The following is a 115343-nucleotide window of genomic DNA, read 5'->3' as shown; positions in this document are numbered from 1 at the left end:
CACTGGTCACAAACGGATCAAACAACCGGCCGGCAATATCCGCCCTGACGCCACAGCCATTATCGGTTACGTGCAATATTACCTGATTCTGTTCATCAACCTCAGCGCACACTTTTATCTGCCCACCCGTCACGTCTGCAAGACCATGTATCACTGCGTTTACAATCAGGTTTTGCAGTATCTGCGAAATAATACCGGGATATCCGCTAAGTCTCAGATCCTCCGCAATATAGGTAACCACGTTCACACCGGAATGATTGAGCATGGCGTGCAAAGAGCGTAATAGATCATCACACACCTGATGCAAATAAAATTCGACAATTTCGTCACTGGCGCGATCGATTGCCAGACGTTTAAAACTTTCAACGCGCATTTTTGCCCGCTTCAGGTTTTCATCCAGTAATTTAAGTCCTTCCTGACTGTGCCGGATAAAATCCGTCAGTGCCTGGCGACTTAACCCGGCATCAACAGCCTTCGTTAATTCTGCCAGATGATTCTCCAGTGTTGACGCCAGCATTAATGCACCGCCTACCGGGGTATTCAACTCATGGGCAACACCGGCCACCATCATTCCAAGCGCAGATAATTTACGGGTTTCAACGAGTTCATCCTGCAGAATACGTTGTTCCTGCAAACTGATATCAAGCTTTGCATTGGTGACTTCAAGCGCTTCTTTTTCCTGTTGCAATTGTCGGTTAAGCAGGTAACGCTGATGTTGCTGTAATAAATCATGGTGCAGTAAACGGCCACCAAGCAGAACGATAACGGCAGCAAGTAATAACCCCGGCCATATCGACTGCCAGTTAATGGCTGACATAAATTCTGCACGGGTCTGTACCATTAAATAAATCCGCGTCGCGCCATCCTGATTGGATGATTGCCCCAGATTCATTTTCAGTGCACTGACCAGCCGATCAGAAAACATCTCTGCCGAGATAACAGGCGTTTCAGTTAAGCGTTGCCACAATACTGGATCCTGTAAACGCAGGGTGTAATCGTTATGACCGAGGTCATGCCCCCACTCCAGTTCTGTTTGTGAGTGCAATATCCAATAACCATCCGCATCGGCAATAAATAAGGCTGATTGATCCACTGACAAGGTATGCAGAGATTCCAGCAAACGGCGAAAGTCGTAATTAATCAGCAACAGACCTGGCTGTTTACCGTCGCTCACACCAGTACGGATACCGGCACGAAGTGTTGGTTGATACGGCCGGACAATGGCTTTATTTTCAACATTCAGATCCAGTCCAGAAAAATACACTGCGGGAGGCTCTACCTGCATCGCATCGCGAAAGTAATAGCGGCCGGCTTTATTCTGCAATTCAGAGGGAGACAACTGGCGTACTGAATCGGCGTTACTGTCCACACGAACCCGCTCATTTCCCTGAGCATCCAGCCATCGGATCTGCAAAATAGTATCCAACGATTGGGCAAACCCTGAGAATCGTTGCGCCAGAAGAGCAGTGTTGATCGGTTCTTCTGCTTTCAGCCCCTGGTGAATATCACGATCATGGTACAGTAATGAAACAATATTACGCACATCGCCCAACTCGCGATTAAGGTATGCGGAGGCCGAGGTAATAATATAATCGTGCTTCGCATTAAGATCGCGAATATATGACTGCCGCAGTAAATAACTGACAGCGGACGCCGAAACAAAGGCAATAAACAGCAATAACAAAAGAAGCCGTACGCCCTGTTTTCTCTGTGCCGGCACTGAACAGTATGGAAAAACATCCGCCGCGACAGCAGCCAGACCAGAAGCCGTTGCCGAAGATTTCAAGGGTAGGTACGAAGCCATGCAATCACATCGTCTACAGTCATTGGCCGGGCAAACAGATAGCCTTGTCCAACAGGACAGCCAACCTGGCGCAGCCACTCGCACTGAGCTTCGGTTTCAACACCTTCGGCAACAATATGATAACCAAAGCGCTGGCCTATTTTAGCAACCATATCCACCGCATGCCGGTCGTCTTCTGACTCTTCGATGCCACTGACAAAAGAGCGATCTATTTTTAATGTGGTTGCGGGCAGCTTGGTGATATGCGACAGCGATGAATAGCCCGTGCCGAAATCGTCAATACTGACTGACATTCCTAATGCCATAAACCGGCGCAGCAATGCATCAAAACCACGATAATCGCTCATTACCTGAGATTCGGTAACTTCAATATCGAGCAATAAAGGATTAACCCGATGTTCTTTGACGGCCTGAAAAATTTCCTGAGTGTAGTCGCGGTTATTTAAATCCGATACGCTGGCATTGAACGATACTGGCAGCTCGAAACCCGCATCGGTTAATTGCTTAACCGCCGCAAAGGTCAGACGAAGAACATGAAGATCCAGGCTGCAAATCAGCCCTGAGGCTTCAGCCAGAGGGATAAACACATCCGGTGGGATATAATCACCATTACTGTTCCGCCAGCGTACCAACGCTTCGAAACCCGCCACTTTTTTACTGACCAGCTCCACTTTAGGCTGCAACATAATAAACAGTTCGTTGTTCTCTAATGCCTGCTGCAACTCCAGCAATTGCAGATGTCTGGCTGTTATTTTTTCACGATAGCCCGGGGTGTAACCAATCAGGTTCAGGTTGTAACTCTCTCCCACTGACAACGTAACTTCTGCCAGATGGAGTGTTTCCTGAGCCGAAGCATCCTGAAGTAAATTCAGCTCCAGTTTGCAAAATATTAACTGAATATGATGCTGCACACCGGATAGCGTCAGCGATTGTTCAAAAATCTGCAGCAATAATTCATCATCAGGCTGAGACTCATGAGTAAATACCAACGCAAACGTTCCGGCACTGATCGTTGAAAAACAGCTGAATCCAGGCAGCTGTTGCTTTAGTGCCTCACTGGTCGCTTTAAGCAAATTGTCACAATAACGCTCACCGAAGGTGATCATAGCATCCTGAAAGCTCTTGATTTTAACCAGCAATAACAAACTTTCATGCCGGTCATCGTCGTTCAGAGAGTCCAGTTCACGCAGTAAACCATTACGGTTTCGAATATTCAGAAGATCGTCGAAATAGGCCAGATGACTGACGCGGTTAAGCAAAGCTACGTTAGAAAAACCACTGCGTACATTTTCGCTGAATACCCGCAGTAAATTAATATGAGCGGCGGTCAACTCGACAATACCGTCAACCATAACCAGATACTCCGCCCCATCAATCGCATGGGTATCAAAATAAAGTACCGAATGATCGGGATGAAACTGATGAGATTGAGCAGCGATTGCTGATCGTAACGTTGCCATTCGCTCATCAGCCGGAATATCGGTAAGGTTTTTCTCAAGCATGTCATGGTAATCACCGGTTGTTGCAATCACCCTGGCATCATTCAATTGCATATTGCGGAAATGCCCCATGCAAACAATGCCATTCACACCAGTACCAATAATGCGGCCAATATTCGTCAGTACTGCCTGAGTTAATGGACCCAATTCCTGTTTACTGTGCAAACTACGGGAAGCGTCCAATATCAGCTGCAAACCACGCTGCGCTTTATTCAACTCCATCATGTAGTGCCAGGTGCGCAGATGGCTGCCAATAACAGAGTGCAGCTTATCCCTGCTCAGTTCCGCTTTATTCCAGTACTCGTCGATATCGTACTGACGCATGACGTCAGCCTCAGGAGCCACGCCGGGCTGGCCGGTCAGTAATATGATACGGATGCTTGAGTTACCCAACACTTCGCGCACAGAACTGACCAGACGCAGGCCCGCATCGTCCTGCTCCATAACCACATCCAGCAACATGACGGCAATATCATCATGCCTGCTCAATAACTCGGCCGCAGAGGCCGCTGAATTGGCGGTTAATACCTCTACCAGCTGATCTCTGAACATCAGACCATTCAGGCTGTGCAGCAGCGAGGCCTGATAGACAGGATCATCCTCAACACTGAGGATCTTCCAGCTGGCAGGAGCTTGTAGCGCGGAGGTTGTACATTCATCGTCACTGAATACGAACGCATCATTGGACATTTGTGAGAAGTTCCTTGTCTCACCAGCCTTAACCAAACAGCGGCCGGATAAAAACTGAGTGTTGGGCTTTTATATAGTTATAGGTGAGAGCATCGGATGCTGCCATTGATAACAGCTATCAGAAACAGCTTCCTGACTGATTTGCTGATAAATCCAGCAAGAAGCGCAGATTACCATGTCAATTCACGCCACTGAGGGCGATATTGGGATTTTGAGCTGAAGCGCAGAAGCGGCTGTAAACTAATTCTTCAGTAGCAGACTGATGCTCATAGCAATACATACCGCAACGGTCATCAGACGCACAAACACCACACCGCGCCGTACCGCCGTTGCCGCTCCCAGGCGTGCGCCCAGCGCCTGCCCAAGCGCCATGCTTAAACCGACAACCCATGCGATCTGACCCGATAAAATAAAGATCAACAGCGAAACAATATTGGTGGTGAAATTCAAAAGTTTGGCGTGGGCTGTGGCCTGCAGCATGTTCATACCGCGTAACTGACAATACCCCAGGGTAAAAAAGGTGCCGGTACCCGGCCCGAAAAAGCCATCGTAAAAACCAACCGCCGGAACCGCACTGGCGTTAAATTGCCGCCCCGTAAGTCTTGCGGTTGTTTCCTGCTCTCCGACTTTACGCGCCAGCAACAAATACAAAGCGATTATGATTAAGGCATAAGGCATGACCGCAACCAGTAACGCACTGTCGAACCATTGCAGCGCCAGTGCACCAGCCGCTGCCGCAAGCCCGGTGGCGATAACACTCCAGCGTTGTTGCCACGGACTGACCAACCCTTCACGGATAAAAAACCGGGTTGCGGTAAAGCTGCCGAAGCACGCCTGTAACTTGTTGGTAGCAATCGCCTGCACCGGATTCAATCCGGCGACCAGCAATGCCGGAATGGTCAGCAATCCTCCGCCACCAGCAATAGCATCAATAAAGCCCGCCGCACAGGCCACCAGCGCTAACAAAAGCAACACATCAACAGATAACTCAGGCATAGTATTCTTTGCGGTAGATAAACAGCACTTATCATACGCGAAGGCCAGAGGTGCAAACAGCGACGCTTTCCGGCCTGCTGCGATGGCGTCAGACGGAGCCTATATGACCTCAGATATTCACCACACCCAGGACGGTAAACCGTTAAGTCACTCCGATACGGAGAAACGCCGGCTGGAACGTGATGCGGCTAAGCTGTTTATGCGGGCCTATGAGCGGGAATTCCAGCAGCCAATCCGTCATATCTGGCATAACGAACCGGCCAAGCCAGATATTTCCTGTTATTTACAGGGCGAAGCGCTGGATCTGGAAATTGCCCATTTATATGCCAGCGAGAATGAAGCGCGTATCGCTTCCTCTGATCATGCCAGTGAAGCCGACCACAACCATTATCATGGCGATGATCACCTGTGGAGCTATCTGGCAGACCTTGCCAGTCTGGAAAGCGGCCGTAAACTGCATACCGCACTCAATCGTATTCTGCTGAATAAAGCCCGTAAGCGTTATCACTCCAAACGCGTCTGGCTGGTTATACGCAACGCCAGTCCACTGTGGAACCGCGATGATTTTTTACCCATCGTCCGCCATCTGAAACTGCCCCACCACTGTTTTGAAAAAATCTGGTTACTACCGGATTTTCCCGGCGAGCAGGAGCTGATTGAAATCAGCCATTCTGCGGCAAAATAATCAGCCGTCGTTATCAGCCAGAACCGTAGCGCGAAAATAAAAAAGCCCCACTCCAATGAGCGGGGCTTTTCAGCACATCAATAAATACTTATTTACTTTCGGTGCTTTCCTGCGGGTCGGCGAACATAAATTCGTCTTCCGTTTTATGTTTGCCCATCAGTCTTGGGCGCTCAATCAGGAAGTACAACAGCAGACCGATAATCACCGCATACACGGTGGATTTAGGGTCCGGCATCGCCAGGGTTACCGCCACAATACCGGCCACGCCACGTTCGGTTGGGTTACGCAGTTGCTCCATACCCACCATGATGCAGATATAAGCGGTCAGAATCAGCGTCAGTGACAGCGCAATCGGCAGTACCGGTTTAAACATGGTCACCAGAGGCAGGCAGAACAGTGCGAGCAAACCGGTCAGCCAGAACGTACCACCACCACTGTAGATAGAATCCATCGCTTTACGGCCCATGGCATAACGCTCTGCCACGGTTGCGTGTGCAGCCGTCCACAGCGGACCAGCCAGACCCGGCCACGGCGCGAAGAAGGCATGAATACCATTACGGATCGCAGTAACAACGTGTACACGGTCAACGTTGGTTTCAATTTTTTCATCGGTACGGACTTTGTCGATACGTTCAACCAGAGTAAAGCCAACAATGATGTCACCAAAGGCAATCACGTAAGCAATTAACGCAGTTGGGATGGCCAGCAGGAATACATCCCAGCCCGGGAAACCAACAGCAAAGGTCAGGTAATTAGCCATCAGTGCAAAATCAGGTTGCGTAATCCCCCACTGGATATCCGGCAGCGGATATTCACCGACAATCCAGCCGACGATCATGGCGATAATCATACCCGGCACCATACCGAAATTAGCGATACGACGGGCAATGACTGACTGTTCAACGACGTTTTTAAACGACAGGGAAAACAGCACATAGGCTGAAACAACGGAGCCGATAATCAGCGAAATCGGTGTCGCGTCCACACGGCCACCGGTTTTTAATTCGCCCATTAAGGCGGCAATACCGGCACCGATAATAATGCCCGATTTCAGAGAGTTAGGAATCACCTGAACCAGTTTTGAACCCCAGCCGGTCAGACCGAGAATCAGGAAGATCAGCGTCACTTCAATCTGTAAAGCAAATAACGCTTTAATAGCATCCGGGCCTGGTTCAAAGCCGTTCAGAAACAGAATAACCACCGGAATCGCCGGCGTAATCCAGCCCGGAACCAGAGGTACACCCAGCAAAGCCGGCAGAATATAACCAAGACCCGCAATAAAGGTAAACGCCAGAGCCGCTTCATACGGCATGCCCAGATATTTTTCCAGCAATGGAATCATGGCCAGGCCAACCACAAACATTACCAGTCCCTGAATGGTTTCAGCCATTTCCCAGCGGTAATGAACAAAAGGCAGTCGGATCTTAAACGGTCCGGCTGGCCAGTACGGTTGTTCGCCTCCCGGCGTACGTTGCTGCATTTGCATAAGTGCTCTCTTCCTCGTTTATTGTTGTTTGCGTCTGTTATGAGTTATCAGAGCGCGGACATTAAAGAATGGAGGAAGCATTAGCGAGAGCAGTGCACACCACCTTAGTCTTAAAATTAAACCAAGGTCGTACGTATTTTTTGTCAGCGGGAAAACACTGATTTTATCCAGTGATTTTTAAGCAATAGTGCTATGCCGGAAGCCGCAACAAAAGGCAATAAATGCCAATGAAAAAGCTAAAAAAAACGCTGAACTGAAATCAGTACAGCGTTTTTTTTAGCCTTTTTATTGACTGAAAGCACCGCTCCGTCAGTACGCATCATCGTATGGATAAATAGATTCGGCATACACCTGCAGATCCTGAATCCACTGCAGTTTAACCGGGTCATCGGCTACCTGTTGTGCCGCCAACTGCAGCTCACGGGCGAAGCGCTCGTAATTCATCACCGGTGATGCCGGGTCGGTGTGCATCAGACGCGCCATACGGTGCTGCTCCCAGCGCTCACGTTCGGCCTCGTTGAGGGTGTCGGGAAAATTCCGCGCACGGTAACGGAACAGCATTTCTTCACCACGGCGGTCCTTAAACGGTGCCGGCCAGTCGGCCAGATCCCAGGGCGATAATTCATGTACGGTCTGCATTGCCTGTTTATCGGCGGATGGGAAAAACGCATCGTACAGCTGGCTGTCGACATCAGTAGTGGGTGCAAACTCCCGGCCACTGAATACCTGATGCAGCTTGGCGGTTAAATCACCATTATTTTTAATCTGCGCCAGATGACGGCGTAAGGTTTCACCGCTCAGGTTCCAGCGCGCTGCCTGATCCGGCGTCAGGGTATTAGCCGGCGCCAGCACCGGCGCTTTATTGATATGAATTTCTTTCAGCGGCAGACGGGTCATGCCCTCAGGCATATCGGCGCTACGGGTAAACACCCGCTGCTGGATCTCTTCGGCGCTTAACTCAAACAGCGGCGTCGGGTCCTGATGCAGATCGAAGGCAATAAAAGAATTTTTATTACTTGGGTGCCAGCACAGCGGTACAACCACCGCCATACAGCCCTGCTCAACCGGAAACATACCGGAAATATGCACCAGCGGTTTATGGTTAAGCACATCCACCAGCGCGCCGACCTGGGCTTTTTGTCGCAGACCATAGAGGTAACGATACAATTTAGGCTGCTTATCTTTAATCAGCCGCGCCAGCGCAATGGTGGCACGCACATCGGAGACCGCATCGTGCGCCTTACCATGATCCAGACCATTAGCCGCAGTCAGGTGCTCGAGCTTAAAGCTTTTACGGCCATCTTCGTGTTCTGGCCAGAAAATACCCTCGGGGCGCAGGGCATAGGCACAGCGCACCACATCGAGTAAATCCCAGCGCGAATTACCGCCCTGCCACTCACGGGCGTATGGGTCATAAAAATTACGGTACAGACCGTAACGGGTAAACTCATCGTCAAAACGGATGCTGTTATAGCCGGCACTGCAGGTACCCGGCTGGCTGAATACGTCGTTAATGCGGCCGATAAAATCGGTTTCGCTCAGACCTTTGTTCTGACAATCCTGCGGTACGATGCCGGTAATCAGCACCGCCTGCGGGTGCGGCAGATAATCGTCACTCTGCTTACAGAACAGCTCGATGGGTTCTTCAATTTCATTCAGGTCTTCATCCGTACGGATCGCGGCAAATTGTGCCGGGCGATCCCAGGCCGGACTGGCGCCAAAGGTTTCGTAGTCGTACCAGACAATCGTATTCACACTCTTTTCCTAGGGCCTGTCGACACTCATTAAACAGGCCTGTTATTGGCTAAAAATTTCTCAAACAAGGCGCTGAGAGTGTGGCCTAACGGGTTAAGCGAACGAACAGCAACACTGGATGAGGAATTTTTTAGCCGTAACCCTTCGGGCTGAGGCCAGTTTTCCCCATAACCGTCGTCGCTCGTTATTCATTTAGCCCGCTAATATCACTCCTCTCTCCTTGCTCTGAGAAAAACTGGCTCTCAGCAGGTCCGGTTTACTGAGTGTCGACAGGCCCAAGACGCCTGAAACCTCAGTCGCCGCTTGCGGTTGCTGCCGGCAGGGTAAAGATTTTGCCGGTCTGCAGAAAGCTGCGCGCGTCACGGGCAGTCTGCACCGGCAGTTCTTCCATCGGCATATGGCCGACCCCTTCGTAGGTAATCACGCTGACATTGGGCAGATCACGGCGGAAACGCTCCATAATATCCAGCGGCACCCATTGGTCTTCCTCACCCCAGATCAGCAGGGTCGGTACACGGATTTCCGCCACCCGGTCGCCCAGATGCGGATTATCACTCTGTTCTTTCATCGTACGGAACACATTCACCAGCCCTTCACGGTTGCCCGGACGCAGCGTCAGGTCGTGGTAACGGTGAACCAGTTTGTCGTCTACCTTGCTGTCATCGCCGTAAGCCGCACGAACATTCATACCGACCATAAAGCGCGGCATCATTAATCTGCTCATCTCGCCGATGACCGGCCAGGAAGCAAAATCCATAATAAACGGCATATCCTGCGGGTACCCCGCAGAGTCCAGCAGAATCAGTTTTTCCACCCAGTCAGGACGGTGCAGCGCATAATTCCAGCTGATATAACCACCCAGTGAGTTACCGGCGAGAGACATCTTGTTCACGCCCAGTTTGTTCAGGAATTTATCCAACTTGTCGACCATATAGCCGATGTTATAGCGCTCCATCTTCGGGTCCGGACCGGTCAGACCATGAGCCGGCAGATCCAGGCGGATAATGCGGTAACTGCCTTTCAGTTCATCCACCCAGCCATCCCAGGTGTGCAGTGATGACGCCACGCCGTGCAGTAACACCAGCACCGGGCCCTGGCCTTCATCGCGGTAATGGATCACCAGATCATCCACCGCTAAAAATTTGGATTGCTCGTTGGTGTAATTCTGAGTCAGCTCTGACAGTGGGCGAGAGCCAATACCCATAGATGCACAGCCGGTTAATGCCAGCAGGCTGATCATCAGCAACAGTTGGATGGATTTCATGCGATTCCCCGAGGTGATTTTCTTATTGTTTTAACCAGCGTTGCGCGCGATACGCCTGAATCCCGACAACACTTTCTTTCAGGGCCTGTTCTCTCTGATTAAGCAGGCCCCAACAGCCGGGCCTTATATCAGGCAACCGGTCGTGCAGAACTTTATCACAGCTGTTTTCAATCGTCTTGCGTGGCGGGCGGTCAGCCTTACCTTGCTAATGCCAATAACAGCCCTTCCTTATTCAGGTGCGAAGGGTACAATGACCGCGCTTTTTTTTGTGACAGTTTGGACGGAATCCCGATGGCGTTATTCAAGAAGTTTTTTAAACCCAAAGTACGGATTGAGAAGTGGCAGGATGCAAACCCCGAAGTACGTCGACAGGCGCTGCAGGATCTGAAATCGCCCGACCAACTGATCACCTTCGTGAACAACGAATCCCAGGCAGAACTGCGTCAGCTGGCCATTGCCCGCATTGACCAGCCGAGCGCACTGGAACAACTGCTGCACAGCGCCCGCGACGATGTGCGCCAGGCTGCCCGCAGCCGTCTGCTCACCCAACTGCTGCCTGCCAACAACGACCTGAGCCAGATTAAGGACTCGCGTCTGTTAGTGCAGATCGCCGGTCTGACCGACGACAACGAACTGCGTCTGCAAGCCATTGCCCGCATCAGCGACGAACAGGAACGCCTGCAACTGGCGCGTACCCACGCTGTCGCCAAAGTGCGTCTGGCCGCTGCCGAAGGCATCGACAGCCCGGAACTGCTGCAGCAACTGCTGGATCATGCCCAGGGCAAAGACAAAGCTATTTACCGTCTGTGCAAAGACCGTCTGGCCGCGCATAAAGCCGCCCAGCAGGAACAACAGGCGCAGACCGATGCCATCGATAACCTGCTGGCGCAGGCGAAATACCTGAACAAGGTCGGCTACCACCCGGAATTTAACGGCAAGCTGCAATTACTGAACAAACAATGGCAGGAACTGCAGGCGCAGGCCGCGGCCGAAACCGCAGCCAATATCAATGCCGAACTGGCACAGGCCAATGCCCTGCTGAGCGCACACGCCGAAGAAGAACAACGTCAGGCTGCAGAACGCGTCGCCGCCAATGCGGCGGCCGCACAACAGGAACAACTGCTGCAGCGCCTGGCACAACTGACGGAAGAAGCGCCGGCTAATCCGCAAGCCGATATCAGCGCTGCGTTACAGCAACTGCAACAGGACTGGGATCAGTCTTTCCACCAGCACAAACCGACCGCTGAGCAGACCCGCCAGTTTGAAAACCAGCTGCAACAGTTACTGGCACTGCAATCCGCCAATCAGCATTACAGCAATCAGCAGGAAAAACTGCAGAAATGGCTGGATGCACCGTTAGCCGATGATATGAATGGCCTGAAAAATATCACCAAACAGGCCCAGCAATGGCTGAAGCAACTGGCCTGGCCGCAAGCCTTACCGGCACCGGCATGGCTGAACGCCGTCACCCACAAGCAACAGCAGGCCGAAGCGGCTTTAGCGCAACTGCAACAACAGCAACAGGCGCGGCTTAATACCCTCGACCAGCAGCTGAGTGCGCTCGAACAGGCGCTGAACGACGGCCAGTTAAAAGATGCTGGTCGTCTCAGCCAACAGGTACAACAAAACCTGCGCCAGGTGGACAGCCAGGCGGCACAGAACGCCCAGCGCCAATACCGCAGCCTGGGCGCCCGCCTGCAGGAAATGCGTGATTGGCAAGGCTTTGCCACCACACCGAAAAAAGAAGCCCTGGTCAGCGCCATGGAAGCCCTGATCAACGCCGGCATCGACGCCGGTATTCTGGCCGACAAAATTCACGCCCTGCAAGAAGAGTGGAAAACCCTCGGTCACGCCCCCGCCGACCAGGCTCTGTGGGAGCGTTTTCAGGCCGCCGGTGACCAGGCATTTGAACCCTGCCGCGCCTACTTTGCTGAAATCGCCGAGCAGCGTAATCGCAATATTGAACTGCGCCAGCAACTGACCGCCGAGCTGCTCAGCTACGAAGCGGCGATGGACTGGAGCAACGCCGACTGGAAAACCGTACAGAAAACACTGGACGCCGCACGCGACACTTTCCGCCAGTATTCACCGGTTGAACGTAACGCGCACAAAACCACGCAGGAAGCTTTCCAACAGGCCTGCGATGCCATTTATGGCCACCTGAAAGCCGAATACGACCGCAACCTGCAAGCCAAACAGGCACTGGTAGATAATGCCGCAGCACTGATTGAGCAGGACGATCTGAGCGGCGCCATTGATCAGGTCAAACAACTGCAACAGCAATGGAAGGCCGTAGGCGTCACGCCACGCAATCCGGATCAGAAGCTGTGGAAGCAATTCCGCGCCCACTGCGATGCCGTATTTGCCCGTCTGGATGAAAGCAAAGCCGAGCGTAAAGCCCAGCTGGAACAGACCGTCAGCCAGGCAGAGACTCTGGTTCAGCAGGCCAGCGCACTGCTGACCGATGCCAGCGAAGCGCAATTGCCGCAACTGCGTGATGCACTGGCCGACATCAAGCAGCAATTCTCAGCACTGGAATTACCGCGCAGCGCCCATCAGCGTCTGAGTAAACAATTGCAGGACCACGAGCAACAGCTGCAGGATTTGCGTCAGAACCAGCAAAAACAAGCCGAACAGGCACGCTGGGCAGGCCTGATCAGCCGCTTGCAGAACCTGACGGCTGACGATGCGCAATGGGCAGAAGCCAGCAGCACCGCCCTGCCGCAGGGATATGACGACGCGCAGTTCAACCAGGCACGTCAGAATGAATTGAGCAGCGATGAAAATGCTCAGGATTTATGCATCCTGATGGAAATTCTCGCCGAAGTAGCAACCATAGAGGCGGATAAATCCCGCCGCATGGCGCTGCAGGTTCAGCGTCTGGCCGATGGCTTAGGCAAAGGTTTGACTCCGGCACAGGAACGCCAACAGCTGGTAGAGCGCTGGCTGGCGGCCGCTGGCAACCGTGATGCCGCACTGCAACAGCGTTTTGTTCAGGCATTGCAAGCCAGTCTCTGAGGCGGTATCCGTATCAAGCCTGCGGCCACCGCGCCGCGGGCTTTTTCTATTCTTTCCCCCGCTGTTATTCCAGCTGCCACTTCTTTTCTGGCACATCTGCCCTGCACGGAAACACCATTGACTGCTAACATCGGTGACGATGTGTTCCCTGATAATAAGAGACTGAATGATGTCCCTGAGCGAAATTCTGAACTCCCGCTATTCCGTCCGCGCCTTTAAAAAAGACCCGGTTGAACAACATATTCTGGAAGAAATTTTCAGCGCCGCGCAACGCGCACCGTCTAACTGCAACGTACAGCCATGGCAAACCTATGTGGTATCCGGCGCGAAAAAAGATCAGCTGAAAAATCTGCTGATTGGCACCGTCATGAAACAACAGCCACCAGAGCCGGACTTTAACTGGAAAGTGGCCTACGAAGGCATTCACCGCGAACGCCAGTTCGGCTCCGCCAATGCGCTGTACAGTTCAATGGGCATTGCCCGCGAAGACAAAATGAAGCGCAATATGGCGATGCTGCGTAACTGGGCATTTTTTGATGCACCGCACGTGGCTTTTTTCACCATGGACACCTATCTCGACATTATGGGCGCGGTGGATGTGGGTATTTACGCGCAAACGCTGACCTTGCTGCTGAAAGAGCGTGGCATCGACAGCTGCATGCAGGGGGCGCTCGGGCAATTCCCGCAGCCAGTGCGTGAATTCCTTGAATTACCGGAAGGTCGTGGTGTGCTGTTTGGTATGTCGTTCGGTTATGCCGATGACAATGCCGACGCCAATAAAACCCGCACCGACCGTGCTGCACTGCAGGATGCAGTGAGCTTTGTCAGTTGAATAAAATGTCAGCTGAATAAATAAACCGTTGCGGCTTGCCGCAGCGGTTTATCTTATTTTTATTCAATCACAAATAATTTACTGACGGCCCAATACAAACCGTAGCCGATATAACCTAACGGCCCCAGAGTCACTTTCTTTTCCAACGTTACGCGGATATCCGATAACGCGACCTGCTGGCGCAGGACTTTGCGGCGGCCTTCATAAGTATCAATTTCGGTCTGCAGGCGGCTGATTTCTTTTTCGATGACCAAAATATCTTCGATTTTTTCGGCCCGGTTCAGCAACACCTTCATGCGTTCACGCAGAGTAATCAGGTTGGCCAGCCTGGCTTCATAATCAACAATCTCGCTGGTGACATCCTGAGTGCGGATATTCTGATCGCTGACCTCTCCCAAAGTACCCAGACGCTGAACAGTTTTCTCAAAGTGAGCCTCTGGTACACGCAGCGACAGACGACGGGTTTTATCGCCTTCATCGTAAGACGAATCGACATAGCCTCTTGCCTCGCTTAATACCGCATTAACAGCCGCTGACGCAGCAGCTATATCTTCAACCACCAGTGTCAGCGAAGCGGATTTGATGATCAGACGACCATCAACCTGGGCTTGTGCAGGCTCTGCCGCTTCGTAATTAATGTGTTGATTCATCGGAGCAGCGCAGGCCGACAGCAGCGCCAACAAACAGATAAGTGTCAGTTTAAAAAAAGCGTCCGGATTTTTCATAGAGTCCTTTACGAATAACGGAGAAAAATGGTGCAGGCTTACTCTGTTCAGCCAACCACAGGATAAGCTAATTCGCCCCAGTCCTGGTCCTGTGCATCCAGCATAATATCGATAAACACCGGCACCAGCGTCAGCAATAAATCAGCGCCATCACGCACCTGCTCACGGTTAACCCGGCTTTTATAGGTTGCACCGCCACGCACCACCTGATTATGCAGAACGAATAAACGATCCAGCACCAGGGTAAGTAATTCCGGGACTTTTTTGCGGCTTAAGCAATTCAGCGCGGCAACGGAGGATTCATCAAAGGCTTTACGCCAGTCGTCATGACCAGCGCGCTGGCTGACCCAGAACGGCGCGAATACATACGGATTTTTCAGCAGGGCTTTAACCGGCCCGGAATACTGGTGCCAGAGGCAATGATAAATTTTTTTATGCTGATCAAAATTCACCAGCTGTTGTACAAAACGCTGTACGGCCTGCTGATCTTCCAGCGGCTGACCGCCGGCATCCACGGAGCAACAGGCGCTGAAAGCAATCCAGCCACTGATAAACCGCAGATCATCATCGTCCTGTTGCGCTTGTGCCGCCTGCAACCAGCTTAATGCCCGGTGCAGGCGGGTGGAGTGCAGCTCATTCAACAGATCACGCTGCGCGCGCAGACGTTCTTTTAAAACGTCTGCGCTATTTGCCGCGTGCTCAGCCACTGAAGAGGTCACCGCAACAGCCGCAGTTAATCAGTTACAGCAGTTTTCATGGCCATCAGGAAAATCGATAGCCATATAAATAGAACTTTGTGGAAACTCAGCCGGGTACGCCATATAAAAATGCGTATTGTCATCGGTTGGCCACCAGCAGGAAGCGGCACGCGGTACATCGGCCAGAGTGATGCGCTCAATGCAGTATTGCAGATTCAGACCCTGAGTTTCCGGGAAGAACTCAGTAAAGTCGGCTGGGAAGCCTGCTTCAGCAGTGTTCAGTTTGTCTTCAATTTTCAGTTCACGCAGTTTCTTTTCCCACTCCGGGTCCTGGCTGCATTCGACAAAAAAATCGGCCAGGTAGCGGCTGTGAAATTTCTTACTGATACGACGGTTTGACATTTTATCTTCCTGTTATCGGTGTGCCCTCTCATGCCGTATGAAAGGGTTAAATCAGAGTACATACAAATTAACGGGCGGCAGGCCTACCAGGGTAATGGCTGGCCATTGGAGTGCCAGAAGCCACCGCTGTTCGCCAGATTCAGTTCTGCAATACGCGCAGCAAGACCTTCTGCAGCCTGTGCCGGTGTTATATCGCCATTAAAGCCAACCATGCGGGTCTGAACAAATCCCGGATGCAGTTGCGCCACCGCAATACCACGTGGTGCCAGATCAACCGCCAGCGATTTACCAAAAGCATTCAGCGCCGCTTTTGAGGCACGATAGCCGTAATAGCTGCCGGAAGTGTTATCGGCAATGGAGCCCATACGACTGGTGATGTTAGCAATCTTGCTGCCTTCAGCCATAAATGGCAGCAGTGCAAGAGTCAGCTTAAGCGGCACAATCGCGTTGATATCCAGCTGCTGCTGGATCGTATCAAAGTTCATCTCATCCAGTGTTTCATTGCAGAACAAGCCGGCATTGTTTATCAGAATATCCAGCTCGCCTTCCAGCAATTGCTCAAGAATACTGGTGACTGCAAAAATGCTTTCATCATTGGTGAGATCAATACCGCTGATCACCTGATCGGCAATATCTTCCAGCTCGTCACTGGTTTCACGACAAACACCGGTGACAGAATCCCCCTTTGCGGCATACAACTTGGCCAGTTCCAGACCAATACCACGGTTTGCACCGGTAATTACTACATTCGCCATCAGGGCCTCCTGGTTTGAGCATTTGTGCAGGCATGCGTTTCGGGCATTAACCGGCGGCATACTACCCTGTTTTGCGGCCTATTCACATCAAACACCGTAATCCGGCAGAGAACAGGTTGTGACAAAGCATCACCTCAGCCTGACCTGCAAAGCGCCAAAATTGATAACGGTATAAAAGAGTGGCAAAAAGAAGATACGGTAAAAAATAACCCGCTGATATCAGCGGGTCAGTGTTTTTTTATCGGCAAAGCTGACCTGGCGCCCCTGCAAACGACTGTTAACGATATACGCCTGCGCTTTGCGTCCACGTTGTTGCAGCCAACGATCAAATCGCGGTGATAGACGTGCGGTTATATCCGCCAAGCGCAACAGGGGGAATTGCAGCGCCGGCAACCAGCCTAAAACCGGTGTGCGCGGTAAATTCAGTGCGCGGCGAATATCCGCCGGAATAAAGAAGGTCGCGTAACTGCGGTGAAACCAGTAAACAAACTGCTGATGGAAACGACTGCCCGGCACCTGACGAAAACTTTCCAGATAGGCAGCGGCCAGCTGGCGACTGTCGGCATCCGGATTAACGCGACTGCCGATAGCGATAATGTACAGCCAATCAATGCCCTGCTGACGGTTCTGCGGTAACAACTCAATGTCATCGCCCATCAGGTATGCCACGTAGCGCCATAAGTGCAAAACGGCCTCAACATCACGGTTACTGAAACGCCAGCCCAGCATGCTCAGGCCGGTGATCATCATCATCGAAAACGCCACATTGGTCGCCAGCGCATCGCCCTGATTAATAGGCAAGCCCCACTCTGCGCTGTTCCAGTCAGGGTGCTGCAGCAAACGTCTGCGTACCAGAGCATGCATGACCCGCACATGCACCGCCGCACTGTAACCCGCAGCGCCCCGTTCCAGACCGCCCGGCGTGGTGACATCAAACCAGAACGAGGTGGTTTCCGACACCCGGTCAAACGAGCTGTTGCCGCTCAGCGCACCGGTAAATGCCAGCGGCTTGGAGATGTCACTGTTGGCATAGCCACCCAATAAAGCAAAATCGCCCAGTGCATACATCGCAAAACGACCACAGCGATGTATCACTTGGCAGGCGTGCAACAGCTTATCGTTATCAAGCCATACGGGGGGTGTTTCAGCTTCCTGCAACAAAGCTTTAAGGGAAGGCGTGCGCTCATCAAGAACGGCACTGCCCTCATGAATCGCCTGCTTGAGTAGTTGCTGCGGATTGATGCCCGCGCTGCGTAATCCGGGGTTGGCAAACAGTTCGGCGGCCACCGCATCACCCAGTTCATCGCTGCGGTGATAACTATTGGCCACGGCATCCGTCAGCGCCGCCGGAGGATTAGGTTTTACCCCTAACAAAAAGCGCAAACCCCAGGCAATTTTTTTTGAACGCCCCCGCGCCTGCTCAGCCAGATACACAAAACGCGGAGGATGTTGCGGATGCGATTGTTCAGACATGGAAAGCTCTCTGCTGCGGTTACCAAATGATGCCCGCAGTATTTCAGAAAGCCCAAACACTGAACAATGACAGATCAGCCGATCTGTCAGGCAGTCATCCTGACGAAAATCAGGACGTCATAACGACTCTCAGGGAGCCGTCGATGAGACGCAATCACTGCCCTCTGCTGTTTTGCAGTATTCCAACAGGATATTTTCACCATTTTTATCCCAGCTCATGATGGTTACCGGGTAATCTGAAGACGATTCAAAATCCTGCGACACCGTGCGACCACTGCGATCCGGCTGAATCTCGGTCTCTATCAGTCCGGTTTGTGTTCCTGCGTCATAAGTTTTCATCGTCCATTCATATTTTGACGATTTAAACACGCTGGCAAGGCTGCCATCGTCTTCATAGTGGTACTCGTTGTAACCACAGCTGGCAGGTTGCTCCAGCTTGAAGTTAACGTGCTGGTTAAACTCAGTGCCATCACCGTCAACCCCATGCTTTGTGAACGTCCAGGTTTCGCCTTCGGCGTTATGGCTGTAATCCAGGTATTGAGTCAGTTGAGCGTCCACGCTCGTCCAGCGTGGCCCCGGGTGCATCATGCCTTCCTCACTGTTCGACACCATAAGCACAATACTCAACTGAGCAATACCCACAAAATTTTCGGGGTCTAGTCCGCCACCATTGGGAAGAGTGGAATAATCGCCCTCGTAGGCCGAGTAGCTACCGGCATATTCAGGCACCGGCATCCACGAGCGCTCGCTTTTATCAGCACTGCAATCAATTGCCTGAGCGCTTCCGCCACTCTGATCACCGCCGCCCTGATCACCGCCCGCATTACCACTATCCGCATTAGTACCGCCTGACGAACTACCACCACATGCCGTTAATGCGAATATAAACAGAGATAAACCCAAACGCTTCATTACTATTTCCAATTCAACCATTACTGATATAAGTATCTTCAGCCATTAGCAGACAATAAAAAACCCCGCAGGCCGAAACCTGCGGGGTTCGTCACAATACAGCAGCAGAAGCCGTACCGTTTGCGTCAGAAACTTAACCGGTGGTGAATTGCGCCGTTAGCAACTTAAGACGCTTTTGCTGCATTTTTAATGAGTATTCCAGCTCTTTGTAACGGGTATGCAGAGCAGCCTTTTCCCATTTTTCCTGCAGATGACGACGGGTTTCCTGATACTTCTCTGACTGAAGCTCGGTCCATTCTGCCAACATGGCCTTAAACTCTTCATACTCTTTCTCAAGAATATGCGACCACTTATCGGAGTTTTTCGATTTAGCCAGACGTTCCTGCGCACGCTTAAACTGCATTTTCAGTTTGGCACGCTGAATTTTAAAGTCCGGTACCACGCGCAGGTTTTTTGCCAGCCCAAGCATAGAGCAGCTTTTAATCAGCCATTTAGTCGGATCCCACTGCCACCATTTGATGCCGTTGCGATAATCAGTCTGAAAAATATGATGATAGTTGTGATACCCCTCACCAAAGGTCAGAAAGGCAAAGAAATGATTGTCGCGTGCGGTATTTTCATCGGTATAGGGTTGTGAGCCCCACTTGTGGGCAATGGAGTTAATAAAGAACGTAAAATGATGTGTGGTAACAACCCGCAGAACACCAGCCAGCAGAATCATGCCCCAGAAGTCATTAAAGATCAGACCCAGCACAACCGGGATACCGATATTCATACCGAGCGCAATGGGCACATAATACTTGTACTGCCACATGACGATCGGATCTTTCATCAGATTCTTAACGTTATCGAAGTTCACTTCACCGCTTTTATACTGGCGCACCATCCAGCCCATATGGGAAAACCACAGGCCACGTTTAGCGGAATACGGATCACGATCAACATCGTCGACATGACGATGATGAACCCGATGGCCGGAACTCCAGTGCAGAATCGTGTTCTGTAACGCCATTGCGCCGAAGAGCGCGTACCAGAGACGCAGGCTCCAGTGGGCTTCATAGGCATTGTGTGACCACAAGCGGTGATAACCGGCAGTGATGGCAAGCTCCGTCGCCGAGGTCAGCAGGATATAAAACACCACCGCCGCCAATGTGTAGCCGTAGGTCAATCCGTACCAGGGCACCAGAGTAAGAGCTGCCAGTCCTGTTACGCTGAACATAATGGCAGGAACCCAGTTAACCGGGGCTACTTCTTTATTATTGGTATCGCTCATAAGGCTCTTTCTTTATGGATATACAGACACCCGGAATACAGCCCGGCTGTTAAATCTGTGTGACATGATACCTGATTGTAGCTATTCCGGCACCGCAGCCAACGTAAAGGATTGCGGTAAATCATCTCCGCACAATATTTTTGGCTTAAAGCGCCAGTTATTCAGCTCTGCAGCACAGAAGCGGCGACCACCGATAAAAATCAAGGATGCGATTATGGAGTTAAAGGCACAGGTGAAAGTCGGGAAAACTTAACAAAACCTCCGTTCCAATACATGCGGTGCCAGTATTTTCGGAATAATAGGCATAAAAAAACCGCGCCAGGCGCGGTTTTTATCTTCCGATGATATTAGCCACCGAAATCATCAAGCATGATGTTCTCAGGTTCAACACCCAGATTCAGCAGCATGTTGATGACTGACTGGTTCATGATCGGAGGTCCACACATATAGAACTCACAGTCTTCCGGCGCCGGATGGTCACGCAGATACTGTTCGTACAGCACGTTATGGATAAAGCCGGTCAGGCCAGTCCAGTTATCTTCTGGCTGTGGATCAGACATCGCCACGTGCCACTCGAAGTTATCGTTCTCAGCCGCCAGCTGATCATAGTCTTCCTGATAAAACAGCTCACGCAATGAACGTGCACCGTACCAGAAGCTGATCTTACGCTTGGAGCTCAGACGCTTCAGCTGGTCGAAAATGTGAGAACGCATCGGCGCCATACCGGCACCACCACCAATGAACACCATTTCTGCATCGGTGTCTCTGGCGAAGAACTCACCAAACGGACCGTATACAGTCACTTTGTCACCGGGCTTCAGGTTGAACACATAGGACGACATGATACCGGGGTTAATACCCTTGCTGCCCGGAGGCGGGGTCGCAATACGGATATTAAATTTAACCAGACCACGCTCTTCCGGGTAGTTCGCCATGGAGTAAGCGCGAATGGTGTCTTCTTTATTCACTGCTTTCAGGTCAAAGAAGCCAAAACGCTCCCAATCACCGCGATACTCATCCTGAATATCAAAATCAGAGAAATTGATTTCATAGGGAGGGCATTCCAGCTGAACGTAACCACCGGCACGGAAGTCAACGCTCTCGCCTTCAGGCAGTTGCAGGGTCAGTTCTTTAATAAAGGTTGCAACGTTAGGGTTGGAAACCACGGTGGTTTCCCACTTTTTAACGCCGAACACTTCTTCCGGAACTTCAATCACCATGTCTTGTTTAACCGGTGCCTGACAAGACAGACGCCAGCCTTCACGGGCCTCACCTTTAGTGAAGTGAGATTCTTCGGTTGGCAGCATCTCGCCACCACCGCTCTTAATCACACACTTACACTGGGCACAGGTACCACCACCACCACAGGCAGAAGACAGGAAAATATTATTGGCCGCCAGAGTTTGCAGCAGCTTACCGCCAGCTTCCGTTTCAATGGTTTTTTCGCCATTGATCAGAATTTTTACGTTACCAGAGCTTACCAGCTTGGCACGGGCGCCAAGAATGATGAATACCAGCGACAATACAATCACGGTAAACATCACAACGCCGAGGATGATTTCAATATCCAAAATATCGACTCCTTACAGTGACACGCCAGAGAATGACATGAAACCCAGCGACATCAGACCAACCGTCATGAAGGTGATGCCCAATCCCTGCAGACCCGCAGGGACGTCACTGTATTTCAGTTTTTCACGAATACCGGCCAATGCAGTGATCGCCAGAGCCCAGCCCAGACCCGCACCCACACCGTATACCGCACTTTCACCAAAGGTATAGTCACGTTCAACCATGAACAGAACCGCACCCATGATCGCACAGTTAACTGTGATCAATGGCAGGAACACGCCCAGTGCGTTGTACAGAGACGGTACGTATTTATCGAGTACCATTTCCAGAATCTGCACCATCGCCGCAATCACGCCGATGTAAGTCAGCAGACCTAAGAAGCTCAGATCAACGGTGGCGAAATCCGGACTGATCCAGGTCAGCGCGCCTTCTTTCAGCAGCAGACCGTAAATCAGATTATTGATCGGTACGGTGATGGCCAGCACCACAATAACCGCAACCCCCAGACCAATAGCGGTCTGAATTTTTTTCGAAATCGCCAGGAAGGTACACATGCCGAGGAAGAAGGCCAACGCCATATTCTCAACAAAGACCGCCTTAACGAACAGACTGATATAGTGTTCCATTAATGGCCTCCCGAATGCTCAGTGTTTGGCAGAATTTTAAACTCTGCGGTTTCCACCTGATCTTTCTTCCAGGTACGTAATACCCAGATAAACAGACCAATAATGAAAAACGCTGACGGTGGCAGCAGCAGCAGACCGTTTGACTGATACCAGCCACCATCCTGAATCAGCGGCAGAATTTCAAAGCCCAGCAGTTTACCGGCACCAAAGAGTTCACGAATGGTACCAACAGTAATCAGCACGACGGAGTAACCCAGACCGTTACCGATGCCATCAAAGAAGCTCAGCACCGGACCATTTTTCATGGCAAAGGCTTCAGCGCGACCCATTACGATACAGTTGGTAATGATCAGGCCAACGAATACCGACAACTGCTTGCTGATCTCATAGGCATACGCCTTCAGAATCTGATCCACCACGATCACCAATGACGCGATGATGATCATCTGTACGATAATCCGGATGTTATTCGGAATATGGTTACGGATCAGAGCGATACCGAAGTTCGAAAATGCGGTTACCGAGGTCAGTGCAATACACATTACCAGCGTAACCTGCAGACTGGTGGTTACCGCCAGCGCAGAACATACACCCAGGATCTGAACAGCAATCGGGTTTTTATTGAAGAGCGGGTCCAGCAGGACATTTTTCATATCAGACATATTAAGCCCCCTGTCCTTTCAGTTGAGTCAACAGTTTGCCGAACGCCATATCGCCAACCCAGAATTTCACCAGGTTATCGACGCCACGGCTGGTCAGAGTTGCGCCCGACAGGCCATCGACCTGATTCGGATTGCCTTCTGCGGCAGCGCCTTTTACAACGGTAATGGCAACGTCACCCTTGGCATTGTGTAATTTTTTACCAGGCCACAGACCTTTCCACTTAGGATTGTCCACTTCACCACCCAGACCCGGAGTTTCCGCGTGGGAGTAGAAGCCCAGACCGGCGATGGTTTCCATATCACCTTCCAGAGCGATAAAACCGTACAGCGTTGACCACAAGCCATAACCGTGAACCGGCAATACCAACGTATCAATAGCGCCGTTTTTCTCGATCATGTACACCGCAGCATACTTTTCCAGACGCTTGATACTCGCCTTATCTTCCGCACCGCTCAGCTTACGTGACAGCGCGGGCATCTTGGAGGACTTACGCTGATCAAAGTTGTCGGGATTCAGGTTGGCCGCACGAATCTCATCCAGCTCAGCGTCGGTCGCAAAACGACCGGCTTCGAGATTCACGATACGGGTAGTCACCTGCTTGAACTGCTCAGCAACTGGAATATCTGACTGATACAGACCCGCGGCTTGTAATACGGCCGCTTTTTTGTCGTTGGCTTTGTTCTCGTTCTGCTTCTGACGCAGTCCGACCGCAGCACCCGCCACAATCACCGAACACACCAGACACAGCAGAACCGCAACCAACAGAGTCTTTTGAATGCTGTCTTGTTTACTGGACACGAGCAACCCTCCGCTTCATATTTGCCTGAACCACGAAGTGGTCAATCAGAGGTGCAAACAGGTTGGCAAACAGAATGGCCAGCATCATGCCTTCCGGGAAGGCCGGGTTCACAACACGAATCATCACCACCATAAAGCCAATCAGGGCACCAAAGAACCATTTACCTTTATTGGTCATCGATGCCGATACCGGATCGGTCGCCATAAAGATCATACCGAAGGCAAAACCACCCAGAACCAGGTGCCAGTACCACGGCAAGGCGAACATTGGGTTGGTATCAGAACCGACGACATTCAGCAGCAACGTCGTGGCGACCATACCGATCATCACACCCGCCACGATACGCACAGAGGCAATGCCCATCACCAGCAGAACCGCACCACCGATAAAAATCGCCAGGGTGCTGGTTTCGCCCATAGAGCCCTGAATCGTACCGATAAAGGCATCCATCCAGCTGACACCGTTGTCGATGATGTTCTTCACACCACCTTCAGCAGCATTGCTCAGCGCGGTAGCACCGGTGAAACCATCGGCAGCAGTCCAGACGGCGTTACCAGACATATTGGCCGGGTAGGCAAAGAACAGGAAAGCACGGCCGGTAAGAGCCGGGTTCAGGAAGTTTTTACCGGTACCACCGAAAATTTCCTTACCAATTACCACACCAAAACTGATGCCCAATGCAACCTGCCACAGCGGAATGCTTGGCGGCAGAGTCAGTGCAAACAGCACAGAGGTAACGAAGAAACCTTCGTTCACTTCATGGCGGCGAATAGTGGCAAACAGTACTTCCCAGAAGCCACCCACAATGAAGGTTACGGCATATACGGGAAGAAAATACGCAGCACCAAAGACAAAATTGTCCCAGATGCTGGCAGCGTTATGAGCACTGCCGCCCAACAGAGCGATCAGCACTTCGCGCCAGCCTTCAATGGCAGTACCGGCACCGGCAGCCATTGCTTCATTGGCCTGCAGACCAATGTTGTACATACCGAAGAACATCGCCGGGAAGGTACACACCCACACAGTGATCATAATGCGCTTCAGGTCGATACCGTCACGCACGTGAGCGGTGTTGTTGGTCACGTTCGGTGGTGAATAAAGACCAGTGTCTACCGCTTCATACAGCGGATACATTTTTTCAAACTTGCCACCCTTTTCAAACTTGGGTGCCAGGCTGTCGAGAATACTACGCAAGCCCATGATTAACCCTCCGCCTGAATTCGGGTGAGATTTTTACGCAGAATCGGACCGTATTCATATTTGCCCGGGCAAACAAAGCTGCACAGAGCCAGGTCTTCTTCATCCAGTTCCAGAGCGCCCAGATTGATGGCGGTATCCATATCTTCAACGATCAGCGCACGCAGCAGCTGAGTTGGCAGGATATCCAGCGGCATGATTTTCTCATACGCGCCCACCGGTACCATTGCACGTTCAGAACCATTGGTCGTGGTGGTGAAGGCAAAGGTTTTCTTCAGCAGTTTGGACAGGTAGATAGGCATTACCGAGAAGCGGTTAGCACCCGGAGTCAGGTAATGCAGCATCGGACGTTCACGCCCTTCACGCAGTACAGAAACCTGATTGTGATAACGACCCAGGAACTGACTTTCGCCAGTGGCGGTACGGCCACCAAATACAGAACCGGAAATAAGGCGGTTCTCGCCATCGGCCAGTTCACCTTCGGTCAGTTGCGCCAGACTGGCACCTATCTGAGTGCGGATAAGGCGAGGTTTATTAACCTGCGGACCGGCCAGTGAGATAACGCGATCCGTATACAGTTTACCGCTGGTAAACAGCTGCCCCACTGCAATCACATCCTGATAACCAATGCTCCACACCACGCGGTCTGCGCTTACTGCAAACAGAGTATGAATGTGAGTACCGGTCAGGCCTGCCGGGTGCGGGCCAGCAAATTCTTCCGTGGTTTCAACGCCTGCAGACGGGATATTGGCTCCCGGCGCTTTACAGACAAACAACGGACCGTCGGTCAGTTGCTTCAGCACGGTCAGACCATTTTTAAAGGCATCTGCCTGCTCATTAACGACCAGCTCAGGGTTTGCCGCTAATGGATTGGTATCCATAGCATTGACGAAAATCGCCTGAGGGCGTGAGCCTGGTGCAGGAACACGGGAAAATGGGCGGGTACGCAATGCCGTCCATAATCCGGAGTTCACCAGATTAGCCTGAACATCATCAGCAGACAGCGATGACAACTGCTGCGGCGCATAACTCTGGAAGGTTTCTTCATCCGTGCCATCAACATCGATAACAACAGACTGGAATACTCGACGCTCACCGCGGTTGATGGCTTTTACCACACCGGCAGCAGGAGCTGTGTACTGAACACCTTCGGTTTTTTTATCGGTGAATAACACCTGGCCTTTCTTGACTCGATCACCTTCCTGGACGGCCATCGTTGGCTTCATACCAACATAATCTGCTCCGAGCACCGCTACTTGCGTAACGGCACGGGCTGCAGAAATGGCTTGTTCAGGAGTTCCGGTGATTGGTAAGTCGAGACCCTTCCTGATATTGATCATACGCCTCGCCTAATCACTGTTGCTTCCAAGGTCATTGCTCCCGGCGCGCAAAAAAGACGCACAACACCCCCTCTCTCACCAAGGTTGCGGTACGTTCGATTACTTTTCGCACAGGAAACAAGTACTTGGACTCATTTTCCAAGTTAAAAATCGCGCTAAGTATAATGACCGCTTACGGATTAATCCACCGATCATCCCGGCAATTGACTACCCCTTTTGGCTTATCCGTACGCTCACAGCAAAACTGGTTAAAGCTTAGCCAACAACCAGATAAAAAAAAGCCGCTGCGGTTGCAGCGGCTTTTTTACAGAGCGTATCCGCTCACCATCCGGCTAGAACGGGCCTCAGCCCACTTTAGGGAAGGTTGGATACTCAACACCACACACCTGCTGAGCAATACGTACAACCTGACGGCTGTAGCCGTATTCGTTGTCGTACCATACATACAGGTTAACGTGAGTACCGTTAACGATGGTGGCTTTGGCATCCACGATACCGGCATGACTGTTACCGACAAAATCGGTAGAAACCACTTCCGGTGAGTTAACCCAGTCGATCTGCTTCTGCACGGCAGAATGCAGAGACTGTTCACGCAGGTAGTTGTTCAGCTCTTCAACCGTGGTTTCTTTCTTCAGGTTCAGAGACAGAATCGCCATAGAAACATTTGGCGTCGGAACACGGATCGCATTACCGGTCAGCTTGCCTTTCAGGGCAGGCAGAGCCTTAGCAACCGCTTTCGCCGCGCCGGTTTCGGTAATCACCATATTCAGCGGTGCAGAACGACCACGACGATCACCACTGTGGTAGTTATCGATCAGGTTCTGGTCGTTGGTGTAGGAGTGAACGGTTTCAACGTGGCCGCTGTTGATGCCGTAAGCATCATCCATCACTTTCAGTACCGGCGTAATCGCGTTGGTGGTACAGGAAGCCGCAGACAAAATTTTGTCTGCCGCATCGATATCACCGTGGTTGATACCGTAAACGATGTTTTTCAGATCACCTTTACCCGGAGCAGTCAGCAGCACACGGGCAGTACCTTTGGCTTGCAGATGCTGGGACAGGCCAGCTTCGTCACGCCACACGCCGGTGTTATCAATCACCAGTGCGTTTTTGATACCGTATTGGGTGTAATCGATTTCTGCCGGGTTGCCAGCGTAAATGATTTTGATGAAGTTGCCGTTGGCGATCAGCGCTTCGTTTTCGGCATCCACGGTCAGGGTGCCACGGAAAGTACCGTGCACCGAGTCACGACGCAGCAGAGAAGCACGCTTAACCAGGTCATCGCCTTTACCGCGACGGACAACGATAGCGCGCAGACGCAGACCGCGACCACCACCGGACTTTTCAATCAGGATACGGGCCAGCAGGCGACCGATACGGCCAAAACCGTACAGAACCACATCGCGGTTCTCACCGTCTGGCAGATCTTTACCGATAACATCAGACAGCTCGTCTGTCAGGAAGGCATTCAGGTCACGACCATTACCTTCCGTGCGGTATTTAACCGCCAACTTACCGATATCGACATGAGCACGACCCACATCCAGTTCGCTCAGAGCAGCCAGAACCGGGAAAGTGTCATGAACAGACAGTTCCTGCTTTTCCATATGACGCACAAAACGGTGCGCTTTCAGCAGATCGATAACAGAACGATTAATAACCGGACGACCATAGATGGACGTCACAACGTTCTTCTTACGGTACATAGTACCAACCAAAGGAATCATAGATTCGGCGATGGCTTCACGGTCCATCCAGTCCTGCAAACAGGCTTCGCGCATGTCTTGGCTCACGGGTTCACCTTCCGTAAAAATCAGTGGGCAAATTCGGGGCGCATATTATGCCTGTATGTCAGACAATGCACAAACCTGAGCGCACTTCCCGGCGGCGGCCATTATGCAGAGGTTCCTTAACAGCCCCCTGACCTTTGGTTACACTAGCGCGCTCATTTTTACCTGACTGCCTGAGGAATCTGAATGGCTAGCCCATTTCACCCGGAACTACCCACCAAAGCCGCCGAGCGACGTTTCTGGGGAAATCTGCATGGCGCCAGTCAGGCCATGGCCATCGCCAGTGCGGCCAGCCAACAGCAGGGGCTGACACTGGTCATCAGTGCCGATCCGGCCAGTGCCCTGCGTCTGGAAGAAGAAATCCGCTTCTTTGCCAGCGACCTCACCGTGCTGCATTTTCCTGACTGGGAAATTCTGCCGTACGATGTGTTCTCGCCGCATCAGGACATCGTTTCCCAGCGCATCGCTACCCTGAGCCGTCTGCACGACCTGACTAAGGGCGTGCTGATTATGCCGGTCACCACCCTGCTGCACCGGCTGCCACCGGCCAGTTTTTATCAGGGACAGAGTTTCGCACTAGATATTGGTCAGACCTTTAATGTCGACAATACCCGCCTGCAGCTGGAATCGGCGGGCTACCATTGTGTCGATACCGTTTACGAACACGGTGAATTTGCCGTGCGTGGCGCCATCGTCGATATCTTTCCGATGGGCCAGGAAACCCCCTTCCGTATCGAACTGTTCGATGACGAAATCGAAACCCTGCGCACCTTTGATGCAGAAACCCAACGAACGCTGGATAAAGTTGAATCCATCCGTATTTTGCCGGCGCGCGAATTCCCGCTGAACACCAATGCCATCCGCACCTTTAAAGCGCGCTGGTTCGATTTTTTTGAACACGACCCAAAAGCCTGCCCGGTGTATACCGATGTATCCCAGGGCATAGCACCCGCCGGTATCGAATATTATCTGCCATTGTTTTTCAGCGAAGACCTGGCCAGCTTTCTCGACTACTTACCGCGCAAGACACTGGTCATTCACGATGCCCAGCTGGAACAGGCCAGCAATCAATTCCGTAAAGATGCCGAACAACGTTACGAAAGCCGCCGCTACGACCGCCTGCGTCCGGTACTGGCACCGTCACAATTGTTTTTATCCGCTGAACAGTTATTTTCCGGCCTGAATGAATTTCCACGCATTCAATGGCAGGCTGACGCACCTCCAGAACGCGCCGGCAGCCAGAGTTTTAATGCGCGAAGCATTGCCGACATCAGCGTTGATTCCCGCCTTGAGCAACCGCTGCAACGCCTGCAAACCTGGCTCAATGACAACAACAGCCAGCGTGTGCTGTTTTGTGCTGAATCCGCCGGTCGCCGCGAAGCCTTAAAAGAATTGCTCGGCCGCATTCAGCTGCGCCCGAAAGATCAGGAAAACTGGGCTGGTTTTATAAGCGGCAACGAACCCTTTGGTCTGATCATTGGTCCGCTGGACGATGGAGTCACGGTCAGTGATGGACAGCAAACGCTGAGCATCATCACTGAAAATCAATTATTCGGTCAGCGCATCCGTCAGACCCGCCGTCGTTCCAAACAAAAGACCGATTCTGAACTGGTTATCCGCGATCTGTCCGAACTCAAGCCCGGCGCACCGGTGGTTCACCTTGATCATGGCGTTGGTCGTTATCAGGGATTGCAGACACTGGAAGCCGGTGGCCAGGTGAACGAATTTCTGGTGCTGGAATACGCCGGAAACGCCAAACTGTATGTCCCGGTTTCGGCGCTGCACTTAATTGCCCGCTACGGCGGCGCGGAAGAAGGTGCCGCACCGCTGAACAAACTCGGCACCGATAAATGGGCTCAGGCGAAACGCAAAGCGGCCGAAAAAATCCGCGATACTGCAGCCGAATTACTTGATATTTACGCCCGCCGCGAAGCCCGTAAAGGCTATGCCTTCAGCGGCCCGGATGAAGAATACGAACGCTTTGCCGCAGGTTTCCCATTTGAAGAAACGCCGGATCAGCAGAGCGCCATTGATGCGGTGATTAATGACATGTGCTCACCACGTCCGATGGATCGTCTGGTCTGTGGTGATGTCGGCTTCGGTAAAACCGAAGTCGCCATGCGCGCCGCCTTTATGGCAGTGCAGAGCGGGAAGCAAGTGGCGGTGTTAGTACCCACCACCCTGCTGGCGCAGCAGCATTATCAGAATTTTTCTGACCGCTTTGCTGAGTGGCCGGTTAAGGTCGACGTGCTGTCGCGTTTTAATTCTGCGAAAGAAACCCAGGCTGCCCTCGACCGCATGCTTGAAGGCAAAACCGATATTGTCGTCGGCACCCATAAACTACTGCAGAAAGATGTGAAGTTTGATCACCTGGGTCTGCTGATCATCGACGAAGAACACCGCTTTGGCGTACAGCAAAAAGAGCGTATTAAAGCCCTGCGTGCCGAGGTAGATATTCTGACCCTCACCGCCACGCCGATTCCGCGTACGTTAAATATGGCCATGGCCAGCATCCGCGATTTATCCATCATCGCCACACCACCGGCCAAACGCTTAAGCGTTAAAACCTTTGTGCGCCAACACGATGAACCGACCATTAAAGAAGCCGTACTGCGGGAAATTCTGCGTGGTGGCCAGGTCTACTATCTGCACAACGAAGTAAAGAGCATTGAAAAAACCGCGCGCGAATTAAGCGAAGCCATTCCTGAAGCGCGCGTGGTGATCGCCCATGGACAGATGTCAGAACGCGAACTGGAACGGGTGATGGGCGACTTTTATCACAAGCGCTTTAACGTACTGGTCTGTACCACCATTATTGAAACCGGTATCGATATTCCGTCGGCCAACACCATTATTATTGAGCGCGCCGATAAATTCGGTTTAGCGCAGTTGCATCAGCTGCGCGGACGCGTCGGTCGTTCTCATCATCAGGCTTATGCCTATTTGTTAACGCCGCCGGAGAAATCACTGACCAAAGATGCGGAAAAACGTCTGGAAGCCATTTCTGCCGCTCAGGATCTGGGGGCCGGTTTTATGCTCGCCACCCACGATCTGGAAATTCGTGGCGCCGGTGAACTGCTGGGCGAAGAACAAAGCGGCCAGATCGAAACCATTGGCTTCACCCTGTATATGGAAATGCTCGAACAAGCAGTGAAAGCGATGAAATCCGGCAAAACACCTTCAGATGACCTTTCCTTTAATCAGGGTGCCGAAGTTAACCTGCACATTCCGGCTTTAATTCCGCAAGATTACCTGCCCGATGTCAACGGCCGCCTGACGCTGTATAAACGCATCGCCAGTGCTGCCAACGATAACGAACTGAAAGAACTGCAGGTGGAAATGATCGACCGTTTTGGTCTGTTACCGGATCAGGTTAAAAACCTGTTCCGCCAGACGTCACTGAAGCTGAAACTGACGCCCATGGGCATTGCCAAACTGGATGCCGGCGAACAAAGTGGCCGTATTGAATTTGCCGCCGAAACCAACATCAATCCCTTCGTACTGGTAAAACTGGTGCAAAGTAAATCCGGCACCTTCAAACTTGAAGGCGGCCATACCTTGCGTTTCAACCTCAATATGACCAGTATCGATCAGCGTTTTAATCAGATCGATCAGGTATTAACCGAATTACAAAAGGACCCTAATCTGTGAGCCAGCTGTTTTGTCGTGCCTTGCTGCTTCTGTGCTCGTTTGCCCTGCCCTTAACCGCCAGTGCCGCGCCCTGGTACCGGGTGGAAATGATGCTGGTCGCCTACGAAGACGAAAGCCTGATTGATCAGGAACTCTGGCCTGAAGTGCTTGAAACCAGCGCCAGCGAGGATGATGAATCCGGCAATTTGCAGACCGAAGCGGATACGACACCAGACTATACCTGGTGGCTGAGTCCGGTCCGCTACCAGCAACTGCATAATGCATTATTTGCCGGCTTTGGTTTTGCCCGCGCCCCCAAAGCGGAGTGGCCTGCCCCTTTGCAGCCATTGGCAGAACTGAAAATGGCCAATGAAGCCGAACGCATCAATAAGCGCAACGATATGAAAGTGATCTGGCATCAGGCCTGGGTGGAACCCATTCAGGAAGAAAATCAGGCTATCCGTCACAACGTCAATGTACGCCTGCAGGATAAGCTCGATATCCAGGTCACCGGCAGCTTTGAGCTGCATCGCAGCCGCTACCTGCACATCAACACCGATCTGCAGGTGCAGCAGTACGAGCTGCAGGCTCCGGCTGAACTGAGCGCCCTGACCTTACCTGCCAGCGACAACCGCGCCGATTATCGCAACGACCTGCTGGCACAGACCGACATGGAAGCGTCCATGGCGATTGATTTACCAGCCCCTATCCGCGCCGCGCAGGTACAACAAAGCCGGCGTATGCGCAGTAACGAGCTGCACTACATTGACCATCCGATGCTGGGCATTGTGTTGAAAATTATTCCCGTAGAACGGGCAGAAGATCTATGAGCCACGCTGTGAATATCCGTGCCTTTATCGCCTGCAGCCTCGATGGTTTTATTGCCCGCAGTAACGGCGATCTCGACTGGCTGGAAAACCCGGCCTTTGCCGTCGAAGGGGAAGACTTCGGCTATGCGCAATTTATGGCCAAGACCAGCTGTCTGATCATGGGTCGCAATACCTTTGAAAAAGTTCTCACCTTTGGCGAGTGGCCCTACGACGGTACGCGCGTAATTGTACTCAGCCAATCACTTAAAACCCTGCCGGAAACACACCGGGATAAAGCAGAATTAAGTGCCGAGTCGCCACTGACCTTAACCGAACGCCTGAATAGTGAAGGTGAACAATCACTGTATATCGATGGTGGCCGGTTAATTCAGTCTTTTTTACAGCAAGGATTAATCAACGAGTTAACCCTGACCCGCATCCCGCTGTTGCTCGGCAGCGGTATTCCGCTGTTCGGCGAATTAAAGAATGATATCGTACTGGAGCTGATTGACAGTAAAAGCTATGCCAATGGTTTTGTGCAAAGTCATTACCGCATTCCGGACTGAAATCAGTATTGAGAAAATAAACAAACAACAAAAAGCCCGGAATTTCCGGGCTTTTATTTGTCAGCTTCAGCAAAAAACTAACTATTTAAATCCGCTTCAGCGTCGCCGCCAGCAAATCACGTACCTGCTGCATACCGCCACTTAATACCGCGCGGATTTCATCCATGGTAATTTCGCCTTCGCTTTTACCGGCCGCCGGATTAACCACCAGACAAACGCTGGCATAGGGAATACCCAGCTCACGCGCCAAAGCCGCTTCTGGCATGCCGGTCATCCCCACCAGATCACAACCGTCTTTTTCCAGACGATTAATTTCGGCTATGGTTTCCAGGCGCGGCCCCTGAGTGGCGGCATACACGCCAAAATCACACACCGGCAAGGTAATATCGGCAGCAGCAGAAATTAACGCCTGACGCAGGCTTTCATCGTACGGATACGTCAGGTCAATATGATCCAGCGGGCGGAATTCTCCATCAAAAAAAGTGCTCTCGCGCCCCCAGGTGTAATCCACCACCTGATGCGGAACAGAGATCGCACCGGATTGCATGGCCGGATGAATGCCACCGACGGCATTCACCGCAATAATCGCCTGCGCTCCTTGCTCCTGCAATGCCAGTAAATTCGCACGGTAATTAATTTTATGTGGAGGCACTGCATGCGGATGGCCGTGACGCGCTAAAAACAGCACGGTCTTATCACTCCAGCGACCTTCCTGTACCGCACCGGATGGTTTTCCCAGCGCAGTATTCATATCATGGCTGGCGGTAATTTCTGGGCCTTCAAGCTGGGTTAAACCGGTACCACCAATAATGGCTATTTTTTCAAAATTCATAACATTCCAATATCATTCAAACCACCGTCAGACGACGGCCTGTATTCATTCTTTTACAGCAGATTCAACAGCTGTTGCTGTATGAGAGAACGCCGCTGATTGAATTGTTCATCATTCTCAGCGCGGTTGAATGGCCCCTGCAAAGCCGCCAGACTCAAACGCTGCCATCCTGATGTATTTAATTGTTTGCCTACCGCCGCAACCACTTCAGTCGCGGCTGCCCGGTCATTACAGACCAACAACGCATTGGCGCCGGCGTTCATTGCACAAGCGGCACGTTCACCATAACCACCGACACTGGCCGCTCCGGCCATGGATAAATCATCACTGAAAATCACGCCGTTAAACTGCAGCTCGGTACGCAGAATATTTTGCAGCCACTGCGCAGAAAAACCGGCGGTATTGTCACTGTCGACCGCCGGATAAATCACATGCGCAGGCATAATACCGGCTAATAAACCCGCCGACATTAATGTCTGAAAAGGCTCGATATCATCGTTCAGCTCGATGCGGGAACGAGGATCAACCGGCAACGCCAGATGCGAATCGGCGGCAATGGCTCCATGGCCGGGAAAGTGCTTTCCGACCGCCGCCATGCCGGCTTCATTCATCCCACGCACAAAAGCGGAAGCCAGTGCGATAACGGTGACTGCATCGTGACCAAAGGCACGGTCACCAATCACCTGTGATACATCGGTTTCAATATCCAGCACTGGCGCAAAGCTCAGGTGCACTCCCTGCTTACGCAGCTCGGCGGCCATCAGCCAGCCCAGTTCATGGGCCAGAGTCAGCGCCTGTTCACGGTTGTGCTGAGATTCTTTTTCCAGCGCCAGCATCGGCGGCAGGCGGGTAAACCCCTCGCGGAAACGCTGCACACGACCGCCTTCCTGATCCACGCACAACAATAAATCGGGACGCAGACTGAGAATATCGCTGGTCAGCGCTTTCAGTTGCTGCGGCGACTGATAATTACGGGCAAAAAAGATTAATCCACAAATTTCCGGCTGCTGCAGAAATTCACGATCAGCGGCAGTTAATTCTGTGCCCTCAATATCGGCCACAACACCCACGTGTTGATTCAGGTTGTGCATTACAGATTGCGGCATGGAATCCTCGAAAAGCTGTGTTCCTGAATCCATACCGGCGTTCCGGCGCTGACCAGATCAAATAGTTCTGCAATATCGGCATTGCGCATTCGGATACATCCATGGGACAAAGGCTGGCCCATCGGCTCAGAATCGGGGGTGCCATGTATGTAGATATAGCGGCGCATCGAATCGACTTTCCCCAGACGATTAACCCCCACTTCCTGCCCCTGCAACCAAAGAATGCGGCTGAGAATCCAGTCACGCTGCGGATGTGCGGCTGCCAGCTCCGGTGAATATTGTTCTCCGGTGGGGCGGCGGCCAACAAATACCGTATTTAACGGCTGTGCACCGCCAATACAGGCACGGATACGATGCCAGCCTCGGGGAGTGCAGCCTGAGTTCTCCTGCTCGCCGGCACCATTAAGCGCCGTGGAAACCGGATAAAGATGGCAGATACCGGCACTGGAAACACGCAAGACCTGATCGGCAATAGACACTTCGATCAGGGATGTCTCAGTAGCGGGTTGCGAAGAATGTGTTTGCGCAGCCATTGGCGCCATAACAAAGGCCTGTTGGTAAATAAAGCGGAAAACGGGAATCCCGGCTCCGCTCAGCCAGCCTGATGCGGAGCGTTAAGACCGGATGCGAGGAAAGGTATCAATTTATCAACAACCTGCGCAATATCCGATCCCTTACCCAGATCGTGTTCGGCCATCGCCGTCAGCGAATCGGCACCGGATAAGGTAAACACCGTCGCGCCCAACATAAAGTGAATGCGCCAGAAACGATCTTCATCCGACAGCTCTGGCGTCGCCGCCGTGACCAGGCGCATAAAGGTTTTGAACACCGGACCATACTCTTTCTGCAAAAAGCGCCGTAAGTGACCCTGCCCCTGGGTATACGCCAGCCCCAGCAGACGCATAAAAATGCCCAGGCGACGCGGACTGTCATGCCCGGCACGCAGCGCCGTCTGCGATAGCAGCATCAATAAACCAGGTAGCTGCGGCACATGGCCATCCAACTGCGCCTGAACAGCATCCAGTTCCTGTTCAAGATCTTCACAAAACGGCGTCAGAAAGCGCGCAAACACCGCCTGAATTAACGATTTCTTTGAGCCAAAGTGATAATTCACTGCCGCCAGATTCACACCCGCCTTGGTGGTGATATTCCGCAATGAGGTTTCGGCGAAGCCGCGCTCCGAAAACAACTCCTCTGCCGCATTCAGGATACTTTTTACCGTATCTTTCTGTGCCATAACCCTGCATCTGCCCTATCACGCTGTCGCGGCTTTATTGCCATCGCCGACAGTACAAAACAACTGTTTCAAACATACGTTTAAAACGAGATTTAGGCAACCCCATATAAGGCCAAAGGCTAAAAGCCTGATACCGCCACCCTGCCACCCGCATACAGAATCAAATATGGCTGCAACAGAGGAATAAACAGACAGCAAAGAACAGGGGTTTACACTGGATAAAATACTGTATACATTTACACCATACTGTATGGATCAACAGACTGGATAAGCATCATGATCAAGCTCACGGCACGACAACAGCAGGTACTGGATTTCATCCGTTCCTCTCTGGAAGATACGGGATTTCCGCCCACCCGCGCCGAAATCGCCGCCGAACTGGGCTTTAAATCGCCTAACGCCGCCGAAGAACATTTAAAAGCACTGGCCCGCAAAGGTGCGATCGAAATCATGCCTGGCGCATCCCGTGGTCTGCGCATTGTTGAAGAACACAATCCGGGGCTGCCCATTGTTGGTCGTGTAGCCGCCGGTGAGCCTATTCTCGCGCAGGAACACATCGCCGATTATTGCGAAATTCCGCCCAGCTTCTTTCGCCCTTCTGCAGATTTCCTGCTCGAAGTTCAGGGCGACAGCATGAAAAACATCGGCATTCTCGACGGCGACTATATTGCCGTACACAAAGCCGAAACCGCCCGTAATGGCGAAATTATCGTTGCCCGCGTCGATAACGAAGTCACGGTTAAGCGCTACGAGAAGAAGCGTAATCAGGTGATTCTGCACCCGGAAAATGACGACTTTAAGCCGATTGAAGTTGATTTACGGGAAACGGAATTTGCCGTTGAAGGTTTATACGTCGGCGTCGTACGCCGTAGCTAACAGTAATTGTTCACAGGTTCGGGGTGATTGTTATGCGTCAGTTATTACTCGGAATGGAAGAAGCCGGTTTGTCACTCAGCAGCCAGCGTCCAGGCAGATTAACGCCAACCGCAGGCAATGCGCTGCGCGGCAGCCTGACGGAAGTTATCGTCAGTGAAGGGGGCGCAATTCAACCAATGCACCTGCTGCCGATGCTGGCACAGTGCAACGCACATAAACGCTGGCTGATGTGGCTCAGCCCGCATCGTCCAATGAATAAGAGCTGGCTGGAAAGCATGGGCCTGCAACATTCACCGGTGATTCATCTCGACCTGTGTAACGATACCCAGCTGGCGCTGTGCAGCAAAGTACTCGCCGCCGGCAACAGCCATATGATTGTTGAATGGCAGGGAGAACTGAGCAGCCGCGAACGCCAGGTTATCCGCCAGCAGGCCGACCAGAGTGGCAGTCATCTGGTGCTGATTCAGCGTCGCCCCTGAGCGGTATCCCCTTTAACAACATGAAGCAGACATAAAAAAGCCCTGAGATTATCAGGGCTTTTTTATGTCTGCTTCAGACGGATGACAAACATGCATCAGTCTGCCAACCGGATTAAACAGCGTTCAGTGCAGACGCTGCTGATATTCCGGCGTATCAAAATCTTCGCGTTCGACTTCCATGCCGGAGAGTTCGCCCACTTTGCGCACTCCCGCTTCCAGCATCACCCGCGCAACATCCATATGATGTGCCTGCAGGCTGGCCTTGGCATCCTCGGAAAAATGAATACACACCAGCGCATCGCTGTCCTGATCGTCGGCACGACGCAGGGCGATGTCGCCATTGGAAAGTTCTACGATTTCAAAAAAGCGCGCCATAACCGCCTCTCAAAACTGGGCGCGGGAGTGTATCACAGGATCTTTTCAATAGCTTGGCAGACACACAGAACCGTTAGTAATAAAAAGTAAACGGTTCTGTGTAAACAGGCAGAGTCGCGCCTCAACTTTCCTGACGATTAGCACGCTGGCCGTCGATCAGCCGGGTCAGATCGAGCAGCCAACCGGCTACCGGAGACTCAGGTGTTGCGACCAGTGCAATTTTAACCGGCGCATCCATTGTCTGTACCACCTGCGCTGGCTGATTAAGACCGGCTGGCCGGGTCTGTGCGTCGGCAGCGGCCAGCATCTGCGCCAGCCAGGAAAAGCCATCATCCGCCAACTGTTGCAGTTCACGCATTTCGCCAGTCGTCATTGGCGCATGCTGCAGCAACTCCGCTAACGAACGCACCGGCTGGCGATACGCCACCATATCGCCCAGCTCAGCCAGATAAGACAACCAGGCGTCACGCAGTTGATACAAAGCACTCTCTTCCAGCGCCTGTTGTAATACCGGCGGCGCCGGCTGTACATCGGCCAGCTGTGCTAACAGCAGACGGCATTGGTAGAGTTTCTGATTGGTAAAACCGATCCACTGGGACATAGCGCTTACCCGGGCTGAAAAACAAGAATCCGATTAAAAATCGATGGTCAGACCGAAGTGAGCACCATCGCCCAATTTGTAGCGGTCATTAATATCTTCGATACGAATGGTGTTATAGCGATAACCCGCATAAATACGCGCCGTAGGCAGCAGACTGAACTGCAAACGGATATCGCTGTTGATCATATTTTCAGCATCGCCGAAGGACACCACCGGCGGTGCGTAATAAGCATAGCCAGCAAGTCCGACATCCGGAGCTGCCGGAAAGCTGTAGCGGAAAAAGCCACCCACACCCATCGCTGCACCATCATAATCATCGGTGGTGAAGGCAAACAATTTTGCGCCAACACCAATATACAGATGGCTGCTTGATGGGCGTACATCCACCACATGCAGACCGGCAGACACCATATCACCGTCATCCTCATGATGCAGAGCAGCCAGATTAATGTGCAGACCAGAACCCATCTGAGTGGCATCGTAAGCAACGCGGGCGACATCATCGGCCAGGCTGATATCCAGCGAGCCTCCGGCTTGCGCCAGCGTCGGTAAAACCAGAGCACCAGCAGTCAGAAATCCCTGAGCGGCCAAACGCAACGTTTTCATATTTTTCCCCAATGATCAGATCACAACATCGGCTGCTGAGCGGATAATCCGTCACTGTTCTCCCGATAATCAGAGAGCAACAGACAGCAGCTGATTTTTATTTGCCGGCATAATAGCAGTGCGGCGGCAGTGGTTAAACCACGGCCGCCGCAACCAGAGCCTGTTAACACGGATTAACAGACACTATGACCAGTAAAAGTCGCTGTTAACGCATCAGATCAAGCAACAGTTTGTTCAGACGGGCGACATATTCTGCCGGCTGCTTTAACTGGCTGCCTTCCGCCAACTGTGCCTGCGCATAAATAACCTGCGCCAGCTCAGCAAAACGGCTGTCGTCCTGCTCACTGTCAAGACGCTGGATCAGCGGGTGCGACGGATTAATTTCCAACGCAGTTTCAGGCTCAGGAACCGCCTGCCCTGCAGCTTCCATCAGACGACGCATATGGCCACCCATATCGTATTGGCCCACCACCAGACAAGCCGGTGAATCGGTCAGACGGGAACTGACACGGACGTTTTTAACGTCACCATCCAACGCCTTCTGCACGCGTTCAACCAGATCTTTATGGGTTTCTTCCAGCGCTTTTTGCTGTTCTTTTTCTTCCGCATCGGCCAGTTCATCCAGATCCAGTTCACCTTTGGTGACATCCTGGAAGACTTTACCATCGAAATCCGTCAGGTGACCGACCATCCATTCGTCAACGCGATCGGTCAGCAGCAGAACTTCAACCCCTTTGGTGCGGAAATATTCCAGGTGCGGGCTGCTGGATACCGCGGCATAGTTGTCGCCGGTGATGTAGTAAATCTTTTTCTGACCTTCACGCATGCGCGCAATGTAGTCTTCCAGACCCACATTCTGTACCGCACTGTCACTCTTGGTGGTGGCAAAGCGGAACAGTTTGGCGATTTTTTCACGGTTAGCGAAATCTTCCGCCGGACCTTCTTTCAGCACATCACCAAATTCGTCCCAGAAGCTCTGGTATTTTTCCGGCTCGTTTTTCGCCAGTTTATCCAGCGAGTCCAGCACACGTTTCACCAGGGCGCTGCGCAGGCTGTCGACCTGTTTGTCTTTCTGCAAAATTTCTCGTGACACGTTCAGCGACAGATCATTGGAATCCAGCACACCTTTGACAAAACGCAGGTACAACGGCAGGAACTGCTCAGCGTCGTCCATAATAAACACGCGCTGCACATACAGCTTCAGACCACGGGTCGCTTCGCGGTTCCAGATATCGAACGGCGCTTTGGCCGGAATATACAGCAGGCTGGTGTAATCCAGTTTGCCTTCCACACGGTTGTGCAACCACAGCAGCGGGTCATTCCAGTCGTGTGAAACGTGCTTGTAAAACTCTTTATATTCGTCGTCGCTCAGATCGGATTTGCTGCGCGTCCACAGCGCTTTGGCCTGGTTAACCGCTTCCGGAATCTGTTTATTCTCACCATCAGCGTCATCTTCACTGACTTCCTGGGGCAGATACACCGGCACAGCAATATGGTCTGAATATTTTTTAATCAGCGAACGCAGACGGAAACTGTCAGCAAATTCACCATCGTCTTCTTTCAGATGCAGAGTAATGCGGGTACCACGATTGGCTTTGTCGATGCTTTCCAGAGTGAATTCACCCTCACCGGCCGATTCCCAGCACACACCATCGGCGGCATCATCACCGGCACGGCGGGTTTCTACGGTCACTTTGTCGGCAACGATAAAGGCCGAATAAAAACCAACCCCGAACTGGCCAATCAGTTGCGAATCTTTCTTCTGATCACCGCTCAGTTTGCTGAGAAATTCTGCGGTGCCGGATTTGGCAATGGTGCCGAGGTGATTGATCACCTCTTCACGGTTCATACCGATACCATTATCTTCGATGGTCAGAGTACGGGCTTCTGTATCGAAATCGATGTGCACACCCAACTCTGCGTTTCCTTCAAACAGAGCATCGTTCTGCAGAGCTTCAAAACGCAGCTTGTCGCAGGCGTCTGAAGCGTTGGAAATCAACTCACGCAGAAAAATCTCTTTGTTGGAATACAAAGAGTGAATCATCAAATGCAGCAGTTGTTTAACTTCGGTTTTAAAACCCAAGGTTTCTTTGCTGGCTGCGGTCATGTTCGTCTCCTTTACAACGCGCCATAAAAAACAGTGTTGTTTAAATGGGGTCGCAACTGAGCATTTCAAGCGCTGGCATGCACTTACGCAAATCGGCCAGACGTTGCGGCAACCCGGCGTCGTTCGCCAGCTCGGTGACAATGGCAACCGAGCCGATACCGGTTGCCACCACCGGAGCCACATTGGCTGCGGTAATCCCGCCAATACAGGTCAGCCGCTGCCCTTCAATAGGCTCAGCAAAACGCGTCACCCAGATGTTCAGCTGCTCAAGCCCCAGCGGGGTATAGCGCAACACCTTCGACAGTGGTGTAAACACCGGGCCAAAGGCGATATACGACGGGTTAACGCCGCGTGCGCGGGCAATTTCCCAGTCGCAGTGGGTACTGATACCCAGTGCAATGCCCGCTTCGGCCAGCGCCTGCAGATCCGCTGTTAGCAGATCTTCCTGCCCCAGATGCACACCAAAAGCGCCCAATTCCAGCGCCAGCTGCCAGTCGTCATTAATAAACAAAGGCACTGAGGCCTCTGCAGCACAACGGATGGCTTGCGCCGTCTGCGCTTTGTAGTCATCAGCGGGATTTTTCACCCGCCACTGCAGACTGTCGATGCCCAGCGTCAGCAAACGTTTAAGATGCGGCAGATTATCCACCAGCCCATAAAGCCCCAGAGGCTGCGGCAAGCGCGGAAAATGCACAGCTGTTGTCCGCTGTTGCACAGGAACGACCTGCGGCCAATCTTCGGCCACCGACTCACTCAGCGGGCGCGCCCAGGCATTGTGGTAACCATTGGCGCGCTCACTGGCTGAACGGATTGCCAGACGCACCGCCGCCACCGCTCTGCTCAGGGCATCGTACAGCGTATGGCCCTGCGCCAGACCGCAGGCAATGGCACTGGCCAGATGACAGCCGGTGCCGTGGGCCTTGAGCGGTAAGCGCCGGTGGCGGAATACAAACGCCCGCAATAAATCCGGGCCGGGTAGCTGATCACCGAAAGCGTCTGCAGAAGCATTCAGAGGAGCCGCAAAGAACGCATCCTGAATCCATTCGTCAGATTCCGCACTGCCAGCCTGAGCGCTGTCGCCGCCGGTAATCAGCAGATGCTTAACGCCCAAAGCCTGCAGTGCGGCGGCGGTTGCAGTTGAATTTACTGCTGGATGTGGATGTCCAGCTGCGCCGCAGTCAGTCAGCAGCTGGCCATATTCATTATCCTGCGGCTGCAATAACGCCAGCAGCGCCTGTGCTTCTGCCAGGTTAGGCGTCAGTAGATCAACCCGCTGTAACAGCGTCAGTAATGCGTCTTTCGGCCAGTTCGCCTGAGGTAAACCGCCCTGCGATGCCGACAGCACCGGGTCCCAGATGACTGGTCCTGCGTATTCCTGCAGTTTTTCCAGCAACCAGGGCAGCAGCAGATTGCCCGGTGGCAACCAGCCGATTTTAATCGCCTGCGGCCAGCCGTCGGCTTTCAGGCTCTGCCATTGCTGTTCCAGCATCGCCCGCGACAGCACTTCAACGGCCTGCACGCCCTGACTGTTCTGCGCAGTAATGGCGCAGATCAGCGTGGCACAATCGGTATCCAGCGCCCGCGCCATGGTCAAATCGGCCTGACTGCCGGCGCCGGCACTGCAGTCGGAGGCGGCAATGCTCCAGATTTTTGCCCGGCTCACCGGGCCTGAAATAAGGCTCATACTCCACCTCCGGTCTGATGCCAGAACGGCAATCCTAATGTTGGTGTTGAGGGGGATGCCTGATCACGCTCGCACATCAGGCCAGCACGATAGGCAGCCCGGCCGCCATCCACCGCCTGTTTAAACGCCGCTGCCATTGTGGCCGGATCATTAGCTCGCGCCACTGCGGTATTGAGCAGCACGGCATCAAAGCCCATTTCCAGTGCGGCCATGGCCTGGGAGGGTTTACCCAGCCCGGCATCCACCACCAATACCGCCTGTGGCAGACGTTCGCGCAGGGTTTTCAGCTGATACGGGTTCATCAGTCCTTTGCCGGTGCCAATAGGAGCGCCCCAGGGCATCACCGCCGCACAGCCCAGCTCCAGCAGGGTCTGGCACAGCACCAGATCGTCGGTGCAGTACGGCAGCACCTTAAACCCCTGCGCTACCAGCTCGCGCGCCGCTTCCACCAGCTGCAGCGGATGCGGCTGCAGGCTGTAGTCATCGCCGATAACTTCAAGTTTGATCCAGTCGGTGGCGAACAGCTCACGCGCCATCTGCGCCAGCAGAATCGCTTCACGGGCACTGAGACAACCGGCGGTATTCGGCAGCAGCTTTGCCCCGGTACTGGCCAGTTGCTGATGCAGCAGATGCCAGTGGCCATGTTCACTCACCTGCTCCTGTACCTGAGCGGCACTCTGCCGGCGCAGCGATACGGTGACAAATCCGGGGGTTGCCGCGGCAATGGCATCACCCATCACTTGTGGTGACGGGTACAGGGAGGAGCCCAGCCACAAACGGCTGCTGATGGTCTCACCGGCAATCTGCAGCACGTCGGCACCAGCGTCAGGTGCAACATTATTTTCTGTATTCATATCCCTCTCCAGAACCCTGCTCAGCCACCGGTAATGGCACCGAGAATATCGATGCAGTCATCTTCGTTAAGGCCGGTCGTGGCATAAAGCGCTGCACTGACGATCTGCTGGTTCACGGCAACAATAAAATTGCCACTCACAGCCGCATCCTCCGGCCGTATTTGCAGATAGCCAAGCTGTTGCAGCAATTGCTGCAGGCTAAGCCCTGCGCTGACCAGCAGATCACAGGACTCGCCATTAATAATCAGGCGCATGCTTCACCTCCGAAGGCGATGGCTTGTGAGGGGATGGACTTTGAGGGGGCGGACTGCCCGGTTGGCGCAGGCTCCAGTCCAAGAGCTAAGCCATGCTGCTGTTGCAGACGCTGCAGCAGCGCCGGCGCCAGCAGATAACCGTGACGGAACAGACCATTAATACTGAGCACCCCATCATCCTGAGCAAGGATCTGCGGACGATGATCGGCCAGTGCCGGGCGTAAGTTGACGTCGAAGTTCAGAATCCGCGCTTCGGCCAGTGCCGGACTCAGACAATAGAGCGCACTGAGCATTTCCAGCGCCGAGCGCACACTGACCGGCGAGCGGTCTTCGCTTTCGATTTCGGTCGCGCCCAGCACATAACGGTGTCGTCCTTTCGGCACCAGATAGAGGTGATAGCGCGGATGCAGCAACCGTATCGGCCGCGAAATCTGCACCTCCTGGCTTTCAATCCATAACACCTCACCGCGTACGCCACGCAGCTGTGGCAAAGCGGATTTGGCGCCCAACCCACGACAATCAAGTTTAATGGCGGCGTAAGGCGGGAAATCGTTCAGCGCTGTTGAAAAATAAAAGCGCGCGCCAAAACTGCGGGCAGCCTGATGCAGAGCCGGTAATAACGCACGGTTATCAACCCAGGCTTCGTGGCGTAGCCAGAAACCTTCAGCAAGTTGTGGATTCAGTGCTGGCTCAAGGTCCTGCAACCGCGCCTGATTCAGACGCTGAATGGCGGCTTCGTTTTCACGGCCGTCATCGGCGGGATTCCATAAACCGCCCTGACGCAGATCCTGAGCAAACTGCGCAAGCTCGGCCTGATCCGCCGGATGGGCCACCACCAGACTGCCGCTCTGGCCATAGTGCACGGCAATGCCACTGTTGGCGTGCAGCTCCGGTAATAACTGCGGCCACAGTTGTAACGACTGCAGGCCCAGCGCAAAGACTTCCGGATGCGCCAGCGAGCGCTCGCTGTAAGGCGCGACCATTGCCGCGGCGGTGTGCGCCGCACTGGCGGGCTGATCTTCGGCGGCGGCTTCGTACACCTCCACCTGAAAGCCCTGACGGGCCAGACGCCACGCCAGCAAGCTGCCCATCAGGCCCGCGCCGGCAATACAAACCCGACGCTGCTCGCTCATGCTTCGGCCTCCTGATAGAGCGCACTGCCGCTGGCGCGGAATTCTGCGGCTTTTTCAGCCATGCCCTGCTGCGCTTCTTCGTACTGCGGCGCGTCCTCCGCCTCCTGAGCCGAAGCAAAATCGCGCACTTCCTGCGAGATTTTCATCGAGCAGAATTTTGGCCCGCACATAGAACAGAAATGCGCCAGCTTATGGCCTTCTTTCGGCAGGGTTTCGTCGTGGTAACTGCGTGCCGTATCGGGATCAAGGGCCAGGTTGAACTGATCCTGCCAGCGGAATTCAAAACGCGCCTTCGACATCGCATCATCGTGCAGCTGCGCGCCCGGATGGCCCTTGGCTAAGTCAGCGGCATGAGCAGCAATTTTGTAGGTAATTAAGCCCTGTTTAACATCCTCTTTATTAGGCAGGCCTAAGTGCTCTTTCGGCGTGACGTAACACAGCATGGCACAGCCATACCAGCCAATTAACGCCGCGCCGATGCCTGAGGTAATATGGTCGTAGCCCGGCGCAATATCGGTGGTCAGCGGTCCTAAGGTATAAAACGGCGCTTCGTCACAATGTTCGAGCTGCATCTCCATATTTTCTTTAATTAAATGCATTGGCACATGGCCCGGACCTTCAATAAAGGTCTGCACATCGTGCTTCCAGGCGATTTTGGTTAATTCACCTAGGGTTTTTAATTCGGCAAACTGCGCTTCGTCATTGGCATCGGCAATGGAGCCGGGGCGCAGACCATCGCCGAGGGAGAAGCAGACATCGTAGGCTTTCATAATGTCGCAGATGTCTTCGAAATGGGTGTACAGGAAACTCTCTTTATGATGCGCCAGACACCATTTCGCCATGATCGAACCACCACGGCTGACAATACCCGTCACCCGTTTGGCAGTCAGCGGCACATGCGCCAGACGCACACCAGCGTGAATGGTGAAATAATCCACGCCCTGTTCGGCCTGCTCAATTAAAGTATCGCGGAATAATTCCCAGGTCAGGTCTTCGGCCACGCCGTTGCATTTTTCCAGCGCCTGATACAAAGGCACAGTACCAATAGGCACCGGTGAATTACGGATAATCCATTCGCGGGTTTCGTGAATATGATCGCCGGTGGATAAATCCATCACGGTATCGGCACCCCAGCGGGTGGCCCAGACCATTTTTTCCACTTCTTCTTCAATGGACGACGTGACCGCCGAATTGCCGATATTGGCATTGACCTTGGTGCGGAAATTACGGCCGATAATCATCGGCTCGGTTTCCGGGTGGTTAATATTATTGGGAATAACCGCCCGCCCGCGGGCGATTTCTGAACGGACAAATTCCGCGGTAATTTCTGCCGGAATCGACGCGCCGAAACTAATCCCCGGATGCTGGCTTTTTTGTGCCTCATCCAGCTGCGCCCGGCTTAAGGCCAGATTTTCGCGGATGGCCACATATTCCATTTCAGGGGTAATAATGCCCTGTCGCGCATAATGCAGCTGGGTAACATTTTTGCCCGGCAATGCCCGGCGCGGACGGCGCTTAAGTTCAAAGCGCAGTTTTTCCAGCGTCAGGTTCATATCGCGGATACGCGCATATTCGGAGCTGAAACCGGTAAGCTCCTCAGTATCGCTCCGTTCATTAATCCAGTTCTGACGCAGCGGTTGCAGACCCTTGCGTACATCAATACTGGCTGCAGGGTCGGTATAAGGACCGGAGGTATCGTATACCCGCAGCGGCGCATTGGCTTCGGTTTTACCGTTAGCCAGCTGTGTATCGGACAGCGCAATTTCGCGCAGCGCGACCTTTAAATCGGCACGGCTGCCTTGCACATAGAATTTTCCGGAAGCCGGAAATGGCTGCAGAGAGAGTTCGTCAACACGCATCTGTTCGCTTAACGATGTATGCGCTGAATTGTTTTTGCCCATGCTCAATACCTTTTTAGCCGTCGCAGACGACGGAAGAAAAATAACGGCAGGCAGCGAAGAAAAGAAAAAGATGATCACAGGCAGCAGCAAAATACTGACAGCCCACACCGTAAACGGTGACTGACCGGGGTTTAAGAAATCGGCGACAGCCGCGAAAAACCCGCTTTTCTGTTCCCTACGCTGGCACTAACCAGATCAGGTTCAACGGGATCCGCAAACACATTGCGATCTCAACCTCTTTGATGTTTCAGCACGCTGAACATCCTGAGGCACCCCGACAGAATCGGCACAGAGTGTACGGCAGAGAAGACTACGCGGACAAGACACCCGGCGGGTTATTTATGCAAAACATCCGCGCCGGGCAGGCATCAACGGCGGTCAGAAAAGCCGCCGTAAGTGAAACAGCCGGGCATTAACGCGCCAGCAGAAAATGCGCGCGGGCTGTGGCAACCGGGCTGGTGCGCTCAGTCTGCCAGGCGGTAATGGCGACGTTGGCAACGCGCGAGCCCTGACGCCAGACCTGACATTCAGCAAAGGTATCCTGATGACGCCCGGCACGCAGATAATCGAGGGAGAAATCGATCATTTTCGGTAATGCGGCAGTATCCATGGTCATCATCAGATGCAGTGACGCCGCCAGTTCCATAAAGCCGCCGATCACGCCGCCATGAATGGCCGGTAAAATCGGATTGCCGATATTGTCTTCGTTAGCCGGCAGATGAAACAGCACATCCTGACCAAAACGCTGAAATTTCAGGCCAATTAAATTGGCATAGGGAATACCATCCACCAGCGGCTGAAAATTACCGCTCTGCTGCGCCTGTTGCAGCACGGTTTCAAAACTCATTGTGCGGCTCCTGTGGTCGTTACATCATCGCCGTGCTCAATCAGGGCACGGAATTCCGGCGGTGTCATGTTCTCGCCAATGCGCATAAAAGTGGCCGCGCACTTGGCGACCAGATCGCGCTCTTCGCCCTGAAAGACTTCGCACTCGGTAAACACCACCGAACTGGCCACGCGCGTTACCCGTGCTTCGGCAAACAGATCGCGGTTTGGCGTTGCCGCTTTCATGTAGTCCATGCGCAGATCCAGTGTCGGGCACAACTCAAACCCCGGCAGCGAGGAGAACACCGCCGTACCACAGGCGGTATCCATCAGCGTGGTCAGGCTGCCGCCATGCACGGTGCCGGTGACCGGGTTGCCCACAATCTGTTCGCTGTAGGGCAAACGCATAATCAGCACATTGTCCTGTGCACTTTCCACCGTCAGCCCCAGCACCTGACAATGACGCAGGGTGGCGACAAAACGCTCGGCCCGTGTTTTAACCGATAAGCTCATAAAATCTCCACTGAGGGTGAATGTGACAGCCAGACAGGCACCGTGAATTCTATCAGGAAATGGCCTGACCGGCGCAAAGGGCGCCCGTTATACCGCAAACGCGGATTTTGGCAATGACCGCTTCGCCGACAGCGATTGACCAAATCGTTCATAACTCTGACATTCTGCGCGCGGATGCCTCAATCCTCTGCGATTGCCGTTGCCTCCCGTGCTAAGGTGTTGCGCTCAGCCATAAGACATTTGTGACCAGTAACCACGGAATTGATGTATGAATTTTGACGATTATCTGCAACAGGTTAATCAGCAGGATACGCTGGAAATCCACCCCAGCTGGGGACAGGGCCGCACCACCTTTGGCGGCCTTTCCGCGGCACTGATTCTGCACCGTATAGAACAAGGACTCGATGCCGGGCAAATTCTGCGCTCACTGAATGTCAGCTTCTGCGGCCCGCTCAATACCGGCGAGCCTTTTACGCTCAGCAGTCACAGCGTACGGGCCGGTAAATCCATTGCTCATTATCAGGGCCAGACCGTACAGCAGGATCAGGTCACTACGCTGGTTAATGCCTGTTTTGGCCGCGAACGGGAATCCGATATTCGGGTTTCTCTTCCTGCCGTTGAGTGCGGCCAGCCAGGATCGGGCCAGGCCATGCCATTTATTAAAGGACTGACACCGGAATTTACCCAGCACATTAACTTTACCTACGTTGACGGCGGCCTGCCCTTCACCAACAGCAAACACAATGTTATCCGGGGCTGGATGCGTTTTAACGATGGTGAACGCGCGCTGAGCAATGCCCATCTGGTGGCGCTGATTGATGCCTGGCCGCCAACTCTGCTGCAGAAGCTGAAAAGTCCGGCACCTTGTGCCAGCGTAACCTGGAGCGTCGAAATGGTGACACCGCTGAGCCAGCTGCCGCAGTTACCGGGCGGCAGTGACTGGCTCTGGTACGAGGCGGATATCCGCCAGGCACACGATGGCTATGGCCATACCGAAGCGCGAATTTATACCGCCAACGGTGTGCTGCTGGCGCTGAGCCGCCAGTTGGTTGTGGTTTACGATAAACGCTGAGGCCGTTCTTACGGCAGCCTGATACCTTTGTCTGACTATCAGGCTGCAACAGCACTTTCTTCCCTCTATTCCTTCCGATTAGTTGCTCAATAAGCAGCGGGCAACTATTACTTAGTCATCAATTTTTCTGCTGATGACAGCTATGGCTACCAACGTTCTGATCTGCGACGACTCAAGTTTTGCCCGTAAGCAAATGGCACGGGCGATCCCAAAAGAATGGGAAGTGGACATTCATTTTGCCGGTGATGGCGTGGAAGGCGTACAGGCCATCCGCGAAGGAAAAGGCGAAGTGGTTTTTCTCGACCTGACGATGCCCAACCTGGATGGCTACGGTGTACTCGAAACCATCCGCAAGGAAGACCTGCCCGCCATGGTGATTGTCGTATCCGGCGACATCCAGCCTGACGCTCAGGATCGGGTCAAAAAACTCGGCGCAATGGCTTTTATTAAAAAGCCAATTGATGCCGAAAAAGCCCGCGAAGTGCTGACTGAATACGGCATTCTGACAGGGGCATAATATGACAGTGACATCGACGGAAGTATCGCTGAACGAAGACCAGCGTGACTGCTATCAGGAACTGACCAACGTAGCGATGGGTCAGGCCGCTGACCGGCTGGCACGACTGCTCGACGTGTATGTGGTATTGCCCATTCCTAAAGTTAACCTGATCGAATCCAGCGACCTGCATATGGCTATTCAGGATGCAGAAACCGATTCTGCCATGTCAGCCGTATGCCAGGGCTTTATTGGCTCGGGCATTGCTGGTGAAGCGCTGCTGCTGTTTAACGATACCAGCTTCTCAGATCTGGCAGCACTGATGAACTACGGCGGCGAACTCGACCGCTATGGCGAGCTGGAATTACTGATGGACGTCAGCTCCCTGTTAATCGGCGCCTGTATTCAGGGCATTGGCGAGCAACTGGAAATTCACTTTAATCAGGGCCACCCGGTGGTGCTTGGGCAGCATTGTAAAGTCGACGACATTTTAAAAAGTGGCAATCATCAATGGACGAAAACACTGGCCATTGAAATTCACTACACCATCGAGCATGTGAATATCGACTGCGACCTGCTGCTGCTGTTTACCGAAGATTCGGTCGGAAAACTGAACAACAAAATTAATTACCTGCTGGATTAACGTATGACGGATTCAAACATTGAATTTGGTGACATCCACTGGCTGATGGATATTCTGCAGAATATTGATGTTGGCCTGGTGGTACTCGACCGGCAGTACAATATCCAGCTGTGGAATGGTTTTATGGAAAGCCACAGCGGCTTAAGTCCGCAAAAAGCCAAAGGGGAAAATCTGTTTGATTTATTCAGCGAGATTCCCAAAGACTGGTTTATGAAAAAAGCGGAACCGGTTTATCAGCTGAAAACCCGTACCTTTACCATCTGGGAGCAGCGCCCGTATTTATTCCGCTTTAAAAACTACCGGCCAATTACCGGTCGCGCGTCGGTTATGTACCAGAACACCAGCATTATCCCGCTGGAATCCATTAACCGCAGCGTTGATCATATCTGTGTGATTATTTATGACGTCACCGATATTGCCGTCAGTCGCGAAGATGTGATGTCGGCCAATCAGACTCTGAGTGAATTTAACCGTACCGATCAGCTCACCGAACTGACCAGCCGGGGTTACTGGCTGAAAGAGCTGGATCGTGAGTTTTTGCGCTGTCAGCGTTCGGTACTGCCCAGCACACTGGTGATGTTTGATCTGGATGACTTCCGCTCGATTAACGGCCATCACGGCCATCAGGCCGGTGATCAGGTGCTGCGCTCGGTGTCCGAAGGATTGCGCCAGACTTTGCGCCAGACCGATCAGATTTGCCGTTATGGTGGCGAAGTATTTGCCGCATTACTGGTGGATACCGATGAAGATGAAGCCGTTATCTTTGCCGAGCGGGTGCGCAAAATGATCGAACGGATGGAAATCAAATACGGTCAGCAAAGCATTCGCGCCACCGCCAGTCTGGGTATTGCACGCTACCAGAAAAGCTTTACTACGGCGCAGGATTGGCTGCAGGCTGCAGACAAAGCGCTGTACCATGCCAAAGAAAGTGGCCGCAACAAAACCACGGTCTTCCAGCCCAAAGCGCACTGAAATCACCCTCCCGAGGCTGACAGATATGCTCAGCCATCCTTGCTATTCCTGATCAATAACAACAAAATCACACCCGGCCACTCCGGCCGGATACTGTGAGTTTCAGGCATGTCGAGTCACTGGATACCCCGCCCTTTTATTGATGCTCCTCTGCGCGGTGCTGCCGGGCTGGGACTGAATCCACACCATCTGTGGGCTGCAGCCGGGCTTGATCCAGCCATTCTGAATAACCCGGACGGGCAAATTAATGCCAACGATTATGCCAGCCTGATGGCGGTACTCTGGGCGCACAGTGATGACGAATTAATGGGACTGGCACCGGTGCGCAGCCATTCCGGCACCTTTGCTATGATGTGCAAAGCCATCATCAGTTGTTCGTCGCTGGAACACGCCCTGCATCGGGCCCGGCGCTTTTACGCCTTGTTTGATGGGGCTCCTAATATCCGTGTGATTCATGGCCCGCAACTGTCGCGCATTCAGATAGAACACGACATGAGCTGCGATCCGGACCATTTTCTCAGCGAATCGCTGCTGGCTATCTGGCATCGCCTGAGCAGCTGGTTGGTGGGCCAGGGCATACCATTGCTGTCGGTGGGTTGCTGCTACCCACCACCCGCGCATGCTGTGCTGTATCAGAATTTATTCGCCACGCCGGTTAAATTTAATGAAGACAGCACCTATCTGCTGATCCCCAGCCGCGTTCTTACCCTGCCTGTCAGCCAAACGGCGGCTTCTCTGCGGGCTTTCCTGAATCACTCCCCGGCCGATTTTCTCGCCCGGCCGAACCCGCACGAAAGCATGACCGGTAAGTTACGCCAGCTGTTCCGCCGTTATGATATCGCCTGCCTGCCGGATCTGGCGCACAGCGCCACTCAGCTGGGAGTTTCCGGTGCTACACTGAGAAGACGTTTATTCGATGAACAGACATCGTTTCAGAAGCTGAAAGATGAGTGCCGGCTGGAAGAAGCCAGCCTGCGACTGGCACAGCAGGATACCAGCATCCGTGAGATTGCCGAGTACCTGGGATATACCGAAACCAGCACATTCCACCGCGCTTTCAAAAAATGGATGGGACTGACACCGGGTGATTACCGCAGCCAACAACAGGGCATCCGCCGCTGATTCCGGTATTTTTCCGGCAGCAGCCCGCGAGCGGCTGATCCGGGCTTTACTCTTACTGCTGTGTTTATTGCTCACTCCCTCAGCGTCTACTGCAGAAACGGATCGCTGGACGTTAACCCCTCAGGATTCCGGCCGGACACTCGGCAGCGAGTTACAATACTGGCGCGAAACCAGCAATCATCCGCTGGCATTGCATGAGTTGCTGGCTCTTCAGCCAAACTGGCAGCCACACCCTGATACGATACCCAATTTTGGTTTATCCGCCGACGCCTACTGGTTTCATGTGCAAATCCACCTGCCTGAAGCCAGCGACCAATGGCGATTAAGTATTGAATTTCCACTGCTGGATCTGGTTGATCTGTATATTCAGTTTGATCAACGAACCCTACAGCAAGAGCAATTTGGCGATGCCTTGCCGTTTAGCAGCCGTCCGATACGTCACCGCAATTTTCATATTCCTTTGCATCTGAAATACGCCGGTCATTACGATATTTATATTCGTGCGCAAAGTCAGGGATCGATGCAGGTTCCTGTTGCCTTCTGGCTCCGGGATGAGCAGGAGGCAGAAAACACCGATGACTATATATGGGCGGGACTGTACATCGGCTTTATTGCAGCCATCATCGTCTTCAATCTTTTTATTGCGATCACCACCCGCGAAAAATACATCGTTTATTTTGTCTGCTTTATGCTGGCTTATCTGATGTTTTATGTATCGTTAAGCGGGTTTGGTTTTGAGTATGTATGGCCTGACGGTTTATGGCTGCAAGAGCGTTTAACCATTCTTTGTGTATCCGCAGCGTGCATTTTTTCGGCGTTGTTTGCGCAGCGTTTTCTGCGCCTGAAACAACATCACCCGCGTCTGCACAGAATCAACCAGATAGACTTTTACCTGCCATTACTGACGCTGACAGCCAGCTTTTTTATTGACTATCAGCTGGCCGTAAAAGTAACCATGACCAGTACCATTTTTATTGGTTTTCTCAGCCTGGTGATCGGTATCAGCGTCGCGCTCCAGCGGACGCTATCCGGCTTATTTTATGCCGCAGGCTGGCTGACTTTATTGCTTGGCGTGATTATTCACAGCATGAGCAAGGAAGGGTTTTTACCCATCACCCCCTGGATCGAGTACTCATCACACATTGGCTCAATACTTTTAGTCTGCACTCATAGCATGGCCATTGCGCTGCGTTTTTATGAAGAGCGCCGGCAACATAAATTAACCTTGGAACAAATGACCGAAGCACAGCGCGAAACTCTGCGCTCACGTTACCGCATGCAGGAAGCAGAACTGCAACGTAAGCAGACAGAGTCAGAAAATCAGGCAAAGTCGGCGTTTCTGGCCATGATGAGCCATGAAATCCGCACGCCACTGAATGGCGTGTTGGGCATGGTGCAATTATTAGGGCAAACCCCTCTTGATCTGCAGCAGCAGCGTTATCTGGAAACGATTAATACCTCGGGTGAATCCCTGCTGACCATCCTGAACGATATTCTGGATTTATCGAAAATGAATTCCGGCAAACTGCAGCTGGAAATGCAGGACGTTGCCTTACATGAACTGGTCAGCGATTGCCTGACACTTTACACCCGGCAGGCGCAAGAAAAAGGTCTGACATTGCTGGCTTATTTGCATCTGCCGTTGTATCAGACCATTAACACCGACCCCACACGCCTGCGACAGATCATCAACAACCTGCTCAGTAATGCCGTTAAATTTACCGATAACGGCAGTATTACTCTGGACCTGCGTTTTTCCGCTGGAACAATGCGGCTCTGTATTAAAGATACCGGCATCGGTATCAGCGAGGAGTATCAGTCACGGTTATTTGAGCATTTCAGTCAGGCCGATATATCCACTTCGCGTCATTATGGTGGTACAGGGCTTGGGCTGAGCATCTGCAAACAATTAACCACTCTGCTGGGGGGAGATATCAGCGTCCGCAGCCGTACAGGTGAAGGCAGCGAGTTTATGCTTACCCTGCCCGGCTGCCAGCCCTCCAATCCGCTGAATCTGGAAACCATTACCACAGGCAGCGTTCATATTCAGTTGAGCAACCCGGAAGAGCGCGAGCTTGCCACTCGGTTTATGCGCGAGCTTGGCTTTCAGCCAACCGAGCAAAAAACGGCCGATTTAGTGTTCAGCGATCAGCCCTGCAGCCATCTGCACAATCCGCATGAACAACATATTATTTATCTGTGCGATAAAAATATGCCGGGTCTTGAACCCTGGCGTCAGCTTGTCCGGCCACTGAAAACATCCAGCATTGTGCGCCGCCTGAATGGCCAGGGAGCCCTGTACGGTAACAGCCACCATGTGCCGTCTTTATTATCAGGCGACTACCGCGTCTGGGTTGCTGAAGATAACCCGGTTAATCAAAAAGTGATTGCCGGTATGTTGCGTCACCTCGACCTGCAGTACGAACTGTTCAATGATGGCCAAAGTATCACTGAAGCCTGGCAAGCAATGTCTGAGACGCAGCGCCCGGATCTTATTTTAATGGATTGTGAAATGCCGCTAATGGATGGCTTTACGGCCACTCTGTTACTTCGTGAAAGTGAACAGTTATCCGCTTCAGGCAAACGGGTTCCTGTTATTGCCATCACCGCCCACGCACTACCGGAATACCGCGAAAAGGCCATGAACAATGGCTTTGATGATTTCCTCAGCAAACCCATCCGTCAGCAACAGCTGCGGCAGTTATGCCAGCGCTGGCTGCAGACACCACCATCCTGAACACAGCCTTGACTTGAACCGGTTAATACGCGCGCGCTTCATAACCCTGTCACAAACTGCCCTTAATAATTGCGCCCTCAGCGATCACAGGAGCCGGTATGAACTGGTGGCAACAGGGAGTGTTTTATCAGATTTATCCGCGCAGCTTTCAGGACAGCAACGCTGACGGCATTGGCGATATGCGCGGTCTGATTCAGCGCCTGGATTATCTGAACGATGGCACCCCGGATTCTCTCGGCATCGACGCCATCTGGTTGTCGCCATTTTTTCCCTCACCGATGCACGATTTTGGCTACGACATCAGCGATTACTGCGCCATCGATCCTGTATTTGGCAGCATGGAAACATTTGACGAATTACTGCAGCAGGCGCACCAGCGCAATATCCGTATTATTCTTGATCTGGTCGTCAACCACACATCGGATCAACACCCCTGGTTTCAGCAAAGCTGCACGCCGGGGTCGGATAAAGCCGACTGGTATATCTGGCATCAGGGCGAACAGCCTCCCAATAACTGGCTCGGCTGCTTTGGTGGTCGTGGCTGGACGTTTAATCCGCAGCGTAACGCCTGGTACTACCACTCTTTTTTGCCGCAACAACCGGATCTTAACTGGCGCAATCCGGCGGTTAAACAAGCCGTACGCGAAATTATGGAATTCTGGCTGAATAAAGGAGTGGATGGTTTCCGTCTGGATGTGGTGAATCTGTATTACAAAGATGCCCGGTTGCGTAATAACCCAACCGACTGGTTCAGACTGGCGCGGCCTTACGATCGTCAGCGCCACATATTCGACCGTGATCAGCCGGAAATGCACAGCCTGCTGCATGACATGCGACGCTGGGTGGATACCTTTCCGCAACGCATGATGGTGGGTGAAATTATGCTCGCCGAAGCCGGCAACAGTGATTTACCGGCCAGTTATTATGGTCAGAATGACGAGCTGCATCTGGCCTTTAATTTTGAATTTCTGCGCGCACCGTTTAAAGCGGCCGCTTTCCACGCCATTATTAAAAAATGGGTGGATGTATTAGGCGATGAAAACTGGCCCAATTACACCTTAAGCAACCATGACTTCCGCCGCCACGCCAGCCGCTACCGCGACGGCAAGCACACACTGGCGCGTCTTAAAGTACTGGCAACACTATTACTGACCTTACGCGGCACACCGTTTTTATATTATGGCGAAGAAACCGGCATGCCTGAGCAAGGCGTTAAACGCCGTGACCTTAAAGATCCGGTGGGCATCCGCTACTGGCCGCTGCACCCCGGACGCGATGGCTGTCGCCGGCCGATGATGTGGGATGCTCCGGTGAACACGTTTACTCAGGGCCGCAGCTGGCTGCCGGATGAGCCCCTCCCTGCGCACAGTGTTGCGCATCAACATCACGACCCGGACAGCCTGCTGAGCTGGTATAAAAAGCTGATCTGGCTGCGGAAAAAAATGCCCGCGCTCAATCAGGGTAATCTGCGTTTATTGCAGGCACCGGACAATGTTCTGGCCTACGAACGCAGCGCCATTAATGCCAGCGCCGGGGAACGGTTATTAATTCTGCTGAATTTTTCCAGACAGCCGCAATTAACCAGTCTGCATCCGCAGGCACTGGCCAGCTGTCTGCTGAATAGCCTGCATCAAGACGCAGATACTCAGGACCCGCATGGCGCACTGGTCTTTCATCGCGGACAACTGCAACTGCAGCCACTGCAGGCTCTGGTGCTGCAATTACAGGCCGATTATCCGCTGAAAGTGTATGTCTGAATGTTCGCCTTAAACGCGGTAATCGTGCGCCGGATAACTGCCTAATATGCGCATTTCCCGGGCAAAGTACTCCAGTTCTTCCAGCGCCAGCATCATATTGTGCTGTTGCGGGTGGCCCTGGATATCGACGTGAAAATGACTGGCCTCCATGGTGCCACCATCCATATAGCTCTCTAACTTCAGCAGGTTCACCCCATTGGTTGCAAAGCCACCGAGCGCCTTATACAGCGCTGCCGGAATATTTCGTACCGAGAACAGAATGCTGGTGATGTAATCCATCCCCGCCTCGGCCTGTAAGTGTTCCTGTTCACGACTGAACACCAGAAAACGGGTGGTATTACCGATCACATCCTGAAAGTTATCGTGCACCACATTCAGGCCATACAACTCGGCGGCCAACGCCGAGGCAATCGCCCCGCGACTGCGGTTTTGACCCTGACTCAGATTACGCGCTTCCATGGCGGTATCTACCGCCGCAACGGCTTTCATACCAAGATTAACAATGCGCTGATGACATTGAGCCAACGCCTGCGGATGAGATGCCACTTCTTCAATATCGCTGAGATTCACCCCCGGCAACGCCAGCAGACAGTGATTAACCGGTTCAAAATGTTCGGCAATCACAAACAGCGAGGTTTTAGGGATCAACCGGTAAATTTCTTCAACCCGCCCGGCGGTTGAGTTTTCCAACGGAATCATGGCGCGGTCAGCGAAGCCTGAAGCGACTAATTCAAGCGCCGTCTGAAAATCATCACAGGCAACGGCTTCCCAGTCAGGAAATACCTTACAACAGGCAAGGTGCGAGTACGCACCGGCGGTGCCCTGATAGGCAACTTTTGGCTGCATGGTTCTCTCCTTTCAAGGGGTTATGAATACATCGATGTCACGGCCTGAGCCGTTGAAAAACCGTGGATTATCGCACGGCCCTGTTATTACAGCAGTGATTATTGCACCAGCATGATGCACAGAAAAAATACCCGCGATAAGCGCACCAAATTGAAGCATTCATTATCACTGTCTCTGTAGAGTCTGGCACATTGTATCGCGGCTTATCGTGTCGCCGCACAGCCACAGATGCGATAAAAACCAGTACCAGCCACGGCTGCCGGCTGCGACAGGCCGGGGAAAATAAGCAGAAGCCCGCAACTGGCACAATGTCTGCTCTGTCTCATTGATGTATCTGCTCTACCATTAGTTAAGGCACCTATGAATCGTTCTGCACAGCTTCGCGTGAATGAATCAGAGATGCTTTAAAGCGTCATCTTTTCCGGGACAGATAACAGGTATCGATATGAATCTTCAACCCACACTCTGGCCACACTCACTCAGCAGCGATCCACAGCTGCTGGAACAATTACGCAGCGCTGGCGAAACAGAGCTGCAGGACTTTCCTGCCGCCTGGCTGAGCCAGTGGCCGGATGTCTGGGCACCGCTTGCCGCCTGGCTGGCCGCTGAAAAAGCAACAATGACCAGCCGTGTGCCAATGATCGGTATTCATGGCGGCCAGGGTTCGGGGAAATCCACCCTCTGCCAGGCACTGGCACGGGTTTACCGTAAGGTGCTGGATTGGAACACCGTGGTGTTGTCAATTGATGATCTCTACCTGACGCACTCCGAACGCAGCCAGCTGGCCCTGAATATTCACCCGCTGCTGAGCACTCGCGGCGTACCCGGCACCCATGACGTGGCTCTGGGCATACTACTGACCCGCCAACTGCGCCAACTGACGGAAGGCGATAAGCTACTGATTCCTGCCTTTGACAAAATTCAGGATGATCGCCTGCCCGATAACTACTGGCACAAAGTAACAGGCCCGGTCGATCTGATCCTGTTTGAAGGCTGGTGTGTGGGCTGCCGACCGGTCAGCGACGATGACCTGCAAACGCCGATCAACAGCCTGGAAAGCAGCGACGATGCGGATGGCCAATGGCGGCGCTGGGTGAATCAGCAACTGGCCGGCAGCTATGCCGACTGGTTCACTCAGATCGACCGCCTGCTGATGCTGAAAGTGCCCGATATGAAAGCCGTGCACCAATGGCGGCGCGAGCAGGAAGACAACAACCGCAAACAATCGGAAGCCTTATCACAGAACAAAATCAGCCTGAACAAAACCACCGACCGCAGCCTCAGCGAGGCCGGGCTGATACGCTTTATTCAGCACTATCAGCGCCTGACCGAAAATGCACTGCGCGAGCTGCCTGAGCATGCCGATCTGGTGCTGGAACTCGACACGCAGCATCAGGTTGCCGCCATTCACAGCAAAACACAGGAGGTGGATAAACCATGAACATGAACACAACCACACATCCACACAATACTCCGCCGGAGCTGCCCCTGGTCGTGGTGACCGATCTCGACGGCAGCCTGCTTGATCATCACAGCTACAGCGCGCAAGCCGCAGAAAAAGCCCTGAAAAAACTCCGTACCCTGAATATTCCCTGCGTATTTAACAGCAGTAAAACCTTCGATGAAATGCTGCTTCTGAGAGAAACGCTGGATAACCGCGATCCCTTTGTCTGCGAAAACGGCGGCGCGATTTTTATTCCGAAAAGCAACGGTAATGGCTACAACAGCGAAATTCTGCACAGTAGCTATCTGGCCATACTGAAAGTGCTGCACAGTCTGCGTCAGCAGGGTTTTCAGTTCCGCGGCTTTAACGATATGACCGCCACCGAAGTAGCGGCATTAACCGGCTTATCGGTAGAGGATGCGCATCTGGCAAAACAACGCAGCGCGTCCGAACCGCTGGTCTGGACCGGTACGGAAAAGCAATTGGAGGAGTTTCGCCAGGCATTGACCATGCACAATCTGCGTCTGCTCAGTGGCGGCCGTTTTCATCATGTAATGGGCCCCAACGATAAGGCCCACGGCCTGGAATTCTGCCGTCATCATTACGAAGCGTTATGGCAACAGCCGGTCAAAGTGATCGCCCTGGGTGATGGCGAAAACGACCGCGCCATGCTCAGCGCGGCCGACTACGCCATAGTCATTCCCGGCATAAAAAACACCCTCGAACTGCAGCACCCACAGCTGCGGATTGCCAGCAAAGCCGGACCGGCGGGCTGGAATGAAACCTTACTTTCCCTGTTAGATGACCTGTTCAAGGAGGCTCATAGTGGCTGATTTTTATCAGAACGGCATTATTACCACTCTGCATAATCTGGTTGACCGTCCGCTGGACGAATTAGAAAAAGAACTCATCAGTTTTTCACGTATCAGGCCCATGTCGCTGGTGCTGCCCTCTCTCTACTCCGAACTCAGCGGCCCGGCACTGGACAACATCATTAACGATGTCGCCAAGGTTCCTTACCTTAACGAAATTGTGATTGGCCTGGATCGCGCCGACGAAAAAGAATACGGCCATGCACGGGAATTTTTTTCCCGCCTGCCGCAGCATCACCGCATTTTATGGAACGATGGCCCGCGCCTGCGCAAAATTGATGAGTTGCTGCAAAACGAAGGCCTGGCGCCGAAAGAAATGGGGAAAGGCCGTAATGTCTGGTACTGCTATGGCTATGTGCTGGCGTCGGGCCGTGCCGAATCGGTTGCATTGCACGACTGCGATATCGTTACCTACGACCGCAGCATGCTGGCACGCCTGATTTACCCGGTGGCCAATCCGGCCTTTAACTACGAATTTGCCAAAGGCTATTATGCCCGCGTCGCCACACAAAAACTGAATGGCCGCGTCAGCCGTTTATTGGTAACGCCGTTAATCCGTGCACTGAAAAAAGTGTATGGTTCACTGGATTACCTGGAGTATCTCGACAGCTTCCGTTATCCGCTGTCGGGTGAATTTTCGATGCGTACCGATGTGCTGAACGATATCCGTATTCCATCCGACTGGGGCTTGGAAATCGGCGTGCTGTCAGAAATGAAGCGTAATTATTCAACCAACCGTATCTGTCAGGTCGATATTGCCGATGTGTATGACCATAAACACCAGCCTCTGTCGGAAGAAGACGCCAGCCGGGGACTGTCGAAAATGAGCACCGACATCTGCAAAGCTATTTTCCGCAAGCTGGCCACTCAGGGAGAAATCTTCACTACCGAAACCTTCCGCTCAATTAAAGCCACCTACTTCCGCATTGCGCTGGATTTTGTCGAAACCTATTACAACGATGCACGCATGAATGGTTTAACGCTCGATCGTCATGCCGAAGAAAAAGCCGTGGAATTATTTGCCGAAAATATTATGTCTGCCGGTGAACATTTCCTCGCCAATCCGATGGAAACGCCTTTTATCCCGAGCTGGAACCGGGTGATCTCAGCCGTGCCGGATATTCTTGATCGTATTTATGAAGCGGTCGAAGAAGACAACCATCACTGACGGAAAATCAGTCATGGCTTGTCGTCTGCCAATGCATAGCAGGCCGTTGATTTTCGTCTTCGAGGCAGTCAATGCAAGGCAAAAACCGGCGAAAAAGCGCAGTTTACAGGTCGTAAATGAGAATTTTGAGTCGGTTTTTAACACTGCAGTGGCAACGCAGATAGAAAATCAACAGCCTGCTAGATCAGATACCCCGGATTAATGGAAATGCATTGGCAGGCGGCCAGCCTGCGGAAGCTCGGCGTTGTTGATCATTTCATCGTAAGGCAGCTGCTGTACCATAAAGCCCTCACGTGCCCCCAGGCTCGCCAGCTTACCGGAGCATTCTGACAAGCCGCGGAAACGCATCGGCATTCCGCCCTCCATCAGCAGACTGCGCTGCCCAAGATGTTCAACCTGCACCAGGTAGAGATCCCCTTCATTGGCCAGAATGTTCACCTCAGCCTGGCCTGAACGCAGCACTTTCTTGAATTCTGTGGTGGTCATATTCCTTCTCCTGTTACGAACACAAAGCACTAAAAAACTATACAACAGTTATACAGCAATATAACCCCCCTGTTTCTGCTATCTAAGAACCATTGGCTATCAGAGGCGGCGAAGACCCTGCATTTGACAATATGCCCCCGGCCCTCAAAAATGACGTCCGTTTCCGTTTTACGCCCCGGACATTAAACACCGCGCGGCCAGCAGGATAGTTATGGCCAATATCGCTTCACCCGAGAAAATTGCCCGCCGTCGACAGGACATCCTCGATGCCGCCATCGATATTTTTGCCGACAAAGGCTTCCACGCCAGCGGTATTGCCGATATCGCCACCCGCCTGGGCATTGGCCATGGCACGGTCTATCGCTACTACAAAAACAAACGGGATATTTTTAACGAAATTCTCAACCTGCTGCTCAGCGAGATGGCGACCGTCGTACAGCAGGAGCCGCCCAACACCAACTCGCTGACGGAATATCAGCAACAGCTGGAACGCATTGCTGACCGCCTGATTGCCATTTTTCGTGAACGGCCACAACTGGCACGCATCGCTTTTTACGAATCTTATGGCGTGGATGCGGAGATCAGTGATGCGGTAAACCGCATTCAGGAATTATTCGCCGAATTTACCGCCTATTATCTGCTTAACGGTATCAACAAGAATTTTTTGCGCCGCGAAATGGATACGGCGATTGCCGCCCGTTTGGTGACCGCGATGCTGATGGAAACCGTAAAGCATGTGGCACTGAACGACTTTAACGATGCTCAGATAGCCCCCTGGCGTCAGGAGATTATCCGTCTGATGATCGGCGGCCTGAGCCGCTGACAAGGCCAGCAGCGCGTGATTAAAACGCGAGGAGCCTGGCTGGCAACGGTTACGACTGGGTCAGCCAGACCGTCTGATACGGCGCCAGGGTTAAGACCTCTGCTAACGCACTATCTGCCTCGTCATGGCTCAGAAGATTGGACATTCCACCCGGTAAAAAACCCAGGCTGGCCAGTGGCAACTGCAGAATACGCTCAGTCACATTCGACAACGCATAGAGTGTTTGGCTGTTATCCACACTGGTGCGTTTAACAATAAATAAATCGGAATTAATGCGCACAATATCTTGCCGTGCATCCGGATGAAAGGCGCTCTGCTGACGACGGATTTTAATCATGCGGCGTAACTCACTGAACACTTCCGCCTGCGGCGTTACCGGATTACTCAGCAGACATTCCAGCTCGTGACGATTCCAGATTTTACGGTTAATCGAACGCGTGCGGCCGGTTTGTTCAACATGTTCAAGATCGTTGGGTGTCGCCACCAGGCTGTGAATATACAGTGCAGGAATGCCCTGAATAGCGAGCATGATCGCCTGCGAACACAGAAAACGCTGCACCTGAAAATGATCACTGCCGCGTCGCGTACCCATGCAGGCATCAAACAAACTGATGTTAATTTCATACGGACTCTGACTGCCGTCCGCATTGGCTTTCATGCTGACAAAGCCACCAAAGCGGTGCATGGAATCAATCAGATCCTGCACTTCGCGCTCAGGCAAAATACCTTCCACCGGGCGCACACCGATACCATCATGTGAAGCGGTAAAATTCAGGTAGCTGCAACCGGCCGGTAATGGCGGAATTTTATCAGCCCAATCCGTCAGAAAGCTGGCATTACCACGATTAAGAGCATGCAATACTAATGGCGGCAGACCAAACTGATACACCATATGGGCTTCATCGGACTGACCGAAATAACTCAGGTTTTCAGCCACCGGCACGTTGGTTTCGGTAATCAACACCACCTCCGGAGCTGCATAATCGAGTACATCGCGCAACAGTTTGACCACTTCATGGGTCTGCGGCAGATGCACGCAGCGGGTGCCGATTTTTTTCCACAGAAAGGCAATGGCATCCAGGCGGATAAAGCGTGCTCCGCGCTCCACATACAGCAGCAATATCTGTATGAATTCGAGCAGGACACGGGGATTGGCAAAATTCAGATCGATCTGATCTTCACTGAAGGTGGCCCACACATGACGCACCCCACGGTGAGTATGCACCGGTGTTAACAGCGGCGTATTGCGTGGCCGGGTAACCGCCGATACATCGGTTTCCGGGTCAACTTCAATAAAATATTCACTGTAGGGTTCACGATTACCGATGTAATCGACAAACCATAAGTTTTCCCGCGAGCAATGGTTAATCACCAGATCCATCATCAGATCAAAATCGTGGGCGATCGCGCTGATATCTTCCCAGCTGCCCCAGTCCGGGTTTACCTGACGGTAATCAATCACCGAAAAACCATCATCCGAACTGTACGGAAAAAACGGCAAAATATGCACATTATTGATGGTATCGAGCAGATGACCGCGTAAAAAATCCCCCAGCGTTTGCAGCGGAATCTCACCTTCCTGCTGAATACTGTGGCCGTAGGTAATCAGGATGACGTCCTGTTCTGACCAGCGCTCCGCTCTGGCTGTTTTTTCTACCCGGATATTGCTGTCAGAAAATTGCTGGCACAAACGCATAATATGCTGCGCCAGCTCGCCGTGATCATTCCGCTCAGAATAAATGTTTTCCAGGCGTTGTTTAAAACCGCTCAGTATTGGCTCCGTCATAGGCTCTCAGTTATCCGGCAATGGCCATGGTCGTTATTGCTTGCCAGTTTCGTGCCGAGATTGCTTCTGCCGGCGTCAACCAGCTGCCGCCCACGGCAAATACATTATTCAAGGCCAGATAATCCTGATAATTTTTTTGCCCAATACCACCGGTCGGACAGAACTTCACATCTGCAAAGGGGCCCGCAAACGCCTTCAGCATATCAATGCCACCGGCGGCGGCGGCGGGGAAAAACTTCTGATATTTAAATCCGGCCGCGCGTGCCTGCAGAACTTCGCTCGGTGTCGCCACCCCCGGTAAATACGGGCCGCCCCAACGTCGTGCACATTCGAGTAACTCCGGCGAAATTCCGGGGCTGACGACAAACTCAGCGCCCCGGTTCAGTGCATCTTCCATTTGCTCTGCACTGGTCACGGTACCTACGCCGACAATGGCTCCCGGAACTTCATGTTTAATCCGGGTGATGGCATCCAGGCCGTGGCGGGTGCGCAGCGTTACTTCCAGCAGGCGAACGCCTCCCTGCACCAGCGCCTGTGCCAGAGGCACGGCATCTTCCGGATCATCTATCACGATAACGGGCACCAGAGGTTTGGCCCGGTCTAACCATAAATCCCACATCACGATTCTCCTTAAACGTACCCTGAATGCTCAAACGAGTGTTCTGCTTCAATCCCAGCCGACAGACAACGCGCCCTGATCGGCCGGAGTTACTAATTTGCGGAAACCGGCGAATAACTCACGGCCGCAGCCAACGTCGGAAGGAACGGCAGGCACGGTGCGCGGACGCTGAACAAAATCGTCCGTCAGGACCTGCAGTTCACCATGGTGTCCGTCGAGACGGATAACATCGCCATCCTGCACCGCATCCAGCCAGCCAGCGGCACCGGCTTCCGGACAGACATGAATCGCCGCCGGTACTTTGCCCGATGCACCGGACAGACGGCCGTCGGTGACCAGAGCAACACGATGACCCGCATCCTGCAGGTTGGTCAGCGCCGGGGTCAGCTGGTGCAGTTCCGGCATGCCGTTGGCTTTAGGCCCCTGATATTTCAGCACCACCACCACATCACGATTCAGTTCGCCTTGCTGATACGCCACTAAAACGGCTTCCTGGGTTGTAAAGACCCTGGCGGGTGCTTCTATTTGCCAGCGGTCGTCCGGTACCGCCGAAACTTTCATCACGGCACGGCCCAGATTGCCCTGCAGCAGCTTCATTCCGCCTTCGCGCATAAACGGCGCATGAGCCGGTGCCAATACCGATAAATCGAGGCTCTCGGCCACGGCCGGACGCCAGCCCAGAGTACGTTCAGAACTCAGATACGGTTCTTTGAAATATGGCTCCAGGCCGTTGCCCATAATGGTTTTAACATCGGTATGCAGCAATCCGGCGGAAGCCAGCTCGCGCATTAAGTAGGCCATGCCTCCACTGCGCTGAAACGCGTTGATATCGGCTTTGCCATTGGGATAAACCCGCGCCAGTAAAGGAACAACGTCTGACAAATCGGCCATATCCTGCCAGTCGAGCACAAGGCCGGCCATGCGCCCGATCGCCAGTAAATGAATGCTGTGATTCGTAGAACCACCGGTCGCCAGCAACCCCACCATCGCGTTCACCAGCGTGCGCTCGTCGACCATCTGACCCAGCGGGGTGAAATCTGGAGCCAAGGCGGTCAGCTCGGTGACACGCCGCGCCGCAGCCTGGGTTAAAGGTGCCCGTAATGGATCATCCGGGTTAATAAATGAGGATCCTGGTAATTGCAGGCCCATGATTTCCATCAGCATCTGATTGGAATTGGCGGTGCCATAGAACGTGCAGGTACCGGCGCTGTGATATGAGGCCATTTCGCTGCTCAGCAGTTCATCACGGCCCACCTCTCCGGCGGCATAAGCCTGACGGACTTTGGCCTTATCGCTGTTACTGATACCACTGGGCATAGGACCCGCCGGTACAAAAATCGCTGGCAGATGGCCAAAACGCAGCGCGGCCATTAATAAGCCCGGCACAATTTTGTCGCAGATACCCAACAGCAGCATGCCATCGAATACCTGATGCGACATCGCCACCGCCGCACTCAGCGCAATCACATCGCGGCTGAATAACGACAATTCCATCCCGCTTTGCCCCTGAGTCACACCATCGCACATCGCCGGCACACCGCCCGCCATTTGTCCGACATGGCCATGTGCCGCCAGCGCTTGTTTTAACTGCTCAGGATACGCACGGTAAGGCGCATGGGCCGAGAGTACATCGTTGTACGCACTGATAATGGCAATGTTGGCGGCACGGTGATTCTGGCGCAGGATCAGTTTTTCATTATCCGACGAGGCAGCATAATCGTGGGCCAGATTGGTACAGCTCAGCTGATCGCGTACCGGCCCTTGCGCCACGGCCTGTTCTATTTGAGCCAGATAAGCAGCGCGTGTGGTTTGGCTGCGCTGGCGGATACGTGCGGTCACATCAAGCAGTATGGGGTGCATCAGATACTCCGGTTAAACCATCTCGGCGATAAACACTCAGCGGTACCTGCGTTTGAAACAAGATCTTACGCACCGGCATCGCCGCCGTATTGCCTGCTTCAGCCGTATCACAGGCAAGGCTGAACACACGGTTTTTATCATCGCCATCAAACAGCAGAAATAATTGTTGGCATGTTGCCAGCAGGCTCCAGCTGAGCGTCATGCGCGCCGGGCTGACATTGCGATCGGTTACCGGGCAGCACCAGGCTCCGGTGTTGTCATCCAGACAGGACATCAATGCCTGACTGTGTGGAAACCAGCTGGCGGTATGACCATCACTTCCCATGCCCAACACGGCGTAGTCGAGCTGGTCAATCTGTTCATGCAGGGTATTTTCACAAGCCATAAAGCCTTGCTCGGGAGTGGGGGCTTTATTTTTTAAAGGCAAAAAATACGCCTGGCGCGCGTGCCGTTGCAGCAAATGTTCGCGCACCAATGCGGCATTACTCTGCGGATCACTTTCATCCAGCCAACGTTCATCGACCAGAGTGATCAGGACTTTCTGCCAGTCAATTGTTTGCTGCGCCAACTGCTGAAAAAAACGCACCGGTGTACTGCCACCACTGACGGCCAGACACGCCCGGCCGCGGCGCTCAATACAACGCTGCAAACGCGTCGCTAAATCTTCAGCCAGCTGCCTGGCCAATGATTCACTGCTGCTAAAGCGCAGATCCTGCATATTGCTCAGCATATGTCCTCCTCAGCTGTTCTCATCCCACAGGCGGCCATCTTTCGCCAACAGCAACGTAGCCGCCGCCGGTCCCCAGGAACCGGAAGTATAGGGTTCTGGGCGCTGCTCGGAATCGTTCCAGCACTGCAGAATCGGATCAACCCAACGCCAGGCTTCCAGTAATTCGTCGTCGCGTAAAAACAGCGTGGCATTGCCGCTTAATGCATCAAACAACAAACGCTCATAGGCTTCCGGCACCCGGGTTTGTTTCAGATTGGCCGGATTCAGACTGAGATTCATCGGCCGTACATTCATGCCCGGCCCGACCCGTTTTTCACACAGCATCAGGCGGATGCCTTCGTCCGGTTGCAGGCGGAAAATCAGTTTATTGGCCATGGTGCTTTTATGTTGCATTGGAAAAATCGAATGCGGTATCGCTTTAAAGTGCACCACAATCTCGCAGGCCCGGTCGGCCAGGCGCTTGCCGGTGCGTAAATAAAAGGGAACGCCAGCCCAGCGCCAGTTATCAATTTCGACCTTCACGGCAATGAAAGTTTCGGTCGTACTTTTCGGTTGCACACCGGGCTCGTCACGGTAACGCGGTACCGGCTTACCTTCGGAGACACCGGCATCGTACTGACCACGCACAACATTTTCGCTGACGGTATCAGCAGTAATGGATTTCAGCGCTTTCAGAACTTTGACTTTTTCATCCCGCACCGAATCCGGCTCCAGCCTTGCCGGTGGTTCCATGGCGGTAATGCACAACAGCTGCAGCAGATGGTTCTGAAACATATCGCGCATGGCACCGACCTGATCATAAAACCCGGCGCGCTTTTCAACGCCCAGAGATTCTGAAATCGTAATCTGAATATGGTCGATGTATTTCTGATTCCACTGGGATTCGAACAGCGAGTTGGCAAAACGCAACACCATCAGGTTCTGCACGGTTTCTTTGCCTAAATAATGATCAATCCGATAAATCTGCGATTCCGAAAAATATTCGGCAACGGCGTTGTTAATCGCCTGCGCAGAAGCGAAATCATGGCCGATGGGTTTTTCCAGTACGATTTTACTTTGACTGAGAATCAGGCCGCTGTTGTGCAGTCCGCGGGCGATGTTGGTATACAGGTCGGAACCGGTCGCCAGATAAAAGATCCGGTTAATATCCCCCGCCATCAGGCCACTGGCCAATAACTCGTATTGTGTATCATCGCTCAGATCAACCGTCAGACAATGCAGGCGCTCGCTAAAGCTTTGCCAGCTGCTCTCTTCCAGAAACTCCGCGGCCACATACTGCCTGAGCGCAGTCCGTACCCTATCGGTAAACGCCTCCGGACTTATCTCCCGCCGTGTGGTGGAGTAAATACGTCCGGCCGGCAAGCGTCCGTCACGATGCAGTAAATACAGAGCGGGCAGCAGCTTACGTTGCGCCAGATCCCCTAAACCACCGAACAAAACCAGCTCGAATGGAGCATCAATATGCATCCGCTACCTCCTGTGAAAGAAATCAGGGCTTTCCTGTCATTCTTCTATATTCGTCTAACATCTCACCAAGTGCCAACGAACACCAGTGACTCTGCCCGGTAAAGTGTGACATGAAATGCTTATTCCGCCGTGGTGCTTCGGCCGCTTTGTCCGTGCGCTGTCCGTTATCGCCCCTTTCAGAATCCCCTGACCAGCCGCCAGCGGCGAAAAACCAAGGCTAGAGTAAAATCTTCCCTAGTTTTTTGTTTTTATTAAGAAAAAGGTGTTGACGAACGCAAGCCAGCTCCGTAATATGCGCCTCGCTGTCACGTAGTTCCCCGATAGCTCAGTCGGTAGAGCAGTAGACTGTTAATCTATTGGTCGTTGGTTCAAGTCCAACTCGGGGAGCCAAACAGCATGTTCGGGGTATAGCGCAGTCTGGTAGCGCGCCTGGTTTGGGACCAGGATGTCGGGAGTTCGAATCTCTCTACCCCGACCAAATTTACATTTTTGTCATTTCCCTCTTCTCTTCTTAATACTTTTCCACTAGCTTGTGACATTATTCATGTTAACTTGCGGAAACCGCTGTGAATCCTGCTGCCCAATCGGCCCAATATCCTGTCACCTGCCCTGCCTGTAACACGATTAACGCAAAACGTGCTGCCGAGCTACTGCAAGACAAACGTCTCTGCTGCCGAAAATGCGAACACACCATCGCAATGAATGAAAGACAGCTCAACAGCCTGCGTCGCACACTCGCTGACATGGGCAGCTACCTGAAACAAGACAAGCCTCTCGCCGAACAGCGCGACTGACATCAGCAACAAAAGAAAGAAAGAAGTACAACAGAAAGAAATAACGCAGAAAAAATCAAACAGAACAGCAGGAAAAGAGCGGGTGCAGCAGAAATGCCACACCCCGGAAATGACGTTAATTACTTAACAATTTCCAGCAACTCAACTTCAAACACCAGAGCGGAGTTTGCAGGAATGCGCGGGCTTGGGCTACGGGCACCGTAAGCCAGTTCAGCCGGGATAAACAGCTTCCACTTATCGCCAACTTTCATCATCTGCAGCGCTTCAACCCAACCACGGATTACACCGGTTACCGGGAACTGTGCAGGCTCGCCACGCTCAACAGAACTGTCAAATACAGTGCCATCAATCAGAGTACCGTGATAGTGCACACGAACAGTATCAGAAGCTTCTGGCATTGGCTGACCATCGGCCGCAGCAACCAGAACTTCGTACTGCAGACCGGATTCAGTCACAGTCACATCTTTACGCTTGGCATTTTCAGCCAGGAAATCCTGACCCGCTTGCGCAGCGGCGTCATTTAAAGCTTCCTGCTTCATGGTTTGCTCTTCACGGATTTTATCAAAAGCCGCTTTAATAACATCTTCACCAATACGCGGCTCAGCATTTGCCAGAGCGTCTTTAATACCCGCAGCAATAGCATCTGCGTTCATGTCGACTTCTTCGCGAGACAACTGACGACCAATATTCAGACCAACACCGTAGCTCGCCTGATCAACATGATTTTCTAACTTCACAGAGTCCTCCTGACCGCAACCGGCCAACAACAATGCACCCAGAATGACCGCAGGTGCTGATTTAATCAGATTCATGAAAATTCCTTGCATGAGTTATCCAAGAGGCCTGTACACTACTACAAGCCTGTAGTAATTCCTATGACAGCAAAAGCAATACGAAGTTTTTCCGTTACAAAGAGAGAATCACACCACACTTAACAGGCGTAATTACCCTCTTTCGCCCGCTGCTCGCACTCACGCTTAATGTTTTTGCATACCTGAATTTCCGCCGATGACTGCCCGGTTGCCATCTGACAGCGATAATGACGCTGGCGTAATTCAGAATCCGGAATACTCCCTAACCCTTCACTACACCCCAGCAAGGACACGACTAACAAAGAAAACACGTATTTCACAGCATTATCCAAATGCAGATTTTTTCCAAGATTCGCATAGCACCCAGGTACTGTCCAGCACATGGACAAAACCGGCCTCTGGTTAGAGGGTCTGCTAACACCAATTAAACAGATCCTAGGACCAGCGTCACAATTTCCTTTCTGTCACACAATCCCGATAAAAGCAGGATATAATCGGGCGAAACGAGAAAAACAAAAGGGGAAATACCATGCGGATGCTGATTATTCTGGCCTGCATACTGACATTACAAGCCTGCTCCGGCCCATCCAAAGAAGAACTGCGCCGTATGCAATTACTTGAAGCCCAGCGTGCAGAGCAAGCCGCCCTGGCGGCACAAAAAGAAGCACAGGAACGCGAAATACGCACCCGCGAACGTCTGGACGATGCACGCACGGCCTGGAACAAGAAAACACAGCTCAGCCAGCCACAAATCAATACGTTATTCAGCAATGAGGCGGAAAGCAGCCTTTCATCGGATACAACCTACTATGTATCCTTCGACCTGCAACCGGCAAAATACAACTACGGTCAGAACAAACAAAGCTTCACCATCGTCGGTATGCGTAACCTGCCTAATAGCGCAGTTTACGGCCCACTCTTCCCGGATGAAAAAGCCCAGTATCAGCCCGGACAGCTGGCCAAATCTGTACTGGAATTCGCCCTAAAAGAAGAGACCGAAATTAACCGCATTGGTCAGGAAGTGCTGCGCGACAGAGGACAACGCTGGGTTGCTGCGGTGCTGAACTTTAAAAACTATGATTCACTGGTCAACCAGAACAATACAAATGGCTCTGGCTGGTATTGGGAACCGGGCCTGTTTGATGATTTATCGTGGAATGTTACACCCGAAACCGCTTACCCATACACTTCTGAGCGCGATTTAACACTGCAAATGGGCCTGCGTTTTTGCCTGTTAAAAGATCGCTGCTACCTGGATTCCGATTATCGTAAACACCCAACTCATGCCGTACGCGCTGAAGTCATCAGTGTTTTGATTGCCAGCCAAAAAAGCGGCAAAGTGCTGGCTGAGTTCGTACGCGAAAAAGAATAAACCTGATGTATCAGCCATAAAAAAAAGCGGCCATAACGGCCGCTTTTTTATAGCGTCAGCAAAGATTTCTTATCAGAAACCCAGTGCCAGAGAAGCACCGAAGTAGGTACCGGATACATCAAAATCGGTATCGATATCCGCCAGATCTTTATCGGCCTTCAGGTTAATGCTGCGGTAACCCGCTTCCAGACCAATATCCACCACAGGAATTGGCAGGTCATAACCGATACCGTAGCTGATATCGCTCAGTTTATTGCCACCCATACCGATGTAGTTAACATCAGCCGATGCATACAGGCCAAACGGGCTGTTGATTTTTACTTCGCCATACACCAGTGGCATAACGAAATCGAGATCAACACTTTCATTAACGGTCGTTGTTTTACCACTGACTTCCGCTACACCGTCAAACTGACGGGCGGTCAGACCGAAATTCACGTCAACAAAAGGCACCGGCAATGGCAGGCCCCAGTACAAAGTCAGATCGGAGTGGCTCAGATCCAGCGTGCTGTTAACATTTTCGTTGAAAGTCTGATCAGCAAACGTTGCATTAATATTGCCGTCACCCTTCAGCTCCAGAGAGGTCTGCTTCAGCTTCAGGTTCGGAATAAATGGCAGCGGATGTTCAAAAAACACGGTCAGCTGCTGGCCATTATCAGAATCGAGATTCAGGCCATCTTTTTCTACAGAAACGCCTTCATCAATCTGGCCACCGGCTTCGGCATTCCAGATGCTGGCTTTAGCACCGACGGTAAAAAGTAAATCAGCTTGTGCGGCTACAGGCGTCATGGCCAGCAGAAACGCAGCGATTGCAGTCTTCTTCATTGAGATATTCCCGTTCTTATGATTTGTCCAGTCAACCGTCAGTGCGGTCGAGTGCAACTAGTTTGCCCGCAAATGACCCGAATGCCAATTTTTTGCGACAGAAGCCGGAGAGACTTCACGATTCAGCAAAATACTGGTCATAAAAAATTAACCGGAAAGAAATAAAGCAGAGGGGACAGCAGAGGAAGAGAAGCGCCCTCCGCCGGCGCAGCCGGACAGAAGGCACTGACAATCAATCAGCAATACATCAGAAAGTGACGCCGATACGACGACCCACTTCTTCGTAAGCTTCAACAACGCCACCCAGACCCTGACGGAAACGATCCTTATCCAGTTTTTCACGGGAGTCTTTATCCCACAGGCGACAACCGTCCGGAGAAAACTCATCACCCAGAACCACTTCGCCTTTGAACAGACCGAATTCCAGTTTGGAATCGACCAACAGCAAACCACCGTCGAGGAAAATCTGTTTCAGCACATCGTTCACTTTGAAGGTCAGCTCTTTCATACGCGCCAGGTGCTGATCTTCCACCCAACCAAAAGAGCGTGCGTGGTATTCGTTAACCATCGGGTCACCCAACGCATCGTTTTTCAGAAACAGCTCAAACGTTGGTGGTGTCAGGTCAATCCCCTCCTCCACGCCCAGACGGCGGCAGAGAGAGCCGGCGGCAATATTACGCACCACACACTCCAGCGGGATCATATCCAGACGCTTAACCAGAGCGTCGGTATCCGACAGCAGACGCTCGAAATGAGTCGGGATGCCCGCCTCTGCCAACTTAGTCATGATGTAGGCATTGAACTTATTGTTCACCATACCTTTGCGGTCCAGCTGCTCGACCTTCTTGCCATCGAAAGCGGAAGTATCGTTGCGGAACTCCAGCACCATGTAGTCCGGATCGTCAGTGGTATACACAGACTTCGCCTTACCTGAGTAGAGTAATTCACGCTTTTCCATGGGGTTCTCCGAGGATGATCTTAAATTGTGGATCTTAAATAGTGATCTAAAAACCGGTTACTACAACTGCCGCCAGGCGGACACCTGATCCTGCTGCAGCAAAGAGACTTCATGCGGCGCACATTCGAGCGCCTGCGACAGCGTCTGACTGACCAGAGCACGGTCGTTATTTTTTTCACTGATATGACCTGCGGTCACATATTGCAGGCCATCCCACCGCACGCGGCTGATCAACTCAGCGCACTGCTGATTACTCAGGTGACCAAAATTACCCGCCACCCGCGCCCTTAAACTGGGGGGATAAGGTCCGTTTTGCAGCAGCATCGGATCGTGATTGGCCTCAACCTGCAAGGCATGGCAGCGCTGGTAAACACTCACAATATGCGGCGTTAACGAACCGAGATCCGACAAAACACCGAGGCGTTTTTCCGTGCTGTTCTCCAGCACAAACTGCAACGGTTCTTCCGCATCATGGGGAACCACCACCGGCAACACCGCCAGGCCGCCAACACTGACCACCTGATCTGAGTGAATACAACGCCAGAGCGGATTATCCGTCCACTGCATTTTTCTGGCCGTACCAAACGACGCAAAAAAAGGAATATTCAGTACTTCACACAGAGCGGCCACACCTTTGGCGTGATCACCGTGCTCATGAGTCACAAAGACACCGTCGAGCTGGCGTGGATCGACATTAGCATCCTGCAAACGCTGCAAAATAGTTTTGCGGTTAAAACCGCAGTCAATCAGAACGCCACGATCTTCCTGCAAAACGATGGTGGCATTTCCACGACTGCCACTGCCCAAAGATGCGTATCTCACTTTTCCAGCTGGGCTTTAATCTCGTTGAGTACATCCGCGGTCAGAGACTCTCCTGCCAGATTATCCGCATCGGTCAGCAGCGATAAATACACACCCTGACGGGCACGACTCATCTTCAGCAGGTAGGTTTCAGTGACGACGTTGTCATTGCCCCAGAAACGATCCCACCAGCCCAACTCTTCCGTTTCATTGCGGGTCTGCATTTCCAGATAGTAGGTTCCGGTACTGCGGTTAAGATCCGTCAGTTTCAGCGCCGACTTGCTCAGCGCCTCTGTCACAGCGGCCCAAGCACTGGCAAAGCCACCGTCAATGCGCAGAATAAGAGTACCGGCACCGTCTTTATCCAGACGCGGATTAAGCGCTTCAGAACGGTATTCGCTCAGCGAAGCAACGCTGTCCGTTTCGTCCTCATCCGCAATATACGGCTGCGGTTGCGGCGTTTCGTAACTCGAGGGTTTCTCCGGCGTTACCGGTAATACAGGAATCGCATGGGCATCGGATGTAACCAGCCGGATATCCGGCTCAGTCCGGGTCGGCGCCTGCTCTTCTGCGTCCAGGTAATCCATCGCACGGTCACGAAAGGTATCACCGAACATCCAGCTGCAACCGGACAGCATAACAACGGCTGGCAACAATAAAATACGCATGCAATCGCCTGATTTAAATGAGTTCGAGAGCCGCCAGAGACAGCTCAACTTTTGACTTGTAACGCTCGTCCAGCTCGACCAGCGGCAGGCGGATACCACGTCCCATCAGCCCCATTTTATACAGCGCCCATTTTACCGGAATCGGATTGGCTTCACAGAACATGGCATTGTGCAGGTTCATCAGGCGTTCGTTCAGCGCTTTCGCGTCCTCCGCCTGACCATCCAGTGCCAACATGCACAGCTGGTGCATTAACGCAGGGGCAACGTTGGCCGTCACCGAAATGTTACCTTTACCACCCAGCAGGATCAGCTCAAAAGCGGTCGCATCGTCACCGGAATAGACCGCCATACGATCCCCGACCAGCTCAATCACTTTGCGTGCACGCTCAAGGTCGCCGGTCGCTTCTTTAACAGCCACAATCTGCTCGACATCGGCCAGCGCCGCGATGGTTTCCGGCAGCATGTCACAAGCGGTACGGCCCGGTACGTTGTACAGAATCTGCGGAATATCCACGGCCGCAGCAATGGCTTCATAGTGCTTGATCAAACCACGCTGTGGCGGCTTGTTGTAATACGGAGTCACCAGCAGGCAGGCATCGGCACCCAGGTTTTTTGCTTCCTGAGTCAGCTCAATGGCTTCTGAAGTTGAGTTGGCACCGGTACCGGCAATGATCGGACGACGGCCTGCGGTCACTTTTACGATACGATCAATCACCGCACAGTGCTCTTCTGTACTCAGGGTTGCCGACTCGCCGGTGGTTCCCACAGCGACAATGGCATCAGTGCCCTGTTTGACGTGGAACTCCACCAGTCCGTCCAGACTTTCCCAATCCACGCCACCATCTGCATGCATAGGGGTTACCAAAGCCACAATACTGCCGGTAATCATTGAGCTCTACTCCAAAATATCCGCCCAACACGGGCGCAGAAAAACAAAGGCGCAAGTCTACTGATGCAAGGGATTGGTGACAAGTCAGACGCTGTCACTATCGCTGGCCCGATTATCCGGCCAGGCCTGCAAAACCGCCTTAAACAGGGTGGCCAGAGGAATGGCAAAAAACACGCCCCAGAACCCCCACAAGCCACCAAACACCAGTACCGCCACGATAATGGCCACCGGATGCAGGTTCACCACCTCAGAAAACAGCAGCGGCACCAGCACATTACCATCCAGCGCCTGAATAACACCGTACACCACAAGCAGCCAGATAAAGTCGTTGGTCCAGCCCCATTGCACATAGCCGACCAGAGCAATCGGAATGGTGATCACCGCCGCGCCGATATACGGCACCAGCACCGACAACCCCACACCAATTGCCAGCAAGGCCGCGTAATTAACCCCAAGAATCAGGAAGGCGACATAAGTGACACCACCAACCACTACAATTTCCAACACTTTTCCGCGGATGTAATTGGCAATCTGTATGTCCATTTCCGTCCACACCCGATTCAACAACTGTCGGCGCTGCGGCAAAAAAGCCGTACACCAGGCAAGAATTTTATCGGCATCCTTGAGCAGGAAAAAAACCAGAATCGGCACCAGCACGCAGTAAATGAGTACCGCCATCACCCCGGTAATACCGGAAATGGAAAAGCTCACGGCAAACTGACCAACCGAAGCCAGCTCATCACCTATTTGCTTGGTCCAGATTTTCACCTGATCGACCGACACCAGATCCGGATACTGATCCGGCAGCAGCATCAACAGCTCCTGCCCTTTACTCGCCATACGCGGCAGCTCATAAAAAAACTGCGTCAGCTGCTGCCAGGTGGCCGGCAGAATAATCAGCAGCAACAGCATCAGCACACTGACAAACAGCATAAAGACCAGAATCGTTGCCCCCAGATGGCCAAGCCCCCTGCGCTTGCAGTAATTCATTGCGCCCTGCAGCAAATAAGCCAGAACAATCGCCGTCAGGAAGGGTGCCAGCACTTTGCCCAGTGTAATAATGACCAATAACACGGCGGCAATAAGCAACAGCAACAACAATGCTTCTTCGTTGGAAAAATAACGGTCAATCCAGCGCCGGAATACCTTTAACATGCCCTCAGGCTCCTTTTTTAATCCAGAACTGGTAGCAACCATCGACATCAGAAGCGTCGACCAGTTCATTATTGGTCATTTCAATGTATTTACGGATGTCACGCCAGGAACCGGCATCCGTTGCCGTAACCCATAAAGTTTCATCCACCGCCAACGCCTTCAGCGCCAGCTTGGTTTTTAACAACGGCAACGGGCATTCCAGCCCGGAAGCATCAAGAGCCTGATGATAATGGTTTGAATTAGACACAGCGCACGCCTTTTGCCAAACTGAAGCCTCATTATATACGGATGTCAGCGGATAAAGCCTGCACAGGGAATGGCAGTTCGGCGACAATAATCCATAAGACCTGCTGAACTCCTGCACACTGGCGGGTCTAACGCAAATCAACTTCAGGAATCCGGGCTTGAATTTCCGCCTAACACGTCTGGCGCTGTTTCTGCTGAGCAGCCATGCTGTCCTTAATACTCCACCCACTCAGGCTGCGACTGCAGACTTGCCAAACCTTGGCGACAGCGCTTCCAGTTACGTCTCACTGCAGGAAGAACACGACCTCGGTCGGGTGTGGCTGCGTCAATTGCGCGCCCAGGCCAAAACACTGGATGACCCTCTGACCACCGAATTTCTGGAAAACCTGATTTTCCGTCTGGTGCCGCACAGCGAAGTGAAGCAATCCGAATTTGAATTTGTTGTGGTTGACCGCGCCGAGCTGAACGCTTTTGCCGTACCCGGCGGAATTATCGGCATTAATTTCGGCATTTTGCTCTACACCCGTGATGAAGACGAACTGTCTGCCGTACTGGCTCATGAATTGGCTCACTTAAGCCAACGCCACTTCGCGCGCCAGATCGAAGCCGCAGAAAAACAAGAACCCATTGCCATTGCCACACTGCTGGCCAGTATTCTGCTGATTGCCACCAACAATCCCGATGCCGGTTTTGCCGGCTTACTGACCAGTCAGGCCGCCAGCATTCAAAGCCGCCTGGCCTATTCACGGGAATGGGAGCAGGAAGCCGACCGTATTGGCATGCGCACACTGTCAACCGCCGGGCTTGATCCTTACGCCATGCCATCGATGTTTCAGCAGATGCTGCAGGCTAACCGCTACAACGAACGACCACCGGAATTCCTGCTGACGCATCCGGTAACCGAATCCCGGGTCGCCGATGCCGCCGATCGTGCGCAAAAATATCCGCGTAAACCACGCCTGGCGACGTTTGAATTCCGTGTACTGCAAAATGAAGCCATGATCCGCTACCAGCTCAATACCGACAAACGCGTTGATTACTTCAGCCACCAATTGCAGATCACCCCCCGCAACAGCTCCGAACAAGCCGCCGCCTTATTCAGCCTGGCCAGACTGGCACTGGATAACAACGACAGCAAAACCTGCCGCGAGCACCTGAATAAAATCATCAGCCCATGGCGCGAGCATGCGGCTGTCGTCGCCCTGAGCGCACGCACATTACAAGCCGAAGGCAAACCCGAACTGGCGATCAACGCCATTAACGACGCCTTGCCGTTTGATCCACAGGATTATCTGCTGCTGAGCACCAAGGCCTCACTGCTGCGCCAGAATGGCCAGAAAAATGCCGCCGTAGCGACACTCAAACAACTGAGTGAACTGCGCAGCACCAACCCGTCGGTGTGGCGCCAGCTGGGCGAAGCCGCCGGTGATGCCGACATGATATTGTTGGGCCACCGCGCTAACGCTGAATATTTGTTTTATTCCGGTTATCACGCCAAAGCCCTGCGGCAAATGGAACTGGCCTTACAGCTGGCCAAGAAGAATCATGACTTTCAGCAGGAAGCCGCTTTAGGTCAACGCCTGCGGGTTATGGCCAATACCGCCGCAGTTCTTCCCTGATCACACCCATAACACCTGAAATACAGACATAAAAATGGGCCAGAAGGCCCATTTTTTATTTGCTGTGCTCAAGCTTCATTCAATAAAGACTTTATTAAGTTTCAGCCTTTATTGAAATTCAGCATGCGCTGCAGGCTGACCACCGCCTGCTGACGCAGACCTTCTTCAATCAGAATTTCCTGATCGGCGTTAATCAGCACATCACGGATACTCTGCAGTCCGTTCATCGCCATCCACGGGCAATGAGCACAGCTGCGACAGGTCGCTCCGTTGCCGGCGGTTGGTGCTTCAATCAGCAGTTTATCCGGCGCTGCCTGCTGCATTTTGTAAAAAATGGCTTTGTCGGTCGCAACGATCAGCACCGGATTAGGCAACGTTTTCGCCGCCGCAATCAATTGACTGGTTGAACCCACCGCATCGGCCATGTTCACGACCGATTCCGGTGATTCCGGATGCACCAGCACAGCCGCATCCGGATGGACCTTCTTCAGGTCTTCCAGTGCTTTCGCTTTAAATTCGTCGTGCACAATACAGGCACTGTCCCACAGGATCATATCCGCACCGGTTTCACGCTGAACGTAGCCACCCAGGTGTTTATCCGGCGCCCAGATCAGTTTTTCGCCCTGCGCCTTCAGATGATTAACCACATCCAGCGCAATGCTTGAGGTTACCACCCAATCGGCACGGGCTTTAACGGCCGCGGAGGTGTTGGCATACACCACCACCGTACGCTGCGGATGCTGATCACAAAAGGCGGAGAATTCTTCTACCGGACAACCAATATCCAACGAGCAGGTCGCCTCCAGTGTTGGCATCAGAATGCGCTTCTCCGGACTGAGAATCTTGGCGGTCTCTCCCATAAAGCGCACACCGGCAACAATAAGCGTACTGGCCTTATGATCGCGACCAAAGCGCGCCATTTCCAGCGAGTCAGCTACACAGCCACCGGTCTCTTCAGCCAGCGCCTGAATTTCAGGATCGGTGTAGTAATGGGCAACCAGTGCCGCGTCTTCCTGAATCAGTAATTCACGGATTTCCTGTTTTAACGCAGCACTTTGCTCAGGCGTTAGCGGGGCTGCAGGAGCAGACCAGAAATCACGGATAATTTGTTGTGCGCCAGGTACGGTCTCGTTCATACATCTCTCTGTCAGACATAGATACAACGTGGGGATTTTATCACAGACAGAACACTGTCCGCTGCGCCACACTGCGGACCAGAACCCTGCACAGAACAGATGGGGTTCCGGGAGGCAAATAAAAAGGGGAGAAAGTTATTCACTTTCTCCCCTTTTCAGATTTGGTGGGTCGTGCTGGATTCGAACCAGCGACCAATTGGTTAAAAGCCAACTGCTCTACCAACTGAGCTAACGACCCTTTAAGTTGTTGCGTATGTTACCGGGTTCTTTAAAAAAGTCAACCTTTTCAGTAACTTACCTCTTCCGTAAAATTTGGTGGGTCGTGCTGGATTCGAACCAGCGACCAATTGGTTAAAAGCCAACTGCTCTACCAACTGAGCTAACGACCCGGAAGAGGCGCATATAATACTTAATTTTTCGGAGCTGACAACCCTTTTATCGAAAAAAGTTTCACTATCAGGGACTTAGCGGCACCACGTGGCTACAAAAGACAGGTTCTGAGCCCAGAATCCATGGGCTTCAGCGTCCAAAAAAGAGAACAGACAGAATGAAAAACAGGCCTTAAAAGGCCTGTCAGGAAAGCTTCGCCAAATAGGATTTGGCCAATCGGACCGTACCATCGGCTTTACCGGTGTACAGATCAATGACCTTCTGCAGCCAGACTTTTGCCTGGGCAACATCCCCCTGCTTATGCAGAGTAATCGCCACTTTATACGTAGCGTCGGCGGCTTTATCGTGATCAGGATATTGCGTAACCACTTTACGGAAACTGGCCAGCGCTTTGTCCAGATCACTCTGCACAAGATACACTTCACCAGACCAATACAAGGCGTTACCCACCAACGGATCCTGCGGATAGTTCTTCACGAAATCGTTGAAGGCGACATTGGCTTCGGCGAATTTTTTCTCGCGCACCAGTGTCATGGCATGCTTATAAGCATCAGCAGGCGACTCTTTAACGGCAGCAACCGGAGAGGCAACCGAAGCACCGCCAGCCAGTAATGCGGCCATACGCCGGTCCAGATCCAGATAACGTTCCTGCTGCTCCTGGGTCAGACGACGAATCAGATTATCCTGTTCTTCTACGCGACCACGCAGCTCAGCAATTTCCTGCTGCATCTGTTCCATTTGCATGGACATTTCAGATAACAAACCAGAAGAAGCAACGGGTACAGCAGAAGGGATAGTATTTGCCGGGGTTTTAACGACAGCCCGGACGGAGGAATCAACCGGAGTATTCTGGGTTGCCGGTGCGACCGGACGGGCCGCACCAACAGATACCCACTGATCATCCGCATTGGCGCTGGCAGTTACTGCAACCAGCGCAAAGGTCAGGACGACAGATTTCATTAACGGCTCTGGTATTTCACTTCAACGCGACGGTTCTTGCTGTAAGAGCCTTCGTCATGCCCCATCATCACAGGACGTTCTTCACCAAAGCTTACAACTTTCAGTTGTGAACCGTTGGCACCATTGGCCATCAGGAAACGACGTACAGTCATAGAACGACGTTCGCCCAGAGCCAGGTTGTATTCAACGGTACCGCGCTCATCAGCGTGGCCTTCCAGAACAACAGAAGCCGCTGGGTTTGCCGCCAGGAATGCAGCGTGAGCCATCAGAGCTGCTTTGCCTTCGCTCTTCAGAGTGCTCTGATCGAAGTCAAAGTAGAATACAGTTTGTTCACGCAGTGCAGCCTGAGCTTCATTGGCTTCTGCTTCCATTGCTTCGCCATTTACGCCAGCGTTTTCAACAGCATTGGTTTCTTCGGCCTGTTGTTCAGTAGCTGTTGGTGCAACAGTAGAACCTGCACCCTCATTTACGTCTCCCTTGCTTGCACAGGCAGAAATCAACATAGCGCCAAAGGCTAATCCTAAGGTTTTGTACAGTGCAGTAGTTTGCATAACAGTCTTCCAGTCCGAAAGTAAGTTTGAATTATTGGAAAATAGGCGACCAAGCAGGCTCCCTGACGTCACCGTATTTAGATGGTAAGCGGAATTTAACGTCCCCATCCACTGATACAGCAGCAAGAATGCTACGATCAGCTTCACTCGCAGCATAAATTACCATACTTCCATTGGGTGCAACACTAGGAGACTCATCCAATTCAGTCTCACTGGTAAGAATGTGCACTAATCCACTTTTCACATCCTGAGATGCGATATGGAAGCGGTCATTGGCCTTATGGACATACACCAGTTTACGGCCATCGGCAGTAATCCGCGCACGGGCATTATAACTACCTTCAAAGGTCACACGTTCTACCTGTTTGTTCGCAGTGTCCAGTTTATAAACCTGAGGACCACCGGCGCGGCTGGAGGTAAAAAAGATATGACGCCCATCAACATCCCACTGTGGCTCGGTATCAATAGCGTAGTGATTGGTCATGCGCTCAATTTTCCGGCTTGCAAGATCCATCACGTAGACGTCTGGATTGCCAAGCTTCGACAACACAAATGCCAGACGGGTTCCATCGGGTGAAAATGCCGGCGCACTATTGGAGCCATCAAACGCCACGACACGCTCACGCTTACCGGTTGCCAGCTCCTGAAAGAAGATTTCACTGCGGCCATTTTCAAACGATACATAGGCCACTTTTTTTGCATCCGGCGACCAGGCCGGAGAAATAATCGGATGTTTGGAACTGTAGATCAGCTGCTCACGCGCACCATCGGCATCGGCGTAATTCAGATTAAACCGGCTGCGTTCGCGATTGGTGGTGACATAAATCAGCTTGGTGGAAAACACGCCGGGTACGCCGGTCAGCTTTTTAAAGATAAAGTCACTGATGTAATGGGCCAGATCGCGCAATTGCGAGGCCTTACCTTTCACCCGGTGACGCAGAATCTCCACCTGCTGGTGTACATCCATCACGTGAAACTGCACCGCGTAACCATCGGCCTGCAATTCCACCGTACCAATGACGACAAAATCCTGCTTCAGGCGTGACCAGTCGGCGTAAATCACGTCGTTGAGCTGATGCGGCTGAGTGATCATGCTCGCGGTTCCCAGCGTGCGGAAGTAGCCGCTGCTGGCCAGATCATTGGTCACAATGGCACTGATATCTTCCGGCAAGGCACTGCTGCCGTTCCAGCTGAAAGGAACCACCGCCACCGGAATCGCGCTCTGTTTGCCCTGGGTTACTTCAATTAATAATTCGGCCTGAACCAGATGGGCAAACAACCACATCAGAACAATCAAACTACGCTTTACCACGTTGCATTCTCCGGTCTGAATTTCATTAAAAAGCTGCGGAAGTTGGCTTCAAACACCCGCACATCCTTGGGCACCGGCAACGGTGACGCTTTGCGTATGGCCTGCTCAACCGATCGGTCAAGGGCCGTATTACCGCTGCTCTTGGTAATCTGTACCTGCAATACCTGCCCGGTGGGTACCAGCGTAATTCTGACTTCGACTTCCTGGCTGGCGGTTACCGCCGGCGGATAACGCCAAACGGATTCAACACGGGCTTTTATCTGATCGGTAAATTCCAGTGTCAGAGAAGCCGCCCGCTCGGCCTGAATTTTGGCTTCCTGCTGCTCTTTTAATTCTGCTGCGGCTTCTTCCTGTGCCATCTGTTCCAGCAGGTTCTGCTCCTGAACGGCTTTCTGTTTTGCCTGCTCTGCCGCTTTTTCTTTGGCGGCTTTTTCTTTGGCCGCTTTGTCTTTCGCTTGTTTTTCCGCCAGCGCTTTTTCTTTTAACGCTTTTTCCTGTTCACGCTTTTTCGCAGCTGCCTGTTTTTTCTTTTGTTCGGCTTCACGCTTTTTTTGCTCAGCCAGTTTTTTCTTGCGTTCTGCTTCACGCCGCGCAGCAAGCTCTTTGCGTTTTTGTTGCTTATCAGCCTCAAGCTGGCGCTGTTTTTCAGCCGCGCTCTGCACCTGCACCACCGTTGCCACCACATGCGGCGGCACGGGTTCGGGGACATGCGGTTCTGTCGGCCATTCAACTAAAAACAGCGACGCCAACACAATATGCAGCACAACAGATATCACAAGCGGCAGCGAGTACCGTTCCGGATTCAGCCAGCTCATATCAGCGGCGAGCCTCCGGGTCCGGCGCTTCGGTAATCAGGCCGACATTATTGATCCCCACGCTCTGCAGACTGCCCATAAGAGCCACGACCTTGCCATAAGGCACAGCTTCGTCACCGCGGATCATCAAACGGGTTTCCGGTACTGCGCCGATAATTTTCTGCGCGTAGTCCTGAATTTCTGCCAGAGTCATCGCCGTCGGCTGGCCTTCGTCACGCTCAATAAAATACACACCACGCTCATTGACCGAGACAATAATGGTGCTGTCATCCGGTTCAATCTCGGTTGGAGTAGCGTCAACGTCTGGCAGATTGACCGGTACGCTTTGCACCAGCATGGGCGCTGTCACCATAAAAATAATCAGCAGTACCAGCATCACATCGATGTAGGGCACCACATTGATCTCGGCCATCGGCCGGCGCTTGGCAGCGGGAGGAGCCATTGGTTCCATTATTTTTTCTCCGCCGCCTTTTTCTCTTCCGCTTTTACCGCCTGCTGAATTTTATGCGCCTGACGGTAAAGCAATGACGAGAATTCATCGGCAAAGGTGTGCATACCGGTAATGGTCTGATCGACACGACTGGCAAAGCGGTTGTAGAAAATAACCGCCGGAATCGCCGCTAACAGGCCCATAGCCGTTGCCACCAGCGCTTCAGAGATGCCCGGTGCAACCGTCGCAATGGTCGCCTGCTTAACACTGGCCAGGCCCTGGAAGGAGTGCATGATGCCCCATACCGTTCCGAACAAACCAATGTACGGACTGGTCGAACCGACGGTTGCCAGAAATGGCAGGTGGGTATCCAGCAGTTCCGATTCGCGGGTAATGGCAATACGCATCGCACGCTGTACACCGGCCATCACCGCATCCGGGTCATTGGTATTTTGCTGACGCATTTTGCCGAATTCTTTCAGGCCAGCCATAAAGACATTTTCAACCGCACTGGGGACGGCTTTCTGCTGACACTCACGGTACAGATCGTTGAGATCCACACCCGACCAGAAGCGCTCTTCAAAGTCGTGTAACTGCTCACGGCTGGCGGACAACAAACGGGTACGCTGCACAATCACTACCCAGCTCATCACCGAGGCGGCCAGCAACATCAGCATCACTAATTGCACAACAAAGCTTGCATGGACAATCAGCGAAAAAATAGAAACAGACTCGTTCACAACGGCTCCTGACATTCATCATTAGGTTCGGACGGATAAGCGGCCACGGCCGTCATCCGTTTGAGTATTTCTGCCGGTACGCCCTGCGGACGTCCGGCCTGGGTGATACAGGCGATGGTAATGCTCGCCTCTACCAGATATTTTTGCGGCGCCTCAGCGCCCTGCCCGGCTGCTGCATTTTTGCGCCAGACTTTCTGGCTCAGCACCAGACTCGCTTTGCGGCTGTGTTCGACGGCCACCGACACCAGAAGTTCATCATCCAGACGTGCCGGGCTCAGGTATTTGGCCTGAACCTCACGCACCACAAATAACACATCCTGATGACGCAATTGCTCCTGGCTATAGCCCAGCGTACGCAGCCATTCGCTACGCGCCCGTTCCAGAAAGCGGAAATAATTGGCGTAATAGACAATGCCACCGGCGTCGGTGTCTTCGATATAAACGCGCAGCGGCCAGGCAAATGCCATATTACGGCGCATCCTGATTAAAACGGGCCGGTAAATCCAGACCAAAATGCAAATAGGCCAGTTTGGTCGCCATGCGTCCGCGTGGCGTACGGGTGATATACCCCTGCTGCATTAAATACGGTTCCAGCACATCTTCAATGGTGTCACGTTCTTCACCAATGGAGGCCGCCAGGCTGTCAACGCCCGCCGGGCCGCCATCGTATTTTTCCAGCAGCGTCAGCAGCAAACGACGGTCCATATGGTCAAAGCCCTGCACATCGACATTGAGCATATTCAGCGCCGCATCGGCACAGGCGTGATCCACGGTGCCATCGCCTTTTACCTGAGCGTAATCACGTACACGGCGTAACAGGCGGTTGGCAATACGCGGCGTTCCGCGCGCGCGGCGGGCAATTTCTTTGGCGCCACCGGCATCAACTTCAAGTTTCATCAGGCGGCCAGAACGCGACACAATATGAGTCAGGTCGGCGATGTTATAAAACTCAAGGCGCTGCACAATGCCAAAACGATCACGCAGTGGCGAGGTCAGCAAACCGGCGCGGGTGGTTGCGCCCACCAGGGTAAACGCCGGCAGATCAATTTTAATTGACCGTGCCGCCGGGCCTTCGCCAACCATAATATCCAGCTGATAATCTTCCATCGCCGGATACAGGACTTCTTCCACCGCCGGACTGAGGCGGTGAATTTCATCAATAAAGAGAACGTCGCCTTCTTCCAGGTTGGTCAGCAAGGCGGCCAGATCACCGGCTTTTTCCAGCACCGGGCCGGAGGTGGATTTAATCGCCACGCCCATTTCTTCGGCAATAATATTCGCCAGCGTGGTTTTACCCAGACCCGGCGGGCCGAATACCAGGGTGTGATCCAGCGCTTCGTTACGCGCCCGTGCCGCACCAATAAAAATTTCCATCTGCTCGCGCACATGGGGTTGGCCAATATAATCGCTCAGCGATTTCGGCCGGATGGCACGGTCCTGATGTTCTTCCGCCGGTTGCGGCTGGGGGCTGATAAAGCGGTCAGTTTCAATCATAGGCCACCTTATTGAGTACCCAGCGTGCTGCGCAGCGCCAGACGGATCATTTCTTCTGCACTGTCGACACCGGTGCTTACTTTATTGAGCATTTTGGCGGCATCCTGCGGCTTATAACCCAACGCCACCAGCGCCCCTTCGGCTTCGCGCAGCAGGTTATCCTGCGACGCTTTTTCGGCATTGTCTGCGGCGGCCCATAGCGGTGCCGGGGCTTGCCATTCAATCAGGCGGTCACGCATTTCAACAATTAACCGCTCCGCTGTTTTCTTACCGACACCGGGTAATTTGGTCAGCGCCGTCACATCTTCGTTATGAACACAGACGGCGAAGGCATGGACGTCCATTCCGGACAGAATCGCCAGCGCCAGCTTCGGGCCAACGCCGCTGACCTTAATCAGGGTACGGAACAAGGTGCGCTGGCTTTTATCGCTGAAACCATACAGCTGATGAGCATCTTCACGAATGGCCAGGTGGGTATAGAGCACGGCCTGGGTGCCGGTTTTGCCAAGCATGGCAAAGGTCGAAATCGGTGCCTGAATCTCATAGCCCACGCCATTGACGTCGAGCAGCAGTTCCGGTGCCTGTTTTTCAAGGATAACGCCTTGTAATCGTCCGATCATGATTGCGTTCTGACTGCATAACTGGAAAGCGGCCTAGCCTACCAGTATGACCGGGGCGGCTCAATGGAAGGTAGCGCTCAGGAGGCTAGCGCATCCGTCCACGGGTTACGCCTTTCACCCCGGCCTGAGCCATCAGGCTGGCGCTGGTGTGGGCATGACAAATGGCAATAGCCAGCGCATCGGCGGCATCCGCCTGGGGGATGCCGGGCAGTTTTAACAGATACTGCACCATGTGTTGCACCTGTTCTTTCGCCGCTCCACCTTTGCCGACCACCGCCTGTTTAATGGTACGCGGCGCATATTCAGCCACCGGCAATCCCTGCTGCACCGCGGCTACAATCGCCACGCCACGGGCTTGCCCGAGCTTTAACGCAGAATCGGCGTTTTTACCCATAAACACCTGCTCAATAGCAAACTGTTCGGGTTGGTAGGTTGTGATTAACTCGCTGACGCCGTCGTAGATTTTTTTCAGCCGGCCGGGCAATTCCCCTTCGCCGGTGCGGATACAGCCGCTGACGATGTACTCAATTTTCTGGCCCGTACGACGAATCACACCAAAACCGGTAATGCGTGATCCCGGGTCAATGCCAAGAATAATCATGGGGCTTTCACAGGCGCCTGCGTGTTCAGCGGGTTGTGTTTTTTAACGGGCTCCTGCGGAGTAAACGCCCACTCTCGGCCACTGAGCTGATCGGTTACTGTCAGATGATGCCAGCCCGCCGGCAGAATCACCTGCAAGCAGGGTGAAGTAATGACCTGAGCGTAATTCATGCCGGGCTGCGGATAACGTTCGCGGAACATCAGCTGATATTCACCGTCCCTCTGCTGCTGGCCCACCAGATCAATACCATAACCGCTGTGCGGACGCTCACCCAGGGCGATGGTCAGTGCATTAAAGCGCAGGCTGACACCTTCCTCTGCGGCGCATTGATCCATGGTGCTGAGCGGCAGATTGGTTGGCATCACCGTGGTGCAGGCGCTCAGCAGGGTGACCGGTAAAACAGCCAATAACAGCCTCAGCGGCTGCGATAAACGAAACATCACGATCCGTCCTCCGTAACAATTGCATTCGCAGGGTAAAAATAAAGATGAGCGCAGTATACACAAAACCCCCGCTACAGAGACTGCAACGGGGGTTTTGCGGCTTGCATAACGCGGCTATCCCCGCTGGAATTAACCGGCGGGATTTAACCCTTCAAAATCAACCGGCCTTGAAAACCAGCTGGTCATTATCGACATCGGCGACAATGGTGGTTCCCGGCAGGAATTTACCTGACAGAATATCCTGCGCCAGCGGGTTTTCGATCCAGCGCTGAATCGCACGTTTTAATGGCCGCGCGCCAAACACCGGATCGTAGCCCACATCCACCAGCTTGCTGATGGCCGCGTCGCTCATCTCAAACGCCAGATCGCGTTCTTTCAGACGACCGCGCAGCAGATCCAGCTGAATATCAGCAATGCCGCGGATCTGATCTTTCAGCAGCGGATGGAATACTACCGCCTCATCAATCCGGTTAATAAATTCCGGACGGAAATGACTGCCGACAATCTCCATCACCGCATCACGCATTTGCTCATAAGGTTTATCAGCAAACATGCTCTGAATAACATCCGAGCCCAGGTTCGACGTCATCACCAATACGGTGTTTTTAAAGTCGACACGGCGACCCTGACCATCGGTTAACTGACCGTCATCCAGTACCTGCAGCAGAATGTTAAACACATCCGGGTGCGCTTTTTCGACCTCATCCAGCAGGATGACGGAATACGGTTTACGCCGCACAGCTTCGGTCAGCAAGCCGCCCTCTTCGTAACCAACATACCCCGGAGGCGCACCAATCAAGCGGGCAACGGAGTGTTTCTCCATATATTCCGACATATCAATGCGCACCATGGCGTCTTTACTGTCAAACAGGAAGGTCGCCAGCGCTTTACACAGCTCGGTCTTACCCACACCGGTTGGCCCCAGGAACAGGAACGAACCATTCGGCCGGTTCGGATCGGACAGACCCGCGCGGGAGCGGCGCACCGCGTTGGATACGGCGGCAATCGCCTGATCCTGACCCACTACCGAGTGGTGCAGCACATCCTCCATGCGCAACAGCTTTTCACGTTCACCTTCGAGCATTTTGGTTACCGGTACGCCGGTCCACTTCGATACCACTTCGGCGATTTCGTCTTCGGTTACTTTATTGCGCAGCAGGGTAAATTCCTGCTTGCCGGACGTCTCGGCTTCGGCCGCCGTCGCCAGTTGCTTTTCCAGCTCCGGAATACGGCCGTACTGCAGCTCTGACATGCGTTGCAAGTCACCGGCACGGCGTGCGGCTTCCATTTCAATTTTTGCCTGTTCCAGCTGTTCTTTCGATTTGCTGGCACCTTCAAGTAAGGCTTTTTCTTTCTTCCAGACTTCTTCCAGCTCGACGTAAGCGCGTCCGGCTTTATTGATCTCTTCGTTGAGATCGCTGAGGCGTTTTTTCGCCGCTTCGTCTTTTTCTTTGCGCAGGGCTTCGCGCTCGATTTTGAGCTGGATCAGACGCCGTTCAAGCTTATCCATTTCCTGTGGTTTGGAGTCGATTTCCATACGGATAACCGATGCCGCTTCATCCACCAAATCGATGGCTTTATCCGGCAGGCGACGATCCGGAATATAGCGCTGTGACAACTTGGCCGCGGCAATAATCGCGCTGTCGGTAATCTGCACACCGTGGTGCACTTCATAGCGTTCTTTTAAACCACGCAGAATGGCGATGGAGTCTTCCACACTCGGTTCGTCCACCATCACTTTCTGGAAACGACGTTCCAGTGCCGCGTCTTTCTCAATAAATTCGCGGTACTCATCCAGCGTGGTCGCGCCGACACAATGCAACTCGCCACGGGCCAGCGCCGGTTTGAGCATATTGCCGGCATCCATTGCGCCGTCACCCTTGCCCGCTCCCACCATAGTATGCAGCTCATCGACAAACAGAATGATGCTGCCTTCGGCCTTGGTGACGTCTTTTAATACGGCTTTTAACCGTTCTTCAAATTCACCTCGGTACTTCGCCCCGGCCACCAGCGCACCCATATCCAGCGACAGAATGCGCTTATGCTTGAGGTTTTCCGGTACTTCACCATTCACGATACGCTGCGCCAGCCCTTCGACCACGGCCGTTTTACCGACCCCCGGCGCACCAATCAGCACCGGGTTATTTTTGGTACGGCGCTGCAATACCTGGATGGTACGGCGGATTTCGTCATCGCGGCCAATCACCGGGTCCAGCTTGCCCGCTTCGGCACGCTCGGTTAAATCAATGCAGTATTTGTCCAGCGACTGACGGTTATCTTCAGCGTTGGCGTCTTTCACGCTTTCTCCACCGCGCATTTCATTAATGGCTTTATTCACACCTTCTTTATTCAGCCCGGCGGCTGCAAGAGCTTTGCCGGTGCTGTTTTTATCATCCAGTGCCACCAGCAAAAACACTTCGCTCGACACATACTGGTCACCGCGTTTCTGTGATTCTTTGTCGGCCAGATTGAGCAAACGACCCAGCTCCGGTGCCAGCTGAATATTGCCGTCCGGGCTACTGACTTTAGGCTGGTCATTAAGCAATGTCCGCAGCGCTCGGCCAAGTTCGACGACATTGGCACCGCAACGGCGTACCACATCTTTCACTGAGCTGCTCGGTTGTTCGAGCAAAGCCAGTAACACGTGAACGGTATCAATCTGATTATGATCCTGCCCCAGCGCCAAACTCTGACTCTCGGCCAGGGCGTTCTGCAGACTGGTGGTCAACCGATCCATACGCATATTCAATCTCCCAAATAAACGCTCAGGGCAGTCCCGAGCAGAGTTGATTCATTACCGCTTAGATGCGACCAGATTAATTTTTTTCAACACCCTGCAGATTAAATTTAGTAAAACTAATAGAAATCGTCTTGATACAGCGCAACAGACCGCCGCTAACGACACGTTGATCGCGTATAATCGGCGAACAGATTGACGGGTGCCTTCGTTAAAGTACTTTCTGGTACCTTTATCTATGTCAGTGCCTTCATCTGTGTCAGGACCTACATCTGTGTCAGGGCCTACATCTATATAGTGGCGCGAATCACCTTTTAAAGCGTAGGACCAACCATGACAGCCCCCGCAATGACCGATGCCCTGCGCCGTGGCGCCTTATTCCTGCTGCTGGGAGAAGCCCTGCTGGCACTCATGGGCGCGCTGGTCAAAGATCTTTCCGGCGTGCTGTCTACCGAACAGATTGTCTTTTTCCGCAATATTGCCGGACTCATCGTACTGGCACCGTTGTTACTGCGTACCGGACTGAATGAGCTGAAAACCCAGCTCTGGCACTGGCACCTGCTGCGCGGACTGGTCGGCGTCAGCGCCATGTACTGTTATTTCTGGGCGCTGGCACATCTGCCGTTAACTGAGGCTTTTCTGGTAAAACTCTCGGCACCGCTGTTTATGCCACTGCTGGCGCTGTGGTGGCTGAAAGAACCCGCCGGACGCCACAGCTGGCTGGCCTTATTGATTGGCTTTGCCGGAGTCAGCGTCATATTACAGCCCGGCGCCGAGCATCCTGCCATGTTGAGTAACGGCGACAGCTACAGCACCGCCCTGTTGGTTGGTCTGCTCGGGGCATTTCTGGCAGCACTGGCCAAAGTCACCATCCGTCGTATGTCGGCAACCGAATCCAGCCAGCGCATTGTGTTTTATTTTGGCCTGATCGCCGCACTGGTATCGGCTCCCGGCGCGATCGTTAACTGGCAGCCGGTGCCTGATCAAACCTGGCTGTGGCTTCTGGCACTCGGCATTGTCGCCACCAGCGGCCAACTGGCCCTCACCCGCGCCTACCGCATCGCGCCAACCGGCAAGGTCGGTGTTTATGTTTACAGTGCCGTCATTTATGGCGCGTTGATGGGATGGTGGTTCTGGGACGAAATTCCGCCCTGGACAACCTGGGCCGGAGCGCTGCTGATTGTACTGGCCGGTTTACTCAACCTGTATGCGCCGAAATCACGCTCTGAGACTTCCATCAGATCATCATCAGGCTTGCCGCCCGAACCAGCACCGGACAAAATCTGAGCACGACGCGTCAGCAGAGCAGCATAACAATGAAACTGGCATAACTGGTCGCTCTCTTAGATATAAGTCTAATTTATGATCAAAACAGGCTTATTATTTCCTAATAATTAAATATAATGACCGTTCTAATGGATTACCAAGAATGAATCATTAATTATGTCCCGAATCGACTCATTACAAACCTTTGTCGCCGTCGTGCGCTCGCGCAACTTTACTTCGGCAGCCGATTCTCTGGGCGTGACCCCATCGGCCGTCAGCAAGCAGATCAGCGGTCTGGAAGAACGCCTCGGTGTGCGCCTGCTGAACCGCACCACCCGCTCAGTCAGCCCGACCGAAGCCGGGCAGATGTTCTATCAGCATTGTGAAAATATCCTTGAGTCGATCACTGAAGCAGAAAAACTGGTGACCGACTTTGATATCACCCCCCGTGGGCGCCTGCGCATCACCGCCATGTCGAACTTCGGCCGCCGCGAGCTGGCGCGCATGTTTACCGATTTTGCGCAGAAATACCCCGACATCAGCTTCGATCTGCACATTTCTGACCGCCCACTGGATATTGTTAAAGAAGGCTACGACTTTGCCCTGCGCCTTGGCTCGCTGGAGGATTCACGTTTAATCGCCAAACCGGTTGCTGAGCAAAGCATTGTGATTTGTGCATCTAAAGAGTATCTGGAACGCTGGGGAACGCCGGAAAAACTGGAAGACCTCAACACCCACCGCATTCTCATTGTCGCCAACGCCGAATACGCCCGCATCAACTGGCTGCGTCAGTTTGAAAAAGATCATGGCTTCAGCCTCTCCAGCGTCGAACGCAAATTAGCGGTTAACGATATTGATCTGGTGTACGAAGCCTGTCTGGCGGGCATGGGCATTACCGCCCTGCCGACCTACATTGCCGAGCGGCACCTGGAAAGTGGTGAACTGGTGAGATTATTTCCGGAAGTGGATATTCCGGTGCGCAGCATCAAAGTGGTCTTCCCGCAAAACCGCTATTTGGCCAATAAAAGCCGCGCTTTCCTCGACTTTATTACCGCTTACTTTGACGACCCAAGCCAGAGCAGCTGAGGCGTAAAAAGCACATCGGTGCACACGAGCAGATAAGAAAACGGGCCTGTAAAGAGGCCCGTTTTTATTGGCTTAACGCTGCTGTTCGGTCGCGTTAGCGCAACACATTATTCCTGTGGCAACAGCTGCGGCGCGCAACGCTCATAAAACACCCGTGGTACCTGGGCAATTTTACGCTCGTCATAATCAAAAAATACGATACCGGTTTTGGCTTTCACCACCTGTTTTTCCTGCGCCTGATTTTCCACGCTGTAAATAAAATCGCAGCCATATTTATTGAAATCGGTTACGCCAACGTGAAACGTCAGCACCTCACCGACAAAAGATTCAGCGGTAAAACACACCACCAGATCCGACACCATCAGGCCGATGCCACCAATATTAAATTCGCCAAAACCGTGCTCGCGCAAAAAACGCAAACGGGCTTCGTGCAGCAGCGACACCATGCGGTCGTTGCCCACATGATTGCCGTAATTAATTTCTGTTACCCGCACATCCAGTGTCGTACTGAAGGTAAATTCATCGGGTAATTCGAGTTGTACTCTGGCCAAAACAGCCTCCTGATCGTCTGTTTTGCTGTTATTGCAGCAAAATCCGGGGAATTATTCTGGCAACTGCGATTCCAATGCGGTCTACTATACCGCAGTAGCCGGGGTGTGCAGATGAGCCATGCGTCTAACGTCAGCTCTTTGCGGTTTACACCAATGGCACCCAAACGGATGTTCAGCCCGCCTGCAAGTCAGGCAAAACAATAAGGGCAAACACCGTAACGGTACGTGCGTACAGGGCTAACCCTGACGGAGCGCCGGCATGATAACGGCGCCCGGCGCACAGTACAAACAGATAACAACAAGGAAATCTGGCAACGACTATGCTTTCCATCTGCTTCCGCACATTGAACATTGCGCTGCTCTTTACAGCGCTGCTGACGCCTCAGCTGAGCCAGGCAACCATCCCGGAAATTGCTCCCGGCACGGCCTTTAAGCCCCTCGAACCCACCCGCGATCACGCCATGATCACCCAGCAGATTATGAATAATCTGTTGCGTGGCCATTACGAGCATCAGCGTCTGGACGACAAACTGTCCTCACGGGTACTGGATATTCTGTTCGACGATATCGACAGCACCCGCAGCTACCTGCTGGCCGCTGACATCAAAGAGTTCGAGCAGTACCGCTATAGCCTCGACGAAGCACTGAACCGGGGCGATATGCGCCCGGCATTCACCATTTTTAACCGCTTCCAGCAACGGGTATCCGAGCGTCTGTCGTTCCTGCTCAACGAGCTGCACAACAACGCCGCCAATTATCACTTTGATACCGACGAGCGTCTCGACCTCGATCGCGAAAAAGCGCCATGGGCCACCACCAAAGCAGAACTCGACGATCTGTGGCGCAAGCGTCTGAAAAACTCCATTCTTAACCTGAAAATGGCCGGTAAAGAAAAAGACGCCATTCTTGATTTATTGAGCAAGCGTTACCAGAACCAGCTGAACCGCGTACATCAGTCACAACCTGAAGACGCCTATCAGACCTTTATGAATGCCGTTACCCGCGCCTTCGATCCGCACACGCAGTATTTCTCACCGCGCAACACAGAGAACTTCAACATCAATATGAGCCTGTCGTTACAGGGGATTGGTGCGGTGCTGCAAACCGAAGACGAACACACCAAAGTGGTGCGTCTGGTGCCAGCGGGTCCTGCTGACAAAGCCGGAAACCTTCAACCCGCCGATAAAATCATCGGTGTGGGTCAGGCTGAAGGCGATATCGTGGATGTTATCGGCTGGCGTCTGGATGAAGTGGTTGAGCTGATCCGTGGGCCGAAAAGCACCACCGTACGTCTGGAAATTCTGCCTGCCAATTCCAGCGGTACCGACAGCAAAATCGTTTCCATTGTGCGCGATGAAGTCAAACTGGAAGAACAGTCCGCCCAGAAAGACCTTATCGAAGTCAAAGATGGAGACGTTACCCATAAAATCGGGGTGATTGATATTCCAACGTTCTACATCGACTTTCAGGGTCGCATGGAAAACAAACCGGATTATAAAAGCACCACGCGTGACGTCACCGTGCTGATCAATGAACTGAAAGAAGAAGGTATCGATGGCCTGATTATCGACCTGCGCAATAACGGCGGCGGCTCACTGGAAGAAGCCATCACCCTGACCGGTTTGTTTATTCCGCAAGGCCCGGTGGTGCAGGTACGCAGTACCCACGGCCGCGTTGAAGTTCTGCCTGATCAGGACCCTTCGGTACTGTACGACGGCCCGATCACCGTATTGGTTAACCGCCTCAGTGCGTCCGCCTCGGAAATTTTTGCCGGTGCGATTCAGGATTATGGCCGCGGTTTAATTGTCGGTGGCCAGACCTTTGGTAAAGGCACCGTACAGAGCCTGCGCCCACTGCGTTCCGGTCAGCTGAAAATCACCCAGGCTAAGTTTTACCGGGTATCCGGTGACAGCACCCAACATCAGGGCGTTATCCCGGATATTCTGTTCCCGTCGCTGTTCGACAAAGAAAAAATTGGCGAAAGTGCGCTGGAAGAAGCGCTGCCGTGGGACACCATCCGTCCGGCGGAATACAGCAGCTATAAAGGTATTGGTGCCACATTACCCGCGTTGCGTCAGCGTCATCAGAACCGTATCGAACACAATCCTGACTTCCGCTTCCTGCGTGAACAAAAAGCGTTAATCACTGAACTGCGTCAGCAAACTCAGGTATCGCTGAATGAAAAAGTGCGCGAACAGGAACGCAAAGCCAATGACGACAAGCGTCTGAAACTGGAAAACGAACGCCGCAAAGCCAAAGGCATGACGTTGTTAACCAGCATTGACGATGAAGAAACCGATAACGCCGCTGAGACTGAAAAGAAAGACGATAAAAAACCGGAAGAAGACGATGCCCTGCTGATCGAAGCCGGACACATTCTGGTGGATTATATGAACATTCAGACAGCCAGCATGACGGCGCAACGCGAAGCGAAATGATGGGCTGAGGTTGTGCGCAGACACAACGCAGCCCGCTGATCGCTCTGCGGTACTACCGTTTAATATGGCAATACCGTTTGGGGTGACCATAAGGTCACTCCAAACGACATCATCAATCCTCTCCCCTTCCGCCCTGCCCAGCACAAAAAACAGCGATTCCATGCCTCATAAATGGCAGCGGCTGAGTGCTCATTCCCTGAAAGCATCGCGACAGACGTTGTTCAACACCCCGGATATGTCAATTTTGCTTTGCAAATATTTGCGCAACCTAACCCGGTTTCTCTGGGCCCGGCCAAGTCGGCGCGATATTGTGGAAACAGGTTACGCAACGGAGGAAGCATTATGGTTATTGAAATCCAGACACGGAATATCCACCTGAGCAACAGACTGCGCGGTTTGCTGCGTAAACGCGTCGAACGGGCGTTCGACCGGCTACAGCATCATGTGCAGAAAGTCTGCATTCGCCTTGCAGATGTTAATGGTCCCAAAGGGGGAATCGACAAGAGTTGTCTGTTTCATGTGTCGCTGAGTGACCATCCTGACGTTGTTGTCCGCAGTCAGGCCAGCGAACTGGAAATCGCGATTAATAAATCCGCAGCACGCTCTTCCCGGGCACTGATGCGCCGTATCGGTAAGCGTCGTGCCAAACAACCAACCACTTCAATCAACGACGTACTCGAAGCCTGACAAAGGATGATAAACCTGGCCGGTGTCCGGGAGATCCCCCCCCGACCCGGCCTCCTTACTCCGAACCAGAATCCGGTCGGCCATGGCAATTAAACGCCGCCGGTGTACTATAAAAGTCTGTATCGCGGCCGGAATGACTGAATGACACTGCTGCTGCTGTATCTTGCCATTGCGATTGGCGTCTCATTTTTATGCTCCATCCTTGAAGCAGTATTACTGTCGATCACGCCCAGCTACAGCCAAAAGCTTCAGGCCGAAAAACCTCGCCAGAGTCAGCGTATCATCCGGGTACGGGAGAACCTTGACGAGTCCTTATCCAGTATTCTTATCCTTAACACCTTTGCTCATACCATGGGAGCTGCTGGCGTCGGCTCACAAGCCGTGCAGATATTTGGCGCCCAATGGGAAACACTGATCGCGGTCATTCTTACCCTGGTGATTCTCTATTTCTCTGAAATTATTCCGAAAACGCTCGGGGCAACCTTCTGGCGGCAACCTTCTGCCAGCCTGCGACATTATCAGCGGGTTAGTGCGTCTGGTTTATCCCTTAGTGTGGCTGTCGACCCGCCTGACCAAACTGTTTAACGCCGACAAAAATAATGCCATCACCCGGGAAGAAATTATCGCTCTGGCGTCACTGGTGTATAAAGACGGCAACCTGTTTTCTCAGGAAAATGAGTATCTGGCCAACCTGCTGACGTTAAGGGAAGTGAAAACAGAACAAATTCTCACCCCTCGCAGTGTTGTACATATGCTGGACGCAGAGATGACCATCAGTGAAGCACTGGACAATCCGAAAACCCAGCAGTTCAGCCGTATTCCGGTCTATCAGAAACAGATTGATCATATTCTCGGCAAGGTTATCCGCACCGATCTCTATCAGGCAGAACGTCAGGGAAACGGCAATGAGCCCGTCAGCAGCATGATCAAACCGATTCATCGTGTATCCGAAAAAATGCCGGTGCACAGCTTACTCGACACCTTTATTAAACAACGGGCACATTTATTTCTGGTTACAGATGAATTCGGACAGACGGCCGGAGTCGTCGCGCTGGAAGATGCGATTGAAACGTTGCTGGGCCGGGAAATCATCGACGAAAGCGATAAAGTTACCGATATGCAGGCTCTGGCTCGTTCTAACTACCGTAAGCAACTGCGTCAGGGGAAAAATAAAACGTAATGTTCAGTGCTGCTGCGGTATAAAAAACACGCACCGCGTGTTTTTTATACCGCTTAATATCAGCGAATATTCAGCGCCTGGCGCAATTCACCATCACTGAACATGCGCTCCCAGACGTTATCCAGCACTTCGTTAACCCATTTCTGGTTGTATTCCATTGCCGGTGAGGCGGCCAGAGAGCGTGTCGCACTGGCGCTGTATGGTTTAGTAAAGGTTTTTTCATTATCCATTACGGTAACCATAAAGCGCATTTTCATGCCGCATTCATTAACGATCGCGCCTTCGTTACACTGATAAGAAAATTCCTCAACGGTCAGCTGTACGCGCACCGGATCAACCGGACTGGCCGCACCGAAACCTAAAGTTTTCAGAGAGTCCTGCATCCGCGCCGTTAACACATCGGTTAATGGTTTATCAGACAGCAGAGGGGAATTTTCAGGAGCACGACCACCACGGTGACCCAGTACATCGGCGCCTTGTCCACGCTCATCCACGACCCGCACCAAAGCATCGCGCTGAATCGCCGGCATACCGCCGGGCACACTGACACTTTCATTCAGGGCAATGGTTTGTGGTGCCAGCACACAACCACTCAGACCCGCCGCCATGGTGCCAGTTAACAGGCTGGCGATTACTAACTTACGCATTCGGAATATCCTTCTCTGCTCGTTTAAATACCCAGGTATCGCCGCGCGAATCTTCGGCGCTGAAGCGATAACCCGCCACATCAAAATCCTGCAGAGCTTCAGCGCTTTGCAGCTGTCTGCGGATAATATAAGCCGTCATCAGACCGCGGGCTTTTTTCGCGTAAAAACTGATGATTTTATACTGGCCATTTTTTTCATCTTTAAAGACCGGTGTAATCAACCGGCCGTTAAGCTTTTTCGGCTGCACCGATTTAAAATATTCATTCGACGCTAAATTAACGACCACATCAGCGTTCTGTTGTTCCAGCTCGCGGTTAAGCGCATCGGTGATGATACTGCCCCAAAAGCTGTACAGGTCCTTACCACGGGCATTGTGGAGCTTGGTGCCCATTTCCAGCCGGTAAGGCTGAATTAAATCCAGTGGCCGCAGCAAACCATACAGGCCGCTTAAAATACGTACATGGTTCTGGGCAAAGTCGAGCTGGGTTTCATCCAGCGTGTCGGCCTGCAACCCGGTATACACATCGCCTTTAAAGGCCAGAATCGCGGCCTTGGCATTGTCGGCATTAAACGGCAGACGCCAATCGTGGTAGCGTTGCACATTCAGCTCTGATAATGCCGGGCTGAGTTTCATCAGCGCGCTGATATCATCCGGCGAATATTGCTTAAGCACATCCACCAGCTCGGCAGAATGTTGCAGAAAATCGGCCTGAGTTGCTTTTGCCGTGGTCGGTGGCGTGTCAAAATCCAGCGTTTTGGCCGGTGACAGTAACGTCAGCATGCGGGCATCCTGTAAATGAAAACTGCGCCTATCATAACGAGTCCGACCCCATGACCCAAATAGAGTCCGCCTATGTCCCTGCTTAAACAGGATAATCAGGGTGGAATCCGCTTTGAACACAGTGCCAGCCACATCACTCTGACGTTGCCTGAACCCTGGCCGGTGCTGAGCTCTGCCGTACTTAACGGCGGCTTCAGCAGCATTCGCAGTTTGCTCAATCTGCGCGTCGATCAACATGCGCCGCCCCCCTGGCCACCGGCACAACAAACACTGCAGCAGCAGGCAGAACAACTGATGCTGCCCACGCCCTGCTGCGGCATGATGACCGCCGCTTCCATGCGCTCGCTGGGTTACAGCAGCCTGAGCCTGCAACAACTGCGCGCCGAATGCTGGGTCACCGCCGGACTTTCCAATCTGCGCCGCAGCGGCGATCCGGCCGATGCTTTTGCCGGAGCCGGAACAATTAATATCTGGCTGCTGCTGCATTTCCCCCTGACACCAGCCGCCATGGCTGAAGCCCTGATCCAGCTGACCGAAGCCAAGGTTACCGCCATCCGCGATGCTGAGTTGCTCAGCCCGATATCCAGCCTGCCCGCCAGCGGTACCGGCACCGACAGCCACGCCGTGATCTGTCCGCCTCACACTACGCCAGAACAAGCCCTCGCCTTTTGCGGTAAACATACAACCGCCGGTGAACTGATTGGCCGCGTGGTACTGGACGCCTGCAAACAGAGCATCGGCCACTGCCTGCGGGCGGCGGCGCACTGACCCAATCACTTCCCCATCCGCTGAGCTGCCGCAATATGACCACTTTGCCCAGCGCCTGCTGACACCTCTGCCAATGCGCCACCGGCGCCAAACTGCGAACCTGCCAGCACTGCCTGTGTTTTATCCTGCCAGGCAGTGATCCGGACACCACCCACAATAAGTACAACGATCAACACCAAGGGGCAGATTGTATGGCTAAAGATATTCAGGGGCTGGGCCTTGGCCTGGCCAGTCGTTTTGCTGGCAGCCGTTGGGCGGAAAAATACGGCCTGCGCAAACCCGCCGAGCGTATTGCTTACCTTTCTACCCGCGCCGGTTTTAAATTTTTCGGCGAGATGATGCAGAAGCGTGAAAAAAAGCAGGACAGTACCCGCGGCGAACGCCTGCCGGAACGCAAACAACAGCCATTGTTTGATCTCAGTCTGAGCGAAGAACAGCAGATGATCCGCGACAGTGTGCGCTCTTATGCTGAAGAAATCGTGCGCGCTCTGGCCCATGACGCCGATGAAAATCTGCAGCTGCCGGAGACTTACCTGCAGGATGCCATGGCGCTGGGTCTGAATCTGTTCTCGGTGCCAGAATCCATGGGCGGTGCGGCACAAAGCTACAGCCCGACCACCAGCGCGATCATTGCCGAAGAACTGGCCTGGGGCGATTTTACCCTGGCCTATGCTGCCCTCGCCCCCGTGGGGGTCGCCAATGCTCTGGTGCGCTGGGGCACACAACAGCAACAGCAACGCTGGCTGCCACTGTGGCTGGCCGAGCAACCGGTAACCGCGGCCATTGCCCTGCAGGAACCGCACCCACTGTTCGCCCCCGATAAGCTGGCGTGCAGCGCCAAAAGCAATAAACAGGGCTATGTGCTGAACGGCGTCAAAGCGCTGGTGCCGTTTGCCGGTAAGGCCGATCTGTATCTGGTGGCCGCCCTGCTGAATGGCAAACCGCAACTGTTTATCGTGCCCGGCGACAGCCGTGGGCTGAACTTTACCCGCAGCCCGGCCATGGGTCTGCGCGCCGCCGCCACCGGCACACTGACACTGGATAAAGTGCAAGTGAGCGTCGATGCCCTGCTGGGTGGTGAAGACAGCGATTTCGATTACCGTGCCTTTGTCGATCTTGGCCAGTTGCACTGGTGCGCCCTGGCCATCGGCACCTGTCAGGCCGCGCTGGATTATCTGATTCCCTACTGCAACGAGCGTGAAGCCTTTGGCGAACCCATCAGTCACCGCCAGTCGGTGGCCTTTATGATCGCCAACATCGCCATCGAACTGGAATCCATGCGCCTGCTCACCTGGCGTGCGGCGGCGCTGGCTGAACAGGGTCAGCCATTCCACCGCGAAGCCTATCTGGCCCATGTTCTGTGCGCTGACAAAGCCATGGAGATCGGCACCAACGCCGTACAATTACTGGGCGGCCACGGCTTTACCAAAGAACATCCGGGCGAACGCTGGTATCGCGACCTGCGCATTCTGGGTTGTGTTAACAGCGGTCTGCACCTGTAAGGAGAACAGCACATGATGAATCTCGAAGTTCCGAAAAAATTCCGCCCGCTGGTCAATCAGGCGCGTCAGGTAGCCGAAAATGTCTTCCGCCCGATCTCGCGCAAATACGACCGTGCCGAACACGCCTACCCGGTCGAGCTGGATATGCTCGCCGCCATTATGGATGGCATGAACGACGGCACACTGGGTGAAGGTGCCGGTGCCGGCAAACTCAAACAAGATAAGAAAAAAGCCGACGGTATCGTTAACAGCACCAACATGACCACCGTACTGGGCCTGCAGGAACTGTGCTGGGGCGATGTTGGCCTGTCGCTGACCCTGCCCCGCCAGGGCCTGGGCAACGCCGCGATTGCCGCCGTTGCCAATGACGAGCAACTGGCCCGCTTTGGTAACAAATGGGCCGCCATGGCCATTACCGAGCCTGGCTGTGGTTCCGACTCAGCCGCCATCCGCACCACCGCGGTCAAAGACGGCGATGAGTACGTGCTGAACGGCGAAAAGATTTACGTCACCTCCGGTGAGCGCGCCGAAGCCGTGGTGGTCTGGGCCAGCCTCGACCGTAATATCGGTCGCGCTGCGATTAAATCGTTCGTGGTGGAAAAAGGCACCCCGGGCATGGAAGTGGTGCGTCTGGAAAAGAAACTCGGCATTAAAGCCTCTGACACCGCCGCCATTACTTTTACCGATTGCCGCGTTCCCGCCGCCAACCTGTTAGGGTCGCCGGAAATTAATGTCGATCAGGGCTTTGCCGGTGTCATGCAAACCTTCGACAACACCCGTCCGGTGGTGGCCGCTATGGCCGTGGGTCTGGCCAAAGCCGCTCTCGACCGCAGCCGTGAGCTGCTGAAAGAATACGGTATCAGCGCCCGTTACCGCACCAGCATTAAAAACAGCAGCCAGATCGAAGCGCAGCTGTACCGCTACGAAGCCGACTGGGAAGCCGCACGTCTGCTGACCTTAAAAGCCGCGTGGATGGCGGATAACGGTATGCCCAACTCGAAAGAAGCGTCGATGTCAAAAGCCAAAGCCGGTCGCAGTGCCAACGCCATTACCCTGGGATGCGTTGAGCTGCTCGGATCGTTGGGTTACAGCGAAGATGAATTACTGGAAAAATGGGCGCGGGACTCAAAAATCCTCGATATTTTTGAAGGCACGCAGCAAATCCAGCAACTGATTATTGCCCGCCGTTTATTGGGTAAAAGCTCAGCCGAATTACGCTGATTTGCACACTATTCAGAGGTGCCCTAGATAAAACCTGACATAAATCCTGTGGCCCGGCCTGCAGGATTTATGTCATTCTGAAATTTATAACAAAAAAGAAATCACCACAGGTCCGTTCCATGAATCGCTCAGCCATTACGTCTCCCGATCTGTCTGCACAGACGGTCAGCCAGCAGCCCTTAAAACCACGCAACGTCAGTCTGCTGAATATTATCCGTAACGCCGTCGGCGGCTTACCGGATATCGGCGTTACCCTGAAAGGCGTACTTGCTCTGGTAACGACTAAGCCGGAAAAGAAACAATCCATTGGTTTATTACTGGAACAACACGCCGCCAAACAGCCGGATCATATTGCTATACGCTATCAACAGCAGAAAATCAGTTATCGCCAGCTGAACGAAAAAGTAAACCAACTGGCGCATTACTTTGCCAGCCAGGGCATCGGCCACGGCGATACCGTTGGCGTGATGCTGGAAAACCGCCCGGAAACGCTGCTGGCGGTACTGGCTACAGTAAAACTCGGCGCTATTGCCAGTATGTTTAATACGTCACAGCGCGGTGAAGTGCTGGAGCACAGCATTAATCTGGTCACCCCCAAATTATTGATTATCGGCGAAGAAATGCTGGGCAATGTGGCGACGATAGAGCACTCGCTGCCAGCGGCATTAAAAAAGCAACTGTATTTCTGGCAAGACGGTCCGGCCAGCCAGCACGAATGTCCGGGTCATTATCAGAATCTGGAACAGGTGATTGCTGCACAAGCCAAGAATAATCCGGCGACGACCCAACAGGTGAAAATGCACCAGCCCTGTTATTACATTTTCACCTCCGGTACCACGGGCCTGCCCAAAGCCTCGGTCATGAGCCATTACCGCTGGTTTAAATCCATGGCGGGCATGGGCCTGGCATCAATGAAATTACGCAAGGACGACGTGCTCTACGTCAGCCTGCCGCTGTATCACAACAACGCTTTAACCGTATCGCTGGCCGCCGTATTGGGTGCCGGTGCCTGTATTGCGATTTCGCGTAAATTCAGTGTGTCGCGCTTTTGGGACGAAATCCGTGAACACGGTGCCACCGGCTTTTGTTATATCGGTGAATTATGCCGTTATCTGCTGAATACTGCGCCATCGGATAAAGACCAACAGCATAAAATCCGCGTCATTATTGGTAACGGTCTGCGTTCCGATATCTGGATGGAATTCAAACAACGCTTCAATATTAAACACATTAACGAATTTTACGGTGCCAGTGAGTGCAACCTGGTATTTACCAATGCGTTAAATCTGGATCAGACCGCCGGTATCTGCCCGCTGTCATACAACATCGTGGCCTACGATATTGAAAACGATGAACCCCTGCGAGATAAAAAAGGCTTTATGCTGCCGGTAAAAAAAGGCGGCACCGGCCTGTTAATTACCGAGGTCAACGATAAGCAACCGTTCGAAGGGTACACCGACGCCGACGCCAGCCAGAAAAAACTGTTCCGCGATGTGTTTAAAAAAGGCGATTGCTGGTTTAACAGTGGCGACCTGGTACTGAACCAGGGCTTTAAACACGTCGCCTTTGCTGACCGGTTGGGCGATACCTTCCGCTGGAAAGGCGAGAACGTCGCCACCACCGAGGTGGAATCTATCCTGATGGAATTTACCGATATCGAACATGCAGTGGTGTACGGTGTTGAAGTGCCACATACCGATGGCCGTGCCGGTATGGCCGCACTCACCCTGCGTGCCGGTGCCGACATAGACTGGAGCGCTCTGACCCGTCATCTGCGCGAGAAATTACCGGCCTACGCCATTCCGTTATTTTTGCGTCTGCGTCCACAGGAAGAAGTCACCGGTACGTTTAAATACCGCAAAGTGGAATTAAAAGACGAGGCTTTTCATCTGGCTAAGGTCAGCGATCCGCTGCTGGTTCTGGCCGGTAAACATGAGCCTTACCAGCCATTAACCGCAGCGCTGGAACAAGCCATTAATGACGGCCAACTCAGCCTCTGAATGGATTTTTCTGCCCGGATGGCCGGGCAGTTTCAGGCAACAGCCCACAATCGTTTACTGCTGTGGGCTGTCTATCATGTCGCCCAACGCCTGCAGATCGAAAGGCTTGGTCATATAACCATCCACCCCCGCATCCTGTGCCTGACGGATCTGATCCGGCAAGGCATCTGCACTGACCCCATAAATGCGCGCATGGCGTAATTCCGGAATCGCCCGTAATTTTTTCAGTACATCCAGGCCATGAATATCGGGCAGTCGCATATCCAGTAAAATCACATCCGGTGTGTGTTGCAGGGCCATATTCACCCCTTCCTGACCGGTACGGGCAATGGCCACTTCCATATTATCGCGGCGCTTCAGCCCCAACTCGACAAAACGGGCGTTAATCGGATTATCTTCGATATACAGCACACGGCGATGGGTATCGGCCATCAATGCGGCAGATTCATCTGCGGTATTGGGGCTGGCCATACCGGGGGCTGGCTGTATGGCATTAAAAGAGTACAGCGGTGATGCCTGCGGCAACTCCAGCCAGAAGCAACTGCCCTCGCCTTCACGGCTGCTGAAATCCAGTACACCATTCATGCGGCTGGCCAGTACCCGACTGATTACCAGCCCCAAGCCACTGCCTTCAATGCTGCCTTGCTCGGCTCCCAAACGCTGAAACGGCGTAAAAAGATCGGCCTGCCGTTCTTCTGCAATACCGCAGCCGGTATCGCGGATGCTGATGCGCAGACGACCGGATGCGGTGTTTTCAATCCGGATATCCACATGGCCATCGGCACGGTTGTATTTAATGGCGTTACTGAGCAGATTGAGCACAATCTGCTTGCAGCGTACCCGATCCGCACACACCCAGGGTTCGGCCACCGCACTGTGCATGCGGATACGGATACCGCGGGCAAAGGCACTGCCCCGCACCATCTCCTGGCATTCTTCCAGTAATGCCAGCAGCGCGACCGCTTCACTCTGCGGTTCCTGAACATGCCCTTCGAGCTTAACCAGATCCAGCACCTGATCGACCAGCGCCACCAGATGTTTACCGGCCCGCTCAATCAGCTCAATCGCTTCTTTTTGATCGGCATTGTGCAACTCCGCTTTCAGCAGCTGGCTGAAACCAATCACCGCGTTCAGTGGCGTGCGCAACTCATGACTTAGCCCGGCAATAAAGCGGGCATTCTCAGTTAAGGCCTGACCAGCGGCGGTGGGGGTTTGCGTACCGTAGGGTGACTCGCCAACCGCAGCAGCAGTATTTGACGATGCCGCGTCGGCGCTACGCGGATTAGCGGTCAGTAATATCAGTTTCTGCTCATCCTGCAGGTGAAGCTGTAACTGCAGTTGCCAGTCGTCTTCATACCAGCGCGATTCCTGCAGCCCATCGAGCACCTGAAAATGGTGGAACCACTCAACAAAGCCTTCCGACTCCAGCAGCTTTACATTACAGCCCGTCACCGAGCGGGCACTGAGACCAAAACGGCGGCCGTAGGCATCATTAGCCTGCAGCACTTCACCGTCCGAGGTTAACAGAGCCAGAGGCTGTGGCAGCACATTCAACAGGTGTACATCCGCGCCCGGAGCCGAATGGCTGAGCACCGGCAGTGCCGAAATGTCCAGCCGGATGGCGACAATGCCCATGGCTTCGCCTGCACCGTCACGCAGCACGTTTTTACTGGTCAGAAAACTGATCGCCCCAGCGCTGGTATGATCTGCGCCACCGCGGTCGGTTGTATCTGTCGCCGCACGCTGAGTGCCGACAAAGGGTTCGATAAAAACCCGCGCGCCATCGGCATGGCTGACTTCATCATCCGTCCGCTGCTGCAACGCCGCCCATTGCGGGGTAAACAGCTCACGGTCACTGCGGCCTGCCGCATCCCGTGAACGGATACCCAGCAGGCTTTCAGCGCGATGATTGAGCAACAGATAGCGTCCCTGCATATCTTTAACCGTTACCGCCGCCGGAGTGTGATCCAGCACGCTGCCAAGCCAGGCATGGTCGCCTTGCTGCAGACGTTGATAATCCGGCTGCGATGCCGCCAGGTCGTGCACAATCGCAGTAAAACTGCGCGCGCCACCCAAATTCATTTCACTGACCGATAAATGCAGCAGAAATTCGTCACCGTTTTTACGCAGCCCCGGCAGCTCCCGCCCACGGCCCATAACGGTGGCATGGCCATCAAGCAGATACTGGCGGATATACCCCTGATGCCGCTGACCATGACGCTTGGGCATCAGCATGGCAATGTCCTGTCCCAGAAGCTCATCGGCGTCGTAGCCAAAAATGCGGCATAACGCCGGATTGCAGGCCTGAATTTCTCCTTCGCTGTTAATGCTGACAATTCCTGCCGCAGCCGTATCAAACAACACCTGATACAGCTCGCTGTCGTTTTTCATATTCAGGCGGGTCACCATCTGTCTGACCCGGCCATAAAGACTTGGCATCCTTTGCAACTCCCAATACTTGGTACTATTGTTCAGTACATCCGATACTGATTACAATTCACTCAACTGTAGACCATAAAACCACACAAAGTAAATGGTATTTGGCGGTAATGGAAGATCCCCACAGGCCAATACGGAGAAACATATCCAGCCGCAAACCTTGTGATAACGCTGACCCCGCTTTCCTGTATCTACAGCCCTTAATCCAGAGACTGAACCTGCTGTAAAGCTTGTGATAGCACGCACCCGCTTCCTGCCCCCGTATCCGCTTAATCAGGAGACTGAACCTGCTGTAAAGCTTGTGGTAGCACGCACCCGCTTCCTGCTCCCGTATCCGCTTAATCAGGAGACTGAACCTGCTGTAAAGCTTGTGATAGAATGCGCCGCTTTCCTGCACCGGCCGCCACGTTGGCTGCCCTGACTGAATTCAACGAGGATGACCCGATGACCGTAGCGGTTGGTATCATCATGGGCTCTAAGAGCGACTGGCCCACCATGCAACACGCAGCAGATATGCTGGATAAACTGGGTGTGGCTTATGAAATAAAAGTGGTGTCTGCCCACCGCACGCCGGATCTGCTGTTTGATTACGCCAAAACCGCTCAGGGCCGTGGTATCAAAGTGATCATCGCCGGAGCCGGTGGCGCGGCTCACCTGCCGGGCATGTGTGCCTCACAGACCTCGTTGCCGGTACTCGGCGTGCCGGTTAAATCCCGCGCCCTGAGCGGCCTGGATTCGCTGCTGTCCATCGTGCAGATGCCCGGTGGAGTTGCCGTTGGTACTCTGGCCATCGGCGATGCCGGAGCGAAAAACGCCGGTCTGCTGGCTGCCCAGATTCTGGCCACCAGCGACAATGCCCTGCTGGCTAAAATCGACGCCTTCCGCGCCGAACAGACCGACAGCGTGCTGGCCGAACCCGATCCGCGCACCGCACTGTAAGCGTTAACGACCTATCCGGGCCCGGTACTGCCGGGCCCGACTTTTCTGAGAGTGAAGAAGCATGAAAATCGGTATTTTAGGTAACGGCCAGCTGGGCCAGATGCTGTCTGACAGTGTGCAGGACATCAGCGATATTGAAGTATCGCTGTACGACCTGCGTGCCCACAGCGACGAAGCTCTGGATGCATTTCTGGCCAGCGTTGAGCGCGTATCGTTCGAAACCGAAAATATCCCGGCACACATCGTTGCCCGTCTGGAAAGCGTTGCCGACAAGCTGTATCCCAGCCTGAAAGCGCTGAAAACCTTCCAGAACCGTCTGCTGGAAAAAACTGCCCTGCGTGCCGCCGGCATCGACACCGCCGATTTCTGTGCCGTTAATTCACTCGACGATCTGCACGCCGCGGTAGAACAGCTGGGCCTGCCCATCGTGCTGAAAACCACCACCGAAGGTTACGACGGTAAAGGTCAGTACGTACTGCGCAGCCCGGCCGATGCCGAACCGGCCTGGGCCGCCATTGGCGGACGCGAACTGATCGCCGAAGCCTTTGTCAGCTTCGAGCGCGAAACCTCCGTCATCGCCAGCCGCGACATTAACGGCAATATGGTGATCTGGCCGATGACCGAAAACGTACACCACGAAGGCATTCTGCGTTATTCGCTGTTCCCTGCCGCCGACCTCAGTGCCGAAAAAGCGCAACAGGCCGAACGCTATATCCGCCAACTGGCCGACAGCCTCGACTACGTGGGCACTATCACGCTGGAACTGTTCGACACCGCAAGCGGCCTGGTCGCCAACGAAGTGGCACCGCGCGTACACAACTCCGGCCACTGGTCGATTGAAGGTGCCACCACCAGCCAGTTCCGCAACCATATGCTGGCGATTGCCGGTCGCGCACTGGGTGACACCACGGCCAAATACCCGGCCGTTGCCATGCTCAACGTGATCAGTGATGAAACCCCGGCCGAAAAAGCCGCCACCATCGGCAACGCCTTCCGCCACTCCTATGGCAAAGAAGCGCGCCCGGCGCGTAAACTCGGCCACGTCACTGTGGTTGCCAAAAACGTTGCCGAACGTGACAACACCATCGACCAACTGGCAGATTTAATTCCTGCCGGTGTCTGGAAACGCTAAGGAGTTTTTTATGGCCAAGTCATTACAGGAACAGCTGCTGGCAGCCGGCTTGATCGATAAACAAAAAGCGAAAAAAGCCGCCAAAGAACTGAAAAAACAAGATCACCTGCAACGCACCGGACAAGACAACCAGCTTGACGAAGCCAAGGCCAAAGCCGAAGCCGTGCGCAAAGAAAAAGCCGAACGTGACCGCGCACTCAACCGCCAGAAAGAAACCGAAGCACAGCAAAAAGCCATTGCTGCGCAAATTAAACAGCTGATCCAGACCAACGCCATCAAAAGCGAATACGCCGATATTAAATATCAGTTTGTTGATGGTAAAAAAGTGAAACAACTGTACGTTGATCAGGCCGTCTGGGACCGCCTAAGCCGTGGCCAACTGGCCATCATTGCGCTGTTTGTTAACCCCAGCCAGAAAAGCTACGAAGTGATTCCGCTGCAGATTGCTGAAAAAATCCGCCAGCGCGACGAAAACTATTTTATTGTGATTGCCGAAAGCAGCCACGGTGAGATGGAAGAAGACGATCCGTATGCGGCGTATCAGATTCCTGATGATCTGATGTGGTAATTCATGGTTAATAAGAAGCCCGCGGATGCGGGCTTTTTTGTGGCTGCCCTCTCGTTCCTACGATGCAACTGTGCCCGCAAGAACTCCCACGCAGAGCATGGGAGCCAGATGAGAGCATGGGGCCAGATGAAATCTACCCTCTCGTTCCTACGCTTCGCGTGGGAATGCAACTGTGCCCGCAAGGTCCCCCACGCAGAGCATGGGAGCCAGACGAGAGCGTGGAGCCAGATGAAATCTACCCTCTCGTTCCTACGCTCCGCGTGGGAATGCAACTGTGCCAGCAAGGACTCCCACGCAGAGCGTGGGAGCCAGATGATGAAATCTGCTACTCGCAGCGATGCATACCTTCAAGCCACACCTGATACCGCTCTTTTGCCCTGTCAGTAACCCGAATGGTTTTACCGGCAATCCATGCCGGGCTGTATCTGCGGTTCAGTATGGCAATATTGATTGTCTCGCCCTGATCAGAGGTGCAGCCATCACCGCCCATACAGCGCAGATTCCGCAGCCAGCGCTTGTCCTGAAAATAATATGAATGCCCGTTACGGGTGAGCTTCACAAGATCAATCAGCACTTCGCCGTTTCCCGGTTCGATATAGGCTAAAAGCTCGCGAATCTTATGTTTCATAGGGGTTGTGCTTCATAGGGGTTGTGCTTCATAGCGACTGAGATTTCATATTTTTTTCCAAGTGACGATTCAATCACTGGATTCATTTTTCTGCATCCATTAAAGCGGGGGACAACCTCAGTGTGAATTAAAATGGTTATTCTATTTATTTTTAATCTGTCCTGAACGCTTTTTTATAAAAATTCTCGTTTGAAACGCCGAACTTTTGAACGCATATTTTTCATAGGAGATGACGTATTGAACTGAATCATGCGACCAAGAGTCCATTGTTCATACCAAGCAATACCATACAGATGATGATCAGTTAAACCTGAAATAAGTAAAAGTATTTCATTTATCGTAGACTCTAACTCGACAAGCAGATCATCGTATTTCCAGTCACGATACTCTTCGTGAAAATGTTCAGCGAGTAGCCCCAGTTGATTCCATTTATAACCCGTTTCAGGGAAATCCACATGCTGATTTTCAGATTTCAGGTGATGCCATTTAAGAACCAGCTTCCCCCAACCAATCAAGTAAGCAACCGTATCACTAACGCTAATCATCGTACCCTTAATGTTTCCCTCGACCGCGGATTTACGCGCCTTGCTTTCTGGAATGGAGCGATAATCAGCCATTAGTTTTGGAAATATTGAGTTTATGGCCAGCTCCAATTCTTCCTTGTTCTTGGGTACAGAAGACAATATAGATCTCCATTAACATAACAATCTATTAACGTGCATGCGCATTTATTAGCGTCGGCATTCAGGCCTTGTACATAAACTTGCAAATCAATTCCACAACCTGTTGATTTGAATATCAAATAAGCTAACACCGGCCTGAAAAACGAGCAAGCGCGAATAAGCCCCCGCTCTACAGGCATCGCAGCTATGGATTGCTGCTATACCCACGCACCGCATTAACCCGTGCAAATACCAGCGCCCCCAATGTCAGAATGGCGTACAGCACCAGCATAAAGATCAGTTGTTCCGGGTTGTCGGTGTATTCAAAGTGCAGAATCAGGCCGCCGCCAATCGCCAGACCGATAATGGATAACAGGGTAATAAACAGCGATGAATCGGTCAGTTTGCGGATACGGAAGTTGGCGATTGCCATTAACAATGACACCAGCAAAAAGGTAACGCTGCCGAATTCGAGTATGACTTTTAAGCCGCCGGCTAAAATCAGACCCATAGCCAACACCGCCATCATGGCGATGGCCGCCACCGGTATATTATTGCTGCGTTTTTCCAGACTTTTCGGGAAGAAGCCATCACCGGCAATCACCGCCACCTGACGTGAGGCGCCGAATAAGGTGCCGTTAATGGCGCTGCTGGTTGCCAGCACCGCCCCCAGCACTACAATATCGGCGCCGATATGGCCGAGTATTTTTCCGGCTCCGGCGGCCAGTGCGTATTCTTCGTTGGCGATAATATCGGCGGCGGGAATGGCCAGAATGGCGGCCACAGCAATCACCACGTACAGGGTAATGGCAATGGCGATGGCGCTGTAAATAGCGCGTGGGATATTTTTCTCGGGGTGTTCCATTTCTTTAACGGCGTTGATCACCAGCTGAAATCCTTCGTAGGCCACAAAGGTAACAGCGGCGACGGTAAGAATATTCAGCCAGGAGAATTCAATCTCCGGATGAATAAGCAGTTCGCTCAGGCTGGTTTCGCGATGCAGCAGTAAAATCACGGCAATCAGCAGTAATAAAATCAGTTTGCTATACACCATAATGTCTTCAATTTTACCCATGCCGCGCACGCTCCAGACATTGATCAGGGTAAATAACGCGATCACACCACAGGCCACCGCTTTGCGCAGATCGTTATTATCGGCAAAACCGGTGCCGCTTAACGCATAGGAAGCAAAGGTGTAGGCATAGAGGGCAATGGTACTGATGTAGCCAAAAATCACGTACCAGCCAATCAGCGCGGCAGCCAGTGGCGAGTTGGGAAAGGTACGTTTAAAAAAACCGTAGGTCGCGCCTTCGTCACGATAGTACACGCCCAGTTTTACGTACGAGTATGCGGCTAACGCCGCAATTAAACCGCCCGCCAGAATCGCCAGCGGCGTATAGGGGCCGATCAGCGCAACGGAAATACCGAGAATGGTAAAAATACCGCCCCCCACCATGCCGCCCAGGGCAATGGCCACTAATTCAGGCAACCCCAGTGCTTTGCCTTCGGTTTTGGCTTGCAGCCATAAGGGTAATTTCATCAGGTACTCCGGTGCGGTGATTCTGGGCAAGGACTGAACAACAACTGAACAGAGTTAAAAAAGCCGAGGGGTTTTCTGCAGAAATTCTGTTTCATCAGCACGAATAATCCTATGACTTATATCACTGGGCATGCATATGAAAAAGCTCTAAGGTAAGGCCTCAGCTGTCACTACAGGAAGTCATACCGTGAAAAAACTGCTGATATCTGCCGCAGTGGTGGTGGCTGTTGTCGCCGCGTTTATCCTGCGCCCGGCCAAGCCGATTGAAGTACGCATGGCCAAAACCAGCCAGGGTCTGGTTGAAGCTCTGGTCTCTAATACCCGCTCCGGCACGATTAAAGCCTGCCAGCGCTCCCGCCTTTCTCTGGCGTTGGGTGGCCAGGTTAACCATCTGTATGTTGATCAGGGCGATAAAGTCGAATCCGGTACATTATTGCTGGAATTATGGAACGACGATTTAAAAGCCGCTCTCGAACAAAGCAACGCTCAGGTGCGCATGGCCGAACTGAATAAAGCGTCCGCCTGTCGCCAGGCGCAGGCTGATCAGCGTGAGGTAAAACGTCAGCGGGAATTATTTAATAAAAACCTCTCCTCCCCTGAACAGCTCGACCGTACAGAAACCAGTGCCGAAATTACCCGTTTAAGTTGCCAGCAGAATGAGGCGCAGGTGCAGAACGCCAAAGCCAATGTCGCCGTGCAACAGGCGCGACTGGCGCAAACGCAATTGCGCGCGCCGTTTGCCGGTATTGTCGCTGAGGTCAATGGTGAAGTCGGCGAATACGCCACGCCGTCACCACCGGGTGTGGCCACCCCGCCCGCGATTGATCTGATTGATGATCGTTGCCTGTACGTTCGCGCCCCCATTGACGAAGTTGATGCGTCGATTATCCGCGTCGGCATGGCCGCACGGGTCACACTGGATGCTTTCCGTGATCAGGCCTTTACCGGCAAGGTCAGCCGCATAGCCCCTTACGTGGAAGATAAAGAAAAACAGGCACGCACCGTGAATGTGGATGTCACCCTCGATGCCCTGCCCGACGATGTGCAGTTGCTGGTAGGCTACAGCGCTGATATTGAAGTCATTACCGCAGCCAACCCGCAAACGCTGCGCATTCCGAGTGAAGCGCTGCTCGAAGGCAATCATGTGCTGACGTTGGCCGACGACGGTAAAACCCTGCAGAAAAAAGCGCTGACGCTGGGCCTGAGCAACTGGACCTGGACGGAAGTCAGCGCCGGTTTAACCGCAGAACAACCGATTCTGGTTTCGCTGGATAATCCGGCCGCCGTTGAAGGCGCAGAAGTGACGGTTATCGACGACGATAAGCGTCAGGCAGATCAGCCATGAGCCAGGCCAAATCTGCAGCCGCAGCCAACACCGCGCTCATTCACGTTCAGGCG

At 52.9% G+C, this 115343-nt stretch carries 108 protein-coding genes, 4 tRNA genes and 1 riboswitch (2 of these 113 only partly in view); of the genes, 39 read left to right on the top strand and 73 right to left on the bottom strand.

Annotation, left to right across the window (positions count from 1 at the left end):
• The 3 genes from NYR02_RS19520 to NYR02_RS06895 all read right to left on the bottom strand — a co-directional run.
• Positions 1-1543, bottom strand: the 5' portion of a protein-coding gene (locus tag NYR02_RS19520; protein WP_260975630.1) for a sensor histidine kinase. The gene continues 149 nt to the left of window position 1, outside the view; only the first 1543 of its 1692 coding nucleotides appear in the window; it begins with the start codon at positions 1541-1543; its stop codon lies beyond the left edge, outside the window.
• 239 nt (positions 1544-1782) lie between these two features.
• The gene (locus tag NYR02_RS06900; protein WP_260975629.1) at positions 1783-3993 is read right to left on the bottom strand and encodes an EAL domain-containing protein; all 2211 of its coding nucleotides are present in this window, start codon (positions 3991-3993) and stop codon (positions 1783-1785) included.
• Positions 3994-4233: 240 nt separating this feature from the next.
• Complete coding sequence (locus tag NYR02_RS06895) at positions 4234-4989, bottom strand: TSUP family transporter (RefSeq protein ID WP_260975628.1); 756 nt, start codon at positions 4987-4989, stop codon at positions 4234-4236.
• A gap of 103 nt (positions 4990-5092) precedes the next feature.
• On the opposite strand from NYR02_RS06895, the gene NYR02_RS06890 reads away from it, so the two are divergent.
• Entirely contained in the window at positions 5093-5674 is a 582-nt protein-coding gene (locus NYR02_RS06890; protein ID WP_260975627.1) for a hypothetical protein, read from the top strand.
• An 88-nt stretch (positions 5675-5762) separates the two neighbouring features.
• On the opposite strand, the gene NYR02_RS06885 is transcribed toward NYR02_RS06890, so the two are convergent.
• From NYR02_RS06885 to NYR02_RS06875, 3 genes are all read right to left on the bottom strand, one after another.
• On the bottom strand, positions 5763-7160 hold the full coding sequence (locus NYR02_RS06885) for a solute carrier family 23 protein (RefSeq protein WP_260975626.1): 1398 nt from the start codon (positions 7158-7160) through the stop codon (positions 5763-5765).
• Between the two features lie 309 nt (positions 7161-7469).
• On the bottom strand, positions 7470-8915 hold the full coding sequence (gene sbcB, locus NYR02_RS06880) for an exodeoxyribonuclease I (protein WP_260975625.1): 1446 nt from the start codon (positions 8913-8915) through the stop codon (positions 7470-7472).
• Positions 8916-9207: 292 nt separating this feature from the next.
• Entirely contained in the window at positions 9208-10179 is a 972-nt protein-coding gene (locus tag NYR02_RS06875) for an alpha/beta fold hydrolase (RefSeq protein ID WP_260975624.1), read from the bottom strand.
• Between the two features lie 291 nt (positions 10180-10470).
• Here NYR02_RS06875 and NYR02_RS06870 point away from each other — a divergent pair, with 291 nt between their 5' ends.
• Both NYR02_RS06870 and NYR02_RS06865 read left to right on the top strand, forming a co-directional pair.
• Positions 10471-13197 (top strand): DUF349 domain-containing protein, encoded by a 2727-nt coding sequence (locus NYR02_RS06870; RefSeq protein WP_260975623.1) that lies wholly within the window; start codon positions 10471-10473, stop codon positions 13195-13197.
• 166 nt (positions 13198-13363) lie between these two features.
• On the top strand, positions 13364-14029 hold the full coding sequence (locus NYR02_RS06865; RefSeq protein WP_260975622.1) for a nitroreductase family protein: 666 nt from the start codon (positions 13364-13366) through the stop codon (positions 14027-14029).
• A 59-nt stretch (positions 14030-14088) separates the two neighbouring features.
• Here NYR02_RS06865 and NYR02_RS06860 read toward each other — a convergent pair whose 3' ends face one another.
• The 14 genes from NYR02_RS06860 to NYR02_RS06795 form a co-directional block, all read right to left on the bottom strand.
• Positions 14089-14754, bottom strand: coding sequence for a DUF4349 domain-containing protein (locus tag NYR02_RS06860; protein ID WP_260975621.1), 666 nt, complete (start codon positions 14752-14754; stop codon positions 14089-14091).
• Between the two features lie 47 nt (positions 14755-14801).
• On the bottom strand, positions 14802-15473 hold the full coding sequence (locus tag NYR02_RS06855; RefSeq protein WP_260975620.1) for a hypothetical protein: 672 nt from the start codon (positions 15471-15473) through the stop codon (positions 14802-14804).
• A gap of 18 nt (positions 15474-15491) precedes the next feature.
• Entirely contained in the window at positions 15492-15854 is a 363-nt protein-coding gene (locus NYR02_RS06850) for a hypothetical protein (RefSeq protein WP_260975619.1), read from the bottom strand.
• Between the two features lie 83 nt (positions 15855-15937).
• Positions 15938-16609, bottom strand: coding sequence for an SDR family oxidoreductase (locus tag NYR02_RS06845; protein ID WP_260975618.1), 672 nt, complete (start codon positions 16607-16609; stop codon positions 15938-15940).
• A gap of 219 nt (positions 16610-16828) precedes the next feature.
• Positions 16829-18082, bottom strand: coding sequence for an oxygenase MpaB family protein (locus tag NYR02_RS06840; RefSeq protein ID WP_260975617.1), 1254 nt, complete (start codon positions 18080-18082; stop codon positions 16829-16831).
• 129 nt (positions 18083-18211) lie between these two features.
• Entirely contained in the window at positions 18212-18994 is a 783-nt protein-coding gene (locus tag NYR02_RS06835) for a hypothetical protein (protein ID WP_260975616.1), read from the bottom strand.
• A 133-nt stretch (positions 18995-19127) separates the two neighbouring features.
• Entirely contained in the window at positions 19128-20267 is a 1140-nt protein-coding gene (locus NYR02_RS06830) for a fatty acid desaturase (protein WP_260975615.1), read from the bottom strand.
• Between the two features lie 347 nt (positions 20268-20614).
• Positions 20615-21838 carry an NADH:ubiquinone reductase (Na(+)-transporting) subunit F gene (nqrF, locus tag NYR02_RS06825; protein ID WP_270049520.1) on the bottom strand — a complete coding sequence of 408 codons (1224 nt, stop codon included), beginning with the start codon at positions 21836-21838 and terminating at the stop codon, positions 20615-20617.
• 12 nt (positions 21839-21850) lie between these two features.
• The gene (nqrE, locus tag NYR02_RS06820) at positions 21851-22465 is read right to left on the bottom strand and encodes an NADH:ubiquinone reductase (Na(+)-transporting) subunit E (protein ID WP_260975614.1); all 615 of its coding nucleotides are present in this window, start codon (positions 22463-22465) and stop codon (positions 21851-21853) included.
• The gene (locus NYR02_RS06815) at positions 22465-23127 is read right to left on the bottom strand and encodes an NADH:ubiquinone reductase (Na(+)-transporting) subunit D (protein ID WP_260975613.1); all 663 of its coding nucleotides are present in this window, start codon (positions 23125-23127) and stop codon (positions 22465-22467) included. Before NYR02_RS06815 ends, nqrE begins: the two co-directional genes overlap by 1 nt.
• 1 nt (position 23128) lies before the next feature.
• On the bottom strand, positions 23129-23926 hold the full coding sequence (locus NYR02_RS06810) for a Na(+)-translocating NADH-quinone reductase subunit C (RefSeq protein WP_260975612.1): 798 nt from the start codon (positions 23924-23926) through the stop codon (positions 23129-23131).
• Positions 23916-25127, bottom strand: a complete 1212-nt coding sequence (locus tag NYR02_RS06805; protein ID WP_260975611.1) for an NADH:ubiquinone reductase (Na(+)-transporting) subunit B — start codon at positions 25125-25127, stop codon at positions 23916-23918. The genes NYR02_RS06810 and NYR02_RS06805 overlap by 11 nt, the downstream gene beginning before the upstream one ends.
• A gap of 2 nt (positions 25128-25129) precedes the next feature.
• Positions 25130-26464 (bottom strand): Na(+)-translocating NADH-quinone reductase subunit A, encoded by a 1335-nt coding sequence (locus tag NYR02_RS06800; protein ID WP_260975610.1) that lies wholly within the window; start codon positions 26462-26464, stop codon positions 25130-25132.
• Positions 26465-26808: 344 nt separating this feature from the next.
• Positions 26809-28257, bottom strand: a complete 1449-nt coding sequence (locus tag NYR02_RS06795; RefSeq protein ID WP_260975609.1) for a glyceraldehyde-3-phosphate dehydrogenase — start codon at positions 28255-28257, stop codon at positions 26809-26811.
• Between the two features lie 183 nt (positions 28258-28440).
• Between NYR02_RS06795 and mfd the strand changes: the two genes are divergently transcribed.
• Genes mfd through NYR02_RS06780 form a run of 3 tightly spaced genes read left to right on the top strand, consistent with a single transcriptional unit; the run spans position 28441 to position 33259 of the window.
• Positions 28441-31905 (top strand): transcription-repair coupling factor, encoded by a 3465-nt coding sequence (gene mfd / locus NYR02_RS06790; protein ID WP_260975608.1) that lies wholly within the window; start codon positions 28441-28443, stop codon positions 31903-31905.
• Complete coding sequence (locus NYR02_RS06785; protein WP_260975607.1) at positions 31902-32714, top strand: CsiV family protein; 813 nt, start codon at positions 31902-31904, stop codon at positions 32712-32714. The genes mfd and NYR02_RS06785 overlap by 4 nt, the downstream gene beginning before the upstream one ends.
• On the top strand, positions 32711-33259 hold the full coding sequence (locus NYR02_RS06780; RefSeq protein ID WP_260975606.1) for a dihydrofolate reductase family protein: 549 nt from the start codon (positions 32711-32713) through the stop codon (positions 33257-33259). The genes NYR02_RS06785 and NYR02_RS06780 overlap by 4 nt, the downstream gene beginning before the upstream one ends.
• Positions 33260-33344: 85 nt before the next feature.
• On the opposite strand, the gene NYR02_RS06775 is transcribed toward NYR02_RS06780, so the two are convergent.
• The 4 genes from NYR02_RS06775 to NYR02_RS06760 are packed head-to-tail and all read right to left on the bottom strand — an operon-like array spanning position 33345 to position 36434.
• Complete coding sequence (locus NYR02_RS06775; RefSeq protein ID WP_260975605.1) at positions 33345-34091, bottom strand: S-methyl-5'-thioinosine phosphorylase; 747 nt, start codon at positions 34089-34091, stop codon at positions 33345-33347.
• Positions 34092-34144: 53 nt separating this feature from the next.
• Positions 34145-35197 (bottom strand): beta-N-acetylhexosaminidase, encoded by a 1053-nt coding sequence (gene nagZ, locus NYR02_RS06770; RefSeq protein ID WP_260975604.1) that lies wholly within the window; start codon positions 35195-35197, stop codon positions 34145-34147.
• Complete coding sequence (locus tag NYR02_RS06765; protein WP_420864299.1) at positions 35182-35730, bottom strand: L,D-transpeptidase family protein; 549 nt, start codon at positions 35728-35730, stop codon at positions 35182-35184. Before NYR02_RS06765 ends, nagZ begins: the two co-directional genes overlap by 16 nt.
• 59 nt (positions 35731-35789) lie before the next feature.
• Positions 35790-36434 carry a TetR/AcrR family transcriptional regulator gene (locus NYR02_RS06760; RefSeq protein ID WP_260975602.1) on the bottom strand — a complete coding sequence of 215 codons (645 nt, stop codon included), beginning with the start codon at positions 36432-36434 and terminating at the stop codon, positions 35790-35792.
• Positions 36435-36710: 276 nt separating this feature from the next.
• On the opposite strand from NYR02_RS06760, the gene lexA reads away from it, so the two are divergent.
• Together lexA and NYR02_RS06750 are read left to right on the top strand one after the other, a co-directional pair.
• The gene (lexA, locus tag NYR02_RS06755; protein ID WP_260975601.1) at positions 36711-37310 is read left to right on the top strand and encodes a transcriptional repressor LexA; all 600 of its coding nucleotides are present in this window, start codon (positions 36711-36713) and stop codon (positions 37308-37310) included.
• Positions 37311-37342: 32 nt separating this feature from the next.
• A complete protein-coding gene (locus tag NYR02_RS06750; RefSeq protein WP_260975600.1) occupies positions 37343-37789 on the top strand; it encodes a cell division inhibitor SulA in 447 nt (148 codons plus the stop codon).
• A gap of 123 nt (positions 37790-37912) precedes the next feature.
• Here NYR02_RS06750 and NYR02_RS06745 read toward each other — a convergent pair whose 3' ends face one another.
• The 11 genes from NYR02_RS06745 to NYR02_RS06695 form a co-directional block, all read right to left on the bottom strand.
• Positions 37913-38164, bottom strand: a complete 252-nt coding sequence (locus tag NYR02_RS06745; RefSeq protein ID WP_145470427.1) for a hypothetical protein — start codon at positions 38162-38164, stop codon at positions 37913-37915.
• A 121-nt stretch (positions 38165-38285) separates the two neighbouring features.
• The gene (locus tag NYR02_RS06740; RefSeq protein ID WP_260975599.1) at positions 38286-38765 is read right to left on the bottom strand and encodes a DUF6586 family protein; all 480 of its coding nucleotides are present in this window, start codon (positions 38763-38765) and stop codon (positions 38286-38288) included.
• A gap of 33 nt (positions 38766-38798) precedes the next feature.
• Positions 38799-39371, bottom strand: a complete 573-nt coding sequence (locus NYR02_RS06735) for a YfaZ family protein (protein ID WP_260975598.1) — start codon at positions 39369-39371, stop codon at positions 38799-38801.
• A 205-nt stretch (positions 39372-39576) separates the two neighbouring features.
• Entirely contained in the window at positions 39577-41478 is a 1902-nt protein-coding gene (gene htpG / locus NYR02_RS06730) for a molecular chaperone HtpG (protein ID WP_260975597.1), read from the bottom strand.
• 40 nt (positions 41479-41518) lie between these two features.
• Positions 41519-43162: a bifunctional hydroxymethylpyrimidine kinase/phosphomethylpyrimidine kinase gene (locus tag NYR02_RS06725; RefSeq protein WP_260975596.1), complete on the bottom strand. Its 1644-nt coding sequence runs from the start codon at positions 43160-43162 to the stop codon at positions 41519-41521.
• On the bottom strand, positions 43159-44016 hold the full coding sequence (locus NYR02_RS06720) for a thiazole synthase (RefSeq protein WP_260975595.1): 858 nt from the start codon (positions 44014-44016) through the stop codon (positions 43159-43161). The genes NYR02_RS06725 and NYR02_RS06720 overlap by 4 nt, the downstream gene beginning before the upstream one ends.
• 20 nt (positions 44017-44036) lie before the next feature.
• Positions 44037-44270, bottom strand: a complete 234-nt coding sequence (gene thiS, locus NYR02_RS06715; protein ID WP_260975594.1) for a MoaD/ThiS family protein — start codon at positions 44268-44270, stop codon at positions 44037-44039.
• On the bottom strand, positions 44261-45403 hold the full coding sequence (locus NYR02_RS06710; RefSeq protein ID WP_260975593.1) for an FAD-dependent oxidoreductase: 1143 nt from the start codon (positions 45401-45403) through the stop codon (positions 44261-44263). The genes thiS and NYR02_RS06710 overlap by 10 nt, the downstream gene beginning before the upstream one ends.
• Entirely contained in the window at positions 45400-47304 is a 1905-nt protein-coding gene (gene thiC, locus NYR02_RS06705) for a phosphomethylpyrimidine synthase ThiC (protein WP_270049518.1), read from the bottom strand. Before thiC ends, NYR02_RS06710 begins: the two co-directional genes overlap by 4 nt.
• 155 nt (positions 47305-47459) lie before the next feature.
• Positions 47460-47591, bottom strand: a riboswitch (TPP riboswitch).
• Between the two features lie 125 nt (positions 47592-47716).
• Positions 47717-48151: a PaaI family thioesterase gene (locus tag NYR02_RS06700; RefSeq protein ID WP_260975592.1), complete on the bottom strand. Its 435-nt coding sequence runs from the start codon at positions 48149-48151 to the stop codon at positions 47717-47719.
• A complete protein-coding gene (locus NYR02_RS06695) occupies positions 48148-48642 on the bottom strand; it encodes a PaaI family thioesterase (RefSeq protein WP_260975591.1) in 495 nt (164 codons plus the stop codon). Before NYR02_RS06695 ends, NYR02_RS06700 begins: the two co-directional genes overlap by 4 nt.
• A gap of 268 nt (positions 48643-48910) precedes the next feature.
• Here NYR02_RS06695 and NYR02_RS06690 point away from each other — a divergent pair, with 268 nt between their 5' ends.
• From NYR02_RS06690 to NYR02_RS06660, 7 genes are all read left to right on the top strand, one after another.
• Positions 48911-49714: an acyl-CoA thioesterase gene (locus NYR02_RS06690; protein WP_260975590.1), complete on the top strand. Its 804-nt coding sequence runs from the start codon at positions 48911-48913 to the stop codon at positions 49712-49714.
• A gap of 142 nt (positions 49715-49856) precedes the next feature.
• The gene (locus tag NYR02_RS06685) at positions 49857-50231 is read left to right on the top strand and encodes a response regulator (protein ID WP_260975589.1); all 375 of its coding nucleotides are present in this window, start codon (positions 49857-49859) and stop codon (positions 50229-50231) included.
• A 1-nt stretch (position 50232) separates the two neighbouring features.
• Positions 50233-50853, top strand: a complete 621-nt coding sequence (locus tag NYR02_RS06680; protein WP_260975588.1) for a histidine kinase — start codon at positions 50233-50235, stop codon at positions 50851-50853.
• A gap of 3 nt (positions 50854-50856) precedes the next feature.
• Positions 50857-51825 carry a GGDEF domain-containing protein gene (locus NYR02_RS06675; protein ID WP_260975587.1) on the top strand — a complete coding sequence of 323 codons (969 nt, stop codon included), beginning with the start codon at positions 50857-50859 and terminating at the stop codon, positions 51823-51825.
• 108 nt (positions 51826-51933) lie between these two features.
• Entirely contained in the window at positions 51934-52947 is a 1014-nt protein-coding gene (locus NYR02_RS06670; protein ID WP_260975586.1) for an AraC family transcriptional regulator, read from the top strand.
• Entirely contained in the window at positions 52910-55684 is a 2775-nt protein-coding gene (locus tag NYR02_RS06665; RefSeq protein WP_260975585.1) for a hybrid sensor histidine kinase/response regulator, read from the top strand. Before NYR02_RS06670 ends, NYR02_RS06665 begins: the two co-directional genes overlap by 38 nt.
• A 98-nt stretch (positions 55685-55782) precedes the next feature.
• Positions 55783-57441, top strand: coding sequence for an alpha-amylase family glycosyl hydrolase (locus NYR02_RS06660; RefSeq protein WP_260975584.1), 1659 nt, complete (start codon positions 55783-55785; stop codon positions 57439-57441).
• A gap of 9 nt (positions 57442-57450) precedes the next feature.
• Here NYR02_RS06660 and NYR02_RS06655 read toward each other — a convergent pair whose 3' ends face one another.
• Positions 57451-58287 carry a prephenate dehydratase gene (locus NYR02_RS06655; RefSeq protein ID WP_260975583.1) on the bottom strand — a complete coding sequence of 279 codons (837 nt, stop codon included), beginning with the start codon at positions 58285-58287 and terminating at the stop codon, positions 57451-57453.
• 445 nt (positions 58288-58732) lie between these two features.
• Between NYR02_RS06655 and NYR02_RS06650 the strand changes: the two genes are divergently transcribed.
• Genes NYR02_RS06650 through NYR02_RS06640 form a run of 3 tightly spaced genes read left to right on the top strand, consistent with a single transcriptional unit; the run spans position 58733 to position 61771 of the window.
• The gene (locus tag NYR02_RS06650; protein ID WP_260975582.1) at positions 58733-59728 is read left to right on the top strand and encodes a hypothetical protein; all 996 of its coding nucleotides are present in this window, start codon (positions 58733-58735) and stop codon (positions 59726-59728) included.
• Positions 59725-60564, top strand: coding sequence for an HAD-IIB family hydrolase (locus NYR02_RS06645; RefSeq protein ID WP_260975581.1), 840 nt, complete (start codon positions 59725-59727; stop codon positions 60562-60564). The genes NYR02_RS06650 and NYR02_RS06645 overlap by 4 nt, the downstream gene beginning before the upstream one ends.
• Complete coding sequence (locus NYR02_RS06640) at positions 60557-61771, top strand: glycosyltransferase family protein (protein ID WP_260975580.1); 1215 nt, start codon at positions 60557-60559, stop codon at positions 61769-61771. Before NYR02_RS06645 ends, NYR02_RS06640 begins: the two co-directional genes overlap by 8 nt.
• Before the next feature lie 198 nt (positions 61772-61969).
• Here the strand turns inward: NYR02_RS06640 and NYR02_RS06635 are convergent, their stop codons facing one another.
• Positions 61970-62257 (bottom strand): DUF6482 family protein, encoded by a 288-nt coding sequence (locus tag NYR02_RS06635; protein ID WP_260975579.1) that lies wholly within the window; start codon positions 62255-62257, stop codon positions 61970-61972.
• A gap of 211 nt (positions 62258-62468) precedes the next feature.
• Between NYR02_RS06635 and NYR02_RS06630 the strand changes: the two genes are divergently transcribed.
• Entirely contained in the window at positions 62469-63080 is a 612-nt protein-coding gene (locus tag NYR02_RS06630) for a TetR/AcrR family transcriptional regulator (RefSeq protein ID WP_260975578.1), read from the top strand.
• Positions 63081-63129: 49 nt separating this feature from the next.
• Here the strand turns inward: NYR02_RS06630 and NYR02_RS06625 are convergent, their stop codons facing one another.
• Genes NYR02_RS06625 through zwf form a run of 5 tightly spaced genes read right to left on the bottom strand, consistent with a single transcriptional unit; the run spans position 63130 to position 69542 of the window.
• Complete coding sequence (locus tag NYR02_RS06625) at positions 63130-64866, bottom strand: sugar phosphorylase (RefSeq protein ID WP_260975577.1); 1737 nt, start codon at positions 64864-64866, stop codon at positions 63130-63132.
• A 10-nt stretch (positions 64867-64876) separates the two neighbouring features.
• Positions 64877-65485: a bifunctional 4-hydroxy-2-oxoglutarate aldolase/2-dehydro-3-deoxy-phosphogluconate aldolase gene (eda, locus tag NYR02_RS06620; RefSeq protein ID WP_260975576.1), complete on the bottom strand. Its 609-nt coding sequence runs from the start codon at positions 65483-65485 to the stop codon at positions 64877-64879.
• Between the two features lie 48 nt (positions 65486-65533).
• On the bottom strand, positions 65534-67345 hold the full coding sequence (gene edd / locus NYR02_RS06615) for a phosphogluconate dehydratase (RefSeq protein ID WP_260975575.1): 1812 nt from the start codon (positions 67343-67345) through the stop codon (positions 65534-65536).
• Positions 67326-68075: a 6-phosphogluconolactonase gene (gene pgl, locus NYR02_RS06610; protein ID WP_260975574.1), complete on the bottom strand. Its 750-nt coding sequence runs from the start codon at positions 68073-68075 to the stop codon at positions 67326-67328. Before pgl ends, edd begins: the two co-directional genes overlap by 20 nt.
• A gap of 9 nt (positions 68076-68084) precedes the next feature.
• The gene (gene zwf, locus NYR02_RS06605; RefSeq protein WP_260975573.1) at positions 68085-69542 is read right to left on the bottom strand and encodes a glucose-6-phosphate dehydrogenase; all 1458 of its coding nucleotides are present in this window, start codon (positions 69540-69542) and stop codon (positions 68085-68087) included.
• Between the two features lie 314 nt (positions 69543-69856).
• On the opposite strand from zwf, the gene NYR02_RS06600 reads away from it, so the two are divergent.
• The 3 genes from NYR02_RS06600 (at position 69857) to NYR02_RS06590 (ending at position 70336) form a co-directional block, all read left to right on the top strand.
• A tRNA-Asn gene (locus NYR02_RS06600) sits at positions 69857-69932 on the top strand.
• Positions 69933-69943: 11 nt separating this feature from the next.
• Positions 69944-70020, top strand: a tRNA-Pro gene (locus NYR02_RS06595).
• Between the two features lie 88 nt (positions 70021-70108).
• The gene (locus NYR02_RS06590; RefSeq protein ID WP_260975572.1) at positions 70109-70336 is read left to right on the top strand and encodes a hypothetical protein; all 228 of its coding nucleotides are present in this window, start codon (positions 70109-70111) and stop codon (positions 70334-70336) included.
• A 119-nt stretch (positions 70337-70455) separates the two neighbouring features.
• Here NYR02_RS06590 and NYR02_RS06585 read toward each other — a convergent pair whose 3' ends face one another.
• Complete coding sequence (locus tag NYR02_RS06585; RefSeq protein WP_260975571.1) at positions 70456-71148, bottom strand: BamJ family beta-barrel-assembly machinery protein; 693 nt, start codon at positions 71146-71148, stop codon at positions 70456-70458.
• Positions 71149-71267: 119 nt separating this feature from the next.
• On the bottom strand, positions 71268-71468 hold the full coding sequence (locus NYR02_RS06580) for a hypothetical protein (protein ID WP_260975570.1): 201 nt from the start codon (positions 71466-71468) through the stop codon (positions 71268-71270).
• Positions 71469-71677: 209 nt separating this feature from the next.
• Here NYR02_RS06580 and NYR02_RS06575 point away from each other — a divergent pair, with 209 nt between their 5' ends.
• Positions 71678-72520 (top strand): hypothetical protein, encoded by an 843-nt coding sequence (locus NYR02_RS06575; RefSeq protein WP_260975569.1) that lies wholly within the window; start codon positions 71678-71680, stop codon positions 72518-72520.
• A 72-nt stretch (positions 72521-72592) separates the two neighbouring features.
• Here NYR02_RS06575 and NYR02_RS06570 read toward each other — a convergent pair whose 3' ends face one another.
• The 7 genes from NYR02_RS06570 to NYR02_RS06540 all read right to left on the bottom strand — a co-directional run bounded on the left by NYR02_RS06570 (position 72593) and on the right by NYR02_RS06540 (position 78063).
• Positions 72593-73345, bottom strand: coding sequence for a TIGR04219 family outer membrane beta-barrel protein (locus NYR02_RS06570; protein ID WP_260975568.1), 753 nt, complete (start codon positions 73343-73345; stop codon positions 72593-72595).
• A gap of 247 nt (positions 73346-73592) precedes the next feature.
• Entirely contained in the window at positions 73593-74303 is a 711-nt protein-coding gene (purC, locus tag NYR02_RS06565) for a phosphoribosylaminoimidazolesuccinocarboxamide synthase (RefSeq protein WP_260975567.1), read from the bottom strand.
• Positions 74304-74363: 60 nt separating this feature from the next.
• Positions 74364-75125: an MBL fold metallo-hydrolase gene (locus NYR02_RS06560; protein WP_260975566.1), complete on the bottom strand. Its 762-nt coding sequence runs from the start codon at positions 75123-75125 to the stop codon at positions 74364-74366.
• The gene (bamC, locus tag NYR02_RS06555) at positions 75122-75772 is read right to left on the bottom strand and encodes an outer membrane protein assembly factor BamC (RefSeq protein WP_260975565.1); all 651 of its coding nucleotides are present in this window, start codon (positions 75770-75772) and stop codon (positions 75122-75124) included. The genes NYR02_RS06560 and bamC overlap by 4 nt, the downstream gene beginning before the upstream one ends.
• Before the next feature lie 13 nt (positions 75773-75785).
• Positions 75786-76661, bottom strand: a complete 876-nt coding sequence (gene dapA / locus NYR02_RS06550; RefSeq protein ID WP_260975564.1) for a 4-hydroxy-tetrahydrodipicolinate synthase — start codon at positions 76659-76661, stop codon at positions 75786-75788.
• Positions 76662-76745: 84 nt separating this feature from the next.
• Positions 76746-77816: an AI-2E family transporter gene (locus NYR02_RS06545; protein ID WP_260975563.1), complete on the bottom strand. Its 1071-nt coding sequence runs from the start codon at positions 77814-77816 to the stop codon at positions 76746-76748.
• Positions 77817-77820: 4 nt separating this feature from the next.
• Positions 77821-78063: a sulfurtransferase TusA family protein gene (locus NYR02_RS06540; protein WP_260975562.1), complete on the bottom strand. Its 243-nt coding sequence runs from the start codon at positions 78061-78063 to the stop codon at positions 77821-77823.
• Positions 78064-78220: 157 nt separating this feature from the next.
• Between NYR02_RS06540 and NYR02_RS06535 the strand changes: the two genes are divergently transcribed.
• Positions 78221-79681 carry a M48 family metalloprotease gene (locus NYR02_RS06535; RefSeq protein WP_260975561.1) on the top strand — a complete coding sequence of 487 codons (1461 nt, stop codon included), beginning with the start codon at positions 78221-78223 and terminating at the stop codon, positions 79679-79681.
• 101 nt (positions 79682-79782) lie between these two features.
• Here NYR02_RS06535 and nadA read toward each other — a convergent pair whose 3' ends face one another.
• From nadA to clpB, 15 genes are all read right to left on the bottom strand, one after another.
• Complete coding sequence (nadA, locus tag NYR02_RS06530; RefSeq protein ID WP_260975560.1) at positions 79783-80817, bottom strand: quinolinate synthase NadA; 1035 nt, start codon at positions 80815-80817, stop codon at positions 79783-79785.
• 162 nt (positions 80818-80979) lie between these two features.
• Positions 80980-81055, bottom strand: a tRNA-Lys gene (locus NYR02_RS06525).
• A 75-nt stretch (positions 81056-81130) separates the two neighbouring features.
• Positions 81131-81206: transfer RNA gene (locus NYR02_RS06520), tRNA-Lys, on the bottom strand.
• A 184-nt stretch (positions 81207-81390) separates the two neighbouring features.
• On the bottom strand, positions 81391-82167 hold the full coding sequence (gene ybgF, locus NYR02_RS06515; protein ID WP_260975559.1) for a tol-pal system protein YbgF: 777 nt from the start codon (positions 82165-82167) through the stop codon (positions 81391-81393).
• A complete protein-coding gene (pal, locus tag NYR02_RS06510) occupies positions 82167-82718 on the bottom strand; it encodes a peptidoglycan-associated lipoprotein Pal (protein ID WP_260975558.1) in 552 nt (183 codons plus the stop codon). Before pal ends, ybgF begins: the two co-directional genes overlap by 1 nt.
• A 31-nt stretch (positions 82719-82749) precedes the next feature.
• Positions 82750-84030, bottom strand: coding sequence for a Tol-Pal system beta propeller repeat protein TolB (gene tolB, locus NYR02_RS06505; RefSeq protein ID WP_338055926.1), 1281 nt, complete (start codon positions 84028-84030; stop codon positions 82750-82752).
• Positions 84024-84845, bottom strand: a complete 822-nt coding sequence (tolA, locus tag NYR02_RS06500) for a cell envelope integrity protein TolA (RefSeq protein ID WP_260975557.1) — start codon at positions 84843-84845, stop codon at positions 84024-84026. Before tolA ends, tolB begins: the two co-directional genes overlap by 7 nt.
• A gap of 1 nt (position 84846) precedes the next feature.
• Positions 84847-85296 carry a protein TolR gene (gene tolR, locus NYR02_RS06495; RefSeq protein WP_260975556.1) on the bottom strand — a complete coding sequence of 150 codons (450 nt, stop codon included), beginning with the start codon at positions 85294-85296 and terminating at the stop codon, positions 84847-84849.
• Entirely contained in the window at positions 85296-86015 is a 720-nt protein-coding gene (tolQ, locus tag NYR02_RS06490) for a protein TolQ (protein WP_260975555.1), read from the bottom strand. The genes tolR and tolQ overlap by 1 nt, the downstream gene beginning before the upstream one ends.
• A complete protein-coding gene (gene ybgC / locus NYR02_RS06485; protein WP_260975554.1) occupies positions 86012-86482 on the bottom strand; it encodes a tol-pal system-associated acyl-CoA thioesterase in 471 nt (156 codons plus the stop codon). Before ybgC ends, tolQ begins: the two co-directional genes overlap by 4 nt.
• Before the next feature lies 1 nt (position 86483).
• Positions 86484-87509 (bottom strand): Holliday junction branch migration DNA helicase RuvB, encoded by a 1026-nt coding sequence (gene ruvB / locus NYR02_RS06480; protein WP_260975553.1) that lies wholly within the window; start codon positions 87507-87509, stop codon positions 86484-86486.
• An 8-nt stretch (positions 87510-87517) separates the two neighbouring features.
• The gene (ruvA, locus tag NYR02_RS06475) at positions 87518-88129 is read right to left on the bottom strand and encodes a Holliday junction branch migration protein RuvA (protein WP_260975552.1); all 612 of its coding nucleotides are present in this window, start codon (positions 88127-88129) and stop codon (positions 87518-87520) included.
• Between the two features lie 85 nt (positions 88130-88214).
• Entirely contained in the window at positions 88215-88730 is a 516-nt protein-coding gene (gene ruvC, locus NYR02_RS06470; RefSeq protein ID WP_260975551.1) for a crossover junction endodeoxyribonuclease RuvC, read from the bottom strand.
• The gene (locus tag NYR02_RS06465) at positions 88727-89170 is read right to left on the bottom strand and encodes a protease complex subunit PrcB family protein (protein WP_260975697.1); all 444 of its coding nucleotides are present in this window, start codon (positions 89168-89170) and stop codon (positions 88727-88729) included. The genes ruvC and NYR02_RS06465 overlap by 4 nt, the downstream gene beginning before the upstream one ends.
• Positions 89171-89330: 160 nt before the next feature.
• On the bottom strand, positions 89331-91916 hold the full coding sequence (gene clpB / locus NYR02_RS06460) for an ATP-dependent chaperone ClpB (RefSeq protein ID WP_260975550.1): 2586 nt from the start codon (positions 91914-91916) through the stop codon (positions 89331-89333).
• A 327-nt stretch (positions 91917-92243) separates the two neighbouring features.
• Between clpB and NYR02_RS06455 the strand changes: the two genes are divergently transcribed.
• Both NYR02_RS06455 and NYR02_RS06450 read left to right on the top strand, forming a co-directional pair.
• Entirely contained in the window at positions 92244-93197 is a 954-nt protein-coding gene (locus NYR02_RS06455; RefSeq protein WP_260975549.1) for a DMT family transporter, read from the top strand.
• A 156-nt stretch (positions 93198-93353) separates the two neighbouring features.
• The gene (locus tag NYR02_RS06450) at positions 93354-94262 is read left to right on the top strand and encodes a LysR family transcriptional regulator (RefSeq protein WP_260975548.1); all 909 of its coding nucleotides are present in this window, start codon (positions 93354-93356) and stop codon (positions 94260-94262) included.
• 107 nt (positions 94263-94369) lie between these two features.
• Here NYR02_RS06450 and NYR02_RS06445 read toward each other — a convergent pair whose 3' ends face one another.
• Positions 94370-94813 (bottom strand): acyl-CoA thioesterase, encoded by a 444-nt coding sequence (locus tag NYR02_RS06445; RefSeq protein ID WP_260975547.1) that lies wholly within the window; start codon positions 94811-94813, stop codon positions 94370-94372.
• Positions 94814-95133: 320 nt separating this feature from the next.
• Here NYR02_RS06445 and NYR02_RS06440 point away from each other — a divergent pair, with 320 nt between their 5' ends.
• The 4 genes from NYR02_RS06440 (at position 95134) to NYR02_RS06425 (ending at position 99118) form a co-directional block, all read left to right on the top strand.
• The gene (locus NYR02_RS06440; RefSeq protein WP_260975546.1) at positions 95134-97251 is read left to right on the top strand and encodes a carboxy terminal-processing peptidase; all 2118 of its coding nucleotides are present in this window, start codon (positions 95134-95136) and stop codon (positions 97249-97251) included.
• Between the two features lie 342 nt (positions 97252-97593).
• Positions 97594-97938, top strand: coding sequence for an HPF/RaiA family ribosome-associated protein (locus tag NYR02_RS06435; protein WP_260975545.1), 345 nt, complete (start codon positions 97594-97596; stop codon positions 97936-97938).
• Between the two features lie 141 nt (positions 97939-98079).
• Positions 98080-98523 (top strand): DUF21 domain-containing protein, encoded by a 444-nt coding sequence (locus NYR02_RS06430; protein ID WP_260975544.1) that lies wholly within the window; start codon positions 98080-98082, stop codon positions 98521-98523.
• On the top strand, positions 98489-99118 hold the full coding sequence (locus NYR02_RS06425) for a CBS domain-containing protein (RefSeq protein WP_260975543.1): 630 nt from the start codon (positions 98489-98491) through the stop codon (positions 99116-99118). Before NYR02_RS06430 ends, NYR02_RS06425 begins: the two co-directional genes overlap by 35 nt.
• A gap of 59 nt (positions 99119-99177) precedes the next feature.
• On the opposite strand, the gene NYR02_RS06420 is transcribed toward NYR02_RS06425, so the two are convergent.
• Together NYR02_RS06420 and yaaA are read right to left on the bottom strand one after the other, a co-directional pair.
• Positions 99178-99765: a YajG family lipoprotein gene (locus NYR02_RS06420; RefSeq protein WP_260975542.1), complete on the bottom strand. Its 588-nt coding sequence runs from the start codon at positions 99763-99765 to the stop codon at positions 99178-99180.
• Positions 99758-100546 carry a peroxide stress protein YaaA gene (gene yaaA / locus NYR02_RS06415; protein WP_260975541.1) on the bottom strand — a complete coding sequence of 263 codons (789 nt, stop codon included), beginning with the start codon at positions 100544-100546 and terminating at the stop codon, positions 99758-99760. The genes NYR02_RS06420 and yaaA overlap by 8 nt, the downstream gene beginning before the upstream one ends.
• Positions 100547-100618: 72 nt before the next feature.
• Between yaaA and NYR02_RS06410 the strand changes: the two genes are divergently transcribed.
• The 4 genes from NYR02_RS06410 (at position 100619) to NYR02_RS06395 (ending at position 106037) form a co-directional block, all read left to right on the top strand.
• Positions 100619-101314, top strand: a complete 696-nt coding sequence (locus tag NYR02_RS06410) for an adenosylcobinamide amidohydrolase (protein ID WP_260975540.1) — start codon at positions 100619-100621, stop codon at positions 101312-101314.
• Positions 101315-101505: 191 nt separating this feature from the next.
• The gene (locus NYR02_RS06405) at positions 101506-102816 is read left to right on the top strand and encodes an acyl-CoA dehydrogenase family protein (RefSeq protein WP_260975539.1); all 1311 of its coding nucleotides are present in this window, start codon (positions 101506-101508) and stop codon (positions 102814-102816) included.
• A gap of 15 nt (positions 102817-102831) precedes the next feature.
• Positions 102832-104037, top strand: coding sequence for an acyl-CoA dehydrogenase family protein (locus NYR02_RS06400; RefSeq protein ID WP_260975696.1), 1206 nt, complete (start codon positions 102832-102834; stop codon positions 104035-104037).
• A gap of 119 nt (positions 104038-104156) precedes the next feature.
• A complete protein-coding gene (locus tag NYR02_RS06395; RefSeq protein WP_260975538.1) occupies positions 104157-106037 on the top strand; it encodes a long-chain-acyl-CoA synthetase in 1881 nt (626 codons plus the stop codon).
• Positions 106038-106091: 54 nt separating this feature from the next.
• Here NYR02_RS06395 and NYR02_RS06390 read toward each other — a convergent pair whose 3' ends face one another.
• Positions 106092-108476: a hybrid sensor histidine kinase/response regulator gene (locus NYR02_RS06390; RefSeq protein ID WP_260975537.1), complete on the bottom strand. Its 2385-nt coding sequence runs from the start codon at positions 108474-108476 to the stop codon at positions 106092-106094.
• 444 nt (positions 108477-108920) lie between these two features.
• Between NYR02_RS06390 and purE the strand changes: the two genes are divergently transcribed.
• The 3 genes from purE to NYR02_RS06375 all read left to right on the top strand — a co-directional run bounded on the left by purE (position 108921) and on the right by NYR02_RS06375 (position 111115).
• On the top strand, positions 108921-109415 hold the full coding sequence (purE, locus tag NYR02_RS06385) for a 5-(carboxyamino)imidazole ribonucleotide mutase (RefSeq protein WP_260975695.1): 495 nt from the start codon (positions 108921-108923) through the stop codon (positions 109413-109415).
• A 61-nt stretch (positions 109416-109476) separates the two neighbouring features.
• The gene (locus NYR02_RS06380; RefSeq protein ID WP_260975536.1) at positions 109477-110547 is read left to right on the top strand and encodes a 5-(carboxyamino)imidazole ribonucleotide synthase; all 1071 of its coding nucleotides are present in this window, start codon (positions 109477-109479) and stop codon (positions 110545-110547) included.
• A 10-nt stretch (positions 110548-110557) separates the two neighbouring features.
• Complete coding sequence (locus NYR02_RS06375) at positions 110558-111115, top strand: DUF2058 domain-containing protein (RefSeq protein WP_260975535.1); 558 nt, start codon at positions 110558-110560, stop codon at positions 111113-111115.
• Between the two features lie 325 nt (positions 111116-111440).
• Here NYR02_RS06375 and NYR02_RS06370 read toward each other — a convergent pair whose 3' ends face one another.
• The 3 genes from NYR02_RS06370 to NYR02_RS06360 all read right to left on the bottom strand — a co-directional run bounded on the left by NYR02_RS06370 (position 111441) and on the right by NYR02_RS06360 (position 113945).
• Positions 111441-111743: a hypothetical protein gene (locus tag NYR02_RS06370; RefSeq protein WP_260975534.1), complete on the bottom strand. Its 303-nt coding sequence runs from the start codon at positions 111741-111743 to the stop codon at positions 111441-111443.
• A gap of 173 nt (positions 111744-111916) precedes the next feature.
• Positions 111917-112426 (bottom strand): ClbS/DfsB family four-helix bundle protein, encoded by a 510-nt coding sequence (locus NYR02_RS06365; RefSeq protein ID WP_260975533.1) that lies wholly within the window; start codon positions 112424-112426, stop codon positions 111917-111919.
• 184 nt (positions 112427-112610) lie between these two features.
• On the bottom strand, positions 112611-113945 hold the full coding sequence (locus NYR02_RS06360) for an APC family permease (protein WP_260975532.1): 1335 nt from the start codon (positions 113943-113945) through the stop codon (positions 112611-112613).
• 187 nt (positions 113946-114132) lie between these two features.
• On the opposite strand from NYR02_RS06360, the gene NYR02_RS06355 reads away from it, so the two are divergent.
• Complete coding sequence (locus NYR02_RS06355) at positions 114133-115290, top strand: efflux RND transporter periplasmic adaptor subunit (protein ID WP_260975531.1); 1158 nt, start codon at positions 114133-114135, stop codon at positions 115288-115290.
• On the top strand, positions 115287-115343 hold the start of the coding sequence (locus NYR02_RS06350) for an ABC transporter ATP-binding protein (protein ID WP_260975530.1). The gene runs 702 nt beyond the window's last position; 57 of the gene's 759 nt are visible here — the first part of the coding sequence; the start codon lies at positions 115287-115289; the stop codon falls past the right edge of the window. Before NYR02_RS06355 ends, NYR02_RS06350 begins: the two co-directional genes overlap by 4 nt.

Source organism: Thalassolituus pacificus (assembly GCF_025318105.1).
Lineage (GTDB): Bacteria > Pseudomonadota > Gammaproteobacteria > Pseudomonadales > Oceanobacteraceae > Venatoribacter > Venatoribacter pacificus.
This window is presented reverse-complemented; position numbering and strand designations above follow the sequence as displayed.

Excerpts from the sequence above, each read along its gene's own strand:
- NYR02_RS06900 (WP_260975629.1), bottom strand. The coding sequence starts at position 3,993 with ATGTCCAATGATGCGTTCGTATTCAGTGACGATGAATGTACAACCTCC.
- NYR02_RS06895 (WP_260975628.1), bottom strand. The coding sequence starts at position 4,989 with ATGCCTGAGTTATCTGTTGATGTGTTGCTTTTGTTAGCGCTGGTGGCC.
- NYR02_RS06890 (WP_260975627.1), top strand. The coding sequence starts at position 5,093 with ATGACCTCAGATATTCACCACACCCAGGACGGTAAACCGTTAAGTCAC.
- NYR02_RS06885 (WP_260975626.1), bottom strand. The coding sequence starts at position 7,160 with ATGCAAATGCAGCAACGTACGCCGGGAGGCGAACAACCGTACTGGCCA.
- NYR02_RS06875 (WP_260975624.1), bottom strand. The coding sequence starts at position 10,179 with ATGAAATCCATCCAACTGTTGCTGATGATCAGCCTGCTGGCATTAACC.
- NYR02_RS06870 (WP_260975623.1), top strand. The coding sequence starts at position 10,471 with ATGGCGTTATTCAAGAAGTTTTTTAAACCCAAAGTACGGATTGAGAAG.
- NYR02_RS06865 (WP_260975622.1), top strand. The coding sequence starts at position 13,364 with ATGATGTCCCTGAGCGAAATTCTGAACTCCCGCTATTCCGTCCGCGCC.
- NYR02_RS06860 (WP_260975621.1), bottom strand. The coding sequence starts at position 14,754 with ATGAAAAATCCGGACGCTTTTTTTAAACTGACACTTATCTGTTTGTTG.
- NYR02_RS06850 (WP_260975619.1), bottom strand. The coding sequence starts at position 15,854 with ATGTCAAACCGTCGTATCAGTAAGAAATTTCACAGCCGCTACCTGGCC.
- NYR02_RS06845 (WP_260975618.1), bottom strand. The coding sequence starts at position 16,609 with ATGGCGAATGTAGTAATTACCGGTGCAAACCGTGGTATTGGTCTGGAA.
- NYR02_RS06840 (WP_260975617.1), bottom strand. The coding sequence starts at position 18,082 with ATGTCTGAACAATCGCATCCGCAACATCCTCCGCGTTTTGTGTATCTG.
- NYR02_RS06835 (WP_260975616.1), bottom strand. The coding sequence starts at position 18,994 with ATGAAGCGTTTGGGTTTATCTCTGTTTATATTCGCATTAACGGCATGT.
- NYR02_RS06830 (WP_260975615.1), bottom strand. The coding sequence starts at position 20,267 with ATGAGCGATACCAATAATAAAGAAGTAGCCCCGGTTAACTGGGTTCCT.
- nqrE (WP_260975614.1), bottom strand. The coding sequence starts at position 22,465 with ATGGAACACTATATCAGTCTGTTCGTTAAGGCGGTCTTTGTTGAGAAT.
- NYR02_RS06815 (WP_260975613.1), bottom strand. The coding sequence starts at position 23,127 with ATGTCTGATATGAAAAATGTCCTGCTGGACCCGCTCTTCAATAAAAAC.
- NYR02_RS06805 (WP_260975611.1), bottom strand. The coding sequence starts at position 25,127 with ATGGGCTTGCGTAGTATTCTCGACAGCCTGGCACCCAAGTTTGAAAAG.
- NYR02_RS06800 (WP_260975610.1), bottom strand. The coding sequence starts at position 26,464 with ATGATCAATATCAGGAAGGGTCTCGACTTACCAATCACCGGAACTCCT.
- mfd (WP_260975608.1), top strand. The coding sequence starts at position 28,441 with ATGGCTAGCCCATTTCACCCGGAACTACCCACCAAAGCCGCCGAGCGA.
- NYR02_RS06780 (WP_260975606.1), top strand. The coding sequence starts at position 32,711 with ATGAGCCACGCTGTGAATATCCGTGCCTTTATCGCCTGCAGCCTCGAT.
- NYR02_RS06775 (WP_260975605.1), bottom strand. The coding sequence starts at position 34,091 with ATGAATTTTGAAAAAATAGCCATTATTGGTGGTACCGGTTTAACCCAG.
- nagZ (WP_260975604.1), bottom strand. The coding sequence starts at position 35,197 with ATGCCGCAATCTGTAATGCACAACCTGAATCAACACGTGGGTGTTGTG.
- NYR02_RS06765 (WP_420864299.1), bottom strand. The coding sequence starts at position 35,730 with ATGGCTGCGCAAACACATTCTTCGCAACCCGCTACTGAGACATCCCTG.
- NYR02_RS06760 (WP_260975602.1), bottom strand. The coding sequence starts at position 36,434 with ATGGCACAGAAAGATACGGTAAAAAGTATCCTGAATGCGGCAGAGGAG.
- lexA (WP_260975601.1), top strand. The coding sequence starts at position 36,711 with ATGATCAAGCTCACGGCACGACAACAGCAGGTACTGGATTTCATCCGT.
- NYR02_RS06750 (WP_260975600.1), top strand. The coding sequence starts at position 37,343 with ATGCGTCAGTTATTACTCGGAATGGAAGAAGCCGGTTTGTCACTCAGC.
- NYR02_RS06745 (WP_145470427.1), bottom strand. The coding sequence starts at position 38,164 with ATGGCGCGCTTTTTTGAAATCGTAGAACTTTCCAATGGCGACATCGCC.
- NYR02_RS06740 (WP_260975599.1), bottom strand. The coding sequence starts at position 38,765 with ATGTCCCAGTGGATCGGTTTTACCAATCAGAAACTCTACCAATGCCGT.
- NYR02_RS06735 (WP_260975598.1), bottom strand. The coding sequence starts at position 39,371 with ATGAAAACGTTGCGTTTGGCCGCTCAGGGATTTCTGACTGCTGGTGCT.
- htpG (WP_260975597.1), bottom strand. The coding sequence starts at position 41,478 with ATGACCGCAGCCAGCAAAGAAACCTTGGGTTTTAAAACCGAAGTTAAA.
- NYR02_RS06725 (WP_260975596.1), bottom strand. The coding sequence starts at position 43,162 with ATGAGCCTTATTTCAGGCCCGGTGAGCCGGGCAAAAATCTGGAGCATT.
- NYR02_RS06720 (WP_260975595.1), bottom strand. The coding sequence starts at position 44,016 with ATGAATACAGAAAATAATGTTGCACCTGACGCTGGTGCCGACGTGCTG.
- thiS (WP_260975594.1), bottom strand. The coding sequence starts at position 44,270 with ATGCGCCTGATTATTAATGGCGAGTCCTGTGATCTGCTGGTCAGCGCA.
- NYR02_RS06710 (WP_260975593.1), bottom strand. The coding sequence starts at position 45,403 with ATGAGCGAGCAGCGTCGGGTTTGTATTGCCGGCGCGGGCCTGATGGGC.
- thiC (WP_270049518.1), bottom strand. The coding sequence starts at position 47,304 with ATGGGCAAAAACAATTCAGCGCATACATCGTTAAGCGAACAGATGCGT.
- NYR02_RS06700 (WP_260975592.1), bottom strand. The coding sequence starts at position 48,151 with ATGAGTTTTGAAACCGTGCTGCAACAGGCGCAGCAGAGCGGTAATTTT.
- NYR02_RS06695 (WP_260975591.1), bottom strand. The coding sequence starts at position 48,642 with ATGAGCTTATCGGTTAAAACACGGGCCGAGCGTTTTGTCGCCACCCTG.
- NYR02_RS06690 (WP_260975590.1), top strand. The coding sequence starts at position 48,911 with ATGAATTTTGACGATTATCTGCAACAGGTTAATCAGCAGGATACGCTG.
- NYR02_RS06685 (WP_260975589.1), top strand. The coding sequence starts at position 49,857 with ATGGCTACCAACGTTCTGATCTGCGACGACTCAAGTTTTGCCCGTAAG.
- NYR02_RS06680 (WP_260975588.1), top strand. The coding sequence starts at position 50,233 with ATGACAGTGACATCGACGGAAGTATCGCTGAACGAAGACCAGCGTGAC.
- NYR02_RS06675 (WP_260975587.1), top strand. The coding sequence starts at position 50,857 with ATGACGGATTCAAACATTGAATTTGGTGACATCCACTGGCTGATGGAT.
- NYR02_RS06670 (WP_260975586.1), top strand. The coding sequence starts at position 51,934 with ATGTCGAGTCACTGGATACCCCGCCCTTTTATTGATGCTCCTCTGCGC.
- NYR02_RS06660 (WP_260975584.1), top strand. The coding sequence starts at position 55,783 with ATGAACTGGTGGCAACAGGGAGTGTTTTATCAGATTTATCCGCGCAGC.
- NYR02_RS06655 (WP_260975583.1), bottom strand. The coding sequence starts at position 58,287 with ATGCAGCCAAAAGTTGCCTATCAGGGCACCGCCGGTGCGTACTCGCAC.
- NYR02_RS06650 (WP_260975582.1), top strand. The coding sequence starts at position 58,733 with ATGAATCTTCAACCCACACTCTGGCCACACTCACTCAGCAGCGATCCA.
- NYR02_RS06645 (WP_260975581.1), top strand. The coding sequence starts at position 59,725 with ATGAACATGAACACAACCACACATCCACACAATACTCCGCCGGAGCTG.
- NYR02_RS06635 (WP_260975579.1), bottom strand. The coding sequence starts at position 62,257 with ATGACCACCACAGAATTCAAGAAAGTGCTGCGTTCAGGCCAGGCTGAG.
- NYR02_RS06630 (WP_260975578.1), top strand. The coding sequence starts at position 62,469 with ATGGCCAATATCGCTTCACCCGAGAAAATTGCCCGCCGTCGACAGGAC.
- NYR02_RS06625 (WP_260975577.1), bottom strand. The coding sequence starts at position 64,866 with ATGACGGAGCCAATACTGAGCGGTTTTAAACAACGCCTGGAAAACATT.
- eda (WP_260975576.1), bottom strand. The coding sequence starts at position 65,485 with ATGTGGGATTTATGGTTAGACCGGGCCAAACCTCTGGTGCCCGTTATC.
- edd (WP_260975575.1), bottom strand. The coding sequence starts at position 67,345 with ATGCACCCCATACTGCTTGATGTGACCGCACGTATCCGCCAGCGCAGC.
- pgl (WP_260975574.1), bottom strand. The coding sequence starts at position 68,075 with ATGCTGAGCAATATGCAGGATCTGCGCTTTAGCAGCAGTGAATCATTG.
- zwf (WP_260975573.1), bottom strand. The coding sequence starts at position 69,542 with ATGCATATTGATGCTCCATTCGAGCTGGTTTTGTTCGGTGGTTTAGGG.
- NYR02_RS06585 (WP_260975571.1), bottom strand. The coding sequence starts at position 71,148 with ATGAATCTGATTAAATCAGCACCTGCGGTCATTCTGGGTGCATTGTTG.
- NYR02_RS06575 (WP_260975569.1), top strand. The coding sequence starts at position 71,678 with ATGCGGATGCTGATTATTCTGGCCTGCATACTGACATTACAAGCCTGC.
- NYR02_RS06570 (WP_260975568.1), bottom strand. The coding sequence starts at position 73,345 with ATGAAGAAGACTGCAATCGCTGCGTTTCTGCTGGCCATGACGCCTGTA.
- purC (WP_260975567.1), bottom strand. The coding sequence starts at position 74,303 with ATGGAAAAGCGTGAATTACTCTACTCAGGTAAGGCGAAGTCTGTGTAT.
- bamC (WP_260975565.1), bottom strand. The coding sequence starts at position 75,772 with ATGCGTATTTTATTGTTGCCAGCCGTTGTTATGCTGTCCGGTTGCAGC.
- dapA (WP_260975564.1), bottom strand. The coding sequence starts at position 76,661 with ATGATTACCGGCAGTATTGTGGCTTTGGTAACCCCTATGCATGCAGAT.
- NYR02_RS06545 (WP_260975563.1), bottom strand. The coding sequence starts at position 77,816 with ATGTTAAAGGTATTCCGGCGCTGGATTGACCGTTATTTTTCCAACGAA.
- nadA (WP_260975560.1), bottom strand. The coding sequence starts at position 80,817 with ATGAACGAGACCGTACCTGGCGCACAACAAATTATCCGTGATTTCTGG.
- ybgF (WP_260975559.1), bottom strand. The coding sequence starts at position 82,167 with ATGAAATCTGTCGTCCTGACCTTTGCGCTGGTTGCAGTAACTGCCAGC.
- pal (WP_260975558.1), bottom strand. The coding sequence starts at position 82,718 with ATGCAAACTACTGCACTGTACAAAACCTTAGGATTAGCCTTTGGCGCT.
- tolA (WP_260975557.1), bottom strand. The coding sequence starts at position 84,845 with ATGAGCTGGCTGAATCCGGAACGGTACTCGCTGCCGCTTGTGATATCT.
- tolR (WP_260975556.1), bottom strand. The coding sequence starts at position 85,296 with ATGGAACCAATGGCTCCTCCCGCTGCCAAGCGCCGGCCGATGGCCGAG.
- ybgC (WP_260975554.1), bottom strand. The coding sequence starts at position 86,482 with ATGGCATTTGCCTGGCCGCTGCGCGTTTATATCGAAGACACCGACGCC.
- ruvB (WP_260975553.1), bottom strand. The coding sequence starts at position 87,509 with ATGATTGAAACTGACCGCTTTATCAGCCCCCAGCCGCAACCGGCGGAA.
- ruvA (WP_260975552.1), bottom strand. The coding sequence starts at position 88,129 with ATGATCGGACGATTACAAGGCGTTATCCTTGAAAAACAGGCACCGGAA.
- ruvC (WP_260975551.1), bottom strand. The coding sequence starts at position 88,730 with ATGATTATTCTTGGCATTGACCCGGGATCACGCATTACCGGTTTTGGT.
- NYR02_RS06465 (WP_260975697.1), bottom strand. The coding sequence starts at position 89,170 with ATGTTTCGTTTATCGCAGCCGCTGAGGCTGTTATTGGCTGTTTTACCG.
- clpB (WP_260975550.1), bottom strand. The coding sequence starts at position 91,916 with ATGCGTATGGATCGGTTGACCACCAGTCTGCAGAACGCCCTGGCCGAG.
- NYR02_RS06455 (WP_260975549.1), top strand. The coding sequence starts at position 92,244 with ATGACAGCCCCCGCAATGACCGATGCCCTGCGCCGTGGCGCCTTATTC.
- NYR02_RS06450 (WP_260975548.1), top strand. The coding sequence starts at position 93,354 with ATGTCCCGAATCGACTCATTACAAACCTTTGTCGCCGTCGTGCGCTCG.
- NYR02_RS06440 (WP_260975546.1), top strand. The coding sequence starts at position 95,134 with ATGCTTTCCATCTGCTTCCGCACATTGAACATTGCGCTGCTCTTTACA.
- NYR02_RS06435 (WP_260975545.1), top strand. The coding sequence starts at position 97,594 with ATGGTTATTGAAATCCAGACACGGAATATCCACCTGAGCAACAGACTG.
- NYR02_RS06430 (WP_260975544.1), top strand. The coding sequence starts at position 98,080 with ATGACACTGCTGCTGCTGTATCTTGCCATTGCGATTGGCGTCTCATTT.
- NYR02_RS06420 (WP_260975542.1), bottom strand. The coding sequence starts at position 99,765 with ATGCGTAAGTTAGTAATCGCCAGCCTGTTAACTGGCACCATGGCGGCG.
- yaaA (WP_260975541.1), bottom strand. The coding sequence starts at position 100,546 with ATGCTGACGTTACTGTCACCGGCCAAAACGCTGGATTTTGACACGCCA.
- NYR02_RS06410 (WP_260975540.1), top strand. The coding sequence starts at position 100,619 with ATGTCCCTGCTTAAACAGGATAATCAGGGTGGAATCCGCTTTGAACAC.
- NYR02_RS06405 (WP_260975539.1), top strand. The coding sequence starts at position 101,506 with ATGGCTAAAGATATTCAGGGGCTGGGCCTTGGCCTGGCCAGTCGTTTT.
- NYR02_RS06400 (WP_260975696.1), top strand. The coding sequence starts at position 102,832 with ATGAATCTCGAAGTTCCGAAAAAATTCCGCCCGCTGGTCAATCAGGCG.
- NYR02_RS06395 (WP_260975538.1), top strand. The coding sequence starts at position 104,157 with ATGAATCGCTCAGCCATTACGTCTCCCGATCTGTCTGCACAGACGGTC.
- NYR02_RS06390 (WP_260975537.1), bottom strand. The coding sequence starts at position 108,476 with ATGCCAAGTCTTTATGGCCGGGTCAGACAGATGGTGACCCGCCTGAAT.
- purE (WP_260975695.1), top strand. The coding sequence starts at position 108,921 with ATGACCGTAGCGGTTGGTATCATCATGGGCTCTAAGAGCGACTGGCCC.
- NYR02_RS06380 (WP_260975536.1), top strand. The coding sequence starts at position 109,477 with ATGAAAATCGGTATTTTAGGTAACGGCCAGCTGGGCCAGATGCTGTCT.
- NYR02_RS06375 (WP_260975535.1), top strand. The coding sequence starts at position 110,558 with ATGGCCAAGTCATTACAGGAACAGCTGCTGGCAGCCGGCTTGATCGAT.
- NYR02_RS06370 (WP_260975534.1), bottom strand. The coding sequence starts at position 111,743 with ATGAAACATAAGATTCGCGAGCTTTTAGCCTATATCGAACCGGGAAAC.
- NYR02_RS06360 (WP_260975532.1), bottom strand. The coding sequence starts at position 113,945 with ATGAAATTACCCTTATGGCTGCAAGCCAAAACCGAAGGCAAAGCACTG.